Genomic DNA, 115343 nt, shown 5'->3' with positions numbered 1-115343 from the left:
CGTCGCATCCTGGTCGTCGAGGACGATCCGGAAACCGCAGGCCAGCTCGTCGAGGAATTGACGATCTCGGGATACGAGGTCGATCTCGCTGCGAGCGGCCGCGAAGCCCTGAGCCACGGCGCCGCGCGCGACTATGCCGTGATCACGATCGACCGGATGCTGCCCGATGTCGACGGCATCAGCGTGATGCGGCAACTGCGCGACGACGGCGTTGCCGCGCCGTTCCTGATCATTTCCGCGCTCGGCGAGGTCGATGACCGCGTGCGTGGCCTGCGTGCCGGCGGCGACGACTATCTCGTCAAGCCGTTCTCATTCACCGAATTGCTGGCGCGGCTGGAGGCCCTTGGCCGCCGTAGCGAGACCATCGCCAAGGAGACGCTGCTGCGGGTCGGCGATCTCGCCGTCGACCTGATCTCGCGCAACGCCAGCCGCCGCGGCCGCAAGATTCCGCTGCTGCCGCGCGAGTTTCAACTGCTCGAATATCTCGTCCGCAACGAGGGCCGCGTCGTCTCCCGCGCGATGTTGCTCCAGCACGTCTGGGACCTGCATTTCGACCCCTCCACCAACATCATCGACGTCTATGTCGGGCGCGTTCGCCGCAAGGTCGACGATGCCCAGGCCTATCCGCTGATCCACACCATCCGCGGCATCGGATATTGCCTCCGTGCTCCTGGCTAAGACGCTCCGGTCCTCGACCTTCCGTCTGGCGCTGATCGCGATCGCCGCGTTCGGGCTGATCGTCGCGGCGATCATGGCCTATGTCTATTTCGGCACGCTGGCCTATGTGGAGAGCCGGCTCGGCCACGCCGTCGACCATGACGGCTTCACCGGCATGATCGAGCTCGCGATGGCCGCCGTCGCCGTGCTGCTGCTGGTGCTCGCGGGCCTTGCGGCCGTGCTGGTGACGCGGCGCACGGTGGGGCGGATCGAACAGATCAATGCCACCAGCCGCGCCATCATGCTCGCCGGCCTCGATCAGCGCATCCCCTTGCGCGGCAGCAACGACGAATGGGACCGTGTCGCCGAAAGCCTCAATCAGATGCTCGACCGCATCGAGACGCTGATGGGCGAGGTCAAGCAGGTCAGCGACAACGTCGCCCACGATCTGCGCACGCCGCTGACGCGGATGCGCGGCCGGCTGGAAAAGGCCTATCATCACGAGCGCAACGGCGAGGCGGACGCGGCGCTGATCGGCGACACCATCGCCGATCTCGACGCCGTGCTTGGCATGTTCGCCTCCATCACCCGGATCTCGGAGATCGAGACGCGTGCCCGCACCGGCGCCTTCCGCGCGCTTGACCTCGCCGAGATCGCCGGCGAGGTCGTCGAGCTCTACGATGCCGCCGCCGAACAGGTCGCCACAAGGCTCAGCCTTGCCGGAGACCGAAAGGTGCCGATCACGGGCGATCGCGACCTGCTGTTCGATGCCATCGCCAATCTCGTCGACAATGCGATCAAGCACGGCCGGCCGGGCGGGCAGGTGACGGTGACCTGCCGCAGCGCCGACGGTGGCGCGGTGATCGCCGTTGCGGACGATGGTCCGGGCATTCCGGCCGAGCAGCGCGATCACGTCTTCAAGCGCTTCTATCGGCTCGAACAGAGCCGCTACACGCCGGGCAATGGGCTTGGCCTCAGTCTGGTGGCGGCCGTCGCGCGCCTTCACGGCGCCGAGATCGCGCTGCACGACAAGGCGCCGGGACTGATGGTGCAGCTCAGCTTCCCCGTGATATCGGCGAAGTGAGGCCCGGTGGCATCACAGCTCGATCACACCACGGCGTGCCGCATGCGCCACCGCGTCGGTGCGTCCGGTGGCGTCCAGCTTGTCGAGCAGCGAGCCGACATGGAATTTGACGGTGTGCACGGAGATGCCGAGCCGGCGCGCGATCATCTTGTTGGAGGCACCCTCGGCCATCAGCGCGAGCACGTCGAGCTCGCGCTGCGTCAGCGCGATGTCCTCGGGCATGACGCGCGCATCGCGGGCGACGATCGCCGCGGCGGCCTGCTCGCCGGGCCCGGCAAGACGAAGCCCGGCGACATTGCCGAGCAAGGCCGCCAGGCGATCCGCGAGCGCGGGGTCGTCGATCTCCAAAGCGAGCACGATCTCCGACGTCTTGTCCTCGCTCACGCCTCCGGCCTCTCGCCGACCGTGACCTTGAAGCTGACCGGCTCGCCGCCGCGGCGCGCCGCGACATCGACCACCGCGCCGACGCTCGCAGGGCCCAGCGTACGCGACAGCGCACGCACGCCGGAGAGCTTTTGGTCGTTGACCGCCACGATCACGTCGCCCTGGCGGATGCCGGCTGCGGCCGAAGGTCCGGCCTTGTCGACATTCATCACCATCGCGCCGATGCCGTCGTCGAGCCGCACCGGCTGCAGCCCGAGGCCGAGGTATCCGCGCGCGATGCGGCCACGGGCCTCGAGCTGCGGCGCGACGCGCTCGATCGTCGCTGTCGGGATCACCAGCACGCGCCGCGGGCCGAGTACGGCCATGCCGAAGGCTCCGCCCGATGCATCGAGCGCAAGACCGCCCTGCTGGGCAGGACGCAGGCGGACGTCGAGCTCGATCCGCGCATCGATGTCGCCGCCGCGCAAGGAGCGCCAGCTGTTGCCGGACGCCGACACCATCCCGAGCGCCGCGCTCGGCGCATCGCGATGGGTTGCGACCACCACCGACAAGGCACCCAACGGCGGGACGGCTGCGGCGAGCTTGACCGGGGCCGTCGCAATGTCGGCGCGGAGCAGCGCGATATCGGTCGTATGGTCGCGGCCGGCGATCGTGGCAGCCACGCGGCTGCCGTCGGGGAGGCCGATCTCGACTTCGCCCTCGTCGGCCAGCGCCTCGTCGGCGGTGACGATCAGGCCTGCCTTCCAGACAAAGCCGGTGGCACGGGAGCGATGCGAGTGCACGGAGACGATTGAGGGCGCGGTGCGCGCCACCACATCCGCGAGGGCGGACGACAGGGCGGTAAGGTCGGTCATGGTAAGCTCCTGTAAGTTGTCCTCAATCTGGGATGTCGCGGGCGATTGCGAAACTGGCCGGGTGGCCAGGACAGGGATAGGCCTCCGTAGCACCACGGCCGACGAACATGTGATTGGGACCGCCTCACGGGAACGTGTAGCAATCGCCTGAACATTGCGCCGCACGGCCTTAAGCCTTTTGAGCGAGTCCTGACTGATGACCATCGATCTCACCCGCCGTACCCTGCTGCAACTCGCCGGCGCGACCTCGCTTGCAATGGCAGCCGCGGCTGCGGCGCGCGCCGAGGGCGCTCCGCAGGGCGGCGGGCCGACCTATGCCAGCCGCACGCCGATGCGGGTCGGCATGGTGACGCTCCGGGTGAAGAATCTCGACAAGGTTGCGGATTACTACCGCGACGTGATCGGGCTCACCGTGATGGAGCGTTCGGGAGCCGCCGCCAGGCTCGGCACATCAGGCATCACGCTGCTGGTGCTGGAAGCCCGTCCCGATGCGGCAATCGAGCCGCGCAACGCCGCCGGCCTCTACCACACCGCCTTCCTGATGCCGACCCGCAAGGACCTGGCGCGCTGGCTTGTTCACGCCGCCTCGCACCGCGTGAAGCTGTCGGGCTTTGCCGATCATCTCGTCAGCGAGTCCGTTTATCTCGACGACCCCGAAGGCAACGGCATCGAGGTCTATGCTGACCGTGATCCCTCGCAATGGCAGTGGAGCGAGGGCAGCGTGAAGATGGCGAGCGACGAGCTCAACATCCCCGATTTGCTGTCGCTGACCAACACGCGCGTGCCTGATTATGCCAAAGCGCCGGATGGACTACGCATCGGCCACATGCATCTGCGTGTCGGCGATCTTGCTCAGGCCGGAAACTTCTATCATGGCAACATCGGCCTCGATCCGACCCGCAGCCGCAGCGGCGCGGCGTTCCTGTCGTCGGGCCGTTATCATCATCACCTTGGAATGAACGTCTGGCAGAGCCAGGGCGCGGGCCAGCGCGACGATCAGATGACGGGCCTTGCCTGGTTCTCGCTGGTGACGGAGAAGCCGGACATTCTCGCCGCGCAGGAGGAGCGCCTGCGCAAGGGCGGCGTGCGGGTGACAACGCTCGCCAGCGGCGTGGAGGCCGCCGATCCCTGGGGCACGAAGGTGCGGCTTCTCAGGGTTTGATCGCGAGCGCGGGCGTTGGTAAAGACCCAGCAGGCGCAAACCAGCGCTCGGGGTCCTCACCGACATGTCCGAATTCCACGGCGTCTTTCCCTATCTCGTCTCGCCCGTCAATGCCGATGGCGCGGTCCGCACCGAAGTCCTCGGCAAGCTCTGCGACGATCTGATCGGCGCCGGCGTGCATGGGCTGACGCCGCTCGGCTCGACCGGCGAATTCGCCTATCTCAATGCCGCGCAACGGACCGCGGTCGTGCGGACCACCATCGAGGCCGCGAAGGGCCGCGTGCCTGTCATCGCGGGCGTCGCCTCGACCTCGACGGCGGATGCTGTGGCGCAGGCGAAAGCGTACCAGAAACTCGGCGCCGACGGCATCCTGGCGATTCTGGAGGCCTATTTTCCGCTCACTGACGCCCAGGTCGAATCCTACTTCCGCGCCATCGCGGACGCGGTGGACATTCCCGTCGTCATCTACACCAATCCGCAATTCCAGCGCTCCGATCTCACCCTCGACATCATCGCACGCCTCGCCAAGCATCCGCGCATCGGCTACATCAAGGACGCCTCGACCAATACGGGCCGGCTGCTCTCGATCATGAACCGCTGCGGCGATTCCTTGCGCGTGTTCTCGGCCTCCGCCCATATCCCGGCTGCGGTGATGCTGATCGGCGGCTTCGGCTGGATGGCAGGCCCGGCCTGCATCATCCCGCGCCAGAGCGTCGCGCTCTACGACCTCTGTAAGGCCGGCCGTTGGGACGAGGCCATGGCGCTGCAGCGGCGGCTGTGGCGCATCAACGAGGCCTTCGCCCGCTTCAACCTCGCCGCCTGCATCAAGGCGGGGCTGGCGAGCCAGGGCTACGAGGTCGGCGATCCCGTCCCGCCGCAGGCTCCGCTGACGGCGGAGGCGCGTAAGGTGGTGGAATCGGCGTTGCGCGAGCTGACATAGTTTGTTGCCACGCGGCAATATGCCCCGGCACCCGTGTGGGCGCCAAAAAAGCCCTTAGCTGCCCGACTGAGAAACTTCCGTGCGTTTGCGACGTTGCTGCGTGAGCCCGGGTCTGTCACGCCATGCATGTGCATCCCAGGCTGGATTCAGCACAAGACCGGTGATCACCGATGAATCGTCGCTATGCGATTGCCGCGGCAGCCTTTGCCGCCCTGCTGCTCGCCGTCACTGCCGCGAAGATTCTGCATGTCCCGATCCTGCATGTCCCATGGGCGGCGTCCTCCGCACGTGCGGTCGAGCAGCGCGGGCCGCTGTCCGATGGCGAAAAGGCGACCATCGACATCTTCGAACGCGTGTCGCCTTCGGTCGTCCAGGTGGCGGTGAAATCGACGGCCAGTCCTCTCATGGGCGAGGAAGGGCAGGGCGGCGCGTCCGGCACGGGATTCGTCTGGGACCGCGAGGGGCACCTCGTGACGAACAATCACGTCGTGGCCAATGGCGGCGAGATCGCCGTGCGCTTTGCATCGGGCGAGGTGGCTGAGGTCGACCTTGTCGGCACCGCCCCCAATTACGATCTTGCAGTGCTGCGGATCCGCAGCGTGCGCCAGCTTCCGCCTCCGATTGCGCTCGGCAGTTCGAACGACCTGAAGGTCGGGCAATCCGCTTTCGCAATCGGCAATCCCTTCGGGCTGGACCAGTCGATGACGAGCGGCATCATCAGCGCGCTCAAGCGCAGGCTTCCGACCCATGGCGGCCGGGAGATTGCCAACGTCATCCAGACCGATGCCGCGATCAACCCGGGCAATTCGGGCGGACCGCTGCTGGATTCCGCCGGCCGGCTGATCGGCGTCACGACGGCGATCATCTCGCCGTCGGGGTCGAACGCCGGCATCGGCTTTGCGGTGCCGGTCGATGTCGTGAACCGGATTGTCCCCGAGCTCATCCGCAGCGGCCGGGTGCCAACGCCCGGCATTGGGATCGTGGCCGCCGGCGAGGATGTTTCGACGCGGCTTGGCGTCGAAGGCGTGATCGTGGTGCGGACGGCCCCCGGCAGTCCTGCCGAGCGGGCCGGGATTCGCGGCGTCAATTTATCGACCGGCGCGGTCGGAGACATCATCACAGGGGTCGAAGGCAAGCCGGTGCGGCGCCTCTCCGACCTGACCGATGCGCTCGAACAGGCCGGGGCGGGGAAGACCGTTCGCCTCACGGTCAAGCGCGGCTCGGACAGCCGCGACGTGAATGTGGGCATCATCGACATCGAGCGTTCCTGACACCCCGGCAATCTGCGCCAGCAAGGGCCCTGATGCGCATTGCAGATGTGCCGCGGCTCGGTTGTCTGGCCCGTAAAATCGGCTAAAACCCCCGCGGTCGTTTTCCGGATTTCAAGGATAGAGCGGAATGAACATTCTTCCCGGCAATTTGCGTTTCGGAGCGGGGCAGCCCGTCAAGCGTTTGGAAGATCAGCGGCTGCTCACCGGGAAGGGACAATTCATCGACGACAAGCCGCAGGACGGCGCGCTGTGGTTGCACGTGCTGCGCTCGCCGCATGCCCACGCCAAGATCGCCTCGATCGACACCAGCGCGGCCGCCGCGATGCCCGGCGTTGCCGCGATCTACACCGGCGCCGACCTCGTCAAGGACGACGTCGGCAGCATCCCGACGCTGAGCATCTTCAAGCGCCCCGACGGCAAGCCGATGACGGTGCCGCCGCGCCGGCTGCTGGCCCACGAGATCGTGCGTTACGCCGGTGAGGCCGTGGCTGCCGTGGTGGCGTCATCGCGCGTGGAGGCGCAGAGCGCGGCCGAGGCGATCGTGATCGAATATGACGTGCAGCCCGCGGTGGTCGATCCGGTCGAGGCCGTCAAGCCCGGTGCGCCCGTGGTATGGCCCGAGGCGCCCGACAACATCGTCGGCGCCATGAGCTATGGCGATGCCGCCAAGGTGGACGAGGCTTTTGCCAGGGCGGCGCACACCGTCGAGCTCGATCTCGTCAGCCAGCGCCTCGTGCCGTCCGCGATGGAGCCACGCTCGACCATTGCCGAGATCGACAAGAAGACCGGACGTCTCCTGTTGCATGTGCAGTCGCAGACCCCGGCCTCGACCCGTGACGTGCTGGCGGAAGCCGTGCTCAAGCGTCCCAAGGACAGCGTCCGCGTGCTGGTCGGCGACATCGGCGGCGGCTTTGGCCAGAAGACCAACCTCTATCCCGAGGACGGCATCGTCGCCTATGCCGCGACCAAGCTGAACAAGAAGATCCGCTGGCGCGGCGACCGCACCGACGAGTTCGTCGGCGGCACCCACGGCCGCGATCTCACCTCGACGGCGTCCTTCGCGCTGGATGAAAAGGGCAAGGTGCTGGCCTATCGCGTCAAGTCGATCGGCTGCACCGGCGCCTATTCCTCGGGCGCGGCGAATATCATCCCGCTGGTGCTCGGGCCGTTCGTGCAGACCGGCGTCTACGACCTGCCGCTGGTGCATTTCGAGGTGAAGTCGGTGATGACCCACACCGCGCCCGTCGGCGCCTATCGCGGCGCGGGCCGCCCTGAGGCAGTCTTCATCGTCGAGCGCCTGTTCGACGCCGCCGCGCGAAAGATCGGCATCGATCCGCGTGCGATCCGCAAAGCCAACTACATCAAGCCGGCGCAGCTGCCCTACACCAATGCGGCGGGGCAGGTTTACGATTCCGGCGCCTTCGCCCACATGCTCGACCGCGCCGTGAAGCTGGCGGATTGGGACGGGTTTGCCGCGCGCAAGAAGGCGGCCAAGAAGAAGGGCCTGCTCTACGGCCGCGGTCTCACCTCCTACATCGAATGGACCGGCGGCCGCGCCCACACCGAGAAGGTCAGCCTGCACGCGACCTCTCAAGGGCGCGTCGTGCTGCATTCCGGCACCATGGCGATGGGGCAGGGCTTGCAGACCACCTACACCCAGATGATCTCCGACACGCTCGGCATCGCCATGGACAAGATCGACGTGGTCCAGGGCGACACTGATCTTGCGATGGGCTTCGGCAGCGTCGGCTCGCGCTCGCTGTTCGTCGGCGGCACGGCGGTCGCGGTCTCCTCCAACGATCTGATCCAGAAGGCGCGCGAGAAGGCGGCCAACGTGCTGGAGACCTCGGTCGAGGACATCGAGTATCAGGGCGGCATGCTCACCGTGGTCGGCACCGATCGCCGCATCAGCCTGTTCGACATCGCCGAGAAGGAGGGCGGCGCCAGGCTCAGCGTCGATTCCGAAGGCGAGGTCGACGGTCCGAGCTGGCCCAACGGCACGCATATCTGCGAGGTCGAGATCGATCCGGAGACCGGCGTTTCCAAGGTCGTGCGCTACACCACGGTCGACGACGTCGGCGTCGCCGTGAACCCGATGCTGGTGACGGGGCAGATTCATGGCGGCGTCGCGCAGGGCATCGGTCAGGCGCTGTATGAGGGCGTCTCCTACGATGCCGACGGCCAGCTCCTCACCGCGAGCTACCAGGATTATTGCATCCCGCGCGCCGACGACGTTCCGCCGATCGTGGTGACGCTGGATGATTCCGCGCCCTGCCGCACCAATCCGCTCGGTGCCAAGGGTTGCGGCGAATCCGGCGCCATCGGCGGCCCGCCTTGCGTCACCAACGGCGTGATGGACGCCCTCGCCGATCTCGGCATCACCCAGCTGAATACGCCGCTGACGCCGCAGAAGGTGTGGCAGGCGATCCGGGATGCGAAGGCGGGTTAGCGCTTTCAAGTGCATCGTCATTGCGAGCGCAGCGAAGCAATCCAGAAATCCCTCCCTGGAAGGATACTGGATTGCTTCGTCGCAAGAGCTCCTCGCAATGACGGAGGAGAGAGCCTCAGCCCTCAAATCCCCAGCATCATCTTCGCGATAATATCGCGCTGGATTTCCGACGTGCCGCCGAAGATCGTGTAGGCGCGGCCGTTGAGATATTCCGGCACCACCGTCAGCATCTCCTCAGGCGTCGCCGGCTCGTGGTTGAGCTGGTAGAGCGGGCGCATCGGCTCGACGGCGAGCGCGTCATGGCCGATCACGTCGGCGCCCAGCCGCGTCACGGCCTGCCGGATCTCGCTGTTGCGCAGCTTCAGGATCGACGACACCGCGCCGGGATTTTGCCCCGTCTGCAGCGCCGAGAGCACGCGCAGCTCGGTCATCTCCAGTGCGTCGATGTCGATTTCGACCTCCGAGATGCGCGTCGCGATATCGGGGCTGTCGATCGCGCGGCCGGTCAGGTCGGACTCGGCCAGATCCGCGATCGCCTTCAGCCCCTCGCGTAGCTTCGCCGAGGCAATGCCCGAGCCGCGCTCGAATTCGAGCAGATATTTGCCGTAGGTCCAGCCCTTGCCTTCCTCGCCGACGCGGTTGGTCATGGGCACGCGCACGTCGTCGAAGAACACCTGGTTGACCTCGTGGTCGCCGCCGATGGTGAGAATGGGACGCGTGGTGATGCCCGGCGTCTTCATGTCGATCAGGATGAAGCTGATGCCGTCCTGCTGCCGCGGCCCGTCGCTGGTGCGCACCAGCGCGAACATGCGGTTGGCATGATGCGCATGCGTGGTCCAGATCTTGGTGCCGTTGATGATGTAATCGTCGCCGTCGCGCACCGCGCGCGTCTTCAGCGAGGAGAGGTCGGAGCCGGAGCCCGGTTCGGAATAGCCCTGGCACCAATAATCCTCGCCCGAGAGAATCCGCGGCAGGTAGAAATTCTTCTGCGCCTCGCTGCCGAAGCCGATGATCACGGGCCCGACCATCTTCACGCCCATCACGTTGACATTGGGCACGCCGGCGCGTGCGGACTCGGTCTCGAAGATCCAGCGCTGCGCCGGCGTCCAGTCCGGCCCGCCGTGCTCGACCGGCCAGCCTGGCGCGCCCCAGCCCTGCCGGTGCAGCGCACGCTGCCAGGCCATGCCGATGTCGGGATCGGAAAACACCGACGGCGTCAGCGCGGTCGCGCGCTTCATCTCCTCGGTGAGATTCTTCGCGATGAAAGCGCGCACCTCGCTCTGGAAGGCGCGCTCCTCGGCATTGAACGTGAAGTCCATGAGGCTCTCCCAGTATCAGGCCCTGCGGCCAAGCTCGGCGTGGCGAGCGTAATGGTGCGCGCTGCCGCCGAACAGCGTGTCGAAGGCGACGAGACGCTTGAAATAGGCGCCGACCTCGAGCTCCTCGGTGACGCCCATGCCGCCGTGAAGCTGGATCGACTGCTCGCCGACGAAGCGGGCGCATTTGCCGATCTTCGCCTTCGCGCCGGAGGCGGCCCGCGCGCGCTCGACCGGCGGGCTGTCGGCCTTCAGCGCGGCGCGCAGCGCCATCGAGCGGGATTCATCGACCTGCATCGCCATGTCGGCGAGGCGATGGCGGATGACCTGGTTGGCCGACAGCGGCCGGCCGAACTGCTTTCGGATCTTGGTGTATTCGAGCGTCGTCTCGAGCAGCGTCTGCATGATGCCGACGGCTTCCGCAGCTAACGCGGCCATGGCGCCATCAACGGCCCATTCAATCGTGGGCAGCGCGTCGCTGCCGTCGCCGAGCAGGGCATCCTCGGGCAGATGCACGTCGGACAGCCCGATGTTGCAGGCGCGTCCGCCGCCGAGACGCGCGTAGTCGGAGATGGCGAGGCCCTCCGCCGTCGCCGGCACCACGAACAGGCCGATCCGCCTCGAAGGGCCGTGATGGTCATGGATGAGCGCGGAGACGATGATCTCATCGGCGGCATGCCCGTCGAGAACGGCGATCTTGCTGCCGACGAGGCGCCAGCCCTGTGCCGTCTTGTTGGCGCTGGTGGCGACCTTGGCGAGATCGAACCGTGCAGCGCGCTCGGAATGTGCAAACGCAAGCTTCAGTGATCCGTCCGCCACCTTGGGCAGGCTCGTCTGTTTCTGTTCATTGGTGCCGCATCTGGCGATCAGTGCGGCTCCCAGCACCACGGTCGCGACATAGGGCTCCGACACCAGCCCGCGCCCGAAGGCTTCCATCAGGATGCCGATCTCGACCGCGCTGCCGCCGAGCCCGTCGAACTCTTCAGGCAGCGGCAGCGCCAGCCAGCCGAGCTCTGCGAATTGTTTCCACACCACAGGGCTGAAGCCGAGCGGATCGTTCGCCATCTTGCGGCGATGATCGGCATCGTAGCTTCCGGCCACGAAGCGCTCCGCGCTCTCGCGCAGCAGCCTTTGCTCGTCACTGAGATTGAGGTCCATCGTGTCTACTCCGCCGCAGCCGGCGGCTTGCGCACGGAGGGATGCAGGCCTGAGGGATCGACGATCATGCCGAACTCCTGAAGATTGTGCGCGTGGCAGAGCTGATGCAGCGCAAAGGCCTGGTCGATCGCGGCGGGCTGGCCCATCACGTCGACCGAGCGGTTCACAGCTTCCTTGGTCATCTTCAGCGCGAAGGACGGCTTTGCCGCAATCCGCCTCGCCAGCTCCAGCACGCGCGACGACAGTTCCGCGCGCGGCACGATTTGATTGACCATGCCGAGCTGGTGCGCTTCCTGCGCGCTCCAGTTGTCGGCGGTGAACAGGAACTCCTTGGCCTTGCGCGGGCCGAGCTCCCAGGGGTGCACGAACCATTCGACCCCGCAGACGCCCATGGTGACGACGGGATCACAGAACTGCGCATCGTCGCTGGCGATGATGAGATCGCAGGCCCAGGCCAGCATCAGCCCGCCGGCGATGCACTTGCCGTGGACCTCGGCAATTGTGGGCTTGGCGAGATTGCGCCAGCGCCGCGTGATCTGGAGATAGATTTCCTGCTCGCGCGCGAAGCGGCCATGGGCATTTGGTTCAGCAAAACCGCCCCAATTTCCGGTCGGTGGAAAATCGACGCCGGCGTTGTTCTTGCCACCGGGACGCAGATCGTGGCCGGACGAGAAGTGCGGGCCGTTACCGGCGAGGATGATCACCTTGACCGAATCGTCCTGCACCGCCGCGTCGAAGGCGGCGTTAAGGTCGTAGGTCATTTGCAAGTTCTGCGCGTTGCGCGCCTCCGGCCGGTTCATCACGACCCGGGTGATCGCCGGATCCGGCCTCTCCACGAGGATGGTCTCGAACGAGGTCATGACGTTTCCCCCCGGTGTTCTGTCTTATCGTTTGGTCGAGTTGACTATGTCGGTCAGAGATAGGCAAGAGGCTTGCGTCAGTCGGCTGGCGTATGGACACGCACATGCCGGGGCGCGAAGCGAACCCGGAATCTCGAGATTCTCAGGTGCGCAACCGCGCACCGTAGCTCGATGCTTCGCATCGCCCCGGAATGAGGGAACAAATCTCGACACTCCGCGTGTCCGATCTGGTAGTTTGCACCAGATTCCACCGGGAGAAATTTAATGCGCAAGATCCTGACCGTGCTGGCGGCGCTGGCCTCGCTGAGCCTCACCAATTGCGGCTACAACGCGATTCAGAGCGAGGACGAGCAGATCAAGGGCAACTGGTCCGAGGTTGTGAACCAGTATCAGCGCCGCGCCGACCTCGTGCCCAACCTCGTCAACTCGGTGAAGGGCTTTGCGCAGCAGGAGAAGGACGTGCTGCTCGGGGTCACCAATGCGCGCGCCAAGGTCGGCAGCATCCAGGCAACGCCCGAGGTGCTGAACGATCCGGCCGCCTTCCAGAAGTTCCAAGCCGCCCAAGGCGAGCTTTCGAGCGCGCTCTCGCGGCTGCTGGTCGTCACCGAGAACTACCCGCAGCTCAAGTCGGACGCGTTGTTCAAGGACCTGATGTCGCAGCTCGAGGGCACCGAGAACCGCATCACGGTGGCGCGCAACCGCTACATCAAGGCGGTGCAGGATTATAACGTCACCATCCGCTCCTTCCCGAGCAACCTCACTGCGATGATGTTCGGCTACAAGGAGAAGCCGAACTTCTCGGTCGCAAACGAGAAGGAGATCTCGACCGCGCCGAAGGTGGACTTCAACCCGGCGCCGGCGCCGTCGAAGTAAGCGCGTTCTGGCTCCGATGGACACCACACGCTCCGCTGTCATTCCCCGCGAAAGCGGGGAATCCAGTAAGCCGCGGCACCTCCGTATCCCGCCGGCGTCTCTGGAATACTGGATCGCCCGGTCAAGCCGGGCGATGACACTGAGTGTCTGGCGTGTGGCCATCGTTGCGGCGCTCTTTCTGGCCCTCACTTTCCCCGCCTCTGCTGACGTCGCCATCCCCCAACTCACCGGCCGCGTGGTCGATCAGACCGGGACTCTCTCCAGCGCCGACGTCGCCTCGCTGTCGCAAAAGCTCCGCGACTTCGAGACGCGCAAGGGCAGCCAGATCGCCGTCCTGATCGTGCCGACCACGCAGCCGGAGACGATCGAGCAGTTCTCGATCCGCGTCGCGGAGGCCTGGAAGATCGGACGCAAGAAGGTCGACGACGGCGCGGTCCTCGTCGTCGCCAAGAACGACCGGCATTTGCGCATCGAGGTCGGTTACGGCCTCGAGGGCGCGCTCACCGACGTCACCTCGCGGCGGATCATCGACGAGATCATCACGCCGAAGTTCCGCACGGGCGATTTCGGCGGCGGCATCTCGGATGGGGTCGATCGCATGATCGGCGTCATCGACGGCGAGCCGCTGCCGGTTCCGTCTCCCACCGTGAACTTCGGCAATCTGGACGATCTCGCGCCGATCTTCATCGTGACGCTGTTCGCCTCGATCGGGGTCGGCGGGTTCTTCCGGGCGATGCTGGGGCGGCTGCTCGGATCCTTGCTGACCGGGGGCATCATTGCGGCGATCACCTGGTTCATCCTCGGCTCTGCCGCGCTCGCCGCGGCTGTCGGACTCCTCGGCTTCATCATCGGATTTGTCGCCGATCTGTTTTCGGCGATCACGCCGGGCACCGGCCGCTCGCGCGGCGGCTCGTGGTCGAGCGGTAGCTCGGGAGGCGGCTGGAGCAGCGGATCGTCTTCCAGCGACAGCGGCAGCTTCAGCGGCGGCGGAGGCAGTTTCGGCGGCGGCGGCGCCTCGGGGAGCTGGTAGCGGATATGAGCATCAAGCGCATTGCCAGGCATCTCGTGCAGCATCATTGGCGGGCAAAGCAAATCTTTCCGCCAGCCGTGCTCGCCCGCATCGAGCAGGCGATCAAGCGAGGCGAAGACACCCATTCGGGCCAGGTCCGCTTCGTGGTTGAAGGCGCACTTGACGGCCGTCCCCTGTTCCGCAATCAGCCGGCGCGAGCGCGTGCGCTCGACGTGTTCTCGCACCTGCGCATCTGGGACACCGCGCACAACAACGGCGTCCTGATCTATCTCCTGCTTGCCGACCGCGACGTCGAGATCGTTGCCGATCGCGGCATCGACGCGAAGGTAGGCGTCGAGGGGTGGGAGAGCATCTGTCGCGCGATGGAGACCGAGTTCGCTTCTAGCCAGTTCGAGCGCGGCGTGATCGCCGGCATCGAGACGGTCTCGCGCGAGCTGGCGCGGCATTTCCCGCCGCAGGGCCCGCATGCGAATGAGCTGCCGGATGCGCCGGTCGTGATGTGACGGAGCGTGATCGTTGCATAGCGTCATTCCCCCGCCGTTCATCTTCGCTCGATTACAATTTGTTTCACGCCCGCCACACCGGTTCCATCTTCCCGGCCAAATTCGGCCCCGGATGACTTCCTAAAATTTCGGTAAGCGGGTCCGCAGGTAAGGATTTCGCAAGCTATGAAAGTTACCAAAAGGTCAACCCAGACTGGAGTATTTGAGCCGTGAGCGAACCAGTGCCCGAGCAGGCTGCCCAAAAGACTGGCGAACAGGCCGGCGTCGTCGAAGCTGCTGCGACCGCGCCGCAGGCCGTCGAGGCCGCTGGGATCGAGGCTCCCTCGATTGCCCCCGACCACGAGGCGCCGCCCAAAGCTGATCCAGTCAAGCCCGATCCGGTGAAGGTCGAGCCGCCGAAGATCGAGGCTTCACGGATCGATGTGCCGAAGCTCGAAGCCAAAGCCGAGACCAAGCCCGAGCCGAAGCCCGGCAAGCTCATCGTCATGGCGCCCTCGGAGCGGTCGTGGAACGGCTCTTGGGACCGCGAGGATTTCGCCCCGCATGTGAAGGCGGACGAGCCGCGCGAGGCCGGCGGCAAGCGGCGCCTGTCGGCGATGGCCGCGGTGGTGGCGATTGCCGCTTGCGTCGGCGCGATCAGTGGCGCGCTTGCGACCGCGGGCATGATGCATTTCGCCGCCCCGGCCCAGGCGCCGGTACAGGTCGCCGACACCGGCGCGCTGGATGCTTCGGTCGCGCGGATCGATGCCGACCTCGTCGCGCTGAAGGCCAGTGTCGAGCACAGCTCGAAAACCGGCGTCAGCCAGTTCAATCGCGCCAATGACCGCCTCGACAAGCTCGAGAAGGCGCAGGCCGAGCCGATGGCCAGGATCGCAAAACTGTCCGAGACCGTCGACAAGCTCCGCGCCACGCCGCCCGCCGCGCCTGCGCAGGCTGCAGCCGCGGCGCCCGCCAAGGAGACCACCGGCTCGATCGCGCCGACCCAGGTTGCGACCGCCGCCGCCGCCGCACCGGTGCCCGCCGCGCCGAAGACCGAGGTCGGCCGTCTGCCGACGATCGAGGGCTGGAGGCTGCGCAACGCCGCCAATGGCGGCGCGCTGATCGAGGGCCGCGACGGTCTCTACGAGGTCTATCCCGGCGATCCCATCCCCGGCGTTGGCCGCGTCGATGCGATCCGCCGCCAGGACGGCCGCTGGGTGGTCGTCACCAGCAAGGGCCTGATCGTCGCACGCTGAGCGTTCGATATTCGACTTCCAAAGAGGCGCTTCACCACTGTGTGAGGCGCCTTTTTGCTTGAATAGGCATCCCGACGCGGTGTTACCTAAGGCATGAGCCGCGCGTTGCGAATTCTCGTTGCTGCCGCCTCGTTGTTTGGCGGTGCCGCCTCGCTATCGGCAGCGGACACCGCGCCGATGACGCGCGGCACGGCAATCACCGATCCCGAGCTGCTGCGCAGGCTCGATGAGGCCGACGCGCTCACGATCCCGCGCCTGTTGTCGCCGGAGCGGGAGGCGGGCCGTCCGCTCACGACCGACCTGCTGTTTTCGGAGCTGTCGCAGCTCAAGGATGTTCCGCCAGCGATCGACGCGGAGTTCGACCGCTACATCGCCCAGCGGAAGGCGGACTATCCGACCGAGACCATCGGCGTCGGCGAAGGTTTTGATGTGCAGCTGTTCGACCGGACTGTGCTCAATTCCCGCGACACGCGTTTCGTGCTCGCCGGTATCGTCAACCGCATGGACCGCGCCTATGTCTCGGAAGAGTCCTGCGGCGAAATCCGCTTGATCTACCGGCTCGCGCGTTTCGACGGCGGCAAGACCGCGACGCGCCTGCCGATGACATTCAATCTGGTGATGAAGGCGAGAGATGCACGCCAGACGGATGCGGACGGCAAACCGATCACCTGCGCCGAGGTCGCGCGGCGCTGGCTCGACAATGGCGATTGGCAAGGGCTGATCGGCAGTCGCTTCCACCCCACTGATGCCATGCTCGATCGCATCGAGACCAACATCCAGCTCTCGGTCGCCGCGAAGTCGGCGCTGCACGATTTCCGCTCTGACTATCTGCTCAAGGTGTTCAAGTACGATGCGGCGACGAAACAGTTCGTGGAAGCGGTGTTGGAGAACCAGATCGACCGCGACCGCATCCTCTCCGACGATGCGCTTCGGCGCGACTTCAAGGCCTGGCTGCTCGCACCCGAGAACTTGCGCGAATTCGATCGCGGCACGGTGCTGATCCCGGAAAGATTCCTAGCCAGGGCTGCGGTGGTGCCGACGCCCGCCGGCCTCGATGCCTCGGCGCTGCAGCCGGAGTTCGGCATGGTGCAAGGAGAAGGAAAAGGCGAGGGCCGCGACGACCCGGTCTTCACCGACAACGACGTGGTCGGCGCGTTGAAGCAGGCGGCCACGCGCGGGGACATGCAGAACATCCGTTCGGTCGCAGGGTTCCAGCGCCGTCTCAACGACGTCACCTGCTCAGGCTGCCACCAGACCCGAGGCGTCGGCGGCTTCCATTTCCCCGGCGTCGATTGGCTCGCGGACAGGCCGTCCAACGCTTCTCTCGTGCCGGCCTCGCCGCATTTCTTCGGCGACCAGCTCCGCCGCCGCGACATCCTGACTGCGTTTGTCGCGGGCAAACGCCCTGATTTCTCACGCGGATTTGCCAGCCGGCCGCAGACGCGCGGCAGTCGCGAGCTTGTGGGGAGCGAATATCAAGACGGCTGGGGAGCGCATTGTTCCCTGCAAGATGCGGGATCGGGAACGCTCGACAAGAGTTTTACGTCATGGAGCTGTGCTAACGGTCTCACCTGTCAGGCTGCCGCGGCCTCACGACGCATCGGCATGTGCTTCATCAAGACGCGTTAAGCCAACAAGCGATTTGGATGATTCATGACGGACACGGGCAACGCCAACAAAGCGCGCAATCGCGAGATTGCGCGCAATGAAGAAGTCAAGCAGGTCACCGGCAGTGCCCGCGTGAGCATCTGGGCGATCGCGATGGCCGTCATCGTCGGCGGGATTCTGTTCACACTCGGCTGGTTGGGGCTCAGGTAAGCCGCGCTCTCCTTCGTCATGCCCGGGCTTGTCCCGGGCATCCACGTTCTCGTATCCGAGCTAAAGATCGTGGATGGCCGGGACAAGCCCGGCCATGACGGCACTGAAGCCTTGGCGCGAGCACCTTCACTTCGCGTAGTTCGTCATCCGCTTCCCCGGCAGCAACTCGTACGCCGGCTTCCAGCCCGGCAGTGCGGCCATGCGGCCGAGCCAGGCGTGGATGGCAGGATGGCTTGCCGCGAAATCGAAGCCGTGCTCGTCGCTGGGATAGTGCAGATAGGCCATCATCGAGATATCGGCGACCGTCGGCCTCGCGCCGATCGCGAATGCATTGTGCTGGAGGTGTCCGTCGAGAATGCCGAGGAAATCCTCGAGCCGGCGGCGGAAATGCTTCAGCACCTGCGGGTCGTTCTTCTCGGTGAAGGCCCGCATGAAGCGATAGGTCGCCATGTAGCCGGTGAGCTTGTGGTTGTCCCAGAACAGCCAGCGCAGCAGCTCGAACTTTTCGTCCGCCGTCTCGCCGCCGAAGCGTCCGTATTGCTCGGCGAGCTTGAGCAGAAGCGGCGCAGTCTGCGTCATTTTCACGCCGTCGATTTCGAGCACGGGAATCTCCCCCATCGGATTCACGGCCTTGCGCCATTCAGCCGTGCGCGTGACGCCGCCGCCGAAGTCGGTCCAGACCCCCTCGAACGGCTCGCCGCAAAGCGTCAGCATCAGCGCCAGCTTGTAGCTGTTGCCGGATTCGGGGAAGTAGTGCAGGCGGTAGCTGGGCATGCGGACCTCGCGGCATTGGGTGTTTTTGCCGATTGTTATATCGGGATAGCCCCACATCGTCATTGCGAGCGTAGCGAAGCAATCCAGCGATGCATCCGCGGTGGGATTCTGGATTGCTTCGCTGCGCTCGCAATGACGGTGGCGCGCCGCCTTAACCGACGGCCCCCGAACTCCGCAGCTGCTTGATCGCCGCCTCGTCGTATCCCGCGCCGCGCAAAATCTCGTCACTGTGCTCGCCCACGGCGGGCGGCTTGCGCGGCTTAACCTTCTTGGCGCCGTCGATCCAGATCGGACTGTTGATGGTGAGCATGGTGTCGTTCTCGAACGGCACCAGCACCTCGTTGTCGAGCATCTGCTTGTCGTTCGGGATGTCGTCGAGAATGGCGACGACGCCGAACACGAGGCCGCTGCCGTCGAGGATCCCGCGCCATTCGGCGAGATCTTTGGTTGCAAAGGTGTCGTCCAGGATCTTGATCAGCTCCACCGAGCGGGCGTGGCGGTCCGCCTTGGTGGCGAAGCGGGGATCATTGATCAGGTCCTCGCGCCCCAGGCATTTGGCCAGCGTCGGAAACTGCTTCTCCTCGCTCAGCAGCGACAGGATCAACCAGCGGCCGTCCTTGCACTGGTAGTGGTTGGCGACTGCGTTGAGTGCGCGCTCGCGCGGACGGCGCTCGCCGAACTTGGCGCCGCAGAGCTTTGCCTGCGCCAGCACGCTCGCCGCCCACACCCCGTTCGCCATCAGATTGGAGGCGACATGCGAGCCCTTGCCGGTCTTCTCGCGCTGATAGAGCGCGGTGACGATGGCGCCGTAGAACGCCATGGCGCAGGGGTGGTCGCCCATGCCGGCGACGGAGCGGGCCGGGGTCGTGTCGGTGTCGGCGCGCACGAGGTCCATCAGGCCGGAGCGTGCCCAATAGGCGTTGCTGTCGAAGCCGGGCTTGTTGGCCTCCTCGCCCTTCTCGCCATAGCCGGTGAAGGAGGCGTAGATCAGCCGGTCGTTGAGATGGGCGAGGTGGTCATAGGTGATGCCGAGCTTGGCGCGCACCGGCGGCGGCATGTTGGTGATGAAGACGTCGGCCTCTTCGACCAGCTTGTAGAGCACGGCCTGTGCTTCGGGCTTTGCGAGATCGAGCGCGATGCTCTTCTTGTTGCGGGCTTCCAGCAGCCAGGCGAAATTGTGCTCGCCTGAGGGATAGCCCGGCAGGTTCGGCAGATTGCGGTAGGGATCGCCGGCACCGGGCGGTTCGATCTTGATGACGTCGGCGCCGAAATCCGACAGCACGGTCGCTGCCGCGGGCGCTGCGATGAAGCTCGCGCAGTCCAGAACCTTCAGGCCTGAAAAGATGCCTTTTTCCATCGCAGCGTCGCTCCCTCGCTCTTGTCGTTTCCCGCGCGCTGGAATTGGCGCGGGAGTTTCACGAGAGCATTAGACCGATGTTTCCGCGGGATGCAACGGCGTGGGGCGCAGGGCCTCACTCCTCCCCCGCAAGCAGCGCAGCATTGCCGCCGGCTGCGGCGGTGTTGATCGTCACCGTCTGCTCGGTCGCAAAGCGCGCGAGATAGTGCGGGCCGCCGGCCTTGGGGCCGGTTCCGGACAGGCCGTTGCCGCCGAACGGCTGCACGCCGACCACGGCGCCGATCATGTTGCGGTTGACATAGATGTTGCCGACCTGAAAGCGGTCGATGATGGCTTCGATGGTGTCGTCGATGCGGGAGTGGACGCCGAGGGTCAGCCCGTAGCCGCTGCGCTCGATTGCCTGCAGCACGCGTTCGAGGGTCTCCGCACGATAGCGCACCACATGCAGGATCGGACCGAACACTTCCTCGGTGAGCTGGCCGGCGTCCTTGAGCTCGAAGATGTGCGGTGCGACGAAGCAACCCTCCGGCGCGGTGCCGGCAAAGTGCGGCCGCGCCTCGCGCGTCATCCGCGCGATATGCGTATCCAGTCGCTGCTTGGCCTCCGCGTCGATCACCGGACCGACATGAGTTGCGACGTCGCGGGGATCGCCGATCTTCAACTCGCGTGCGGCGCCTGCGATCATCTCGATCATGCGGTCGGCGACGTCCTCCTGCACGAACAGCAGCCGCAGCGCCGAGCAGCGCTGGCCGGCGGAACGGAACGCGGAAGTGACGACGTCGTCCGCGACTTGTTCGGGCAGCGCGGTGGCATCCGCGATCATGGCGTTGATGCCGCCGGTCTCCGCGATCAGCGGCACGATCGGCCCGTCCTTGGCAGCGAGCGTCCGGTTGATCAAGCGCGCGACCTCGGTCGAGCCGGTGAAGACGACACCGGCAATATCGGGATGTGCCGTCAGGGCCGCGCCGATCTTGCCGTCGCCGGTGACGAGATGTAGCGCGCCCTTGGGGATGCCGGCCTCGTGCAGCAGGGCCACGGCTTCGCGCGCGATCCGCGGCGTCTGCTCGGCGGGTTTTGCCACTACGCTGTTGCCGGCCATCAACGCGGCCGTGACCTGGCCCAGGAAGATCGCCAGCGGAAAATTCCACGGCGAGATCGCAACGAAGACGCCGCGGCCGCGCATCGCGAGCGCATTGCTCTCGCCGGTCGGACCCGGCAAGGCGGCGTCGCTTCCGAACAATTTTCGGCCCTGCGCGGCATAATAGCGGCAGAAGTCGGCGGCTTCGCGCAGTTCCGACAGCGCATCGTCCAGCGTCTTGCCGCCCTCGGCCTGCAGCAGCGCGATGAAACGGGCACCGCGGCTCTCCAACAGATGCGCGGCCTGCTCCAGCGCCGCGGCGCGCACGGCTGCCGGCGTCCGGCTCCAGGCGGCAAAGCCTGCGCGCGCAGCAGTCACCGCCGCGTTGGCCTGATCCGGCGTGGCATCGGCGATCGGCTTGAGGTCAGCCGTCTCGGCTTTCACGTCAGCCAGCAACTGATCAAGCGCGGCGCGCGCGCCGAATTCGACGCCGCGCGAATTGCGCCGCTCCGGCGCAAAGAGATCGCCGGGCAGCGGAATCTTGGGATGGGCCGCCTGTTGCGGCCGGACGATGGCATCCGCCGGGCGTCGCAACAGCGCTGGCACCGGCACGCGATAATCAGCGGCCTGCGCCACGAAGGAGGAGTTGGCGCCGTTCTCGAGCAGCCGCCGCACCAGATAGGCCAGCAGGTCGCGATGGCTGCCGACCGGCGCATAGGTGCGGTAGGCGATCTCTGGGTGATCCTGGGCAAGCTGCTCGTACAGCGCTTCGCCCATGCCGTGCAGGCGCTGGAATTCGAAGCCGCCGCCATCTTGCGCGAGCTCCAGCACGGTCGCGACCGTCAGCGCATTGTGCGTGGCGAATTGCGGGAAGATGCGGGGCCGCAAGGCCAGCAGCTTCGTCGCGCAGGCGACGAAGTTGAGATCCGTCATCGCCTTGCGCGTGAACACGGGATAGCCGTCGAGCCCGCGCTCCTGTGCGCGCTTGATCTCGGTGTCCCAATAGGCGCCCTTGACGAGGCGCACCATCAGCTTGCGGTCATGCGCGCGGGCGAGCTCATCGACATAGTCGATCACCGCGCTGGCGCGTTTCTGATAGGCCTGGATCGCGAGGCCAAATCCATCCCAGCCGGCAAGTGACGTATCGGCGAGCGTTGCCGCGATCACGTCGAGCGACAACTCCAGCCGGTCGGCTTCCTCGGCATCGACGGTGAAGTTGAGGTCATGGGCCTTGGCGCGCTGCGCGAGGTCCAGCAGCAGCGGCACCAGCTCGGCCATCACCCGCTCGCGGCTGATCGCCTCGAAGCGCGGATGCAGTGCTGAGAGCTTGACCGAGATGCCGGGCCGGTCGGGCAGGGGATGGTTGCCCGCCGCCTTGCCGATGGTTTCGATTGCGCTGGCATAGGCATCGAAATAGCGCTTGGCATCCGCCGCCGTGCGCGCGGCCTCGCCGAGCATGTCGAAGGAATAGCGCGGCTTCTGGCCGGAGCGCGGACGGCCCCGCTCCAGCGCCTGCTCGATGGTCTCGCCGAGCACGAAATGATTGCCCATCAGCCGCATCGCCTGGCGCGTGGCGGTGCGCACCGCCGGCGCGCCGAGCCGCTTCACCAGCCGGCCGATGGTGCCGTCGGGCGTCTCGCCGGGCTGGATCACCCGCGCCGACAGGCCGAGCGCCCAGGCCGAGGCGTTGACCAGAAAGGCGGTGGACTTGGTCTCGTGGTGGATGAAGTCACCCTCGCCGAGCTTGTCCTCGATGAACTGGTCGGCAGTGCGCGCATCGGGCACGCGCAGCAGCGCCTCTGCCAGCACCATCAGCGCGAGCCCCTCCTTGGTCGACAGCGCGAACTCCCGCAGCATGTCCTCGACCCCACCAAGCCGGTCGTCGCGCTTGCGGATCGCCTCGATCAACCGCGTCGCGGTGCGGTCGATCCGCGCCTCCTGCGGCGGGGCCAGATGCGACGCCGGCAACAGCCGCGCGGCGATCTCGACATCATCGGGCGCGTAGGGAGCGGTGAAGGGAGGCGGGATGTTCGGCATGGCGGCTCCTGTAGCTCAATTCCAGGATAATGCCGGAGCTACCGTAGTTCGATAGACAATCGAGCTCGTTTGCCGTAAAAAATGAAGACTATAACGCGTTTGGCCTCATAAACCATGGAACTCGATCGGATCGACCGGAAAATCCTCTCGATTTTGCAGGAGGACGGACGAATCGCCAATGTCGACCTCGCCGAGCGCATCGGGCTGTCGCCGACCTCGATCGGCGAGCGGCTGAAGCGGTTGCAGCGGGAGGGCTTTGTCGAGGGCTATGGCGCGCGGCTCAATCCGCACCGGCTCGGCCTCGGGCTCCTGGTGTTCGTCGAAGTGCTGCTCGACAAGACCACGCCGGATAATTTCGAGCGGTTTGCGCGCGCGGTGAAACTCGCGCCCGAGGTACTGGAGTGTCACATGGTTGCCGGCGGCTTCGACTATCTTGTGAAAGCGCGGCTGGCAGACATGACCGCCTATCGACGCTTCCTCGGCGAGACCCTGCTGTCGATGCCGGGTGTGCGCGAGACGCGGACCTATGCGGTGATGGAAGAGATCAAGCGCGACGCACCGTTGCCGGTGGGCTGACGAAATGCCGTCGCGATTGTCATTGCTGTGGCGTTGAACGAGCGGTCTTCGCGCGAAAAATAGCTCTCCGTGTGCAATCGCAACGCCTGTCGTCGAATGCACTCACCGTCTTCTAAAATTTTCTTGGCCCGGCTTCCCGGACAGATCCGGGAGGCAGCAAAGGCTGGCGGGCTTAGACTTTAAGGTTCTCTGCGGAGGTCTTGCCCCGATTTGCGATCTCTTCGTATTCCACCGTCTGCCCCTCATTGAGGGAGGACAAACCGGCTTTCTGCACTGCCGAGATATGCACGAACACATCCTTGCCGCCCGACGCAGGCTGGATAAATCCATAACCCTTCGTCGGGTTGAACCACTTGACCGTACCTTTAGCCATCACGACTTCTCCGCGGGTCTTCCTCCGAGATCTCGAACCGCCAGTCCCCGCCAACCGGCCGGTTCGGTCCTAACAGGATACGCGGAATGTGGCGGGCTTGGTAGCTCAAACCACATCAGCATTTCCCCGAATTCCGCTCAACTTCGCGGCGCTTTTGCCGATTTTGCCCGTTTCGCGGTCAATCGTCCGCACGCCGCGTGCCATCCGTCAATACGTCGCGGCCAGATAATCGACGATCTTGCCGACGTCGGCATCGTCGATCGGTGCGCCATAGACTTTGATCATCTTGGTCACCTCGGCCTGCCAGAAGCCCTTCTTGTCCTTCATCGGCGGCTGCGTGGCGATGTAATCCGCCGAGTGGCAGGCGCTGCAATTGCCCTGCACGACCTCGAGGTTGGGGCCGGGCTTGAACACCGCGACCTCATCGGGGGTCTTGTAGTTGACCGGCGCTGCAAGTGCCGCCCCCACCGCGGCGGCAAGGGCGAGGGGAATGGCGAGGAGAACGGTGCGCTGCATGATCACTCTCCTTCAGGCCACGGTCACGCGGACGGTTTCGACGACGTTGCGCAAATAGCCCGCCGGATTCCAGCGCGGCGAGTCCGGCTGCGTCTCGCCGCCATTGCCGGTGGCGCGCACCTTGAGCTCAAGGGTGCCCGCCGCGAGCTTCACCGGCAGCTTCCATTCGCGGAACGAGTATTTGCCCAGATCCTTGCCGAGCTTTGCGCTCACCCAGGTCTTGCCGCCGTCGGTGGAGACCTGGACCTCCTTGATGCCCTTGCCGCCGTCGAAGGCGATGCCGCGCAGGGTCACAGCTCCCGCCTTCAGCTTGGCGCCATCAGGCACGCTGGTGATGAAGGAGCGGATGGTGAAGCGGTTGATCGGGATCGTCGCCTTCGGCGCGGTGCCGGGCTCGATCGCATTGTTCGGCGTATCGGGAATGCGATAGGCGGACTTCATCCAGAAGCCGTCATAGACATTGTCGATGACGGTGATCTCGTTGAGGTGCTTGACCCAGTAGGTACCGTAATAGCCGGGCACGATCAGGCGCAGCGGGAAGCCATTGAGGAACGGCAAATCCTCGCCATTCATGCCATAGGCCAGCATGACCTCGCCGTCAGTGGCGTGATCGATATCGAGTGCCTTGACGAAATCAGGCGTCTTGTCGCTGACCGGCCCGTCCATGCCGTTGAAGGTGACCTGCCTGGCGCCGCTCTGCACGCCAGCCATCTCCAGCACTGCCTTCAGCGGCACGCCGCGCCATCGCGCATTGCCCATGGCGCCGTTGGCGAGCTGGCCGCCGGCGACGCGCGGCTCGACGAAGCCACGGCTGTTGCCGGAGCACTGATTGACGGCGACGATCTCGGTCGCCTTCATCTTCCTGATGTCTTTCAGCGAAAGTTTCAGCGGCTTGTCGACCTTGCCCTTGACCTCGAGCGTGAACTTGTCGGGGTCGAGATTGTAGGGCAGGTCGGAGAGGTGATAGCGCACGAAGAACGCGTTGTTGGGCGTGATAGGGCCGTCGTTGAAGATCGCAAACGGCGTCTCGAGCTGCGGCGGACGGCTGGTCAAGCCGATCATCGGCCGCTTCTGCGGATATTTCACCAGCGGTCGTTCGCCGTTGGCAAAGGGCAGGGTGACGGTATCGAGTGCCAGCGCTTTGGTGGAATTCAGTGTGGCCGCAATGGCGGTCAAGCCCGCTCCTTTGAGCAGGTCGCGTCGATCGAACATCTGGTCCCCTCCCGGAGCTTTTCTTCTGTCAGCGGTCATCACCGCGGACCCGCGCTCATCTGTCGCAACGATCTCGACGAAGTCAATTCGTGCTTTCGCAGCAGGCCCATGCCGCTGCGTTGCAGCAGGCCGGTGTTACGCCTGTGGTGAGATTGAGCCGAGCCGTAGACGCCGCGAAGGTGTGCTCCCTCGCCCCGTTCTTACGGGGAGAGGGTTGGGGTGAGGGGCCTCTCTCCACACGTGCGACTGCCGCGAGACCTGTACCCCCTCACCCGGATTGCATCTTCGATGCAATCCGACCTCTCCCCGCAAGCGGGGAGAGGTGAAGAGGTCACGCCGCAACGCGCGCGCTGCCGTCGACCAGCGCCGTCAGCTGCCGCGCGTCCGCCACCACGCGCACGGCAAGCGGCTCGTCGCGGCCGCGGATCGCGACCTCCTGTTGCGGCAGGGCGTCGTCGACAAGGCCGGCGGTGCGGCGGACTTCTTCCGAGACGATCGCTTCACAGGCCAGCGTCTTGGTCATGTCCTGGAGCCGGGCCGCGACGTTCACGGCATCGCCGAGCGCGGTGAAGACGATGTGATCGCGATAACCGATGTCGCCGATGATGACCTCGCCGCCATGAATACCGACGCCGAAGCGGATCGGTTGGCGCAGATCGTGGCTCAGGAGCTCGTTGAGCTCGTCGATGTGCGTGGCGATGCCGGCGGCCGCCTTGAGCGCCTGCCGGCAGGCCTGTTGCGGATCGGCAGTCAATCCGAACAGCGCCAGCATGCCGTCGCCGACGAACTGGTTCGGCTGGCCGCCGTTCTCGATCACCGCCTGCGACACCGCGCCGAGGAAGCGGTTGACGATGAAGACGGTGTCGAACGGCAGCCGCTTTTCCGCGAGCTGGGTCGAGCCGCGCATGTCCACGAACAGGCTGACGAGATAGCGCTCCTGGCCGATTCTGGCTGGTGTCGAGGCCTGCCCGTCCGTCGCATGCGTGTGCGGCGTGAACAGCTGGAAGAAGGAGAGGTCGGACGTCGGCCGCAGCTGGCAGGCCAGCCGGATCGACGGATCGGCGGTGCCGACGCGGGTGAGCACGAAGGCCTCGCGCTGCGACGGTGTGGGCAGCGCGTCATGGTCGCCGATGATGCGGATGCGGCAAGTCGAGCAGCGGGCGCGGCCACCGCAGACGCTGGCATGCGGCACATTGTGGCGCAGGCTTGCTTCCAGCACGGAGAGGCCCTTGGGGACCCGCACCGTCTTGCCGTTGCCGTAGGACAGCGCGATCATGCCGCCGCGCCGCTCGCGCCAAGCCCGCACGCCGCGAGCCGCCAGCGCCAGGGCGAGCAGACCGAAATAACCGACGGTGAGGCCGCCGGTGATGCGGTCGAGCGTGTTGCCTTCCGCGACCGTGCCGACCTGGCGGCGGCTGAGATTTTGCGCACGCCAGTCTCGATCGTCGCTCTCGATCTCGACGCTGCGGCCGCCCTGATAGATGCCGAGCAGCGACAGCGTCGGGACCAGCACGGCGGCGGCGAGCAGATAGGGTGCGGCGCGCGTGAAGAACGGTTTGAGGCGAAGCCAAAAATAGATGCCGATGCAGCCGTGCACCCAGGCGATGAGAAGCAGGGTCGTCATTTGCCACAGCCGGGCGGGCGCGGCGACGAAGAACAGGTAGAGCTCCTGCGGATAGAGCTTCTGATGATCGTAAAGTGTGTAGCCGAGCCGCACGCCGATCACATGCCCCATGACCAGCGCGGGGATGCTCAGCCCCAGCACGAGCTGAAGCGGCTCGATCGTCCGCCAGCGGAACTGCCGGCGCTGATACAGCGCATAGATGCCCAGCCCCATGTGCGTGAGCGCCGCCGTGTAGAACAGGATCGCGACGGGGAGGAACTGCCAGAAGGCGGTGTGATAGTAGACCCCGGCCTCCATGGCCTCGACCGAGATATTGCCGAGCGCATGATTGAGGAAATGGCTGATCACATAGGAGAACAGGATCACGCCGCAGATGAGCCGCACCTGCCGCACGCTGGTGGCGCGGACGAGTTCGGACATGTGTGCAGCGGCGATGGCCATGATTCGGTTGTATCAGCTCACGAAGGAGAACAGCCAGCGTAACGTTTAATTCCTGACGTGGACAGGTTGTGAGGTCACATGCCGGTCAAGGTTACGAAATCGTAGGGTGGGCAAGGGCGCGCCCTTGCGCGCCGTGCCCACCATTTCTCGACCATATCCTGATGGTGGGCGCGCTTCGCTTTGCCCACCCTACGGCGTCCGCGTTGGGGCTGGGAACACCGCTCTCCCACCACCCCCAACATTGACTCCCCCTCCCAAGTTGGGGAAAAGCGCGGCCGTGACGACAGCTTCTGATATCACCATGCCCTCCAGCGGCGCCACGCGCCGTCCCCTCGTCATGGCCGTCACGATCATTGCTGCGATGACGCTGCTGCGGATCGTCTACGCCTCCGCGATCGAGCTGCGCACCGACGAGGCCTATTACTGGACCTGGTCGAGGGAGGGAGCGCTCAGCTTTCTCGATCATCCCCCGGGCATCGCCTGGCTGATCCGCTTCGGTACCGCGATCTTCGGCGACACCATGCTTGGCGTCCGCTTCGGCGGCATCGTTGCGATGCTGGTGACGCAGCTCCTGCTTGCCGACATCGTCCGCCGCCTCACCCATGATGTGCGCGCGATCGTGTTCGCGGTGCTGATGCCGGAAGCCGCGCTCTATTACGGCCTGCTGATGGCCAAGGTCGCGCCCGATGTCGCCATGATCCCGTTCGCGGTGGCGATGATGTGGTCGCTGGTGCGGCTGGCGCAGAGCGGCGACGGACGCTGGTGGCTCGCGGCCGGGCTGTTCGCTGGCCTGTCGATGCTGTCGAAATTCACCGCGATCATGTTCGCGCCCGCGCTTGCCGCCTTTCTGCTGGTGCCGGATTGGCGCTGGCGCTGGTTGCGTAACCCCTATCCCTATCTCGCCGTGCTGGTTGCGATAACAGTGTTCTCGCCGGTGCTGATCTGGAACGCGCAGCACGATTGGGCTTCGTTTCGTTTCCAGGGCGTGCGCGCCACCGCCAATTACGGCATCTCGCTGCGGACGGTCGGCGACTTCATCGGCCTGCAGTTCGGCCTGGTCGGCTTTGTCATGCTGCCGGTGGTGCTGACCGGACTGGTGCTGACGGCATGGCGCGGCTATCGCACCCGCGAGCCGGTCGCGATCCTGTTGTCGACCGCGGTGCTGGTGCCGTTTCTGTATTTCCTTTTCAAGTCGACGACGCTGCGGGTCGGCGACACCTGGCCGATGTTCATGTGGCCGGTCGGCTTTGCTGCGGCGGCCGTGAACCTCGCGACGATGACGAAAGAGGGCTGGTCCGCCCGGATGCTCAACTCGTCGCTGTTCTGGGTCAGGACAGCGATCGTCTCCGGCATCGCCTTCGTCGTCATCGTGTTCCTCTATTATGTCGCCGCGCCCTGGAATCTCCTCGGCAAGATCGATCCGATCGGCGCCGAGGCCGGCTATGAACAGGTCGCCGCGCGCGCCCAGGCCGCGCTGGATGAGACGGGCGCGACCTGGATCGCGACGACGGACTACCGCACCTACGCCATGATGCGCTGGCTGTTCAGGGGGCGCGTGCCCGTCGTCGAGATCAACGAACGTGGCCGCTTCCAGGATTTTGGCGATCCCGGCATGAACCGGATCAAGGGCCACGCCGGCATCTATGTCGGCCGCGAGCCGGACGATCGCTCGTCGCTGTGGGAGAGCATCCCCGCCAAGCGCGAGCCGCTCGGCCGGGTCGAACGCCGCTGGCGCGGCGTCGTGATGGACACTTACGTGCTCGAAAAGCTCACCGGCTGGACCCCGGAGCTGTCACCGCCGAAGGACTCGCCGCTGTTCCTGTGGAAGGTGCTGGCGGGGGAATTCGAGAGGCGAGTGTTCGCCTAGCGCAGCAAGCTCCTCTTCCTTCTCCCTTGTGGGAGAAAGCGGCGCGAAGCGCCGGACGAGGGTATCTCTCCGCACGTTTCAGTATCGTAGGATGGGCAAGCGAAGCGTGCCCACCGCTTCTGTCGAAGTGCCGGATTAATGGTGGGCACGGCGCAAGTGCGCCTTTGCCCACCCTACGGTTCCTGGCTACTCCTCGTCGTTCTTCTTCCGCAGCAGATCCGTCGCGAGGTCAGACAGCTTCGGCGGCGGCAGCGCTGCGAACGGCAGCGGCCTCGTGACGTCGATCGCGGCGAGGCCAAGCCGTGCCGTCAACAAGCCATTGAGCACGCCTTCGCCGAGCCGCTGCGACAGCTTTGCCGCGATGCCGTGGCCGAGCATCTGCTGCACCAGGCTGTCGCTCGCGGCCATGCCGCCGGTGATGGCGAGATGGGCGATGACGTGACGGAGCAGGCGGATCATGCCGAGCGCGCCGGGGCGGCCGCCGTAGAGCCGCGCGAGCTGACGTATCAGGCGCAATGCGGCGACGAACACGAACAGCACGTCGATCGCGGCGCGTGGGCTCACCGCGGTCACGATCGAAACCTTTTGCGCGGCTGACGACACCAGCCGCCGCGCCTCGGCATCCAGCGGCGACATCAGCTCGCGCTCGGCGAGCCGGATCATGTCGGCGCCGTCGATGATCTCGCTGGTGTGGCTCTCCAGGGTGGCGCGGGCGCGCGCGAGCTGCGGGTTCTGGTGCGCGATCTTGAGCAGGTCCTGCACGATGACACGGCTCTCCTCGCGATCGTCGCTGGCAAGGACTGCGGCTGCACGCTGATGCAACTGCTCGATCGCGGCGAGGCGCGCGAGACCGAACGCCTCGCGGCCGATCACCACCGCGAGCGCAAGCGCGGTCACGAGCGCAAACGCCAACCCGACATAGCCGAGGCTTTCGCTGCGCGCGAACAAATCCTCGATCAGATGGACGACGCCGAGCCCGGTGCCGAGCAGCGTCAACCCGGCAACGCCCGACCAGAACAGCGCACCCCAGGGAAAACCGCGGCGCGCGGGAAGCGCGGTTTGAATCGGCACCGGCAGCGCCTGCGGATCGTGCTCCGGCGTGATCTGGATCGTGGCGCGACTCAGTCGGCTGGTTTCGTCGGCTTCGGTGACGACGACGCCAGGATCGTCGAGCCGAAACGTCGCCGGCCGCCGTGGCTTCGATCGGTCGTTCATGCGAGCTTGTCTCCGATCAGGAACTGCAAGGCACGGTCGAGGCGGATGTGTGGCAGCGTCGGCGGCTCGCTGCCTTCGCGGTCGAGTGTGGGCGGGCGGAAGCGCAGGAAGCGGAAGTCGCTTGTCTCGGCAGCCTCGGTCGCGAGGCCGCGGAACGCATCGGTGCCGTTGAAGAGCGGCTCGGGATCCAAGGGCAAATCGCCCGGAAAGGTCGCGACCTCGGTGTTACCGTCGAAGAACTCACCGCCGGCGCTTTCGCCCGCGGCCGGCGTTCCCAGGATCGACGGTAATTTGTCGCGGCCCTGCGCGACTTGAGCTTCTCTCGTGGCGCGCACCGCGGCCAGCGCCACCACGTCGATCGCCGCGCCGGTATTTTCCGCGCGCGCAACGGCGCCCGAGACGGCGCGGCGCAGCACGGCCTCGAGCCGGTCGTGGCTGGAATGATGCAGATGGTCGGCCTTCGTCGCCGCGAACAGGATGCGGTCGATGCGCGGCCGGAACAGGCTGGAGAGGATCGTGCTGCGGCCGATGTTGAAGCAGTCGAGAATGCCGGCCAGCGCCGCTTCGAGGTCGTGCAGCGCCTCGGGACCGGAGTTGAACGCGGCAAGCGCATCGGCCAGCACGATCTGGCGATCGAGCCGGGCAAAATGATCGCGGAAGAACGGGCGCACCACCACATCCTTGTAGGCCTCGAAGCGGCGCACCATCATCGCCCACAGCGACCCCTCCGGCGCCTGCCCGCCGGTGGGCACGTCGAGCGGTGCAAAGGTCAGCGCCGGCGAGCCTGCGAGATTGCCGGGCATCAGGAAGCGACCGGGCGGCAGCAGGCTCATCGCAAAGCGCTCGTCGCGGCAGGCGCGCAAATAGTCGGTGAAGAGTTTTGCGGCGCTGAGCGTCGCCTGCTCGTCCTCGCGCGCCTCGGGCTTGAGCGTTGCGAGATACGCGTGCCATTCGCTCGCAAGATGCGCACGCGGTGCCTCGCGCGACAGCGCAAGGCTCTCCGCCGACCATTGCTCGAAACTCTTCTGCAGCAGCGGCAGGTCGAGCAGCCATTCGCCGGGATAGTCGACAATGTCGAGCGTCAGGGTGCGGTCGGCGCCGTTGTGGCGCTGGTAGTCGATGACGAGCCTGAGCTCGCTGATGTCGACGGTCGAATTCGGCCAGCGTCGCTCCTCGATCAGCGCGCGCAGATGGCTTTCATAGGCAAAGCGCGGCACGGCATCGTCGGGCTGCGGCGCCAGATGCGCTCGCGCGATCCGGCCCGAGGCATAGGCTTCGAACACCGGAAACCGGCCGCCGCGGGTGAGGCCGTGGATCAACGCGGTGATGAACACGGTCTTGCCGGCCCGCGACAGGCCGGTAACGCCTAACCGCACCGTCGGATTGAAGAAGTGCTCGCCATAGTCGATCAGCGCCTGGGCCGACAAGCGCGCTTCTTCGACCATATCCTGGAAACTGAATGCCATATGAACGTTAGGGGATCTCGGGCGGGGATACGCAAAATGGATTAATCACAAAAGTGGCAACTGCCTGAGGAAAATCAAGCTTTCATACTTCCACCGCCTTTGTCGGCAAATCAGCCGTTTGAACGACGCGCCGATCCCGAAACACCCATTGAAGAGGGCATTACCTCATCTTGCGGATTGCCATGACCGTCTTCCAACTGAAACACCTTGCATCCACCTCCGTCCACGCCGCGGCCGACGTGATCGGCTGGAACTATGACCGCGCCGAGGTCATCGCTGACGGAATCATCCACGCGATCGGCGTCCTCTCCGGCATCATCGCCGCGACCGTGCTGGTGGTGCTGACGGCGGTCTATGCCGACGCCACCTACATCGTCGGCGTCTCGATCTATGTCGCCGGCCTGCTCTCGATGCTGGTGCTGTCGGCGACCTATAATCTCTGGCCGGTGTCGCCGGCCAAATGGCTGCTGCGGCGGTTCGACCATTCCGCGATCTATCTCCTGATCGCGGCGACCTACACGCCGTTTATCCTGGAGGTGAAGGACAGCGGGTTCGCGCTCGTCCTGCTCGCCGGGGTCTGGTGCGTTGCGATCCTCGGCATCGTGCTCAAGCTTTGCTGCCCCGGCCGCTTCGACCGCGTTGCGGTCGGCATCTATCTCGCCATGGGCTGGAGCGGCGTGATGCTCTACGACGCCGTGGTCAGGGCGCTGCCCGCGCTGGTGCTGAGCTTCATCCTTGCCGGCGGCCTGCTCTACAGCTTCGGCGTGATCTTCCACGCCTGGCGGCGGCTGCGCTTCCAGAATGCGATCTGGCACGGCTTTGTCTTGGCCGGTGCGGCGTGCCATTATACCGCGGTGCTCGACCTCGTGTTGAGCTGAGCAAGCTTCTAGAAGCGGTATAAGACAAGAGGAGACGTCGCATGCAGGTGACCGGCAAGGTCGTGGTCGTCACGGGCGGCGCAAACGGCATCGGCAAGGCGCTGTGCGAGGCCTTTTACAACGCGGGCGCAGCCAAGGTCGTCGTCGCGGATATGGATGCCGCCAACGCAAGGGCGGTCGCGGCCATGGTGGATGGCGCGGCCTTCAAATGCGACGTCGCGCAGGAGAAGGACATCTCGCATGTCATCGAGGAGACCGAGCGGCAGTTCGGTCCCATCGCGCTGTTCTGCTCCAATGCCGGCATCGGCGGTGGCTTCGATCCGATGTCGGTCAATGCCGGCGGCGCCTCCGACGAGCCGTGGCAGCGCAGCTGGGCGATCCACGTCATGGCCCATGTCTATGCGGCACGGCATCTCATTCCCCGCATGAAGGCGCGCGGCGGCGGCTATTTCCTCAACACGATCTCGGCCGCGGGCCTGCTGTCGCAGGTCGGCAGCCCGGCTTATTCGACGACCAAGCATGCGGCGGTCGGCTTTGCCGAGAATCTCGCGATCTCGCACAAGGCTGACAACATCAAGGTCTCGATCCTCTGTCCGCAGGGCGTCGACACCAACATGCTGCGCTCGATCCCGAAGGGTCCGCAATCGGGCGACGGCGACCTAGCGCCCGAGCAGGTCGCCAAGGACGTGCTCGCCGGGCTCGAGCAGGAAACGTTCCTGATCCTGCCGCATCCCCAGGTGCTCGGCTACATGCGCAAGAAGACCGAAAATTACGACCGCTGGATCGGCGGCATGGCCAAGATCCAGGCCAGGATGCGGGAGGAGTTCGGGAAGTAGGTTGGTGCCGCGATCTCGGTCTTGTAGCCCGGATGGAGCGCAACGTAATCCGGGGCCTCTCTAGCTTGTGGCAAGAACCCCGGATTGCGCTGCGCTCCATCCGGGCTACGGCACCTCACGCAGCCGCCTCATCCTCCATCCGGCTCTGCCTGAGCGCCCGCGCATAGAGCATCATACCCTCGCGCACCTTGCGCTGTTCTGCCGCCGTCAGCGCCTCCAGCGCGCCGCGGACCTGCTGGCGGCCGAACGCATGCAATGCCTCGAGCGTGCGTTGGCCCTTCGCCGTCAGCGACAGCCTCTTGCTGCGGGCATCAAGCTCATCAGGCGTTTCCCTGAGCTCGCCGCAGTCGATCAGCTTGCGCACCAGGCGGCTGACGCTGGATTTCTCCAGACGCAGGAAATCGCCGAGCTCGCCTGAGGTCATGGGACCGCGGATGCCGACCTCCAGGATGGTGTGCACCGCCGACGGCGGATAGTCCGATGCCGCCACCGTCGCATCCATGAAGCCGAGCTCGCGCACCATCAGGCGCGAGGCGGCGCGGATGTCGTCGATCAGCGCAAGTTCGGTCATCTTGACTCCGGGCATATAGTTGTATCATACAACTATATGCGTGCAGCGGCGCGCGCAAGCGTTTGGAGTGAGCCATGGGCGGAATTGTGCCGGCTGGTCAGCGGATGAAGGGCAAGGTTTGCCTGGTGACGGGCGGCGGCAGCGGCATCGGGCGCGCCACGGCGCTCCGGATGGCGTCCGAGGGAGCTGAAGCGATCATCGTCGCCGGCCGGGGCGGAGCCGAGATCGACGCCACCGCCGCAGCGTGCCGCGAGCTTGGTGCGGAGGCGATGGCCCTCAAGACCGACATCACGCGCGAGGACGACGTCGAACGGCTGATGCGTACGGCCGTTGAGCGTTGTGGCCGGCTCGACGTCGCCTTCAACAATGCCGGCTTCCAGGAGCGCCGCGCGCCGCTGGAAGAGCAGGGCACTGAGATCTACGACAGCGTGTTCGACACCAATGTCCGCGCGCTGTTCCTGTGCCTGCGGCACCAATTGCCTGTCATGCTCGCGCAAGGCCGCGGCAGCATCGTCGTCAATGCCTCCGTCAGCGGCGTGCGCAATCCCAATCCCGGCTTCTCGCTCTATTCGGCCTCCAAGGCCGCCGCGATCTCGCTGACACGCTCGGCGGCGCTGGAGAACGCCCCGCGCGGCATCCGCATCAACGCCGTCGCCCCCGGCCGTGTCGTCACCGACATGATGCTGCGCGCCGGTGTCGGCGACGTCGCAACCGTCAGCGCCGGCCTGCCGCTGCGGCGGATGGGCAGTCCTGAGGAGGTCGCGGAGGCCGTGGTGTGGCTGTCATCCGACGCGTCGTCTTATGTCGTCGGGCATGTGCTGGCGGCGGATGGGGGATTTTTGGCGTCGTAGTGATGAGGTCGTAGCACGGATGGAGCAAAGCGTAATCCGGGGCCCACTGGCTTGGGGCACGATTCCCGGATTGCGCTTCGTCCATCCGGGCTACGGGTGCCCTAATGCTTCTGCCCGTACAGCACCGGCACCGCCGAATCCACGACGACCTCGATCAGGCTGGTGCCTTCGTACGTCATGCCGCACTTGAGCGCCTCGCCAAGCTCCGCGGCCTTGCTCACCCGCACCGCGTGGCAGCCGATGCCTTCGGCGAGCCGGACGAAATCGATTCCCGGCAGCTCCAGTCCCGGCACGTTCCTCACCTGCATCACCTGGCTGAACGAGCGCATCGCGCCGTAGCCGGAATTGTTGAGGACGATGACGGTCAGCGGCAGCTTGCGCTGCGCGGCGGTCCACAGTGCCTGTATCGAATACATCGCCGAGCCGTCGCCGATCAGGCAGACCGTGCGGCTGTTCGGCTTGCCGAGCGCCATGCCGACGGCGGCGGGCAGCGAATAGCCGAGGCCGCCGCTCGCCATCGTGTAAAAGCTGTCCTGGCCGGGCATCGGCATGAACTTTTGCATCGCCGGCCGGTGTGAGGGAACTTCCTCGACGACCGACGTACCATCCGGCATCGCCTGCGACAGCGAATGCAGCAGGAATTCGACCGGCAGCGGATCGGCCGCCTGCGGCGCCGGCGGCAGCGTTCGGCCTTTTGGCATCGCCCGTTTGCTCTCCGGAAGCAGGTCGAGCAGCATCGAGAGTGCTGGCTTCATCGTCGCGATGATGCTGGTGCCGACTGGTGTCACCGCCGCCGCATCCGGATCGTCCGTGATCTGGAAGATCGTCGCGCCGCCGTCGAAGATCGCGGCGTGGCCCTCGACATGGAAGGTGAACACCGGCGCGCCGATGACGACCACGAGGTCGTGCGCGCGCAGCGCGTCGGAGAGCTGCGCGGGCGAGGCATGCAGGAAGCCCGCAAATTGCGGATGCCGCTCCGGGAATGAGCAGCGCGCCGAGAACGGGCTGACCCAGACGCTGGCCTTGGACTTCTCGGCGACGCGCACCATCAGATCCACTGCGCCGGCGCGGTCGATTCCGGGGCCGACGACGAGGGCAGGGTGTTTTGCGCTGGCGAGCGCGGCGACCAGCGCCTTCATCGGGTCGAGCTCGGGGCCGATCTCGCGGCTGACCTTGCGCGCTTCCACCGGCGCCGTCGCATGGGCCCAGTCGTCGATCGGGATCGAGACGAAGGTCGGCCCACAGGGCGGCTGCATCGCGGTGTAATAGGCGCGCGCGATCGCGGCCGGCACGTCCTCGGGCCGCGCCGGTTCGACGCTGTATTTGACGTAAGGCCGCGGAAACTCGGAGGCACGCTCGGCATAGAGGAACGCCTGCAGCGGCAGGATCGAGCGCGCCTGCTGGCCCGCGGTGATCACCAGCGGCGTCTGGTTGCGATGCGCGGTGTAGATGTTGCCGAGCGCGTTGCCGACGCCGGCGGCCGAATGCAGATTGACGAAGCCGGCATTGCGCGTTGCCTGCGCATAGCCGTCAGCCATGCCGACCGCGCTGGCCTCCTGCAGCGCCAGCACGTAATCGATGTCGTCGGGCCAGTCGCTCAGGAACGGCAGCTCGGTCGAGCCGGGATTGCCGAACACCCGGTCGATGCCGAAGGCGCGCAGCAGGTCGAGCGTCGCCTGCTTGACGGTGACGGATCTGCTGCCGGTCTTGCCGTTCTTGGCCATGGTTTCCGTCCCCTGTGCTTATTGTTACGGCGTCATTCCGGGGCGATGCGCAGCATCGAACCCGGAATCTCGAGATTCCGGATCCGGTCCTGCGGACCGTCCCGGAATGACGGAACTACCACACCGCCGTGCCCTTCATCGTCGGCTGCCCTTCCGCGTTCGCGGTCCACAGCTCCATTCCCGCCTCGGTCTCGTTGGCGTTGATGGAGAACTCCGTGCCCTCGAACAGCGGCTGCAGTCCGCGATAGGTGAACTTCTTCGGCGCCTGGCCGCGATGCAGCTTCGCCGCCATCTCGATGATCAGCGCCGCCTGCAGCGGCCCGTGGAAGATCAGGCCCGGATAGCCCTCGACCTTGGTGACGTAGTCGCGATCGTAGTGGATGCGGTGGCCGTTGAAGGTCAGCGCGGAATAGCGAAACAGCAGCACGGGATCGGAGACATGGGTCTCGCGGTGCTGCGCGGTCGGCGGCGGGGGCGGAGCCTTGCCGCCCGCGGGCGCGCTGCTCGTCATCTCGCGATAGACGATGTCCTGCCGCTCGCGGATGGCAACGCCGCGCGGGGAAGAGATGCTGTGCTCGACCGAGACGAAGCAAAGCGTGCCGGTCGAGCCTGATTTCACCTGCACATCGGCGATGCGCGAGGTCCGCGTCGATTCATCGCCAACCTGCAGCGGCTGCAAGAACTCAATCTCGCCGCCAGCCCACATCCGGCGCGGCAGCGGCACTGGCGGCAGAAAGCCGCCGCGGGTCGGATGGCCGTCGGGGCCGAGCATCGACATCGGAAACACCGGCTGCGCCAGGCACCAATGCACCGTGAACGGCGCGGCGTCGCCCGTCTTGGGTTCGCCGACCTCCTGGAACAGCGTCGCGCGCAGGCCCATCACGAGCTGCGCGGTGACGATGTCGGTAGCCTCCGTGCTGCGGCCGATCCATTGCCGCAAATGATCGATGTCGAGCTTCTCGGTCATGACGCCTCGCTCTTGTTATGTCCTGGACGGACGTTCGCCGATGGCGGGCACGGCACCATAGCTGCGCGTCTCGCCGATGATGATCGGCGCCGGTGCGGGATAGCTGACGCGTCCCTGCGGCGTGTCGACTTCGATGCGGCGAAGATGCGGATGATTGGTGAGATCGGCCATGGTATTGACCTCGGCGAACGCGATGTCGGCATCTGACAGCCGCTTCAGCAGCTCGTCGCGCGTCATCCTGCCGAAGATATCCGCGACCGTCGTGTCGGTGAAGTCGCGGTTGCGCACGCGCTCGACCATGTTGGCGACGCGCGGATCGGCAGGCAGATCGGGCTGATCCAGCACCTTGGCGCATAGCGTCTTCCACTCGCGCTCGCTCTGGATCGAAATCAAAATGTCCTTGCCGTCTTTCGAGGTGAACACGCCATAGGGCGCGATCGAGGGATGGCGCAGGCCCATGCGCTTGGGCGGATTTCCGGCCTCGGAGTTGAGCAGCGGCACGGTGCACCAGTCCGCCATCACGTCGAACATGGAGATGCGGATGTCACAGCCCTTGCCGGTGCGCCCGCGCGCGATCAGCGCTTCCAGAATCGCCGCATGCGCGGTCGCACCGGTCGCGACGTCGACGATCGACATGCCGACGCGCGAGGCGCCGTCGGGATTGCCGGTGATCGAGGCAAGGCCGCTTTCGGCCTGGATCAGCAGGTCATAAGCCTTGCGGTGCGCGTAGGGGCCCTCGTCGCCATAGCCGGTGATGGTGCAGGAGATCAGCTTCGGATAGTCCTTCAGCAGCCGCTCGCGCGAAAAGCCGAGCTTGTCCATCGAGCCCGGCTTGAGGTTCTGGATCAGCACGTCGGCGCTCGCGATCAGCTTCTCCAGCTCGGCGCAGCCTTCTTTCGTTGCGAGATCGACCACCGCCGATTGCTTGCCGCGGTTGAGCCAGACGAAGTAGCTGCTCTGTCCCTTGGCCGCCGCGTCATAGCCGCGGGCGAAATCGCCTTCGGGCCGTTCGATCTTGATCACCTCGGCGCCGGCGTCCGCCAGGCGCGAGGAGCAGAACGGCGCCGCCACCGCCTGCTCGACCGCAATCACCCTGATCCCGTCCAATGCTCCCATGGTGCGACCTTAATACGAGCGGGGCATGCCGAGCACGTGCTCGGCGACGTAGGACAGCACGAGGTTGGTCGAGATCGGCGCCACCTGGTACAGCCGCGTCTCGCGGAATTTGCGCTCGACGTCGTATTCCTCGGCAAAGCCGAAGCCGCCATGGGTCTGGATGCAGGCATTGGCCGCTTCCCAGGACGCGTCGGCTGCCAGCATCTTGGCCATGTTGGCCTCGGCGCCGCAGTCGAGCCCGCCCTCGTATTTGCGCGTGGCTTCCTTCACCATCAGCTCGGCCGCGCGCATCGAGGCATAGGCCTTGGCGATCGGGAACTGGATGCCTTGATTCTGGCCGATCGGCCGGCCGAAAACGCTGCGCTCCTTGGCGTAGTTCGTCGCCTTCGCGATGAACCACTTGGCGTCGCCGACGCATTCGGCGGCGATCAGGATGCGCTCGGCGTTCATGCCGGAAAGGATGTAGCGAAAGCCTTTGCCTTCCTCGCCGATCAGATTCTCCGCCGGCACCTTCATGTCGGTGAAGAACACTTCGGTGGTGGCGTGGTTCATCATGGTGCGGATCGGGCGGATCTCCAAGCCGTTGTTCTTGGCCTCGCGCATGTCGACGATGAACACGGAGAGGCCATCGGTGCGCTTCTTGGCCTGCTCCTTCGGCGTGGTGCGCGCCAGCAGCACCATCAGGTCCGAATGTTCGGCGCGGCTGGTCCAGATCTTCTGGCCGTTGACGATGTAGCTGTCATTGCCATCCTTGCGCGCGAATGTCTTCAGCGAGGAGGTGTCGGTGCCGCTGGTCGGCTCGGTGACGCCGAAGGCCTGCAGGCGCAATTCGCCGCTGGCGATCTTCGGCAGGTACTTTGCCTTCTGCTCGGCGTTGCCGTGCCGCAGCACGGTGCCCATCGTGTACATCTGGGCGTGGCAGCCGCCGCCGTTGCAGCCCGCGCGCTGGATCTCTTCCAGGATCGCCGCGGCCGCCGACAGCTTCAGCCCTGCGCCGCCATATTCCTCGGGGATCAGCACCGACAGATAGCCGGCCTCAGTCAGCGCATCGACGAAGGCCTTGGGGTAAGCCATCTCGCGATCGAGCTTGCGCCAATAATCGCCGGGAAACTGCGCGCACAGCTTGGCGACGGCTTCACGGATGTCGGCGTAATCTTCGGTGTGGTGTTCTTGACTCATGGCGTTTCCAATCAATAGCGGCAGTTAAGATAACGCCGGCCAACCCTCTGGCGTTGTGAAAACATCGCCAGCCCTCTATGCTCATTTGTTATAGCGTATGAAGTAGCCTTCCAGGATTGGCAAGCATGGATTTCCGGCAGCTCAGGACCTTCAGTTGCGTGGCGGAGCTCGGCAGTCTCTCCAAGGCCTCCGACACCTTGCGCGTGGCGCAGCCGGCGCTGAGCCGCCAGATCAAGCTCTTGGAACACGAGCTGCGCACCGAGCTGTTCACCCGCAACGGCCGCGGCATGGTGCTGACCGAAGCCGGCCGGCTGCTGCTGGCACGCACCTCCGGCATCGTGCGGCAGATCGACCAGATCCGCGACGACATCCAGTCGGCCAAGGGGCCGCCGTCGGGCCAGGTCGTGCTCGGGCTTGTTCCAACCGTGAGCTGCGTGCTGTCCGCGCGCTTTGCGCGACGCTGCGTCGAAAAGTTTCCCGGCATCTCGCTGCGCATCGTCGAGAGCTACAGCGGTCACCTGGTCGAATGGTTGCATCGCGGCGAGATGGACCTTGCCATCCTCTACGGCCGCTCGGCCGATCTGCATCTCAATGTCGAGAGCCTCGGCCGCGACAACATCGTCGCAGTCGGCCCGCGCGGCTGCGGCCTCGCACGCAAGAAGAGCGTCGACATCGGCTGGCTGCTGCGGCAACGGCTGGTGTTGCCCTCTCATTCGCACGGCCTCCGCGCGCTGATCGAGCACGCGGCCGCCCAGCGCAAGATCAAGCTCGACGTCCAGCTCGAGGCGGATTCGTTTCGCGTGCTGACGAGCCTGGTCGAGGAAGGCCTCGGCTTCGCGCTGCTGCCGCCCTCTTCGGTCCACGGCGAGGTTGCCGACGGACGGCTGGAAACCGCGCCCGTATCGAAGCCGATGACGCGCGAGCTCATTTTCGCTTCTCCGATCGACCGGCCGGTCTCGACGGCCTCGCTCGCCGTCACCGCGCTGCTGCGCGAGGAGGTCGCCGCCTGCCGCAAGGAAGGCGTGTGGGACATCAGATTGAGTTAGATGCGCCGATGTCGTAGAACAGTCAGGCGCCGACTTGCCTTCGCATCTGGCGCGAGCTGTCATGCCGAAATTTTATAGCTGGGCTAGGGGGCTGCGCGTCTGACGCGCAAGTGTCTCCAATAGCTCGTCATTGCGAGCGCAGCGAAGCAATCCAGGAATCCCTCGGCGGTGATAGTCTGGATTGCTTCTTCGCAAGAGCTCCTCGCAATGACGGAGGATTGAGCTCAGGCCGGAATCCGCACCGGCAGCGTCTCATACCCCTTGATGAAGCTGGAATAGATCCGCTTGGGCTCACCGACCACCTCGATGCGGTCGAACCGCTTCAGCATCTCTTCCCAGACGATCTTGAGCTGCAGCTCGGCGAGGCGCATGCCGACGCAGCGGTGGATGCCGAAGCCGAACGAAAGATGCGTGCGCGGCCGCGGGCGGTCGATGATGAAATCGTTCGGCTTCTCGAACATCTCCTCGTCGCGGTTGCCGGAGACGTACCACATCACGACGCGGTCGCCCTTCTTGATGTGCTTGCCGCCGATCTCAGTATCCTGGAGCGCCGTGCGCCGCATATGCGCCAGCGGCGTCTGCCAGCGGATCACCTCGGGCACCATGGAATCGATCAGCGCCGGATTCTTCCGCAGCATCTCGTACTGCTCTGGGTTCTCGTTCAGCGCCAGCACCGAGCCGGTCATGGTGTTGCGTGTGGTGTCGTTGCCGCCGACGATGAGCAGGATGATGTTGCCCATGAGATTGTCGGGGTCCATGTGGCGCGTGGCGTCGTTATGGGCCATCAGCGACAGCAGATCGTTGCGCGGCGCGGAGTTGACGCGCTCGTTCCACAACTTGGACATGTAGGCGTAGCACTCGTCCATCTCGCGGCGGCGCTCTTCGGCGGAGGCGACGATGCCGCTCTTGGGCAGCGCGGTCGAGACGTCGGACCAGCGCGTCAGCTTGCGCCGCTCCTCCCAGGGGAAGTCGAACAGGGTCGCCAGCATCTGCGTCGTCAGCTCGATCGAGACACGCTCGACGAAATTGAAGGTCTCGTTGCGTGGCAGATTGTCGAGCACCGTTTGTGAGCGCTGCCGGATCAGCTTTGCCAGCTCGTCCAGATGCGTCGGCGTGAACATCGGCGACACGGTCTTGCGCTGCGACGAATGCTTGGGCTGGTCCATGGCGATGAAGCTCGGATAGTCATAGCCTTCCGGCACGTCGCGGATCGAGATGCCGCCGAGCGTCGAGTCCGAGGAGAAGATGCCGTGATTGGTGTCGACATGCATGATGTCGTTGTATTTCACCACCGACCAATAGGGCTCGATCGGAGCGTTGGTGCAGTAATGCACCGGCTCTTCCTTGCGCAGCCGCTCGAACCACGGCCACATCGTGTCGTCCTGGAACAGCCTGGGCGCACCGGGGTGGAATTGCGACAACGGCGTCGCATAGGCCTCCTCGCGGGCCCTGCGCATGCGTTCGGCCTTGTCCACGTTAACCGGCGCTTGGATGTTCATCGTCGTGGCTCCAGTGTTGGTCCTTCGCCTCTCCCCCGTAAGAACGGGGAGAGGGAGTTTTCTCAAGCCGCAATACTCACCGGCAGCTCTTCCAGGCCCTTCACAAAACTCGAATAGACCCGCTTCGGTTCACCGACCACGTCGATATGGTCGAACCGCCTGAGGATCTCTTCCCAGATAATCTTGAGCTGGAGTTCGGCAAGCCGCAGGCCCACGCAGCGGTGGATGCCGAAGCCGAAGGACAGATGCGTCCGCGGGCGGGCGCGGTCGATGATGAAATCGTAGGGCTTCTCGATCGCTTCCTCGTCGCGGTTGCCCGAGACGTACCACATCACGACCTTGTCACCTTTCTTGATCTGCTTGCCGCGGAACTCGAAATCGGAGAGCGCGGTGCGGCGCATATGCGCCAGCGGCGTCTGCCAGCGGATCACCTCCGGCACGAAGCTGTCGAGCAAAGCGGGGTTTTCGCGCAGCTTGCGATACTGCTCCGGATGCTGGCTCAGCGCGAGAAGCGAGCCCGACATGGTGTTGCGCGTGGTGTCGTTGCCGCCGACGATCAAAAGGACGAGATTGCCGAGGAAGTTCTTCGCGTCCATGTCGCGCGTCGCGGCACCATGCGCCATCATCGAAAGCAGGTCGCTCTTCGGCGGCTGCGCGATGCGTTCTTTCCACAGGCGCGCGAAATAGCCGGCGCATTCGGTCAGCTCGGCCTGGCGCTCGTCCTCGGTGGCGACGAGACCGTCGGGCCCGGGGATCGTGGTGGCGATGTCGGACCAACGCGTCAGCTTGCGGCGGTCCTCCCAGGGAAAGTCGAACAGCACCGCCAGCATCTGCGTGGTCAGCTCGATCGAGACGCGGTCGACCCAGTCGAACACCTCGCCGCGGGGCAGGTTGTCAAGGCACTCCGCCGAGCGCTTGCGGATGTTGAGCGCAAGATTGTCCAGATGCGTCGGCGTGAACATCGGCGCCACGGTCTTGCGCTGCGCCGCGTGGCGCGGCGGGTCCATCGAGATGAAGCTCTCGCGGCGCAGGTCCGGGTCGATGTCGCGGATGGTGATGCCGCCGAGCGAGGAGGCCGAGGAGAACACCGAATGGTTGGTCTCGATCTCCATGATGTCGTTGTAGCGCGTCACCGACCAGTACGGGCCGAACATCGAGTCCTTGCAATAGTGCACGGGATCTTCGCGGCGCAGGCGATCGAAATAGGGCCAGAACGTATCGGTCCTGAACAATTCCGGATCGCCGGGATCGAATTGTTCCAGCGGCAATGTCGACGCGCGCTCGCGAAGTGCGTCGAGCTTGGCCGCACTCTCAATGGTCCCATGCATGACCGTTCTCCCTGGCATGAACCGCGCGTTCTCGTTGAATTCTGCGCTGCGGTATTTGATTTGCAATTACAGCCGGTTGTCTGCGCCGGAGCAAGGGAGACTTTTGCCACATCCAACCTTTGCGAGAGGCTGGGGTGCCGTAGCCCGGATGGAGCGGAGCGCAATCCGGGGCCGGCGTCGCTTGGGGCACGATCCCGGATTTCGCTCCGCTCCATCCGGGCTACGTGACCGTCCACCAGCGTGATCCCCCGCACACCCTTTGTCGTGAAACCATGCCAGAAACCGACTGGAATCGAGGTAAATCGAACCCGGCTGTGTTGGGGGTCGACCAATCTCTGATCTATAGTTTGATTGCAATAGACCAGCATCCCGAGGTTGCCGCCGTGAACGACATGCAATGGACCCCTATCGGCTCCGAGTCCATTCCGCCGCCGCTGCCGCCCACGGGGGTCGACTTCACCGGAAACCGCTCCGAGTTCCGCAAATTGGTCACCAAGGGTGCCATGCTGGAGCTCGTCACCTTCGGCTTCTACCGGTTCTGGCTCGTCACCGACATTCGCCGTCATCTGTGGGCGAACACCGCGGTCGACGGCGATGCCGCCGAATATACCGGCCGTGCCAAGGAGCTCCTGGTCGGCTTCCTGTTCGCGCTCGCGATCCTGGTGCCGATCTATCTCGCCTACTTCCTGATCGGCATCGAGTTCGAGCGCTGGCAGGGCTTTGCCTCGGTGCCGCTGTTCATCGGCTTCTACGCTTTCGGCCAGTTCGCGATTTTTCGCGCGCGACGCTATCGGCTGACGCGTACGGTCTGGCGCGGCGTGCGATTCTGGATGGACGGTTCCGGCTGGGCCTATTCGTTCCGCGCGATGCTATGGGGCCTGCTCGTGTTCCTGACGCTCGGCCTGGCGCTGCCATGGCGCGAGGCCGCGCTCGAACGCTACAAGATGCAGCACACCCATTACGGCGATCTCCGCGGTGATTTCGAAGGCGACGGCTGGACCTTCTTCAAGCGCGCCTGGTGGCTGTGGCTGCTCAGCCCGATCGCGCTGGTGATCTTTCCGCTCGCGCCGTTCTTCTATGCCGAATTCAAAGCGCGCGAGTGGCGCTGGTGGCTCGACGGCATCCGCATTGGCGGCGTCAGCCTGTCCTCGAACCTGCCTCATGACGCCTTCTACGGCCTGTACTGGAAGGTGATCGGCTGGTGGACGCTGCTGTCGATGGCCTTCTCCGCCTATCTCGGCGGCGGTGCCTTGCTCATGGTCACGCTGAGCGGTGTTCCGGCCGATCAGGTGTTCGGCTCCGACAATGCGGCCAAGAGCATCCCGATGGTGGTGATGATGGTGATAGGCTATTTCGCCCTGGCGCTCGCGATCAACATCGTCATGCGGGTCTATCTCCAGCGCGATCTTTGGGCCAAGGTGCTGGAGACCGTCAAGGTGCACAACATCGCGGCCGCCGCGGATGTGCGTGGCAGCGGCCAGCTTGCTAGCGCGCTCGGCGAAGGTTTTGCCGATGGGCTCGATGTCGCGGGATTCTGAGCTGTGAGTGAGTTGTCCAACGAGGCGCCGGCGCAGTCCGTAAAGCCGACCATCTTCTTCGACGGCGTGTCGAGCCGCAGGCGTCAGGTGATGCTGACGCTCGGTGATGCCCTCGAGATCGTGGAGGAGGGCGGAACGCCCGTGCGCTGGGCGTATGCCGACATCCGCCGCGCCGACAGCCCGGCCGGGATTTTGCGCCTGGCCGCGACATCCGCGCCGTCCCTGGCGCGGCTCGAAATTCGCGACGCTGCGCTCGCGGCAGATGTGATTACTCGCTGCATACGCCTCGACGAGCATCAGACCTCGCGGCGCGGTGTCGCCAAAATCGTTGGCTGGTCGGTGGCGGCCGCCGTCTCCATCGTCTGCGTCGTCCTGTTTGGCGTGCCGCTCGCCGCCGACCGTCTTGCGCCGCTGGTGCCCAAGCCAGTCGAGCGGCGCATTGGCGACGCCGCCGAAGTCCAGATGAAGACCATCTTCGGCCGCAGCGTGTGCGAAGATCCCGCAGGCAAGGCCGCGTTCACGAAGCTCGTCAACCGCCTGCGCGATGCCGCGGGTCTCGACGATGATTCCATGACTGCGGGCGTGCTGCCGACGGCGGTGCCGAACGCCTTTGCATTGCCGGGCGGCAAGGTGTTCGTGCTCAAGGGCCTGCTCGACAAGGCTGAAAGCCCCGACGAGCTCGCCGGCATCCTCGCCCACGAGCTCGGCCATCTCAAGCATCACGACAATATGCGCGGGCTGATCTACAACGGCGGCACCTCGTTCCTGATCGGCCTGTTGTTCGGCGACGTCACCGGTTCGAGCGCGGTGATCTTTGCCTCGCGCAGCCTCGTCGAAGCCTCCTATTCGCGCGAGGCCGAGACCGCCGCCGATACGTTCGCGATCGAGGTCATGCACAAGCTCGGCCGCTCGCCGAAGCCCGCGGCCGAGCTGATGTTCCGCGTCACCGGCAAGGAAGGCGGCTCCACGCTTACGACGATCCTCGCCAGTCACCCCCTGACCGAGGACCGCCTCGCCCGCATGACCAGGGAGGATCGTCCCGTCAGCGGCCCGCCACTATTGACGGACAAGGAGTGGCAGGCGCTGAAGAGCGTTTGCGGCAGCGGGAAGATCTGAGCGTTTTAGAGCGAAGTGGATACCGGTTCGCGTGAAGAAAGCGTCAGAATAAGCTTTTCGCTCACCGCGTCCCGTAAGCGCGGTCGCCGGCGTCGCCGAGGCCCGGGAGAATAAAGCCATTCTCGTCGAGGCCTTCGTCTACCGCAGCCGTCCAGATCGGCACGTCCGGATGCAAGCCGCGCAGCCGCTCGAGTCCTTCCGGAGCGGCGATCAGGCAGGCGAGGCGGATGTCTTTGGCGCCGCGCTCCTTCAACCGGTCGATGGCGGCGACCGCCGTGTTCGCGGTCGCGACCACCGGCGTCACCACGATCGCGAGGCGCTCGCTGAGATCGGACGGCGATTTGAAGAAATATTCGACCGCCGCAAAGCTGTGCGGCTCGCGATAGAGCCCGATATGGGCGACGCGCGCGGTCGGCACCAGGTCCATCATGCCGTCGACGAAGGTGGTGCCGGCGCGCAGCATCGGCACGAACACCAGCTTCTTGCCGGCGATCTTGGCCGAGTGCATCGTCGCCAGCGGCGTCTCGATGACGGTGTCGGCGAGCGGCAAATCGCGCGTCACCTCATAGCACAGCAGCATGCCGATCTCCTTGATCAGCTCCCTGAAGGATTTTGTCGAGATGGACTTGTCCCGCACCAGGGTCAGCTTGTGCTGCACCAGCGGGTGATGGACGATCGTGACGCCTTCCATAATCGGTTGCCTTTCTTCCTTCTCCCCTTGTGGGAGAAGGTGGCGCGAAGCGCCGGATGAGGGGTTCTCTCCGCGAACTCCAGTGAGAGATGAGCCCGCGGAGAGAACCCCTCACCCGGCTTCGCTGTCGCGAAGCCACCCTCTCCCACAAGGGGAGAGGGTTCAGAAAACCGTACCGTCGCTGATCACCTTGAGCGGCGGCGAACCATCGGGACGGCGCGCGAAGGCAATGGCACGGCCGGCGGCCCAGGTGCCGCCTTCCAAAATGCTGGCGAGCGGCAATGTCTCGCGCGTGCGGCCGAGCTTGGCGCGAACCAGTTCGGCGAGCCTGTCGAGCAGCGCAACCGTCAGCGCACGCCATTCCACGACGAGCAACGAATCCACCGCATGCGCGCGCTCGGCGTCCGCAGCGTCGCGCAGGCGCAGCACCTCGTGATCGACGAACAGGCCGCCATTGCGGTATTCGGCAAGTCCGGTCAGCCCGTCGATATCGATGACATTGAACCCGGCGCGCTGCAGCGGCTCGATCAGCGAATAGCTCAGCCATTGTGACAGCTTGTGCAGGGGCACGAGACCTGCCGTTCCGTCGTCCGCCTTGATCGCCGGGTGGTGCCAGCAATCGCCGAGCGGGACGCCCGCGAGCTCCAGCCGCGATGGCCAGATCGGTCCGAGCTGCTTCAGCACCGCGGACAGAATGGTGGGCGCAGCGACAGTGCCGCCGACGCCTTGCGCCGCGATGTGATCGAACAACCCGCCCGGCCGTGGCGTGTCATGCCGTCCAAAAATCTCCGGGTCATTCGCAACCTGCTTGCCCAGGCGCTGCAGCAGATCCGCACGCCCTTCGAGGCCGAGCAGAGGGTTGGCATCGCTGACCTGAAACGCAGAGGTGAGGGAGGCGGGGGGCAGCTGCGCGAGCACATCCGCATCGGCCCTCAAGGGCGAACCGGCATCGCGCGAAAAAAGACCGTTCGCGAACATGTCGAGGCTGGCGATCGCGAGCCCCTCGGACCGGCCGATGCTTTCTCCTGTCACAGCGTCGCGATATCGCCACGCCGCGCCCGCGCCCGCATCGAGCAGCACGCTGACGATCGCAAGGTCGAATTCCGCGCGCGCCCTTGCCGCGCGATCCGGCCACGAGACCATATTCGCAAGGCCGGCCCAGCGATCGACGCCGCCAATCACAAAGTGCCGCCAGCGTGCGTGGAAGGGCACGTCCAGCGTCGGATAGGCTTTGCGCGTGACCGCGAGCACGGCCTCGGCAACGCCATCCATGCGGTCGAGATCAACAGTGAAGTGGCTCAAGCCGCCGGCAAGGCCAATCTCGAGCATCTCGCCGGCCCGCGCGCGAACCGCTGTTGCGGTGAGCAGCGCGCGCGCCTGTCGTTCCAAAACCCCCGCCATCGCGCGATCAATATTTTTCCAGCGAACGACCGACCACGCCATCCACGTCCTTCTCGGGCGCGATGTCGGTCGAGTAATAGCCGGCGGCCTTCTTGGCGGCGATCTCGACATAGGCGTCGGCCGGGATCAGCTCCGGCGGGATCGGCACGCGCTCGACGATGTCGATGCCCTGCGAAGTCAGCGCGTCATGTTTCATGTCGCTCATCGAGAGGAAGCGGTCGATCCGCTTCAAGCCGAGCCAGTGGATCGTATCCGGCATCAATTGCTGGAAGCGCGCGTCCTGGACGCCGGCTACGCATTCTGTGCGTTCGAAATAGGCCGCGGCCGCATCGCCGTCCTCCTGGCGCTTGCGCGCGTTGTAGACCAGGAATTTGGTGACCTCGCCGAGCGCGCGGCCTTCCTTGCGATTGTAGACGACGAGCCCGAGCCCACCGTCCTGAGCGCCGCGCGCGGATTCCTCGATGCCGTGGATGAGGTAGGGCCGGCAGGTGCAGATGTCGGAGCCGAACACGTCGGAGCCGTTACACTCATCATGCACGCGGCAGGTGATCTTGGTGCGATGGTCGGGCAGTTTTGTCACGTCGCCGAACATATAGACCGTGGTGCCGCCGATCGGCGGCAGGAACACCTTCATGTCTGGCCGCGTCACGAGCTCGGGGAACATGCCGGCGGTCTGCTCGAAAAGCGTACGCCGCAGCTCGGTCTCGGCGGTGCCGAAGCGCGCCGCAAGGCCGGGCAGGTACCAGACCGGATCGATCGCGATCTTCACCACCGAAACGCTGCCATTGGCGTGCACGACCTCGCCGTCGGCGCGCAGCCGTTTTGCCGCGAGCGCCTCGCGGATCTCCGGCAGGTCGAGCCGCGCCCGCGTCACCGCGATGCTCGGTCGGATGTCGACACCCTCCGCAATGTCCTTGCCGAAGTTCTCGGCGACGAGATGTCCCCACGGATCGAGCGCGACGATCTTTGCCGGATCTTGCCACTGCTCGAACGGGCCGATGGTCGCCGCCGGAAATGTGTTGGTGAGGTCTGGCCGCCGGATCGGATCGAGCGCGCCAGCGGACACCGCGAGTGCGCGGTACATCGCATAGGAGCCGCCATGGCTGCCGATCACGTTGCGATCACCAGTGCGCGACACCGTGCCGATGACCGGTCCGCGGGCGCGCGCGTCGGCCGCGCCCCAGTGGATCGGAAAGGCGGACTTCTTGCCCGGCTCCGGATGCGAGGTCAGGCGGATATGGTCGGTACGGTTCGCGCGGCTCATGACCAAACTCCCAAAAAGCCAACGGCCCGCCGCTCGGACGGGCCTTGGCTCGGTCGCGTTGCCGGTTGAGGAACACCGGCGACGCAAGCTCAATCCAACATAGTGTAGCGGCAAGGCACGACAGACAAGTTAATCGTACGGGCGGTCCAAAGGCCCGTTTCCGCCGCCGCTCCGATCAGTGAACGACGCCGGAACGTTCCCTATATCTATGTAATTGTTCGAATTTTTGAAGGGGCGCGCGGCGCCTCCGCCGTCCAAACAGGTGACTGGATAAAACCTGATTATTCGGACATATCGACCGGATCGGCTCTGCCCCGGAGACTGCCATGCCCGCCAGCTACATCGATCCCCGCAACGGCCAGCTCTATTCCCTTGACCAGCCACGCTGGTGCTCGGACGAGCGCACGCCGCTGCTGGTGACGCCGGGGGCGGGGATCTCGCGCGAGGAGATCGACACCCGCACGCGCTCGCTCTGGCGCTACCGGGCGGCGCTGCCGGTCGAGATCAAAAATCCGATCACGCTCGGCGAAGGCTGCACGCCGCTGGTCCAGCAGGACTGGGGCGATCTCCGCCCGCTGTTCAAGCTCGAATGGTTCAACCCGACCGGCAGCTTCAAGGACCGCGGCTCCGCCGTGATGTTGTCCTTCCTGCGGCAGATCGGGGTCGATGCCATTCTGGAGGACTCGTCGGGCAATGGCGGCTCGTCGATGGCGGGGCTGGGGGCTGCCGGCGGCATGCGCGTGAAGATTCTGGCGCCGGCCTCGACCTCGCCGGCCAAGATCGCGCAGGTGCGTGCCTATGGCGCCGCGGTGCAGCTTGTCGAGGGACCACGCGAGGAATCGGAGGCCGAGGCCATCCGCCAGTCGAGCCAGACCTTTTATGCCAGCCACAATTGGCAGCCGTTTTTTCTGGAAGGCACCAAATCGCTCGCCTATGAGATCTGGGAAGATCTCGGCTTTCGCGCGCCCGACAACGTCATCGTTCCCGTCGGCGCCGGCAGCAGTCTCTTGGGCTGCGCCTTTGGCTTCCGCGAGCTGCGCAAGGCCGGTCAGATCGCAAAGCTGCCGCGCCTGTTCGCGGCGCAGCCACAAAATTGTTCGCCGATCGATGCCAGCTTCAAGGCCGGTGTCGACACGCCTGTACCCCGCGAGGTGACCAAGACCATCGCCGAAGGCACAGCCATCAAGAATCCGCTGCGCCTGCGCGAGATCATCGGCGCCTTGCGCGAGAGCGGCGGCGGCACCGTCGCGCTCACCGAGGAGGAGATTGTCGCCGCCCTGCGGCGTCTTGCTCGGCAAGGCCTGTTCGCCGAGCCGACCAGCGCCAGCGCGGCGGCAGCGCTCGACAAACTCTCCGCGGCTGGAGCCATCAAGGCAAACGAGACCACGGTCGCGGTCCTCACCGGCACCGGGCTGAAGGCGGCAACGACCGTGGCCGATCTCGTGCAGTAAGTGTGTTCTTCCTTCTCCCCTTGTGGGAGAAGGTGGCGCGAAGCGCCGGATGAGGGGTATGTCTCCGCACACTTAAATGAGAATTGTGCTCGCCGAGAGATACCCCTCACCCGTCTCGCCGCTCCGCGGCGAGCCACCCTCTCCCACAAGGGGAGAGGGGAAGAATCGTCACTCCGCGTAGAAACACCTCACTCCTTCAAATCATTCACCTGCTTCACCCACGCGCGCACGTCGGTGAGCACGGCCGGCAGCACCGCCTTCACCTCGGCGACGGTCATGCCTGCCTTGATGCGGGGGTCGTACAGCAAATTCAGGATGTGCTGATCGTAGACGTCGAAATAGCCCATCGAGACGTTGTCGTTGAACATGGTCCAGGGCACGCTCGCGGTGTCGTTGATGGGCCCAAGCGATTGCAGCAGCTCCTCGTAGGCGCAGTCGAGGAAGACGAAGTCGCCATTGTCGACGGTGAGGATGACGTCGGAATGCTCGATCTCGAAATTGTCGTTCTTGCGGAAGCCGGACAGGCATTGCGGGTCGAGCGAGGTGCGGATCTCGCGCGCCTTCTCCGCGCCGTAGAAGCTCGAGATGGTGCGGAAGAGATCTCGGTCGCGCACCAGCTTCACGCGCACATTCGCCGCTTCGTTGGTGTCGATCATGGCGATGTCGAGATGCTGCACGCGCTTGCCGATATCGGCTACGACCTTTGCGAGCTGCGCCTTGCGGTCAGTGCGGTCGCTCTCGGCGAACACGCGCACCGGTCCGTCGAATTTGCGGATGCGGTCGACGCGGCCGGCGAGGTGATATTCGGCGCCGAACGCCGTCTTCAGGAAGCCGTCGACGATCTCGCCGTCGGTAAAACTCTTTTTCTCGGTGCGCTGGCGCGACGAGATCGCGGGCAATTCGCCCGCGGCGGCCATGGTAGCGGTGTCAGGCACCAATGTGAGCGCGGCGAGCACCAGGAGGGCGATGCGAAGGCCAGGCGCGGGCGAGTGGAGTGCGCTCATCGTCGTACGACGCTGCCGCATTCGCGTCGCGCACACAAGTCCGCAAATTCACGCGCTCAGCGGGTTCCCGCTGTGTTCAAACACGGTGCCGTAGGGTGGGCAAAGGCGCGAAAGCGCCGTGCCCACCATCTCTCGACAATAACCAAAGAATTGGTGGGCACGCTTCGCTTTGCCCACCCTACGGCAGTTCACTCGGCTCTAGTTATTCAGAACCACCACCGTGGTACCGACCGCGACGCGGCCGTAGAGATCGCTGACGTCGTCATTGGTCATGCGGAAGCAGCCAGAGGAGACCGCCTGGCCGATCGTTTCCGGCTCGTTGGAGCCGTGGATGCGGTAGAGGGTCGAGCCCAGATACATCGCGCGCGCGCCGAGCGGATTGTCGACGCCGCCCTTCATGTGGCGCGGCAGGTCGGGCCGGCGGGCCAGCATTTGCGAGGGCGGCGTCCAGTCCGGCCATTCCTTCTTGGCGGTGATCCTGTGGACCCCGCCCCAGCGGAAGCCGTCACGGCCGACGCCGATGCCGTAGCGCAGCGCCTGGCCGTTCTGGAGCACCAGATACAGCCGCCGCTCGCTCGTGTTCACCACGATCGTGCCGGGCGCGTAATTGCCGTTATACATGACGGTGGTGCGGGGGACGGGATTGGCGCCGGAACGGAAGAAGTTCGGGCCGCCGCCCATGATGTCGCGCGAGTCGAACTCTTCGGCGACCGCGCCGCCCGCCGCGGCCGACAGCAGTGCGATGGCGGCAATCGGCGCGGCAAAAAACCGAATCATTGTATCCCCCAGCAAAAAATCGATTCAACAAAGGCCACAGGCCATATTTGCGGGCTTTTCGCAAGCCACGGCCCCGTGAGGGACATCATCCGCCGCGGTCGTTATCAAATCGGCAACCATGCCACCGGCGCATCGTCGCGCGGGGCAGGGCAGCGATGCCGCCTCTTGCTTTGACGGAACGCGCGAACAATGATTGATCGAACGGATATTTGGACATGGCCGGTTGCGGGAGCCTCTGATGAACGGTGCGGAAAGCCTGGTGCGGACGATGGTCAAGGGTGGGGTGGATGTCTGCTTCACCAATCCAGGCACCTCCGAGATGCATTTTGTCGCAGCGCTCGACCGCGTCCCCGGCATGCGCTGCGTGCTCGGCCTGTTCGAAGGCGTGGTGACTGGCGCCGCCGACGGCTATTTCCGCATGAAGGGAACGCCGGCCTCGACGCTGCTGCATCTCGGTCCCGGCCTCGCCAACGGCCTTGCCAATCTGCACAACGCCAAGAAGGCCAATTCCGGCATCGTCAATATCGTCGGCCAGCATGCGGTCTACCACATCGGCTTCAACGCGCCGCTGACGTCCGACATCGAGGGCCTGGCCCGGCCGATGTCGTCCTGGGTCCGCACCTCGCCGGATGCCAAATCGGTTGCCGCTGACGGTGCCGCAGCCATTGCCGCCGCCAAGAGCGCGCCGCCGCAGATCGCGACCCTGATCCTGCCCGCCGACACCGCCTGGAACGAGGCCGACGGCATTGCCGAGGTTCCGGCCGAGCAGCGGCGCGCGAGCTATTCGCCGCAGGCGGTCGAGCAGGCCGCAAAAATCCTGCATGGCGACGGCGAGGGCACGCTGCTGCTGATGACCGGCAGCGCGCTGAGCGAGCAGGGCCTGGCGCTGGCCGAGCGCATCGCCGCCAAGACGGGCTGCACCGTGATGGGCCCGACCTTCCGTCCCAAGATGGCGCGCGGCCGCGGCCGTTACTCGATCGACCGCATTCACTACGTGATCGAGAACGCGCTGCCGATGCTGGCCAAGTTCCGTCACATCGTGCTGGTCGAGTCCGACGATCCCGTGGCGTTCTTCGCCTATCCGAACAGGCCGAGCATGCTCAAGCCCGAGGGCTGCGACGTCCATCGCATGACCTCCTGGGGCGAGAACTCGGTCGCAGCGCTCGAAGCGCTGGCCGGCGCCGTGAAGGCGAGCGCCAAGGACGTCAAGCCGCAGGCGTCGCAGGAACTGCTCAAGCCGACCGGCGCGCTGACCCACGCCTCGATCGCGCAGTCGATCGCCTACGCGATCCCCGAGAACGCGATCCTGGTCGACGAATCGCTCACCACCGGCCGCGCGTTCTTCCCGCCGACGGCGGCCGCCGCGCCGCACGACTGGCTGCAGAACATGGGCGGCTCGATCGGCTTCTCGACGCCGCTCTCGATCGGTGCGGCGATCGCCTGTCCCGACCGCAAAGTGATCTGCATGGTCGGCGACGGCAGCGCGATGTACACGATCCAGTCGCTGTGGACGCAGGCGCGCGAGAACCTCAACATCGTCACCATCGTGTTCGCCAACCGCATCTACCAGATCCTGCGCGGCGAGTTCGACAATGTCGGCGCCGGCGAGCCCGGCCAGCGCGCCAACGACATGCTGCGGCTCGACCGTCCGACGCTGGATTTCGTGGCGCTGGCCAAGGGCATGGGCGTGCCCGGCCGCGCCGTCACCAATGCCGACGAGTTCAACAAGGCGCTGGCCGAGGCCGTCGCCGAGCCCGGGCCGCGGCTGATCGAAGTCCAGATGTAAAGGCGGCGCCGCACGCGCCAAAGGCCCGGAGGCACGATGCAGACCGAGCTGAACAAGGTGATCGCGGCGCTCCGGGACTTCTACGCCCACGAAGGCTTCCTGTTCGAGAAGGACATCGGCGAGCGCGCGGTCACGCACCGCTTCGCCGTGCATCTGGAGAAGCAGTTCTCCGGCTGGTCGGTCGATTGCAACTACGACCGGCTCGGCGAGCGTACGCTGCACCTGCCGCACGGCACCATCATCTCGACCGACGACCATCTGGGAAAGTCGATCTACCCTGATGTCGCCGTGCATCAGCGCGAGATCCCGAACAATCTGCTCATTGTCGAGATCCGCAAGGCGAGCAATCACACGCCGCTGGAGCACGATCAGCACAAGCTGCGCGCGCTGACCGACGTGCACGTCTGGTTTCCGTATTGGATCGGCGTGCTGCTGGTGCTGGACCGGCACCACGTGACGATGTCGGAAGTCTATGTCAGCGGGCTCGTCGACGAGGCGCAGTCGCGCTGGTTCGAGACGCGGCTCGCAGAGATCGACCTCGGCGCAGCGCAGTAGCGCGTGTCCTCATAGGGGCAGATTGCGAGGGCCAAAGCGGAAGTCCTCCGCCACATTCGCGCGGAGCTTTTTCAATCAAGTCCGCATGTCCTTGTTGCAGCTCCTCGGTTGCGCAAGGGAGCCATATGCCAATGTGCGAAAGCGAACAGAGCTCATTGCCGAAATTTCCTAGACTGCGGGCGCTTGGCCTTCCCAAGGTCCAAGCACCTCCAGCGGCCCCGGCCTCCACCCCTCAGAAGCCCCCACGGCCGGGGCCGTCACTGGCGATCATCGAAGTTCGGCCTGACCTCACCGCCGCGGTGCCGCAATCGGTGCAGATGAAGCGCGCCTCGATATCAGACAGCCGCCACCTCAATGCCTCCCGCGATGTCGCTCTCTACGCGCTCGCGACATATCAGTGGGAACTGCAGCCTCGCCACCGCATTTGCGACTTGCACAGTTTTCCCGGTTATCGGGCGGGGTCTCTTGCGTGTCGTAGGGCCTACAATGGATGCTGATGATCGCACGGCTGTTCTGAAACAGCGTTTCGACTGGCTTCTTTCCGAGTTTTCAGAGTTAGAAGACTTGCGAATGCGCGTGAGCGCAGCCGAGCGTATTGCAAGACAGGCAGAGCCTCGAGCGGGAACCGGACGAAGCAATTCGCCAAACGACTAAACCAGAATAATTATCGGCAAGCTCGAATCCACGCTGGCGCGGCCACCATGGAAATGACGGTTGGAACCTGATCCGTAGGGCCGCGGTTGTGCGACGAGATGTCCCCAGCGGCATTAAACCTCAGAGCTGCGCTGACAACGCCTTCCTGCACGACGTATGAAATCAGCGCTCCCTCGCCGTCTCGATCTTGGCTGTGCGGAGCGTCCAGCCAATCGACCGCCGCGGCCATCGGGTCAAAGGAGCTCATCGTCCTACCTACTTGCCAACACAAGCAGGCTGATAGGACAGTTCAATGAACGATCACGAAATGTGGATCAGACCCGACTGAGACATCGGGCCGCGCCCTTCTGGCCTTGGGCCAGGCCCAATCTCTTCCTTATATCAGTTTGCTTAGCAGAGCCGATATTGTGCTTCGTCCAGTGCTTAGGGGCGAGCGATGCGACGGCGAGAGATCATAGCAGCGATTGCCACTATGGTAGCAGCCTGGCCGCTCGCGGCGCGGGCTCAGCGAGGTGCGCGAAAGCCCTGGCGCGTCGGACACTTGATCGGAGGGACGCCGGCCGGATCGTCGCGGGTCAGTGTCGGGCTCATCGAGGGGCTGCGCGATTTGGGCTATATTGAGGGGCGCGACTACGTCGTCGAATACCGCTATGCCGAAGGACGTTACGACAGATTTCCCGAACTTGCCGCCGAGCTGGTTCGCTTGAATGTCGATGTTGTCGTCTTAGGCACGCCTGCGGCCATTTCCGCGATGCGGAACGCAACGAGCACCATACCGATCATCATGAGTAACGTGAGCGATCCGGTTGGTAGCGGCTTCGTCTCCAGCCTTGCGAGGCCAGGTGGCAATGTCACCGGCCTTGCGACCTCACACGAGAGCACGATTTCCAAGCAGATTGAATTTTTATCGGAGATCCTGCCCAAGCTCGCGCGTATCGGCGTTCTTGCCAACCCGGATAGCCCGACGACCGTACCGGGGCTCGCAACGGCTCAGGCGGCGGCTCAACGAACCGTTATTGAGATATGGCGAGCGGATGCGCGCAACGAAGACGAGATCGATAATGCCTTCATTCATTTTGCCCAACAGCGTGTCGAGGCCGTTGTCGTCATCACTGATGCCGTCTTCGCCCTGCATCGCAGACGTATTGCGGAGCTCGCGATGAAGGCCAACCTGCCAACGACGTTTGGCCACCGCGAATATGTGGTCGACGGAGGGACTCTCAGTTATGGATACGACATCAAGGATTTCCTCCGCCGCTCGGCGGCGCTCGTCGACAAGATATTCAAGGGAGCCAATCCTGCTGATTTGCCGATCGAGCAGCCCACACGGTTCTTTCTGACAGTCAACCTCAAAACGGCGAAGGCGATCGGACTGAAGCTTCCTGAATCGTTCCTGATGCGCGCCGACGAGGTGATTGAATAAGACCGGGTACGCTGGGATTACTCACAGCAGCAATTGGCCCTTGCTGCTTTCCTGTTTCGACGCTTTCAAAGCGAGAACGGACATCGCTGATCTAGCTTCGTTCGTCCGCCTGTGATCCCAAGTCGACAAATGGAGCGGATTATAGTCATTCGAGCACCTCATCGGCGCGCATAAGAACACTATCTGAAATGCTAACACCCAGCGACTTGGCCGCCCTGAGGTTGATAATCAGGTCAAACTTCACGGGTTGCTGAATAGGCATGTCTGCTGGCGTTGCTCCGCGCAAAATCTTGTCCGTATACTCTGCAGCCCGACTGAAAAGGTCGCTGAAGTTCGGTCCGTACGAGAGCAAGCCCCCAGCGTCGACGAATTCTCTGAATGCGAAGATGGTCGGGATTTTGGCGGAGGCGGTCGCCGCAATTATTTGGCTTTTGTTGGCGTTGGTAAGAGGCTCGCTGTAAACATATAGCGCATCGGTGTGGCCGGACAATTTGGCCATCGCAGGCTCAATGTCGTTGGCTGTCGCTATCTCGATCACATTGAGCTCTATGTTCATTCTTGCGGATGCGACCCGCATACCGGCGAGCTCTTGCTTTAGGCCTGCATAATTGATGTTGACCAATGCAGCGAGACGCCGAACGCTCGGAATAGCCTCCCTTAGTAGTTCGAGACGTTTGCTGCTCAGCTCACCTGGCTGGATGGAAAGTCCCGTCACGTTGCCGCCGGGTCGAGAGAGGCTTGCGGCAAAGCCGTTGGCTACGGCATCCCCGTAGGCTGCAAATACAATCGGGATGGTAGACGTTGCCTGTTTGGCGGCCACTACACCGTATGCCGACGTGACGATTACATCGACCTTCTGCCGCACGAAATCGCCTGCAAACTCCTCAGTCTTCTGTACATCCCCAGCCGCCCACTTGTACTCGATCCTGACATTGCGCCCGTCTGCCCATCCGAGTTCTGACAGCCGCTGCGCGAAGGTCGTCACCCATGCCCCGTGCGAGGCCTGCGATCCTGCCACTAGGAAGCCAAGTACCGGTCGCTTGACTGATTGTTGCGCGAAGCTTCGGATCGGCCTGGCAGTTGCCGCACCTACGAGAAGAGTCAGGAGCTGCCTGCGTTTCATCCGATGTTCCAGTGCCCGCATTCTAGCTTGTCACATCCCCGACCAATTGGGTAACGCAATTCTCGCTTCGTTCAGGCCTGTTTGCTGGGGCTGTGGCGGCGCGCGCGTCATGCGCGCACGCCGCCGCTTCATCAGTAAGAGTAGGGCTGCGAATACGCGTACCGCGGATTGATGCCGCAATAGGCCGATGTGCCGGAGGCGCTCGCCGCACATTGCTGGTAGCTCGCGAACTGGCAGTTGCCGGGATAGCCCCAGCTGCGGCCTTGCAGGCAGTATCTGTCGCTGGCGGCCTGGGCCGGAGCTGCCGACAACGACGCGGCGATCAAGGTTGCGAACGATGCAAGCGTGAGGATGGTGCGACGCATTTCAGTCTCCTTCGATTGTGGGGCGGAACGCCGGGCCTTGGCGTTCCCGTGGCCTGTCTGACGCACGGTCATGCTGTGTTGGTCGCCGCGACGCCGGATGCGTTCGAGGCGAGGTACATCGTGACGCAGCCGGTGGCGAGCAATGTGATCTCGGCCACAGTTCTCACGCAGGATCAGACCTAATGTTGACAGACTTGCAGGCGTCGATGCCGCAGGCCTAGGTTTGGCCTGGTTCGGACGAGGCAATTTTGGAGGTTCTGATGCAAAAGTCATACTTGCTGGCCGCGACAGCGGCGCTGGCGCTCATCATGCAAACACCGCTCGCGTCGGCCCAGACCGCGCCCGCTGCCGGCGGAACCGCGGCGCCTGCGGCGACAAGCACTGCGCCGGCAACGACGGCGGCACCGGCTGCGGCCACCGACAGCTCCAGCCAGCCGACCGACTCCAAGAAGAGCGCGTCGAAGAAGCCGGCGAAGAAAAAGATGACGCGGCAGCAGGAGATCGATCACTCGGTCGACAGCGGCACCGTGCCCGCGCGCTATCGCAGCTCGGTGCCCAAGCAGTACCAGCAATATATTCCGTTCGATAAGCAGTAGCCGATCGCATGGCGGCGCGACGTGCTCAGCCGTTGCGCCGCCGGCACCTTCGAGGGACGCGCCATCGAAGGACGGCCCTGGCCGGGCGGCTTTCGACCTCACATCCCCGGTGGCGGTCTGCGAGAGCAGTGCTAGAGTAGGCCGAATCCCGGGGGGAATGATGAGCGACGACGTGAAGGATGCTGGCCTTGTGGCCATGATCAGCAGCATCCTTGGAGGCAACAAGCGCGCAGACAGCGTTGCACCGCCGCCGCTCACCGAGGGGCCGCCGACAGTGCCCTTGAACGGGGCGGAAGCGGTTGCCGCGCCCATCGCCGAGGCGGCCTCAACCGGGCAGGAGGATATGCCCAACGCTGCGCCGGCGGCCGCGGAGCCGGTCGAGCAGCCCGCGAAAATTATCACGACGCGGGAGGGCAGACAGCTGTTGCCTGCGGAAGCGATCGCCGATCTCGTGCTGGGCGAGCTGCGCAAGCTGGAGAACTTTCCGGCAACCGGCGCCTCGGTCACGGTCTATGGCTACCGGCATTGGAACGCGATGATCACCTTCGCGCCGTTTTCGACCAATTTCCAGAATGCAACACGGTTCCGCCAGGCCATGCCGGATATCGTCTTCAAGCTCCGTCGTTTCGTCGAACTTGAGATATAGTCTGGCTCGATCACCGGCGGCGGAACACGCCCGCGCTGGCAGCCAAGACAGTTCGACAGGATTCCAAATTGAGCGTCGCCTTTACCAAGGAAGAAAGCGCCGAGACCGCGTCCGAGACGCTGTTGCCGGATCGCCCGATCTCGCCGCATCCGAACCTCGTGACGGAAAAAGGCCTGCAGGCGTTGCAGGCGCAGCTTGCGGAGGCCCGCGCGGCCTATGAAGCCGCGCAAGCCATCGAGGACGTCAACGAGAAACGCCGGCAATCGGCGGTGCCCTTGCGCGATGCCCGCTATCTGACGGAACGCTTGCGCACCGCGCAGCTCGTGCCCGATCCAACCTCGACAGATATCGTTGCCTTCGGCAGCACCGTGACCTTCAGCCGCGCTGACGGCCGCGTGCAGACCTATCGCATCGTCGGCGAGGACGAAGCCGACCCGAAGGCTGGATCGATCTCGTTCGTCGCACCGGTCGCGCGGTCGCTGATGGGGAAGGCGGTCGGCGATGTCGCGGGCTCAGGCGCGCAGGAGATCGAGATTCTGGCGATCGCGTAGCGGGTGCAACGTCCATTGGCTCCCGCTTCAAGCCTGCGGGAGCTCAACGCCCGTGAGCTTGCTCAATTTTGCAATGAGTTCGTCCTGAAATTTCGGGTCCGTCGCCTGATCGGCTGGCGCCTCCTGCCGCAGGTGATGCCAGTAGCGCCCGCTCACCAGGGCAGCGGACTCCTCGCTCACCGCCAGCCATGTCTGGGTCCGTTGCCCGGTGTCGAGATCGACCGGAGCACTGGAACCACCCATCTTCGTGCGCACCCATCCGGGATCGACGGCGTTGCTAAGGACGCCGGGCCAGCGCCGCGCCAGTGCGAACGCCAGGGCGACTAGGTGCAGCTTGCTCTCGGCGTAGGCCTTGGCCGAGTCCCAGGGCCGCTTTGTCCAGTCGAGATCGTCCAGCGAGCCCTCTCCGCCGCGATGCAATCCGCTGCTGAGATACACCAATCGGCCGGGCCGCTGGATCAGAGCCGTGAGCATGTACGGGGCGAGCGTGTTGATGGCCAGAGTCTCGGCATGGCCTTCCGGCGTCGAGCCACGGCTCGGCCGGGTGTAAACGCCGGCATTGTGGATGACCGCATCCATGCGCCCGATCGCGTTGACCTGGTCGGCAATGCTCCTCGCTTCTGCCGCGCTTCCGAGATCACCGACGACCATCCCCGCGGCACGCGACGTGAGCTCACCCAGTGCTGCGCCGCGATCGACCGAGCGCGCGTGCAGGACCACGCGGTGACCTTGCTCCAGCAGAGATTGTGCCGCCGCCCGGCCAAGACCGTCCGTGCTTCCCGTGATGAATACCGTTGCCATGCGCTGCTCCCTTGGCTCTCTCTGAACGCACTCTACAGCGCCGGCGGATCATTTCCGATACCTGGACCATCGAGCCAAGGTCATCGCGCTCAACACTCACGCTTGAGCTGCGTTCCGCAAAAGGAGGCGCGCGGGGGGCGCGTCGACAAAAGCGACGCCAAGATTGCGGAGGCAAAGATTGCTCTCGACAGGAGCAATCTCATTCGCCTACAGCATGAGCCATGCCTTTCCGTCGTCTTATCCTGATATCGATGGTCTTCGCCGTGTCCGCGAAACAAAACGCGATGGTTGGATGAGACAGTTTCTGTCGGGGGCGTTACCGTTTTACGTGCTGGCTGGACTAGCCATGTGCATGTACCTCGTCTTGTACAAGACCGATCTCTTCGACTTGAACGCCATCGTCCAGAGTGCGACCGGTTCATGGTGGTTTCCGGTCTTCATGTTCGTCTGTGTGCTGCTGGAGTCGATCTTCCCGTATTTCGGCTATTTTCCCGGAACCGCCCTCATCCTGATGTCCGTGGCGCTCAATCCGAAGTCCGCGGATCTCTCCGTCTTTGCCGTGGCGTGGCTCGCCATCATCGTTGGCGCCGTCTTGAGCTACGGACAGGCTCGTTTTTTCAGGCCGTTCCTGCAGCGGGTGGCCTCGAAAGCGGCACTGAGCCGATGTGAGCAGCTGTTCGACGCCTACGGTCCTTACGCGCGCGTGGCCTTGTTCGTTCATCCCAACGCCTGCGCGATGTATTTCACGGCACTCGGACTTCTCGGCCGGAGCCTGACGCGAGAGCTCGCCTATCTCAGCGTGGGCGCAGCGGCTGCCGTGGGCATTCTGTTCGTCGTCGTGACCAGAATAGTGTCGTCCGTAGGCCCCACCGATGACGGGGAACTGCAGCTGCTGCTGGCGGCAGCACTGGTCGCCATCGGGACCCTCGTCGGTCTGTACGCGGCGTGGCGGCCGGAGCGGGTTGCGTGAGGGGGTCTCGCCCTCGCTCCGTCTTCAGGAGGAAGGAGGGCGGGCGCAAAAAGCACCGAATCTTGGGTCCCGGAGCCACCGGCTTCAAGAGCACCGCCGGGAGGAAGCTGAGGTATGCCCGAGGATCGGGTTGACGGGTAATTGGTTGAAAATCAACTCACGATAAGTCTGGTAGGAAGGGCCCGAGAGTGGAATAATTCCGGACGCTTTCTCGATCATATTTTTCGTCGGCCCCGAATCGGCTGGCGCCGTGGATTTTCATGATGGCCGCGCTTCATCACGACGTGGTGGCGGATTTGCAGCAAGAGAACGCGCGGCTTCTGGCTGAACTGCGCGCCGCACAAGATCGCGAGAGCGCCACCGCGGACATTCTCAAGATCATCGCCAGTTCGCCATCAGAGGTGAAGCCGGTATTCGATGCAATTGCGAGGCGGGCCAATGCCTTGCTCGGCGGTTTTTCGACGACCGTATTCCGATTCATCGAGGGCACGGCCCATTTGGCGGCATTCACGCCGACGAATTCTGCCGCCGATGAGGCCTTGAAGAATATGTTCCCACGGTCGATTGCCGATTTTGAGAGTTTCGCAAGGGTCCAGGCGGGCAGGGTAGTACTGACTCCCGACACTGAAGCGCTGACGAACGAAATCAAGTTCATCGCGCGCGCCCGCGGCTTTCGCAGCATGTTGTTCGTTCCGCTCACGACCGCCGGCATGGTGATCGGCATGATCAGCGTAACGCGAGCCGAGCCCGGTACCTTCGCTTCACACCATGTGCAACTTTTGCAGACCTTCGCCGATCAGGCCGTCATCGCCATTGAGAACGCGCGGCTGTTCGACGAGGTGCAGGCGAAGACGCGCGACCTCGCCGAATCGCTCCAGCAGCAAACGGCGACTGCCGATGTGCTGAAGGTGATCAGCCGCTCGACCTTCGATCTGCAAACCGTGCTCAACACGCTGGTCGATTCGGCGGCGCGGCTGTGCGAAGCGGAGATGGCGTTCATCATGCGCCGTGAGGGTGATGAATATCAGGCCGGAGCAGCCGTAGGATTTTCCGAGGAATACATCGCGTTTCTGCGGGTTCACCCGATTACCCCCGGACGGAGCACGGTCACAGGTCGGGCCGTGCTGGAACGCAGACCGGTGCAGATTCTCGATGTTGCTGCCGATCCCGAATACGGCCTGCGGGAGTCCACGACGATGGCCGGTCAGCGCACGGCGCTCGGTGTTCCCCTCCTGCGCGAGAACGAGCCGATCGGCGCGATCGTGATCGCTCGCAGGCGCGTGGAGCCTTTCACGGAAAAGCAGATCGAACTCGTCGCCACGTTTGCCGACCAGGCGGTGATCGCCATCGAGAATGTACGGCTCTTCGAACAATTGCAAACCAGGACGCGAGACCTGTCTGAGGCGCTGACGTACCAGACCGGCAGTGCCAATATCCTGCGGGTGATCGCGTCCTCGCCGACCAAGGTCGGTCCGGTGCTCCAGGCCATTGTGGAAAGCGCATGCGGACTCTGCGAGGCATATGATGCGCTGGTGGTTCTGAGGGATGGCGACGATCTCGTTATCCAGGCGCACCATGGCCAAGTTCCCGTGGTGTGGAGCCGACGATCGATCAGTGCAGAATCGCCCACCGGCCGGGCCATTATCGATCGCCGCACAGTTCATGTGCACGACCTGCTCGGGCCCGAAGGGGAGGAATTCCCGACGGGACGGGAATATGCGCTTCGCTCCAGCGTTCGGACCGTCCTGAGCGTGCCGCTTTTGCGAGAAGGCGAGAGCATGGGTGCGATCGTGCTGCGTCGTACGGAGGTGCGCCCGTTCGGCGAGAAGCAGATCAACCTGCTTCAGACCTTTGCAGATCAGGCGGTTATCGCCATCGGCAACGTACGTCTGTTCGAGCAATTGAACGAATCGCTGGAGCGACAGACGGCAACGTCGGAGGTGCTGGAGATCATAAGCGCTTCATCGGGCGCCTTGACCGCGGTCTTCGACAAGATGCTGGAGAATGCGACGCGCATTTGCGGCGCCGGCTTCGGCACCATGAATCTCTACGAGGACGGCGGCTTCCGCACGGTTGCGCTGCATAACGCGCCACAGGCTTATATCGCTACCCGGCTATCCCAGAAAATTCGCCCGCACCCGGCGAGCGGGCTCGGCACCGTCGAGAAAACTCATCAGACAGTTCATATCGACGATATCAGGACTGAGCCGCCCTACGTCGAAGGCAACCCGAACGTTCGCGCGCTTGCCGACCTTGCCGGTGCAAGGACCCTCGTCATCGTGCCAATGCTCAAGGAAGATCAGCTGATCGGCACCATCACGATCTTCCGGCAGGAAGTTAAGCCCTTCACAGACAAGCAGATCGAACTCGTATCCAATTTCGCGCACCAGGGCGTAATCGCAATCGAGAATGCACGCCTGCTGAATGAACTGCGCAAGCGCACCATGGAATTGTCGCAGTCGCTCGAGGAACTTCGAAATGCGCAGGATCGGCTGGTCCAGACCGAGAAGCTTGCCTCGCTCGGGCAACTCACCGCCGGCATTGCACATGAAATCAAGAACCCGCTCAACTTCGTCAATAATTTCGCCGCGCTGTCCTCCGAGCTGATCGACGAGCTCCGCGACGGGCTGCGCTCAGCCGCGCTCGGCGAGGCAGCAAGGCAGGACATCGACGCGCTGATACACTTGTTGCAGGGCAATCTGGAAAGGATCGTGCAGCACGGAACGCGCGCCGATTCCATTGTCAAGAATATGCTTCTGCACTCTCGCGAGGGTGCAGGCGAGCGCCGCTCGGCCGATATCAACGCCATCGTCGAGGAAAGTCTCAACCTTGCTTATCACGGGGCGCGCGCTGAAAAAGCAGGCTTCGATATCACGCTTGAAAGGAATCTCGATCCCTCCGCAGGGGCGCTCGAGCTGTATCCGCAGGAAATCACGCGGGTGGTCCTCAATCTCGTTTCCAATGGATTCTACGCCGCGAGCAAACAAAGGGACGCCACCGGCGACGGCTTCGAGCCAAGGCTGCGCGCGACGACCACAAATCTCGGCGGCTCCGTGGAAATCCGGATTCGCGACAATGGCGCCGGCATCCCGGCCGACGTGAGAGAGAAGATATTCAATCCATTCTTCACGACCAAGCCGGCGGGCGAAGGCACCGGCCTCGGCCTTTCAATCTGTCACGACATCATCGTGAAGCAGCACGGCGGCAGCATCGAGGTCGATACCGAGCCCGGCGATTATACCGAGTTCATCATTACGCTGCCGCGTACGCTGGCGGCACCATTGCGGACCGGAGGCAGAAGTTGAGCGTCTACATATTGGTCGTCGACGACGAGCCGGACGTCGAGACCTTGTTTCGCCAGCAGTTTCGGCGCGATTTGCGCGCCGGCCGCTTTCTCATGGAGTTCGCATCGTCCGCGCCCGCGGCCTTGGAGCGCGCGGTCGAGATGGAGGATGCCACCCTGATTCTGATCCTGTCCGACATCAACATGCCCGGGATGAGCGGGCTGGAGATGCTGCCCATCGTGCGTTCGGCCCGCCCCGATGTGCCGGTCATCATGATCACGGCCTATGGTGACGCCGAGACCAGGCGCAAAGCGTTGGCCAACGGCGCAACCGACCTGATGACCAAACCAATCGACTTCGCGGCGCTGCGCCAGGAGATAGACACAAGGCTTGAGCAGGCCGCGTGACCGCAACCATTCTCGTGGTCGATGACAAGCCGGAACGGCTCGCAAGGTGGAATTATCGCAGGGCATCTGACCTCAATGTTCACCGAAAAACACCGGGAGGTTGAAAATGAAGTCGCTCTTGGTCCCGCTTCAAAATATTCCGACGATGACATCCACGCTCAATGTCGTCGTAGGCCTCGCGCAGCGTTGCGGCGCCTATATCGAAGGCTTTCCACTTCGATTCGGCATCCCACCATATGTGGCCGCGGAATTGGCTACCGGCATCCTCCTGGATTCGTATGAGGCGAAGAGCGAGGCCGAATTGAACGACATGCGCAACTTCTTCGAAGCATTCATGCTGAAGCACGACATTCCTCGAGCCATCGCGGGTTCAGCTCGGCCATGCTTCGGCTGGCTGGAGAACGCGCCCGAGGGCGAAGACTTTGTCGGAAATTATGGGCGCGCTTTCGATCTGATCGTGATGGCACGGTCTGACATTGATGCTGCGGGCCCTCACCGTCGTGCGATTGAATCCGCGCTGTTTGAGAGCGGCAGGCCCGTCCTGCTGGCGCCGTTGAATGCACCAGGAAGCGTGGCGACAAACATCATGATCCACTGGAACGGAAGCACCGAGCAAGCGCGGGCAAACGCATTTGCCATGCCGTTGCTTCGCTTGGCGGAAAGGGTATCGGTTCTAACCGTCATTGGGGGCCAGGAGGTGCCAGGACCATCTGCGGATCGGATCGTCCAGCAACTGCGCTACAATGACATTGCAGCCGAGGCGATAAGGGTTGAGCTGGGGAATCGCGATACCGGCGAGGCGGTCCTCGAGGCCGCCAGGGCTGACGGCTGCGATCTCTTGATCAAGGGCGCCTTCACGCGCACGCGGCTGCGGCAAATGATATTCGGCGGGGCGACCAGCTACATCATGGAACACGCGGACTTGCCTGTCCTGATGGCTCATTAGAGCCGTAGGCAGGTTCTCCCGACCATGACATCATGCCCCTGTTTTGCCCGACGAAGCAAAATGAATTCGCAAAAGACGTAACCTATTGATCCGGCTGACGCCGTCTACTGTGCATGGGGTTGTTTTCGACGTTTTGGATTGGATGGACCCGAACAGCCATGAGGCCTGGTGATCGTCCGCAACCGGCTGGGGTTCAGGAAGATGGATGGTGGGCGCACAAGGGATCGAACCTTGGACCTCTCCCGTGTGAACCACAATTGGTGGACTGTAGCCAACCTAATCCAGCCATAGTCTTATTGTAAAAGTCCTTGTAAGGTAAAGACTTGTGGCCATAATGGACCATCCTTGGCCTTGGTTGGCCTTACCACATTTTGTATGTCCCTGCCGTGCCCTTCGGAGGAATTCCCTTAGGGCACACAAACTGGGAACGCGGAGGCAATGGCTTGTGGTCCATTTCTTCTAGAATCGCCTCGACCCGTCTCAGGGCGCAAGGAGCGAGAGCACAAACGATGGAAAAGAGTAAAGAATCTCTCAGAGCTGAAGGAACGACGAATTACCTGAGACTCACTGACGCGGCGATCCGTGCGGCGACGCTGCCGCCGGGCAAATCGCAGCACTATCTGCACGACACAGAGCAGCCGGGGCTCGCGATCAGGATGCGCGCGACTGGTGGCAGGACCTGGGTCTTCATGTTCACAAAGTCCGGGACGAAAGGCACCCAACGCAAGACGCTGGGTGCATGGCCCAAATTCAATGAGAAGGCCGCGCGCAGGGCCGCCACCGTCGTCGCTGGGGAGGTGGTCATTGGGATCGATCCCAATGAGGGCAAGCGCGAGGCGAAGCGGCAAGCGCTGGCCGAGCGGCAGTGCACGACACTGGCGACCTTGATCGTTGAAGATGGACCCTACGAAATGTCCCTGACCGGGCGCCAGGTCGTCAACTGGAAACCGGCTATGTCGGCACTCCGACGCGGTCTGAAAGATCATTTCGACCTCGCCATCGCCGAGCTCACGCGACGGCAAATCATGGCGGCGGTGGACAGCATCGGCAAGACCGGCAAGCGCGGCGCAGCAAAGGACTTGCGCAAGCACACGCACACGTTCCTCGAATGGTGCGTCGGCGAAGGTTACGTCGAGCACAACGTGCTCGCCGGCTATCGCGTGCCCAAGGAGACGCGCGCGCAGCGGGTCGGACGCCGAACGAAGGGCCGGGCGCTGACCGACGAGGAGATCATCAAAGTCTGGCACGCATCCGGCAAGCTTGGGACGTTTGGGCTATTGACACGAATGTGCCTACTTGGTGGCCCGCGCCGCAGCGAGCCAGCCATGATCGAGTGGCAAAATCACGTCATGGATGACCGCATCACTTTCGATGCAGCATGGACCAAGATGGGCCTTTACCACGACGTGCCGCGTACCTACCTCGTTGACGAGGTGCTTACGGCCGCAAAACATTTCCAGCGTGCGACGTCGGACTATGTCTTCCCGTCACCGAAGACCGGCGGCCAGATGTCGGGCTTCACAAGCTTGGTCGACCGCCTGGTCAAGGAAGCGGGTGTCGCCAAGTTCACAATGCATGACTTAAGGCGCAGCTTGCGAACCATCATGTCACGCTGCGGCTATGACAACGAAATCCAGCGGTTGTGTGTCGGGCAAAAGCCGCGCGGGATCGATCAGGTCTACAATCACGACGAACAGTGGATCATCCGCAAGATGGCGTTCGAAGCTGCTCATGACTACATCGCGGAGTTGGTCGGCGCGAAACGGGGAGGCAAGGTCGTGCGCCTGCAGCGGACGAATCCGCTCGATCCCATCAAGGCCGAATTGCTTGGCCGTCTTCGCGACCATTATGCGGCTGCGACGACTTAGTTGTCTCATCGCGTCCGGCCAGATAGTCGCGCAGCGCATCAACTCGGTAAAGCGGGCGGCCATCGACGTAGCGCCATTTCAGCGGGTGGTTCGGATTGCGCCGCCATAGCTCCAGGGCTCCAGGCGTGCGCCGGATCACGGCGGCCGTTTCTAATGCCGTTAAATTTGAGCTGCCCGGCAGCGAATCGATATCGAACGTCGCGGGCGGCGGCATGCCGCGATTCTTCCGAGGTCGCTTCATGGTGCGGAGCGTCTCCTTCAAGTGGCCCATCGTCAACTCTCACGACGAGGCTCTTGTGTAATCGCCTGGTCGCTTCTTGGGCGGGACGTCAAGAGAATCGACGCAGTCGTCGAACTTTGCCTGTCGAGTGCCGCCGATTTGACCATCATGCTCCGGTTGATGTTGCATAGGAACACGTCAATTGCGCGTCGTAGGATTGGATATCAACGCGAATAGAAGAAAAGTTGCTGGTAGGTCGCCGAGACCACTCCGCTCGCATTGCGGCCCTGCGAGTGGCCACGTCAGCGGCCCGGTCACGCCCGCAGGCTATTGGCCCTCATGGGAAGCATGTCGAAGAATGAAAAACGAACTGATAGGTAGTTCGACGCTTCGCAGCTACATCGAGGCGGGCTGGCGGACATCGGAATTGACTTGGCGATACGGACTTGCTCGGCGCCAAAGGCGCCTCACGGAAACGACTCGGCACGACGCCACTAGGACGGCGCGTCATGGAAGAACTTCGACGATCCATCTACCGACCGCTTTCAACTGGAGTTCCATAAAAGCGACGCACCGCGTTCCAGGATCGGGTTCGTTCGCTGGCGGGCCATTCCTGTGCGCCCAATGCACGCGAGCGCATGGGAACATCGGTCAACCTTGGCGATAAGATCTGCCTCCTTCATCGCGTCAGCATTAGCCCCAAGGGCATTCTGGCAGCAGAGTCAACAGTTCAGACGACAAGTGCCGCTGGAACATTGCCATAAAGATATGTTTACGGATCATTCTCGCCGAGAAAGATCTGTTCACGTTTCGCTTGACCGCGATCTATGATCTGTTTAGATATCATTTCGGTGTTAATGATCCGAGAACGTATCCATGGCTTCGGCTCCAAACCCGCTGCTCAAGGAACTTGGCCTGCACTTTCGCAGAGCACGAATGGCTGCTGGCCTATCCCAGGAGCAAGTCGCCCTCCGGGCGAACATTAGCAGGCCCCGCTATCGCGACATTGAAACGGGTGCCGCTGCAGCCCGCGCAACGACACTCGTCAACGTTGCCCGCGCCCTTGGCATGGAAATGATGCTGATTCCGCAAGCGATGGTACCGGCTATTCAATCAATGCTGCAGCCAGCTACGGGCGATGATGACCATCCTGCGTTCACGTCAGATGTTGAGGAGGAGGAGCATGAATAAGCCTGTCTTCGCGGCTGAACGTATCCAATCGCTCGACATCTCATTAAACGATCTTGCCGTCGGCACGCTCGTCCGAACGCCGGGCGACTACAACGCATTCAATCTCTTGCCCGCGTATCGGAGCTTGAACGACCCTCCGATCTTCAGCCTGTCGCTTCGCTCGGCGGATGGCAGCCTCCGCCGGGATCCCAAACCCATACGCGGCGCGCTGCCGCCGTTCTTCGCGAACTTGCTGCCCGAAGAGAAACTGCGCGAAGCAATGGAAAAGCACCACGCAGCGTCAGTAAGACCTGGAAACGACTTCGATCTCTTGGCCGCACTGGGGACAAATCTACCGGGAGCGGTACGAGCGTTGCCGAGCGACGGCGTCCCCGTTCCGGCCGGGCCAGAATCAGAAGGCAAGAAGAAGGCGCGCTTTTCGCTCGCCGGTGTCCAGATGAAGCTCTCCGTGATGAAAAATACCGGAAAAGAAGGGGGGATCACGCTCGCCGTCGACGATGAGCAAGGGCAGCACATCGCGAAATTTCCCTCCCTCACCCACATTGGACTTTCGGAAAACGAATTCGCGATCCTAGCCTTGGCGGAAGCGCTAGGGATGGAAGTGCCTGCACGTGAGCTCGTCGAAAAGACGGATTTCGTCGGCATTCCGGAAGAGTTTAACACCATGTCCACGGGCAAAGTGCTTCTTGTCCGTCGCTTCGATCGCGGTGCCGATGCAGCGCGCGTGCATATGGAGGACTTTGCACAGGTCTTCGGCCGCTATCCGTCCGAGAAATATACCGGTGCGGCGTATCACAATATCGCGGCCGCGCTGAACAGCGGTGTCTCGTTCGATTCCGCGATCGAATTTGTCCGTCGTCTTGCGCTCACCGCGATCACGGGCAATGGCGACATGCATCTCAAGAATTGGTCGTTACTGTATCCTGGAGACGGACGGACGCCTACGTTGGCGCCAATCTACGACGTGCTCTCAACAGCTTCCTATATCCCGAAAGATGGTCTAGCATTGAGCCTTGCGGGCGAAAAGTCATTCAAGGCTCTGACTCCAGAGCGCTGGCGCAATTTCGCGAACCGCAGCCGTCTTCCAGAGGGGGCAGTGGTGACGGCTGTAGCTGAGACCGCGGCGGCCGTGCGCGACAAGTGGTCAGTTCTTCCAGAACGCGACGTCGTGCCTGGGCAGGTTCTCGAGCGGATCGATGCACATATCGACGAAATGGTATCCATCCTTGACCCTTAGGGGCGGCACTGATTGCAGCACGACCTGGGCTGATCAAGAACCAAGAATAGTATGAGGATTGCTGGATGCGAAACAATTCAGCATCACATGGATTGTGGGCTCTCACCGCGCCACCGGCGCCAGACACTGTTCCCCTCGCCAGTGACACCGCAGCGGATGTGATCGTGATTGGCGCTGGATATACCGGGCTGTCGTCTGCACTTCATCTCGCGGAAGGAGGGGCGCGCGTCGCGCTGTTGGAGGCGTCCGAAATTGGGTTCGGCGGTTCGGGCCGGAACGTCGGTCTGGTTAACGCGGGCATGTGGGTGATGCCTGACACCCTTCCGGATACGCTCGGCGCCCCGTTCGGCGAACGGTTGATTGAACAACTCGGCCGTGGACCCCAAAAGGTGTTCGACCTCATCGAAAAGCATGGCATCGAATGTGAAGTGGAGCGTGCCGGTACCCTGCATTGTGCCGTCGGACGTAAGGGCTTGCAAGAGATCGAGGCCCGCGCCGAACAGTGGCAGAAGCGTGGCGCCCCTGTCGTAGTGCTAAATGCAGAGGAGACACGCAGGAAAGTGGGCGGTGGCGAATACAGCGGGGCGCTGCTCGATAAGCGCGCCGGGACGATACAGCCGCTGGCCTATGTGCACGGTCTAGCGAGAGCCGCGCTTGCAGCAGGGGCTAGGATATTCACACAGAGCGAGGCTGTTACTGCGCAACACAACGGCTTGCGCTGGAGGGTCAGCACAGAAAGCGGATCGGTAGATGCGGAATGGGTGATCGTTGCGACGGATGCCTATGGTAAAGGACTTTGGTCGCAGGTACGGCAGGAGCAGATCCATCTGCCCTACTTCAACTTTGCTACAGGTTCTCTGCCGGATGGTCTGAGGAAGTCGATCCTGCCTGAACGGCAGGGAGCGTGGGACACTCGAGAGGTCCTCTCTTCATTTCGCTTGGATTGCTCCGGGCGCCTCGTGTTTGGCAGTGTTGGTGCCCTTGAGGGTATTGGGCGCATCCGTTCACCGGGCATGGGCTCAGAGATCGTTGCGCAAGCTGTTTCCGGGACTTCAGGATGTCGAAGTTTGAAACCGGCTGGTTCGGCATGATTGGAATGATCTCGGACAACCTGCCGCGCTTTCACCAACTCGACCGCAACGTCGTTGCTTTCAGCGGTTACAACGGTCGCGGCATCGCACCTGGCACAGTCTTTGGCAGTGTGTTGGCTTCGTACGTTCTGGGGCAGATCGCGGAGAACGATCTTCCGCTGCCGGTCACTGCCGTTGAACGGCAACGCTTTCGTGCCGCGCGGGAAGCCTTCTACATCGCGGGGTCCCAACTTGTTCACCTAATGGAGTCTCGGTTCTGATTACCCAAGCGAGTTCGCCAAGTATGGGGCTGTCATCGGCATGCTCATGGCTCAACTTCGCGCTCTGACGGCCATAGACCTCGATCGATCTGTTGCTACGAGGCGAGAGATTTTTGTGTTCTGTACGTTCGGTCGAGCTTCACACGGAATTCTAAACGCTGGCGACGGCCTCTCTTTGGCGGCGGTATAGACCGTGCTGTCACGGAGCGACGGGTGCTAAACTCGTCCGAACTTCGAATGAAAACGAGGAAATCATGTCGCGTTATTTCTCCGCCCCAGAGGTAGATGCCGGCCTCGAACTATTCCAGGTTGATCGATGCCTTAAGCGAAGCCGTCCGGCGCGGCGGAGAAGCGATGCCAGTGCGGCAGAGCTACAATGTTGGTACCGCTGCAAGCCCAGGTCGTCTCCTGACAATGCCGGCTTGGGAGCGGGGCAAGGCACTCGGCGTGAAGCTGGTGACCGTGTTTCCGAAGAGCGGGGAATGCGGTCTCCCTGCCTTTTCCTCATGCTGTTCGACGGCAACCGGCCGGCCGCGCGCAATGATCGATGGCGAAACACACACTAATCGGCCTACGGCCGCCGCCTCCGCGCTCGCATCACGACATCTCTCACGCCCCGACAGCCGCATGCTGCTGCTAATTGTAACCGGCCGGCTCGCCTCCTATTTGGCCGTTGCCCATCGCGCAGTTAGGCCGATTGAAGCCGTGCTGGTCTGGGGGCGCAATGCGCAACGTGTCCAAGCGCTCGCGGACACACTTGAGCATCAGGGCCTCAAGGTCAAACCGGCTGCTGATCTGACGGACGCTCTCTCGGTGGCGGACATCGTTAGCTGCGCCACCACGTCACGTGAGCCGCTGATCGTAGGCCAGCACCTCAGGCCAGGAACACATCTCGATCTCGTCGACGCATTCACACCAGAAATGCGTGAGACCGACGACGATGCTGTTTGCCGCAGCCGCGTGTTCGTAGATACTATGCGGGTGCCCTCAAAGAAGCCGGTGATCTGCTCCAGCCGATTGCGGCTGGCCGGTGGGACGCCTCATTGATTTGTGGGGATCTTCATGAGTTAACCAATGGTTTGAAGTCTGGCCGCCTTTCGCAGCAAGAGATCACTCTCTTCAAGTCTGTTGGCGCCGCAATCGAAGATCTTGCGGCTGCGAATCTTCTTGCCTGAGAAATACAATGGTTTTGAAAAAACACGGCGAATCACTGTTGACGCGTCATGTAGCTGATAGCGCGAATCATCCTGTACGCAGATTTTCTGCGGATACCTTGCCTGAGCTGCCAGTCTTGATCTCGAACCTGATCAAGGCCCCCTCTGCAAGATCGGTATAGCGGGCCTTCTCGACCGCCGTATGTGCACGAAAACGTCAGCTCCGCCATCATCCAGCTTGATAAAACCATAGCCTGGGTCACGTTAAACCACTTTACGATACAAGTCGTCACTAAAGTATCTCCAATTCCAAATGACGGCGATCTACCTAGTGGCTAGAGAGGGATCAAGTCCGTACTCGTTGCCAACGTGCGATCTTGTCGCCGCGCAACATGAAGCGGCAATAGCAAGCAGCTTCGCGGAACGGTTAGACTGAGCGCGCCCTTGGCTACTTTCGGCGGCGAAGCCTGCGAATCGCGCTGCGTGAGAATTCTGAGTATCGAGAGCTGAAAATTCACATCGTCAACCAAACTCAGGCAACGCGACCGCCGCACATGTTAGCGGCATCTGCCGGAGCCCGCGCTCGGCTTCAAAACAAGGACCTGAAAAGTAACGGTAGTGCACGGATCGTCCCGCGATTCTGACGCAAATTCAGAATGTCCTTTCGGATTTCGGGAGAGGCCCTTTGATGTTTTTCCCGGGCCGTTCGGCACGACCTGCCGGCTGTCCAGCATCGAAGCTGATCCTGGACAGGCCAGTGCTCCACGAAGGCGAGCCCACATTTCCCGAAGAGACGCAGCCAAAAACTCGCGAGAGTGAGTTTCCAATCTAAGGTCGCGACAGAGCAAGAAGATTGAAAACTACCATACGCGCGTGAATGTATCGGCACCCTTCAACTTGCCGGGTTTGCCGTTCTTGTCAACGTAGAACAGCGTCCATGAGGTCGGCATTTGAGACCCGTTGAGTTTTCCAACCCACCGGGTGAAGGAATTGCACTGGGCAAAGCTAACAACAAAATACAAGCCAGTTGGGCTAACGGCTCCCGATGCAGGATAAGGAATGCCCTGGCACGCAAACCCTTGAGCATGGTTTGTGAAAGTCCCTTGTATTGCCCCGCTATTGACGGACCAAACAAAAAGTTCTGAACCTCGTTCATTCTTCCAGTATGAGGGGGCAGGAAGCCCCTGTGCAATGGCCTCGGCGGAAAGAAAGAAGGAATGGGCGAGCAGCAAGAGTCCCAGAAGTCTCTTCATATTGGAGCCCCAAAAAGGTCACTTAAAGGTCGCAACGTGGATCATCTAGCGTGATACAATTTGAGGTCATATTCGCTGCTCTTATCTCGCGTTCGGCAAAGGAATGCGGCGCATATACCCGAATCACGCTGGATCGCGGCGTAGCCGGACCCTGTCGAGCCCTCGGCGCTTTTCATCCTCGAATCGGTTCGCCTGGCCGGCCGAGCGCCGAGCCGATGCTCGGTTATTTTGATGTGCCATGCCTGTGGTCGTCGGAGGAGATGCGGAGAGTAGAGGTCATTGTCCACGAGCGGTATCGGATCGGGCAATCCGCGCCAGGACGTCCATCCCGTGTTGCTAGCATCAGCGTCTTCAATGGGTCCGAAAAACGCGTGCAGATCAAGAAGCAGGCCCCGCCCGCACGACTTTCGTGGGCCAATGATCTCAGATAGCGACTGGCGATACGATTCGACCAATCCTTGAGAAAGAAGACCTTGGGTCCGGGCGCTCCTGATAGATCCGTGTTCGCCGAACAGAGACTCGGAAATCACGGCTTCCTGGAACGAACCAATAGCAGCCCTCCGGATCTCGATTCAAGTCTGCGACGTATCGATCGTGTCTCGCCGCGATCCTTGTAATCCCCAATTCAGGCAGGAAGCCGTAGACGCGGGAGGTGCCAGTCGGTTGTTTCTTAGCCATCTTCGAAGAAGCAGCGTGAAAGGCTGCTCAATGGACGGCTGAATGAAGGCACCGCTGTGGAGTCCGCGGCTTGCGAGGCACGTCGCGTCAACAAACAACATGCACGCGGCTTGTGAGCAAAACATGGCCTGGCAGCGCGACGGCCTTCCTCCGCTGCTGATGGCGATCAACGTTTCGCCAAGGCAGTTCTCCGACGAGAACCTCCTCAGATATATCGACGAGGCCTGTCTGGTAGACCGAGCCGAGCAAAAATGTCTGGCGAACTGCGAAACCCGCAGCAGGTAGGGGTCCTACCTGCGCACTGACAAGTTGCCGACCTGCATGTCTTCCATCATGCGTAACTGATCGAAGTCAAGAGCGAGCTCCTTGAAAAGAGAGACGCTGCGCGCGGGGAGTAACACCATCCCGCCAAGGGCAAGCGCTTCTGAAAATGGGGTGGATTTGCGTCGGCGTGCGTCGTGCCGGTGTTAAAGGCGGACTGGCTTCAAGGGGAATACCTCGCGCTCAACGCGGTTACCGTCCCGCAGAGCGTTCCTAGAAAAATGGTTATGTTGCGCGCGGCAAAACCGCATGCCTCCGTATCCCTACAGTGTGCCAGGAGGCGCAACTCGCTTCGACCGTACTCACGCTTCTTATTCGAAACCTCACACGTGTCATGTCTGCAACCTGGCAAGCTGTTACGAGCGCGACACCTCGATAGAAGAAAGCGAGAGTGTGTGCCGCTACAATCGGAGTGGCACAAGTCCTGCTGGATGCTGGTCAGGCGGCCCGCAATCAATGCCGAGGCGCAGGTGAGGCGAAGCACGGGGTTGCGGAGTAATTCGGGCCTCGTTGATCGATCACCCTATTCGCGGGAGTCCCAGAGAGGTGCATTATGCAAACAGTGTCTAGAGAGAACGAGTCGGTCAAGATCGTCACGCCCGAGGATCGCTCGAGGGTCAGCGCCGTTCTGACGACAGCCTTCACGATGTGTCCCTTATTAAGGTGGCTCTATCCCGAGCCGCATCGTTACTTACGCCATTTCGGCGGGTTCCTCAATTGTTATGCTGGCGATCCGTACACAGATCGAAGCGGTGCGTACTTCGACAACGGCGACAAGGGAGCGCTACTGTGGTTGACCGACAAAGTGCAGCGGGACGACGCGAGCATGATGAAGTTCTTGCTGGGTAGCGTTCCAGAGTACAGACGAAGCGAAACTGAAAGGGTATTCGAAGAGTTCGGCAAGTTTCACCCTCAGGAGCCGCATTGGTATTTCACCATGCTGGGCATCGATCCCATGCTCCAGCGGTCTGGGTTGGGAGGGCTCCTCTACCGGCACGGTCTTGCGATCCTGGACGAGGCGAAAGGACTAGCATTTACGGAAGCCAGTAGTTCTGACTCGGCACGGCTATATGAGAGCCTGGGATGGAAAGTCATGGGTGAGGTTCAGGTCGGCAGTTCGCCACCGGTTTTTCCTATGCTTCGTGAGCCTCGTTAAGAGCTGCGCCGGCGAGCCTGCCCCAGGCGGCACCCACGCGCGTACGTGAAATGGAATAGCTAACAGGGCCCACGAGTTGGGCAACTGCGAAAGACTCATGATGCTAGAACTCAAGCACCTTAAACGACTCGATGACCTATTTCATGCGATGGAGAAGGCAAACGAAAGTTTTCTCGGCTTCCCGTTTGCGAAAGGGTTCGATTATGAACCGCTGTGGCGCTTCATGAAATTTACAGGGAACAACCTTGGCGACCCGTTCGAACCAGGAACCTATCGGGTCAATTCCCACGCCTTCGAATGCGAAGTTGTCGAGTTCTTTGCCCAGCTGTTTCGGGCACCTTCCTGTGACTATTGGGGATACGTCACCAACGGGGGGACCGAAGGCAATATCTATGGGCTGTATCTCGGCCGCGAACTCTATCCGGATGCGGTCACCTACTTCTCGCGAGAAACGCACTATAGTGTGAGCAAGGGAGTTCGTCTGCTTGGGCTTGAACATTGCGTGGTGGCTTCGGAGCCCAATGGGGAAATAAGCTATCAGGATCTAGAGCAGCAAGCGACCCGTAGCCGGTACCGCCCGGCTGTTGTAGTCGCGAATATAGGCACCACGATGAAGGAGGGAAAAGATGATGCAGCCAAAATTCGCACGGTCCTTCGCGAAGTCGGCGTCAATGACGTTTACCTCCATTGCGACGCCGCATTGTGCGGACCGTACGCGCCCTTCTTGGATCCGAAACCGGCGTTCGATTTCGCGGATGGAGCCGACTCCATCACGCTCAGCGGACACAAGTTTCTTGGCGCTCCGATGCCGTGCGGCGTCGTTCTCTCTCGTAAGCAGCACGTCCAGCGTGTAGTGCGGGCGGTTGATTACATCGGCAGCTTGGACGCGACGTTGAGCGGATCGCGCAATGCGTACACGCCGATCATTCTCTGGTACGTGATCCGGAGTCTAGGTATCGAGGGAATGAAGCGGACGTTTCTTGAATGTGAGCAGTTGGCTGCTTATGCTGTCGATGAGTTCAATGCGCGCGGCGTCAGCGCGTGGCGTAATCCCCATGCGCTGACCCTAGTGTTTCCGCCTGTCGGAGAAGGGATTAAGAGCGAGTGGCAAATTGCCACTAACGATGTCAGCCATCTGATCGTCACGCCCGGCATAACCAAGTGCCGAATCGATGGGCTAATCGAGGCGATGACGAACAGAAGAGAGCGAATGTAGGGGAAGCAACAACGGCTCGTGTTGTGTGCGCGTGGCTTGCGCTTTCCGTTAGCAACGGAGTAGGTGAGCTTCTCGGCTGATCGCGCCGGATGGTAAACGTAGAGAAGCCTGCTCGAGCTGCTGTTCGGACCCATAATACCTAAAGGCCGGAGCAATGACATTTCGGGCCTAATCGCCACTTCGCGACGGCTGCACGCGCGAGCGGGACGACCTAATGGCAGAACCTGCAGGACGTCGTTCACACCAGGCTGAACTGGGGTCCGTGAGGTATTCAAAGCAGCCGCAAACCGTTAGGCCTACTTTGCCGAGCTCGTCCCGGGGTAAAGCCAAGTCTCGCGAGTACTCGTTTCGCCACATTTGCATCAAACGGATGAATGTTGCCGTTCTCGCTCGCCCGCATCGAGCTGTTGGTTTCAGCTACCATCGAGTCCTGGCGATCGAGACAACACCGATGAACTCTGTTGATACACATAAGAGCGCTCTAAGCATCAAATCTTACTCGAGGATTCTCTGCAGGAGAACATCGAATTGCGCAAGGTCAAGCGAGCGGATCAGGAGCGCGGAGACAAGCTCAAGAAAGAACTCGTGCCGCAGCAGCGTCTGCACGCCACTGCGAGGATCTCGATGGCACCAATTGAGGAGAGAATGGGCGTTGCCATTCGGCGTGCCCGGCTCGAACGTGGGCTTACACTTCGGGATGTTGCGTCGGAAGCAAGCATTTCTGTCTCGATGCTCAGCCGGTTCGAAAACGGGCAATCTGCTGCTGGTCTTGCGTTGCTTGAACGTATCTGCGCCACGTTAGGGACTGATCTTTCGACTTTGTTGAGTGAGATCGAGCAGAAGAGCGAGGCAAGGCTCATCAAGGCCTCTGATCAAAGGGAGGTTGTCCGCTCGGGCGGTGGGATCCGCTACACCTGTCGACTATTCTCCGAGCAGAAGCGATCGCGAAAGGTCTTCAAACTCTTCGTCGTCAATATAGATAAAAAGAGTAAAGACTACCCGCGCTTTCAGCATCATGGAACTGAATTCCTCTACATGCTGGGCGGCAGGATGCAATATCGATTTGAGAATAGAACCCAGCTCCTTGAGCCGGGTGATGCCTTCACATTCTCTGGCAATATTCCTCATGGCCCCGAAACGCTCTTAGATGATTCCATTCAGTTCATCACGATCGTGATTTATGCAGACTAAAGCGGGATGGTTAGGCTGAATCGATTTGGGATTCCCAAATCAGTCTGTTTCTGATTCACCAAGCTGGGCGGAGGCCAGCATGGATGGGCAAGCCGTATTATTGATGCTCGCAAACGCGTGGTGGCGGCGATTGATGGCGGAATGTACGGCAACGCGCGGCCAAGTAGCTTGAGGTGGCGATCAGCACGACAATCGGCTGGATGAAGCGGGTCGATGAGACCGGCAGCGTTGAGCCTGGCCAGATGAGCGGTCATAAACCGAAGGCTATTTCGGGCGACCACGCGGGGTGGCTGTCGCGACAGTTCCAGGTCGGCGATTTCACCATATGCGGGCTGGCTGCCGAGCTTGCCGGACGCGGCCTGAACGTCGATTACCACTCGGTGTGGGACTTCGTGCATGCCGCGAAGCTCAGCTTAAGAAAAGCGTGGTTGCTGGCGAACGCGATCGCCCCGAAGTGGCACGGCGCCTAGCCTAGGGGACAAAGTACAGGTCGCGTCGATAGTTCTTAACGCCTTGACACAATCGCCCACGTAAGCGCAAGGCGGCCATTATCCGGCTGAGAGGCCTAATTCAAGAACTACGTCGCACGCAATCGAGGATTGTGCCTCGCAGAAGATAGAGAATTCTCGCCATCGAAAAAGCCCGGAGCTCGTTAGAGCTCCGGGCAGTGGAGGGAGGAGTACCCAAAGGGTACCTACCGCCATTTGCCAGACGTCGCTGCCGGCGAGCGAATCTCGAATTGGAGCCGAGAGACATTCCTCTCGGATGTCTCCCAAGTGGGGCCTCGGCAGCTTTCTGATCCTTTTAGGCCTTTTCGAATAGCGCATAAGCTTCGATCTCGACCAGTTGCCAAGCACGCAATAAAGATATGACTTGCACCAGAGTGGACGCTGGTCGAATGGAGTCGAACGCTTCCAGGTGAGCCCTTGCGACTTCGTCAGCATCGGTGATGTTGCGAACATAAACGACCGTGCGCACGACGTCGTCGAGCTCAGCTCCAGCTGCCCTCAGCGCCGCCGAAATGGTCTTGAGCGCGGCTTTTGCCTGCTCATAAGCAGTGCGACCTTCGAAATCGACTGGCGCGCATGTGCCCGATACGTGAACTTGGCCATACTTCGCGACGGCACGCGAATAGCCGAAAACGTTCTCGTAAGCGCCGCCCGAAGAAATGTTTTGTCGCCTTTGGTGTGTTTTCACGTGAGTAACCATTTTATCTCCTTAGAGTCCCGTGATGTCGCGCGCGCGATACCATGCTTCAACGAGGGGCATGGCCGGTCTTGCGAGAGTGTGAAAAACATGGCTGGGAAAAGTCAGTCCGTCGAATGCAGATCGACCCCGAGCATTGCCAAGCATCTGGAGCGCAATTTTTTGCCCGAAATGCGTTGATCGAGAGACACCCGTTCCGCAGTAGCCCATCGCGTAATAGATCCCCTCTGGGGATCGACCCAGGTGCGGAAATTCGTCATAGGTGTAGCCGATAAGACCGCTCCAGGCGTACGCGACCTTCACGTCCCCCAATGCTGGAAACGTACGCAGGACATCGCGGGCGAGATGCGCGTATGCAGCAAGAGCTGTGTCCTTTGCGAAGTGGTTCGCGCGTCCGCCCCAAATCAATCGGTTCTCATTAGGCGCCGGGCGAAAATAGAAGAACACCCGGTTTGTGTTGCCGTAGACCCGCCGCGTCGGCATCAACCGCGCGAAAGTTTGCGCTGGAATAATCTCGGTCGTGAGCTGTGCGGAGCGGATCGGCACAATCCGCTTTCGAAAGAATGCACCTACGTTCTTGGTGTAGCCGTTCGTCGCAACGAGTATGTTTCTGGCTCTGATCTGCGCGCGGTCAAAATGCACGATATGACTAGAATTGTCGGTCGTGATTCCTCGAACAGGTGCATCGCCGTGAACCGTCGCGCCAGCCTCGATGACGCGCTCCAAAAGCCCCGAATGATACCTGCCCGGGTGAAGGCTGGCGTCGTGGGGGACTAGGGAGCCGCCGTAGAACAGATCCGTGCCGATCTCCTTGTGCTGTTCTTGCCGGGCGACCATAAAGGAGTCCACGCCGCTGTAGCGCCTGAGATCCTCCATGTCGCGCGCCATTGAATCGTAGTGCTCCGGTCGCATGGCGCCGCGGAAACGACCGCACCGAGCAAATGAGCAGTCGATATTCTCTTGCTTGACGAGAGCTTCGATGCCGTCGAGCATCTCCACGCCCTCTCGCAAGAGCTCGATAGCCTTGCGTTCGCCCATCATGCGGATCAAGGTCTTGACGCGAAATTTCTGATTTCCGCTGCCTACCTGGCCGCCATTGCGCGTGCTCGCGCCAAATCCCGGAGCACCAGCGTCGACCAGAGCGACCTGACGTCCGGCACGCGTAAGGACGAGGGCGGCCGAGAGTCCTGTAAAACCAGCTCCAATAACGACGACGTCAGCACTCTTTGGCAGGCTCGGCCAAGGTCCAGAGGCCGGCGGCGCTGCGCGCCACCAAAATGGAGTCCCGGGCGTCGACCAGTATTTTGCCCAACCTTGCGCAAGCTCCGACAGGCTGATCCCGGTCGGTTCGCTTTCCGAATTGCTGTGGTCGGTCAAGGCTATCATCTGAGACCCCATCATGGACTTGCATAATATAAAAAAGACTTGCATTAAATGCAACAGCGCAGTACAAGCCTTTTGCCGGCATGGGCAACTCGCCAAAATTGGTGCAACATGGTGAGGCGCCATTCAAAGGAGAAGTGAGAATGCATCTCCCAAACTCGTGGACTGGCGCACTTGCACCAGGGGGCCTCGCCACCCCAAAAGAGTTGGACTTGGCTGGGGCCCACGCCTTTCTGAAACAGGCCGGCGTACGCTACGTACTCGCGCAGTTCGTGGATCTGCACGGGGTTGCAAAGAGCAAGGCCGTTCCAGTCCAGCATTTGGAGGCATTACTGACTGAGGGGGCCGGCTTTGCCGGTGGTGGTGCCTGGGGACTCGGCCTCCTTCCCCACCAGGCCGAGTACATGGTCATCTGTGAGCTCGACACACTTACAGTCACGCCATGGGCGCCCGGCTATGCTTGCATGATGGGTGTTGGCACCGTCAAAGGATCTCCCCACCCGGTCGATACGCGCAACGTTCTCAAGAAGCAGATCGCGCGACTGTCGGAGCGCGGTTGGACCTTCAATACCGGCCTTGAGCCTGAATTCATCCTGCTCCGGCGCGAGGCTGATGGAAGGTTATCGCCCTTCGACGGCACCGATGTGCTTGTCAAGCCCGCATACGATTATCGCGGCTTGATGCGCGGGCGAAGCTTCCTTGAGCGTGTCACCGAGTCTCTTCAGGCGGTTGGAATTGATGTGTACCAGATCGATCATGAGGATGCGAACGGGCAGTACGAGATCAACTTCAAATATGCCGATGCACTGAAAACAGCAGACCAGATTGTGTTCTTCAAGATGGCTGCATCCGAGATTGCGCACGATCTCGGTGCTATCTGTTCGTTCATGCCCAAGCCGCGCAGCAGTTCTACAGGCAGTGGTATGCACATCCATTGTTCATTGGCAGATGCGGAGGGCCGCAATGTCTTCCATGACGACAGAGATCAAAACGGGATGGGCCTGAGCAAGCTCGCCTATCATTTCTTGGGTGGCGTCATGGCCCACGCAAAGGCCTTGACGGCGCTGCTTGCGCCGACTGTGAATTCCTACAAGCGGCTGGTTGTCGGCCACACGGTTTCGGGTGCCACCTGGGCGCCCGCCTTCATCGCTTATGGCGATAATAACCGCACAGCCATGGCGCGGATCCCCTACGGCAGGATCGAGATTCGTACGGGAGACAGCAGCATGAATCCGTATCTGGCGACCGCAGCGCTCATTGCCGCCGGTCTTGACGGCATTGAGCGCAAGCTCGACCCCGGTGCGCCGAAAAATCTGAACTTCTATGGCCTCTCACTCCAGGCGATTGAAGAGATGGGCGTCGGCCTGCTTCCACAAAGCCTCGCCGAAGCCTTGAAGGCTCTGGAGGAGGATCCATTGTTCGTCAACGCTCTCGGCGCGCCAGTCATCACGGAGTTCATGTCGCTCAAACGATCGGAGTGGATGGAATATCACCGCCAAGTATCCGATTGGGAAGTCGAGAGATATCTCAGCTTCTTCTAGTCCTTTAGCTTTTCGGAGACCATGATGTGTGGAATTGCGGGCCTTTTCCTCAAAGCGCCTCAGCTTCAACCGCAACTCGGCGGGTTGCTTGCCCAGATGACCTCGACCCTTTGTAGCCGAGGGCCCGACTCGGCGGGCTTCGCGCTGTACACCGCCGATGCACCAAGCAAGAGCAAACTGACGCTGACATCCGTAGGAGGGCGGTCTGACTTCGAAATTCTTGCACCGGTCCTTTCCCGTTCGATAGGTGCTCCGGTTTTGGTCACGAATCGTTACACGCACGCAATCCTGACCATTCCAACAGATCTTACAAGGACATGCCGCGACTGGTTGGTTGAGAATGCTCAGGACATCCGGATTGTGAGCGAGGGGGCCAGTCTGGAAATCTACAAGGAAGTTGGCTATCCAGACGAAGTGGCGCGGTCATTCGACATTGTATCGATTGCCGGCACGCACGGCATTGCGCATACCCGCATGGCCACGGAGTCCGCGGTGACCACGACAGGCGCTCATCCGTTCTCGACCGGGCCAGATCAATGCTTGGTTCACAACGGCTCGCTCTCCAACCATGCATCTCTTCGGCGTGAACTGCAGCGCGACGGAATTGTCCCCCAAACCGAGAACGATACCGAGGTCGCTGCAGGCTACCTGACGCGCGAGTTGAAGCGCGGAAAAACGCTCGGAGAGGCGCTGAAGTCGAGCGTGGACGATCTCGACGGGTTCTTCACTTTCGTTGTCGGGACCAAGAACGGATTTGGGGTGTTGCGCGATCCCATTGCGTGCAAACCAGCCGTGATGGCTGAAACTGAAGATTACGTGGCGTTTGCATCTGAATATCGGAGCCTGACATGCCTGCCAGGCATCAAGAATGCGCGCGTGTTCGAGCCTAAGCCGGCGACACCTTACTTCTGGGAGCACTAGGGAATGAATCAAGTCAACATCGCCGAACGGTCTCCACGCGACTTGAGAGAGTTCCGGCCCTCCAACTTCAAGCGCGAAATCGATCTCCTGACGACCTCTCTTCGTGAACTGAACGAGATGTTGCAGGGGCTCAGGAATGACACGGCGAGGGACGAGGCGTCGTTTCGGGTCACCAACCCTGATGGCGCGCATGCGCTCGCAGTCGGAATCGATGCGCCTCTCGACGTCGAGATCGCCGGGCACGTGGGGTATTATTGTGGCGGCATGAACAAGTGGGCCAGGATTGTCATCGACGGCAACGCCGGCCCCGGGGTCGGAGAGAACATGATGTCGGGACTGATCCATGTCAGGGGCGACGCCAGCCAGTGTGCCGGTGCCACGGCTCATGGAGGTCTCCTTTTGATCGACGGGAATGCAAGTGCGCGCTGCGGCATCTCCATGAAGGGCGTTGACATCGTCGTAAAGGGCGACATCGGTCATTTGTCGGGCTTTATGGGCCAGACCGGCCGCTTGGTAGCGTTCGGCGATGCTGGTGAAGCGCTAGGCGACTCGCTCTATGAGGCCAGGATCTACGTCCGCGGCAAGGTCGAAAGCTTTGGTGCTGACTGTATTGAAAAAGAACTGAGGGACGAGCATCGCGCCGAGCTGTTCGCGCTCCTCAGGCAGGCTGGCGAGGCCCACCGCGTCGACGTGTCGGAGTTCCGACGCTACGGCTCAGCCCGAAAGCTCTACAATTTCCACATCGACAATACTGGGGCGTATTGATGGACGCGATGGAGAAAGCGTGGGGGTACATCCCGCCACGGCCGTCTGCAACCTTTGACAAACACGCGATCGCGGAGATTCGGCGCGCAGCTGCGACCGGCATTTACGACATCCGGGGGGGCGGCACCAAACGCAAAGTGCCGCACTTCGATGACCTTCTTTTTCTCGGCGCATCGATGTCGCGCTATCCGCTCGAAGGCTATCGCGAGCGCTGCGACACCAGTGTCGTCCTGGGCGCACGATTCGCCAAGAAGCCAATCGAGCTTGCCATCCCCGTGACGATAGCGGGGATGAGCTTCGGTGCTCTTTCAGCGCAGGCCAAGGAGGCGCTCGGCAGGGGCGCAGGCTTGGCAGGCACGTCGACCACAACCGGCGACGGCGGCATGACTCCGGAGGAGCGCGGTCAGTCCAGGACACTCGTCTACCAATATCTACCGTCCCGATACGGGATGAATCCGGACGATCTCCGCAAGGCGGATGCTATCGAGATCGTGGTGGGGCAGGGTGCTAAACCCGGTGGTGGCGGCATGCTGCTTGGGCAGAAGATCTCCGATCGCGTTGCCCAAATGCGATCGCTTCCCATGGGAATAGATCAGAGGTCCGCTTGCCGTCATCCGGACTGGACCGGTGCTGACGATCTGGAAATCAAGATACTGGAATTGCGCGAGCTAACCGGTTGGGAAAAACCTATCTATCTGAAGATTGGTGCAAGCCGGCCCTATTACGACGTTGCTCTTGCCGTGAAGGCCGGAGCGGATGTGGTCGTACTCGACGGGATGCAGGGCGGAACCGCTGCGACGCAGGACGTGTTCATCGAGCATGTCGGCATTCCGATCCTGGCGGCAATCCGTAGCGCTGTGCAGTCGTTGCAGGATCTCGGTCAACATCGAAAGGTACAGCTGATCGTCTCGGGCGGAATTCGCAGCGGGGCCGATGTCGCCAAGGCTCTTGCTCTCGGAGCGGACGCCGTCGCGGTAGGGACTGCAGCCCTGATCGCGCTCGGTGACAATGACCCAAAGTATGAAACCGAATACCAGGCATTGGGGACAACAGCAGGCTGTTACGATGACTGGCACGAGGGAAGGGATCCGGCAGGAATTACCACCCAGGATCCGGTTCTGACGGCCCGTCTCGATCCCGTTCTTGCCGGACGAAGGCTGGCCAACTATCTCAAAGTCATCACCCTGGAGGCGCAGACGATCGCGCGTGCTTGCGGCAAAAGCCGCCTGCACAATTTGGAGCCGGAAGACCTCGTTGCATTGACAGTCGAAGCAGCTGCGATGACGCGGCTGCCCCTGGCCGGCACGAGTTGGATACCTGGCTTGTGAGCATTTGAGCTCGGGGAGGGCTGCTCGAAAAGCCTCCTGGCAATCAAGAGCGCTTCGATGGCGCCTGGGCAAGCAGAAGTCCTTCTGCCATCGCCCGTCCGGCAAGCTGCGCGCGGGAGCTGCAGTTCATCTTGACCAGAATATGCTCGATATGCGTCGAGACTGTCCTCGGAGACACGAATAGCTGTGCGGCGATCTGCGGATTCGTTGCCCCGCTTGCGACGAGATGCAGGACCTGCAGTTCTCGGATCGACAGATCATATGGCCATGGGATCGATTCTTCCGTGACCACAACCATGTTGCGCTGACAGGGTATAATCGCGACGCGGTGGCAAAGTCCGTCTTCATCAGCCCAGAGGATACGCCGTGGCGTCCAGGGCCTCAGCATATCAAGCAACAGCTGGCGCAACGCGCCGCCCTCGCCGAGATGGGGCCCGGGGGCGCGCGCAAGTAGATCGAATGCAGCCCCGCTTGACGAGATAACCAGCGCGAATGAATTGGGAGCGACGCCCTCGGCGATCAGCCGCGGTGTCCGCAGTTGATCGCAAAGTTCAGCAAGGATCGGCCGGAAACGCTGCGTTAGCTCTCTACGCTCGTCCGTCGCGGCCGCCGGCGAAGTCCAGTTCATATGGATTGCGCCCACATAACGTCCGTCCGGCAGGCGCAGGCACATTGTCGAGCCTTCGTGAAATCCTGAAGGAATGAGGTATTCGCGGGCGGTGACCGTGTCGGGAAAGCACAGGCCCCAGTCCTTTTCGCAATCCCTCCACCTCAATGACCGCGGTTCGTCCCGATGTGCGATTGCGAAGGCCGGATTGCTTCTGACGAACTCATCGTTGATGTGGTCGAGCAATCTGTCGGAGTAGCCGTCGCTGGCGAGCGTATGGTGACGATGGCTGTGAGATAATGGATCCCATGCCGTCAGCGCAAAGCCGGCGCAACGTACGAGGTCCCGGAGCAGGCGCGTCGCCTCTGACGCCCTATCGATGAGCTGCGCTCCCGGGTCGGCCGATGCCGCGTCCCAGGGGACTATGACCGAAACATCTGGTTGTGCTCTCACTGCTTCCCCCTGAAGTGCGATTTCCGGAAGGAGCAAGCCGGTAGTGTTCGATAATGTAGCTTATTTTGAACGACTGTCGTGCCGCTTCACTGGCCTGGGACGGCATCAACCTGCACGTTTGTTCACCAGTCTACGACATGTAGGGGCGCCTGGGCAGTGGCGATCTCGCCCTCCATCCAGATATTTGGCGGCAGATTTAAGCTGCGAACGACATGTGAAGTTCGCAATCAAAAATTGCGTTCGGCGCCACCCAATCGTTTTCTCTTGGACAGCCGCCGTGGCCAACTTCATCTTCGCCGCGCCCGCCTGGCGTTAGCTCGATTTCCGTAATCTCCCGCAAAAATCCGTCAACTGACGTATTGAAGCAGTCCCTTGAAGGTCGAAAGCTCAGAATTGGCATTTGCTCGATCAGGCAATGCCAATGGCCGCCAGGTGGGCGAGGCGGGGGGACGCCGTGGTTGCCAGTCCCGCTCGGCCCGATCGCAACGAAGGACGTTCGCAGAGCTTCGACCAGGCAACAGGAGGCCAGCATGCATCATCGGCCTGTCGTCTTTGCGCAGGACAGGGCCGCGCGACGTGGGCTCCGGCACGCGAGGTCATGCGCGGTAACGGCATTTCATATTCTTGTTTGCTTCAGGCTGTCCGTCGATCGCTTCAAAGGCTGCCGGGAAGAGAGGAGGTGGCGAGGGTGGCGGCAGCTACCGTGCCCGCCCACACGCATACACCCGGGCCTGGCCGAGTCTTCCGCCGCCGAACTGACGGTGCCGTTGATCGCGCGTCACCGCGGGGCAGAAAAAATTCTCGACTTGCATTACATAAAAATAATTTGCATTAGATGCAAAGAAGGGATACGTATTCGTCATTGGTAAGCGCAGCCGGAGGAGGAGGATGTTGAAATGACTTCAAATCTGACCAGACGGACAGTGACGGCGGGGCTTGGCGCGGGCTTGGCGATGCCCTGGATTGTGCGCTCACAGGCACTGGGCAGCCAGCCAATCGTAATTGGGATTCCTGCGGCCCAGACTTCGGCTGCCGGCGTGGCAGATCACCTGGACTTCGTCCAGGGGACGACGCTCGCCGCCGAGGAGATTAATGCTGCCGGCGGCGTGCTCGGCCGCGAGCTCAAGATCTTCACGGTCGACATCGATGTCCTCTCGCCGGAAAGCAGCAAGCAGGCGGTGGCTGCATGTATCGACGCGAAGGTGGATGCCATCTCATTTGCATTTACGCTCGTGCCAGTGCCGGCCATGGACGCGTCAGTCAAGTACAAGTGCCCCTGGATCCATGGCAGCGCGCAACGTGCCGGCAGCGAGGCCGTCAAGAACAATCCCGAAAAGTATAGCCATGTGTTTCAGACGCCTCCTTCGGAGGTCGACTACGGGTGGACTTACCCGATCTGGCTCGAGCATGAAGAAAAAATGGGCACCTGGAAGCCAAAGAACCGAAAGGTGCACATCATCCAGGAGCAGGTTGCCTACTGCCAAACCATTTCCAAGGCCGCGCAAGAGGCGTTCAAGAAGCGCAGCAATTTCGAAGTGGCGCGGATTACCGATATTCAGTTTCCGGTCCAGGATTGGTCTCCCATCATCCGCGAGATGAAGGAGGTCGGCGCAGCCGCGATCATGGTTGATCACTGGGTTGCCGCCGAATATGCAGCGTTCTGCAAGCAGTTTGTTGCAGATCCTGTGCCGGACTCACTGGTCTATCTTCAGTACGGTCCTTCCCAACCGGAATTTCTGCAACTGGCCGGCACCTCCGCAAATGGCTTTGCATGGTCGACAACCATGGGCCTTTATGGGGACGAAAGAGGCCGCGAATTTGCGCGCAAGTACAAGCAGCGCTTCCCCGGAATCATGGGCTTTGCCTATCCGAGCATCTCCTATGACCAGACATACTACCTGAAGAAGGCATGGGAAGCCGTCGGTGATTCCCGCAAGTTCAAGGAGGTCTGTGACTGGATCCGGGGCAATCCCCAGCGCGGCGTCAGTGGCTTCATGAACATGAACAATCCATATCAAGAGAGTTATCACTTCCCCGACAATGGTGGCGACATCCTTCAGGTGTCGCAGATCGATAAAGGCGTGTCTCAACTCTACTTCCAGGTCCAAAACGTCGATCACAAGCTGATATTCCCGAACGAGGTCGCTGAATCAAAGCTTCAAAAAGCTCCCTGGTGGTCCTGATGCTGAAGCGCGCGTACGAGAACCGATCTTGGGACACCAGGCCGCCTCAGCCGCTGTTCTCGTGCAGCGGCATCCACCTCGACCTCGGCGGACGGGAGATCCTTCGGGACATCAACGTGCACGTGGATGTCGGAGAGGTGCTTGGCGTCATCGGTCCGAATGGCGCGGGTAAGACGAGCCTCTTCGAGGTGCTGTCGGGGCGAATGCCTCCGAAGAGCGGGCAGGTGACCTTCAAGGGGCAGGACGTCACCTCGCTGCCATTACATAGGCGGGCAAGGCTCGGAATCGCTCGGACCTACCAGACGCCGGTCATTCCGGAAGAGCTGACGGTCGGAGAAACCTTCAAGGCCGCGCGACAGGCATTTCGGCCGTATCTGACGAAGTTCGACGCGGAGTATGGCGCCGAGCTGGTCAATCTGAAGGTGGATGAGGACATCCCGACCCTTCAGCTTGAGACGCTGAACCGCCGAAAGCTTCTGCTCGCGTGTCTGTTGATGCGCCGGCCGCAGCTGCTGCTGATGGATGAACCGGCAGCCGGCCTGATCAACTCTGAAGTGGAGGAAATCGACTTTCTCCTGCGGCTGCTGTCGAAGGAGATGAACATCGCGATCATCATCGTCGAGCACCGCATCGAGCTGTTGGGGACCATCGCCGATCGCGTGATGGTGATGGATGTCGGAGAGGTGATCTCGCAAGGTTCAATGGCCCACGTGCTCTCCGATCCGAAGGTCCATGCGGCCTACTTCGAAAATGTGGACGAGGTAGCCTGATATGAACATCATCCAGCAGGACCTGAGCCAGGCCGCGCACGCGCCGCTGCAGCGGCGTGAGATGCTCAAGCTTTCCGGTCTGTCGGCCGGCTATGGCCCGATGCGGGTCATTCACGACCTCGACCTCATCGTCAGCTCCGGTGAACGCATCGGCATCGTGGGCCTCAACGGGCACGGAAAGTCGACCTTGTTCTACGCGATTGCCGGTCTGACCGGATGGCAGCGCGGTTCGATCAAGCTCAATGGGCTCGAGATCGGCCGTACGCGGAGCCAGGGTCCGGGACGATATACCCATCAGATCGTGCGCGCAGGGCTTGCCCTCATCCCACAGGGCGATGAGATCTTCCACGGGCTCACCGTCGAAGAACACCTTGACTCCGGAGCATTCACTCCGCGCTCCTGGCGCGAGCGCCAGGAGCGCAAAGAGCGCATCCTGCAGATATTTCCGCCATTGAAAAAGCTGATGGCCGTTCCGGTTGGCCGCCTCTCGGGCGGTGAGCGGCGAATGGTGTCCATCGGCCGCGGCCTGATGGGAGAAGCCTCACTGTTTCTGGTCGATGAGCCTTCCCTGGGACTCGCCCCGAAAATCGGAAAGAACGTGATTGATGCGCTGATGGCGCTCGATCTGGGGAGCTCGGCGATGGTGATCGCCGAGCAGAATGTTTCACTCCTGGAGGGCCGGGTCGATCGCATTCTCGGAATGCACGTCGGCAAATTAAAGGGCGAGGCTTCTGCCGCGCTGATGCTGCACGACCACGGAAGGGCATGAGCCATGGATGTCTGGTTCGTCATCAGCAATACAATCGTATTGGCCTGCATCTACGGCACCCTTGCAATCGGTGTTTCCATCACATGGTCAAGCTTGGGGTTCCTCAACCTGGCCTACGGCTTCATCTTCGCTTTTTCCGGTTACGGCGCCTGGCTGTTCGCCCAGCACGTCTCCACCTTCGGACCAGCGGTTCTCGCATGCGGTATTCTGTCGGGAGCCCTCGGCGGGGTGTTCGTCTGCGCACTTGCCTTCATTCCCATTCACGACAAGCCGAACTTCACGATCCGAGGGCTCATCGCCACGCTCGCGATAAACCTGATCGGCACGCAATCCCTGCTGTGGTGGTTTGGTCCGCGCTCGAAGAACTTGCCCGAGATATTCGGCACCTGGAAGCTCTCCTTCTCTGGCGTGACGCTGACCGCCGACAGGGTCGGCAACGTCATCACGTCAGTGTTGATGCTTTTGCTTGTGCTGAGGTGGATGCGCTCGAGCCGTCGTGGCCTCGAGATCCGCGCAATGATGATGAATCCCCATGCCGCTTCCATCGTCGGCATCGGTGTCAGGCGAACCTCATTCTACGTCATGGCGATCACAGGCGCGCTCGCGGGCCTTGCGGCCGTCCTTCTGTCCCAGACCTACTACATCTCTCCCTTCGGCGGTCTTACGCCGATGATCAAGGCGGTCAGCATAGCCCTGTGCGGAGGCCTTGGCAGCGTTCAAGGCGCCGTTATCGCGGCGGTTGTGCTGGGATTGAATGAAGCCCTCACGACCGTCTCGATCGGCGGCCGCTACGTTCTGATCACACAGTTCCTGATGATCATCCTCATCCTGCTGGTGCGCCCACGAGGGATCGCTGGAATTCTCGACAGGGCGCGGGAGGCATAAAGTATGACTGAGCTCAGCAGTATTCAGAGAACGTGGCGCAATCCGCTGTTCGTGTGGGATGGCAGCCAGGAGGCCGAAAAGCTTCCCACCCCAACCTTCGTCAGCCATCAGGAGATCTGGGAGGCGACGCGCGCCTCCAGGGCCAAGCTCCTTCCGGTTGGCAGGCTGCGCTACTATCACAAATGGGCGGGTCACGGCCAGAATCTCTGGCGGCGCAGCCGCTACTTTCCAACGCGCCGCCGCGTTCTGCGCATTCGCGGAGAGTACAACAAGAAGAGCCTGAGACGGGAAAAGACCATCATCGACAAGCGTCCCATCTGGTGGGTGATGGGACTGGTTGCGCTTGCGCTCGTTCCCCTCCTGACCCCGGCAAGCCTCGAGAATACTCTGCTCACCGCAGGTGTCACCTTCGGAATCTACGCTGCGATCAATCTGTGCTGGATGCTGGTGATTGGCACAGCGAGCATTTTCTCGCTGGCCACCTACGCCATTGTCGGCACGGCGGCGTTCGTCACGGCATATTCGTCGACCATGTTCGGCCTGCCATGGTGGCTCCTCCCGCCGCTCGGAGCGCTCGTGGGAGTGATCTTCGGCGGCATCATCGCGCTGCCAGCGACCCGGCTTGATGGTTTTTACTACGCATTGTTGACGCTCGGGCTCAATGAGCTCTGTCGCGTCTACTTTGTCACCTCCAGGGAGTTCGGCTCCGCGACGGGCGGGCTCTACGGCGCGGCAACCTACATACCCCAGGACTGGTCTTCCTCGGGACAGTTGCAGCTCGCCTACTATGCCTGCTTTGCCGTGATGCTGTTGGCGCTGCTGCTCTATCGCTTCGTCAATGGCAGGCGGCTGGGACGTATCCTGAGGATGGCGCCGGAGAAGCGTGAAGCGTTCGCTGAAGCGACCGGCGTCAATTTCCGCCAGGCGCGTGTGCGAGTGTTCTTGATCTCCTCCGTAGGGCTCGGCTTCATCGGCGGCTTCTATTCTGCAAATTACGGCGGCGTGGCGTTCTCGATCTTCAGCTTCGATACCGTCTTGCTGGGCCTCGCCATGCTGGTGATCGGGGGAATAGGACGGTCCGAAGGCGCAGTGCTCGGTACTCTGATCGTCGTCTTCTTCGACAAGGTCCTGATTACGCTCGGGCCGGCTCGCTTGATCATTATCGGGCTGATCATGCTCTTTGTCGTACTCTACCTTCGCAACGGCCTGTTCGGCATCAAGCAGCAGTTCAGGAGCTGGCGAGATAAAAAGAAGAGCGAACGCCGCTCAACGCGCGCGGAGAAGGGCGGGGAGATGCTGCCTGAGGAGGCAACCGAGGCTCGCAACGTCGACGACCTCTACCGCCGCCGCTACGACAAGATGCAGCGCGAGTTTCTCAAGACGCTGGTAAAGCCGGAGGTCATTGAGGAGCACCGGCGGGCACCGCAAGGACAGCATAGCGAGGCGCTGGAAAGATTGCTGATCTATTTCAGGAACCAGCCCCAGCCCGACAAATACGCAATTACCGCACTGCAGTCGATCAACGGTTTCCGGATCGTTGCGCTCTCAGGTCACCGTGGTGTTGCGCCTCGCGTTGTCGAGGACAAGATCTACCGATCGCCTGCGGAAGCCTATCACGGGGTGTTTCTGCGCCGGGTGCAAGATCTTCTGGAATCCTAATGCCGCGATCAAGTATGCGCGGGCACAGCTTCTTGAGTGGGAGAGACTAGATGGCGCAGATCAAGCTCTTTGGCTATTCTGACAAGATTTCGGTCAAGCCGGGAGACGTCATCCAGTTCTACGTCAATGCAGACGGCACCGAGCGGGCCGAGGCGCAGCTCGTGCGGCTCATTCACGGCGATCAGCATCCCGCAGGACCAGGCTTCCTCGAGGAAGAGATCGACTGCTCCGTGAACGGAGCATGGGAAGTCGAGAAGCAATATACTCAGATCGGGTCCTTCCTGGAGGTGCCGGATCGTGAAGGCAGGCTGGCTCTGAACGGCAGCCTGACCCTCTTTGCCTTCATCCACCCGCTGTGGCCTCAGGTCGGCTTGCGGCAGTGTCTTCTGGGGCGATGGGATAATGACAAGAACTGCGGCTTCGGCCTGGGTATCAAGCAGAACGGCCTGCTGGAATTTTGGGTCGGGCAGGGTGATGAAGTCGACTATCTGGAAGCCGAAGTGCCGTTGCAGGCGCAGATGTGGTATTTCGTCGCGGCCACCTTTGATGCAAAGACGGGCCGGGCAACCCTGTACCAGGAAGGCGTGACCAACCGCTACAACAGCGTCCTTGGCAAGGTTGCTCCGCTCGATCTCCGCTCGCACGTCGCAGAGACGTTTCGCTTTCGTCCGAAACACCTGCCCGATACCCCGTTCTTGATGGCGGGGTCGCGGGACTGGCACGCAAAGCGCGGAAACTTCGTCTCGCAACTCTATTGCGGGAAGCTTGATCGGCCGGGATTGTTCAATCGGGCATTGCGTCGCGAGGAGCTCGGCAGGATCAGAAATGGAGACACGCCACCATCTGAGGGAATGGTGGCGTACTGGGACACGACGCATGGATATACAGATCAGGGAATCGGTGACGTCGTCACCGACATAGGCCCGTTTCAGCTTCATGCGAAGGGCTATAATCGCCCCGTCCGCGCGCAGACCGGCTGGAACTGGAACGGACGAAACGATTGCTTCCGCTTGGCGCCCCAGGAGTATGGCGGCGTCGAGTTTCACTCTGATGCGCTCATTGATTGCAATTGGAAGCCGACAAAGGCGCTCAAGCTGCCGGAAGATTTGCGCAGTGGCGCCTACGCCATGCGTCTGCGCGCGGGGCCCGGCACGGGCCTCGGCGAAGAATATATACCATTCTTCGTTCGTCCGAAGGTGCCGACCGGTCGCATCGCCTTTCTGGTGCCGACGGCGAGCTATCTGGCCTATGCCAACGAGCATCTCAGTTTCGATGCGCCGATCGTTCAGGGTATGACCGGCATGACGCCGATACTGACGGACATCGACGTCGAGATGTACAAGAATCCGGAATTTGGCCACGGCTGTTACGATTCGTGGGCTGATGGCCAGGGCGTCTGTTACAGCTCCTATCACCGCCCGGTCGTCAACATGCGCCCCAAGTACCGCATCTCGAGCATGGACATCACCTGGCAATATCCCGCCGACCTGTCGGTGATCGCCTGGCTGGAGCATCAGAAGTACGATTACGATGTGCTGACCGACGAGGACCTCGATCTCGAGGGCGTTGCGGCGCTCAAGCCCTATCGCTGTGTCATCAGCGGCACGCATCCTGAATACTATTCGGAGCGAATGATGGACGCGACCGAGGACTACATTGAAGGAGGTGGACGCTACATTTACCTTGGAGCCAATGGCTACTACTGCAACGTGGCGATCCGCGAGGATGAGCCGTGGGTGCTTGAATGCCGCAAGTTCGGCGATACCTGGAAGGCCTGGGAGGCGCGTCCTGGCGAGCACTACATGGCCACGACGGGACAAAAGGGCGGCCCCTGGAAATGTCTTGGACGGCCGCCACAGAAAATCATGGGCGTCGGCTTCGTGTCCGAGGGTTTCGGCAGAAGCGAGCCCTTCTATCGCATGCCGGACAGCTATGATCCGTCGCTGTCCTGGATTACGGAAGGAATAGAAGGAGAGATTATCGGCGATTTTGGGCTCGCTTACGGCGGCGCTGCCGGCGTGGAGCTCGACCGTTATGATCTGTCGCTTGGGACGCCACCTAACGCCAAGGTAATTGCCTCCTCCGGTGGTCATACCGACAACTATCTCACGCATGTGCAGGTCCAATTGCATCAGCATCCCGGAATCACTGGCAGCTACGATTATCGCGTGCGTGCGGACATGACGTACTTTCCCGCGCCGAATGATGGGGCGGTCTTCTCATGCAGCTCGATTGCCTTCGGCCAAGCGTTGCCCGCAAACGGGTTCGATAACAACGTGTCTCGGCTGCTCGCCAATGTGGTGAATGCGTTTGTCAGGCCGGAACCACTGCCGGAGGCGGGCCGCGAAGCGGTGCCAGGCGCCGAACCTGTCGCTTCTTGAATACCGGCCGCGACTTCGAAGGGGAGCAGATGGTGCAGAGCACAGTCCAAATACACGATCGGGACGAGATCGCCCGGCAGAGGTTCGAGGCAAGGCAACGAGAGTTCCTGCGGACGCTCATTACCCCGGAGGTGATCGAGGAGCATCGGATCTCTCCGCAGGGGCAGCACAGCGAGCCGTTGGACCGGCTTTTGATCTATTTCAATCGGCGACCACTGGCTGAGCGGTACGCGCTCCTGTCCGTTGAGCCGTTCAAGTCCTACCGGATCGTCACTCTCGCGGGACGGCGGGGCGGCCTACCCAGGGCGCTGGATGAAAAGACATATCCGAGCCTGATGGAGGCGCAGCACGCGATCTTCCTGCGCAGCATCCAAGACCTGCTCGAGTCCTGATCCACGCCTTTGATGTAATGAACAGACGCCGGCAAAAGTTTGGAGTTGGTAGATGACAAAAAGCAGGCTCTTCGGCTACTCCGATAGGCTTTCGGTCAGACCGGGCGACCTCATCAAGTTCTATGTCGATGCCGAGGGCACAGAGCGGGTGAGCGCGCAGCTGGTGCGGCTGATCCATGGCGATCAGCATCCGTCCGGACCCGGCTTCGTCGAGGAAGAGATCGACTGCGATGCAAACAGCACATGGCGCGTCGGGAAGCAGTTTACGCAAGTCGGTTCATTCCTGAAGGTTGCCGACCCCGAACGGCGCCTGGCTCCGGCAGAGAGCTTCACTGCCTTCGCGTTTTTCTGTCCGACGAGGCCGCAAGCAGGCTGTCGCCAGTCCCTGATCGGCCGCTGGGACAACAAGGAAGCCAGCGGCTTCAGCCTCGGCATTTCAGCGGCCGGCCGGCTCGAATTCCTGATCGGACAGGGAGCCGGCGTCGAGCGCCTTGAGACCGGCGTGCCGCTGCAGGCCAACATGTGGTACTTCGTGGCCGCCGGCCTTGACGCCAAGTCGGGTCGCGCAACAATGTACCACGAAGGCGTCGTCAACCGTTACAACAGCCTGTTGAGCCGGGTGGCGCTGGTCGACTACCAGGGGCGCGCCTCTGCGACCTTCCAGTCTCGACCCCGGCATCTGGCCGCAACGCCATTCCTGATCGGCGGAGCTCAAGATTGGCAGGAGCAGCGCGGTCATTTCGTTTCGCAACTGTACTGCGGCAAGGTTGACCGGCCTGGCCTGTTCGATCGCGTGCTGACCGAGGGGGAGCTGGAGCGAATCAGAGCGGGGCAAACGCCACCGTCAAATGGCATGGTCGCTTATTGGGACACAGCGGCCGGCTACACCGATCAGGGCATTGGCGACCTGGTGACCGATGTCGGCCCCCATGCGCTTCATGCGGCGGGCTACAACCGGCCGGTACGGGGACAGACCGGGTGGAATTGGAGTGGCCGCAATGACTGCTTTCGGCTGGCTCCAAACGAATATGGCGGCATCGAGTTTCACGCGGATGCATTGACGGACTGCAACTGGAATATGACCAAGGCGGTCAAGCTCCCCGAGACCTTGCGAAGCGGAGCTTACGCCATTCGCCTTCAATCACGTCAAGGACGTGCGCTCGTAGAAGACTATATTCCGTTTTTTGTTCGCCCGAAGAGGCCGACCAGCCGCATCGCCTTCCTGTTTCCGACCGCAAGCTACATCGCCTATGCCAATGAGCGCCAGAGCCTGGAAGCGCCGATCACCCAGCCAGTCACGGGCATGCCCCCAGTGCTGTCCGATATCGATATCGAGCTTGGCCAGCGCGACGAGCTCGGGCTTTCAGCTTGCGACCACTGGGGCGACGGACAGGGTGTTTGCTACAGTTCGTATCATCGGCCCATCATCAACATGAGGCCGAAATATCGCTCGTCGAGCACGAACCTTGCGTGGCAATTCCCGGCCGATCTCTCCGTCATCGCCTGGCTCGAACACCAGGGCTATGAGTACGACGTGATGACCGACGAGGACCTGGAACGGGAAGGTGTCGCCGCGCTCGAGCCGTACACGTGCATCATTACCGGTACCCATCCTGAATATTACTCAGAGCGCATGCTCGATGCGACGGAGGACTATATCGCGGCGGGCGGCCGTTACGTCTACCTTGGTGGCAACGGCTTCCATTGGAGCGTCGCCTTCCGCCATGACGAGCCCTGGGTGATGGAATGTCGCAAGTTCGGCCCGGCCTGGAAGACCTGGGATGCACGCCCTGGCGAATACTACATGGCAACCAATGGCCAGAAGGGCGGCGCCTGGCGAGCTCAGGGCCGGCCGGCACAGAAGGTTGTCGGCGTCGGCTTCATCTCGGAAGGATACGGCAAAAGTCAGTTCTATCGCCGCATGCCGGACAGCTATCACCGCACGGTTTCCTGGCTCACAAAAGGTATCGATGGAGAGATCATCGGCGACTTTGGCCTAGCCTATGGGGGCGCCGCTGGCGTTGCCCTAGATCGCTGCGATCCGAGCCTCGGCACGCCGCCGCACGTCAAGCTCATCGCCTCCTCGGGCGGCCACACGGACAGCTATCTCGTGAACCCGGAAGTGATCCACTATGCTTTCGAGGGTCTGTCGGGTTCATACGATTACCGTGTCCGGGCCGACATGGCCTTCTTTACTGCACCCAACGATGGCGCTGTCTTCTCGGCGGGCTCTGTCGCGTTCGGCCAAGCACTTCCGGTGAACAACTTCGAGAACAACGTGTCGCGGCTTCTTGCGAACGTCGTGGATGCATTTGTAAAGTCCGGAGCTCTGCCCGGGGGATGGTGGATCAGCGAGGAGAAGCAATGGCGATAAAGGGCTGTCACTAGATAGCAAAACGCTTTAGACGTCATGTCCTGCAACGGCTGCGGGAGGCGTCGAATTGAGCAAAGGCAAGCAAGCAAGTCAGAAGCGCCAGGACAAGCCCAAGAAATCGCGTGCGGGGGAGCAGATTGCTCCGCCCACCGAGACGGCCGTCGCGAAGGCCCCCATCGACGAGAGAATGGGCGCTGCCATCAGACGTGCTCGACTAGAGCGGGGGCTGACGCTGAGTGATCTTGAATCGGCCGCAAACATTTCCGTCCCGATGTTGAGCCGGTTTGAGAATGGTCAGTCCACCGCCAGCCTTGTGATGCTTGAGCGGATCTGCGCGGCGTTGGGTACCGATCTGTCGATCCTATTTAGAGAAGTCGAGCAAACGACCGGCGAGGCCCAACTCATCAAGGCCGCGGACCAGATGGAGGTTGTCCGCTCAGGGACAAAGCACGGACACACCTATCGCCTCCTGTCCTATCACAAGGGCCCGCGCAAGATCTTCGAACCCTTCCTTATCAACATGGACAAGGAGAGCGAGAGCTATCCCCGTTTCCAGCATCCCGGCACAGAATTCATCTACATGCTGAGCGGCCGGATGGAGTACCGATTTGGCGACAGAACCTTTCTTGTCGAGCCGGGTGACGCATTCACCTTCTCTGGCGATGTTCTTCACGGTCCGGAAAAACTGCTGGATGACCGCATCGAGTTCATCACGATCATCATATATGCCGAGTAAATATTAGTTCTGCTGTGCTTCAGCTCACACGGTAGGCCTTAGATGGCCGCGGGGTCTCATGTCGAAGGGTGTCAAACAGTGCTCGTCTCCGCAACGGGGCGTTCGAACCGGACCATTCTTGGTCTCTCACGGAGCTAGCGACTTGAAGCCGGCGCCTACGCACGCTTTGCTTCTTCTCGATGGAACTCGCGTCGGATTGATCTGGCGATAGCGAGTGAAAAATGCACATACGAGCGCTCAGACGCTTGTCCAGGTCTCTCGCACCCGTAGTCCAAAGCCTATCAACGGCATCGGAAAATGAAGTTTGCGCCACCGGCTTGTCTGGATCCGCTCCAGCCACATTCTGGTTCGGGTCCAGCAGGCCGGTCAGGGCAAGATCGCTTATCAGCCCCGATGCAGCCGTCTCTGTGCTTCCAAACTGCTCATACGGGCCTTCGGGCAAACCGCTATGTTTCCAAGGAAACTTAGCGCCCGCGCCTCCCCAATAGGGGTTCTTTATCAGTGAAGCTGAAGAATCTCTCACACTTGCAGCCAGCACGGAGCAGTGTTGACTGCTACAGGGACTTCCTAACTGCTCCTTTATCTGACTCGCTTGAACTGGTAACGGCATCCTTGATAAATGCATTTAGGTAGGTGCCTACCGAAGAAGCCGCTGTGAGGCCTTCAAACAGGACCTTGGGCACAGCAAAGTAGTGGTATTCACTGCCATTGAGGAATTGCACGCCCAGGACATTCGCAAAGTCGTCGTATCCAACTGCACCGACGGTGCTGGATCTTACTTTCACGTAGTCCATTATTCTTCTCCAAATCTCTCATGCCAACGCCAGAATCGCTCTACAGAGCCGATCGAGCGTGGGAATCGTTGCGCCTTTCTCTCTCAGGATCGTCAGATGATCGCCAATATGAACGGTGTTCTTGACAAAGCTGCCGGACGGATTGCCCAAGCCCTTGGTGGCTGCCGAATAGGCACTGTCCCACAGCGCTGCTCCAGCTTCTTGCTTGAGGATTGAGCCAAGATTTTCGGGCCAGACCGCATAGCTGCTGGTCCACACCGGATTGCCTGGAAAAGGCGTGTTTATATCGCCGCCCAACAGCGTCAGAATTTTCAGGTTGTCGAGCTTGTGGAGATTTCGACGACCGGGGTTTTGCTCATTCCCATCGGCATCAAAGACGACGAAGGTCGGAATGCCGAGTTCCTTTGCTATGAGCAGTGGCTCTATGATTGAACTCTTTCCGTTCGCGGCCACGATGTTGCAGCCTGACTTGCGATAGTCATCCCAGAGATGTGAATATGTCATCCACGCGGTGATGTAAGCCGTGTCTTCCAGACCCTCGACCAACACCAGTTTCTGGGTGAAAAACATCTCGTTGATGTGAGGTTGCAGAGCTTGATGAAGCTGCGCGCGCTCCGCCTCAATCGGCGTCACCTTCTCTTCAGAGATCTCCGATAGCCTCTGGACGACCTTTTCGCAGGTTGTCCACCGTATGCTGGATTCCCTTTTTGTTTCGTCCCTTCGAACCAGACGAACATGTTCAAAATGTCGCCCTGATACAAAATGCGGACTATGGGTCGAAACTAGGATTTGCGCATTTCCCTGGCTTAGCTTCTTGAAAACAGAGGCCAGATGGCGTGCTTGCGGGGGATGTTGATAAAGCTCCGGCTCCTCGCATCCGAGGATTAGCCGAGGCTGCGCCGTTTCGCTTGTCGCGGCGAGCTCTTGAAGGAGAACCAGCAGATACGATCGCTGTAGACCGTGCCCAAATCTGGCGAGATCGCCTGAAAAGGCTCCCTCGCTCGCGAATAGCCGAGCTGTAGGGTCGGCTATCTGTATGGACTTGACCGGATCCTCGGTCCACTCCAGCCGCGCAACGGCCTCCGGATGTGCCCATTCACCAAGCTTGGCCGTCAGAGCTTGCGAGAGATCATCTAGCGCGGTTTGCTGCTTCTGGATGATTTTCTTGTAAGAGTCAGAGGGTAGAGTCTCTGAGAGAGGTGATCTCGGTATCAAAATTCACCTTTGATCGCACTGTCCGGGCCAGGAGCTTGCCAAGGGCAGTGTTGCGGCCTTCAACGTTTTCCTTCGTCGCGTCTTTAACTGCGGGAACGTAAACCCACTGGATATAGCGGGATAGACGATCGCCGCCCTTGCTGAAGCCGTAGAACTGATCTTCGCTATCGATCAGAACGCACCGCTCTGGATGGTCTTCTTCGTATGATCGAAGCGCTTGTCGATTGGCTTCCTTGCCCCCCTTCTTGGGAAGACCGAATTCGGGGTGAGTCTCTCGCACGCCCTCATAGATTCCTGCTAACTCACTCGCAGAGGCGCCGTCGTTGAATCTTCGGAAGAACTCACTGAACTCCTTCATTGCGCTTCGTTTGGCGAACTGGCGAACCGTTGCCTTGCGTGTGATTTCGCTGAATTCCGCAAGCGCTGATACAACCAAGATGCCTGACCGGTAGTATTCGGAGAAATCCGCCTGCGCCTCGGGTTCAAGATCGTGGAAGGTCAATGTAATCTCAACCGGCTGTTTAGTGTTGCCGTTGCGGAAATCTTCAGCGTCGAGCTCGATGAGATTTGTCGGAGCTTCCTCCGTCTGACGAAAAAAGATGTTCAGTGCGCAAAGAACAGTGGACTTTCCGGCGCCATTCGGTCCCACCAAAGCTGTGTAGTCATCCAGATCAACCACCATGTTTTTGAAGGACCGAAAATTCTTAATGGCAATAGACTTAATCTTCAAAATTAGCCCCCCATTCAAGACAATCAAAGCTAGCAGCAAAAACTAAAGGCCGGGCCTCCAAACGATAAGTGTTTGTGGACAAGTTCGGGTTGGTCCCAGGCTTCATCAGCGACAGTTAATCGCGCCGGCAGCTCTGGTGCCGCCGTGCGCTCTCAGCCTGTTCTCAAAGGGCGAGCCTACCTCTTTGCGGCGCTGCATTTCACCAAGTTCGTGGGCAACCGAGCTTAACGTGGCGCGCGTTCATTTGATTTGCGCAGATTTCACGCGCCCGCTGCGATTTGAGAGGAGCGTTTCCCTCCGGTTAGCGAGCCTGGCCTAGATTCGGCCGATCAGCGCGGATGCGAGCGCCCCCGAGTTCAGTGCGTCTGTAGCACTTGGTTGACGGAGATGATCTCCCATACAATGGCGGCATCGATTCGCAGCGTCCGGGGGCGCTGCCCACCTAGAGAGGACCGAAAATGCAGGATAGCGAGAAAAAGCCGGGGAGCGATCACGGCTCGAATTTCGTCGAAATCACGGTGGTCGTGAACGGTCAGCCGGTCGTGATCAGAGCCCTAGAGCAGCAGCCGCTGCACGTTATCCGTCAAAAGGCGCTGGAGGAAACCAAGAATCTGGCTCAACCGCCCGAGAACTGGGAAATTAAGAACGAAGGGGGCGAGCTGCTGGACCCGGACAAGAAGGTGGGCGAGTTTGGATTTGACATGCAAGTGACGCTTTTCCTGAGCCTTAAAGCCGGCGTGGCCGGTGTCTGACCTCCAGACTGTCGATCCCCAGGTGTCGCGCGTTAAGTTCGCACGGGAGCTTGCCAATTATCGCAGCATGGAAGCAGCCTATCGCAAGAGGGGGTGGTTTCTGCTTGATGCGGAGTTTCCGAAAATTTTGGTGGTCTTCGCGGCGACCAACCTGCGGCCATCTCCAATTGTCGCTGCGGTCGTGCTGGACTTCACCAACTACGATCTTCAACCCCCCTCCGTCACATTCGTAGACCCTTTTACGCGAGAACCGATCCCGGCCAAGTCCCTGTTGATTCAGATGCTTCGCCGCCCCGGCGGGCTGAGCCCACAGGCGTTCGCAATAATGGCGCAGCAGGGTACGGTCCAGGCATCGCAGATGATTCAGGCCGATAGTCTCGAGGATCAGCCGTTTATCTGCCTGCCCGGCGTGCGCGAATACCACGACAATCCGGCACATACAGGTGATTCATGGCTTCTGCATCGGAACTGTGGAGAAGGATCCTTGGCGTTCATTCTGGAAAAGATATGGGCCTACGGGGTGAACCCGCTCGCGCATTATCAGGTGCTGGCGCAGGCGCCCGCAATCAACATGGCTCTCTCGCTGGCGGCGATACCGGAATGATCAGAATCGCCGACGTGACGGCGCTATCCGTCCCGCGCAACTGCGTGGATGAGCTCCACACCCATTTGCGGAAGGTAGGACGCGATGGACACGAAGGTCTCGGCCTCTGGGTAGGGCGGCAGGCGGGCCATCACTTTCAGGTGTTCAAGACCCTTATTCCTGCCCAGCGCCACATCCGCACGGGCGACGGCGTCTGCGTCGTGACCGGCCCAGAAGAGCTGCATCGCATCAATGTCTGGCTCTACACGGAGAAGCTTGCGCTCATTGCCCAGATTCACAGTCATCCCGGCCAAGCGTATCATTCCAGCACTGACGACGAGTACGCGATCGCCACCACGGTAGGATGCCTGTCGCTCGTCGTGCCGAACTTCGCGCGGGCGCCGTTCGATCTTGGGAACATAGCGTCCTATCGGCTTGACGGGCGCGGAGTATGGCGCGCCCTGACCGCCGGCGAAGCCGCGCGGATGATTTCGATCGAGGATTGAACGATGGCCATGGCCAACTTCATGGACCGAGCGGCGTCTGCGGCGTCACGGGTACTGATCAACTTCAAAGTTTCGGCCTTCGAGGACAAGCTTGCTGCTCAGGTGATCGGCCTGACTTTCGACGGCGCAGCCGTGCAGTCGCCGGAAGGCAAGGCCAGCCTAGATATGATCATCAGGCTGTTGTCGCGTCTCTATCCGACGATTGCGCTGCGACCGCTAGATGCAATGGCGAAGGATCACGTTACCGCCCTGGAGGCTCTGGCGAAAGCCATCAATCCGGAGATTGAGCTTGCTAAGGCCAGGAAGGCCATCACAGTCGCCGTGGTTGTTGGAAGCAGCCCATCGCGCATTAGGTGTCCGACTTTCTTCGTCGGCTCTGACGCATGGAGGGCCAAACTTTCGAACCGCAGTCCGGTTGGCTCCGGGACTTCGATGAATCCGTTCGGTGCAGGAGCTGCTGCGTGCTTCGCTGCAGCCAATGTCTTTCGGTCCGTGTTTGCCGAACAGTTGCAGCGCGGCGCGGCCGATGAACTTATCGACCTATCGATGCTGACCTACGGCCACAGCGCGGGTGATTCTGGTCCGGGCTTGGAGGGAACGGATATCGGCGAGACCCACCTCGTCGGACTGGGCGCGATAGGGAATGGCGCCATTTGGGCCTTGGCTCGCGCGGTGGGTCTGAAGGGATCGCTTCGTCTGGTAGACCATGAGGAAGTCGATCTTTCGAATCTGCAGCGCTACGTGTTAGCCGGCCAATGTCATGTTGGGTCGCCAAAAGTGGACGTCGTACGCGCAGCGCTCGCGGACACCACGCTGGAAGTGTCGACGCATTTTGCCAAATGGGACTCCTATGTGAAGGAGCGCAACAATTGGACGTTCGAAAGGGTCGCTGTTGCACTTGACAACGCGCCGGACCGCATTGCCGTGCAAGGAGTGTTGCCGAAGTGGATTGTAAACGCCTGGACGCAGGAGACTGATCTCGGCGTGTCGCGCCACGGCTTCGATGACGGTCGCGCATGTTTGGCCTGCCTTTACTTGCCTTACGGAAAGATAAAGGACGAGGACGAGAGGATAGCTGAGGAGCTTAAGTTGCCGGAGGCCAAACAGGAGATCCGGGTGCTTCTACAAACGGACAGGCCGGTGGACGCGGGTTTCGTCGAGCGCGTTGCGAAAGCCTGCAACGTTCCTTTTGAATCCCTTCAGGAGTTCGTCGGCCAGCCCCTCCGATCCTTTCATCAGCGGGCAATCTGCGGCGGAATGGTTATGCGCCTGACGGACGGAGCGCAGCCTGTTAGAGCTGTCGTGCCCATGTCGTTTCAGTCGGCTTTAGCTGGCATAATGTTGGCGGCAGATCTCATAAAGCACGCTTCGGGGCTACTGAACACACCAACTACGAGCACCCGGATTAATCTGCTCCGTCCACTCGCGGAGTTTCTTCATGATCCGAAGGCGAAAGATGCATCGGGGCGCTGCATCTGCGCGGATCAAGACTTTTTGGCAGCGTACCGGCGGAAGTACGAGGTGTCGCGCGCAAACTGAGCCCAACTTTTTACGTCTCGATCGCATTGAGATGTGCAAGGATCTGGAAATTTGGCTAAGAGCCTCGGCTGGAAAGAAGTCTCAAAGCTGTTCGTGGCCGGCGCTCCGTCAACTGCGTCCCAATCAGTCTCGACAGGTATGGCCGCACGGTCGCGGGCAGGGATGTTGGGGAATCGTTCGCGCGCAACGGGCACGCGCTTGATTGGCCCATATTCGAAGGGCAGATATCACGATGCTAAGCGCGCTGGCTTGGCATACTGGAAAGGCAGCTACGTCGGCCGTATCTCTATCGGGTATGCATCCGCTCAAGTGGAAGGCCGTCGGCATGTTCGGACGATGCAAATGCTCATCCTCGATGCGATCCCAGCGAGGCGCCAAACCACAACGTTGACTGACCGCACTTGGGCAGGCCGCTCTGGCGCGGTTTGGGTGACTCACGCTACCCTGTCATTCCCAATCACCTCACTGCACAATGGGAACGAAATGGTTGCAGCCACCCCTGAATTGGCGACCTCCGGTTACGCGCTTGAAGCGGACGGCCGGCTCAAAGCGGGATTTGCAACCAGAACGGCGCCTGGGTCAGGTGCGGAAGAACTAAAGAAGCGTTTTCCCACGCTTCAGATCAGGATCTATGACGCGCAGACAAATGCGCGCGAGGAAATCTAGGTCCTCCGACCTAAGCCTTTGAGGAGTTCTTCCGCTTGCGCGCGTCCGGCTCCGCCGCATCGGACCCTCGTGAAACCGAGCCGAGTTGCGTCTCGGCATCCGGCTCCGATGCCTCGCGCAAGACCTGCGGAGCTCCTCGGAGGCACTCAGGAGAGGGGGCAGCCTTCATGACGCATGCCGGCGCCAATCACTGCCCCGTTCCCAAGGTACCCTCTTAAGTGGGAAGAGCGATCCGAAACTTGGCAAGCTTTTGTGCCAGTGAGGAACGCCGGTTCTCGCTTGTGCTGTCGCCACCCGGAATAAGCCAGGCTGGAAGTGATAGAGGCGGTCATCGAGCGACACGCCCAGGTGGATCGCGCCGACGCCGGGCTCGATGGATGAGCTGCGCCGGGCAATGGGGAACCCACGGCCGTCGACAGCGCGACCGGACCCAAGCTGATCGAGCAGAAAGACGGCGCCTCACAAGGCTCAAACGCTGCTAATCGTCACGATTGCAATGGTAAAAGTCCCTCGCCGACTGACTCGGGGGCAACATGGTTAAGGCATTTCGCAATACGGTCATGGCACTTACTTTTGTAGGAATTGCCGGCTGCAACATGTTTTGGAATTTCATGAATGACTATATGGTCTGCGGCCTTGCGCTGGCGGCTTCAGTGACAGCCGGCTTTTGCGTTGAGCGCATCTTCATTGAGCGGTCCCGTCGGGAGATGATCCGCCTCCACGGCGCGGACTGGCATTCGGCGGAGAACCGACAGCTCGACGCATGAACGTCACCCGTCGCCCGCTCGTCATTTTCATCATCCGATTGTTCGCATTCGACCCGAGGGCCTTGGCCAGATGATCAAACCGGTCCATCCATTCCGGTTCGCTCGCATCGAGCGTCTCCGAGAGCTGCTTGAACGAGACTACGGAATGGCAGTTAATCCGAATGCGGGCGTGAGCACCACGAAGCTGGTGAGACCCCGATCCGCAGCTGCTCGATGCAGGTTTGGTACTCAGTCGTGATCTAGGAGGGTGCGAGCTGGGTCCTTCGTTGAGAGCCGGCGAACGCTACGGCACGCAACCGGTCGATACGCCGAGTAGCATCACGATCTGGATGGGCGACGACCATAAGCTGACTCGACGTAGGGGGTGATTGGACGCGCCCGTGCATCCGCCACCCAGCATCGGGCCAAGAGCGGACTTTTGGATTCCATACGCAACAGAATGTTGCGGTTGAATCGAGGTGGATTCGTATGCCGGCTGGCAAGCCTCACGTCGCGCCCCACGACGCTCCAGAGCATCTTCGCCTATCCGCCGCTGGCGCACCGTATCAGCTCACGTTTTGAATTCAACGCTGGTTCGGCCAGGCGTGAGTTTGTGCGTGCGTTCGAGGCCTATCGGTCGCGAAACCTTCACGTCCTTGTCAGCTACAGTGACACGATTCATTCCGATCGCAGATCTCGCGGGACTCAACGAGAAAGTCCTCGCGGAGGTTACGGTTTTATCTGAGCGCATTCGACATCATTCCCAAGGAGCGAGTTTGGGCGTTTGGGCTAGTCAGGGCAAGTGCTTGAATTTGTGCTCGTTGCGCCTCCGTAGAGTTTCACTGGATTATCCGGTCTCAGAACCTCATTTGCTCATGCGAGGTCATCCTGGCCAAATGAGCCGCTTCTCGTAAAAGATCACTGCATATCCGTGCAACATCCCTTCCCTGCGGCGAACATAGCCAGCGCTCTCATAAAGTCTTTGGGCCCCTACTTGGATCGTTGTTGTATCGAGCATTATCCACTTGAAACCGAGAGCAACAGCTCGCGACTCCAATTCACGAAGAACCCTCCTTCCAAACCCTCGTCGCTGAAAGACGGGGTCGACCCGCATACGTTTTAGTTCTGCGACATCATCATCAAAAGGTTTCAGCCCACCCATGGCAGCGAATCGGGGACCAATATGCGCAACTACGAAGTCTCCGCCCGAGGCGATGTATACTTCCCCGATATTGCGTAAATCATCCTCCCAAGCCCCTTCCGGGCCACACACACCAACATCCTGCGATGCGCTTCTGTGCAGATGCCATACATCATCGCTATCTCCGGACTCGAACCGACGAACGATCAGTTCGTCTTGAGACATCGACTATTACCTCTCGACCGGTGGCGGACGCCTGCGCCTCTGGCATCGTTGTCTGTTTTTAGCCACGCAGAGACCACCGTCGGCTTACCGGCGCGCCTCTGTCAACAGCCGCTGAGAAAGGACAGCCTCAACACTTTCCGATACCTCAACTCCGACAACTGGACGACCCGGCTCAACCGTATATTTTAAGGCCGTACTACGGTGCATCCGGGTAAACCGATCCAGTGCACAAACACAGGACGTGCGCAGCGTTCCGATTTCGCCGCCGTGATGCTCCACGACTGGCGAAATGGTCGCAACCCTGGGAAAGTCCGCTTTCCCCTTTAGCCAACCTGGCTTGAGCGGTGCACTCCCTTTGCCTGACGACAGCCAGCGGAATACCTCGCGAATGCATCTCTGCGGATAATATTCGGACAGCCGATACAGATCCCTATAAAATTGCGGTTTCTGGTCGAAGAGTTCTTCACCGACCAGTAGCACCGAGACCGCCACGATACGGGCCGAGAAGCGGCCGCTTGGACCAAGCGTATTCTTGTAAGGATTCTTTCCGTAAAACACACGAAATTGGCCAAATAAGTCCGGCGACATATGTTCAGAAAAGCGCGTCAGAACATTGTTTGCTGACTCAAGGCGCTCCAGGCATAGCGCAAGACATTGCCCCGCATCCACGTCGGCCACATCACGCAACTTAAGCAGAGCGTCCATTGCTGACTGCAATTCGCTCTCGATGATCTGATGGCCCAGGCAAAAATCTCGCTCCTCGACCCCGGCCGCGCCGAGGCAGTATACGCGTGGATCGTTCTGCAACGGATTCGTAAGGATCATATCTTCATAGGAGAGGACCTCAATGCCAGGCTGCCGTTGACAACTTGAGCGCGCAAGGCGGCTCAGTACCTCTCCCACCGTCAGCTCGGCGTCCACGGGATGAAGGCCGGCAAACGCAGACATCTGATAAGCACAATTTACGAGATATTGGATGTCTGTCTTAGCGATCTCGAAGTCCGACTGCGGCAGACTTAGCAACTGCGCTTCATAGTCCGTCTCCGCAATCATCGCGTTGATGCTACGCCCAAGAGCCTTAACCGCTTCATCTGGTCGTTCACTGCATTTGATCTCCGCAATGCAGTGCGGCAGTTGATCGGCGACAAAATTGCTGACCAGCCCAAGCGGGCGTTCTCGCTGCCGGCGATCAATGCTATCGGTCAGATGCGAAAATATGTCCTCCGCCTGGCAGGGCGACCCTTGCGGGGTGGAAACGGAAAAAGGAGCGACCATAAATGAGCGCGCCCGCGACTTCATCGAAACGCAACTTGCATTTCGGCACTTGACCCGTATCGTGCGGCCGGTGAGTAATCGTGTTTTTCGAGCAGATCAGTTCGTTTGTCTATTATCTTACTGTCGTTGTACGCGACCCGCTCGAGTATATTGTTCGAGAAAAATAGCAGCGATACGGCGCCCGAATTGATAGTGCCGGCGGCAGTTAGCGAAAGCAGGCCGTTTGAAATGCAGATGAGTCCTGCCTCATTCAAGAGTTCAAGCTCGCGGCCAAAGCATTTCTCGATGGACACCCCAAACTCCCGCTCGAAGCGGGAGAGCAACACCCCACTGCTTCGCAGGGCAAACATTACCGTTCTGCGCATGAGATCATCTTGCGACAGGACAACCCCCTTCCACACAGGCTTCTCGCCCGCCTCAACCCTATACAGGTAGCGATCTAAATCTGCCTCGTTATAGAACTGGCACTGGCTCATGTAACCAAATCCGGCAACCCCAAACGGGACCAGATTATTGTCGTTCCAGGAATCGTATTTGCGGCTCTGTTGAACCGAGTGTGGCTGCGACTGCTTACTCCAATAGAAAATCGGCCCATGGCGATAGCCGAGTTTCGTGAGAATGTGCTCGGCCATAAAATGCATGATAATGCGCTCCTTAGCCCCGGCAAATTGATATCGTCCTCGAGCCAAATGGCGGGCTACGGGGTCTGTAGATTTAAACATCAATGGGAATACATTGAACTTCTCTATTCCCATATCCAGTAAGCCGATAAGTGAGTCGTACCAGCTCCGGAGCGTTTGCTGCGGCAACCCATACATGAGGTCAAGCGACAGATTCTCAACGCCCATCTCATTCAGTAACTTTACGAGTTGTACTACCTCGTCCACGTGGTGCCCGCGGTTCAATATGCGTAAAATGCTCGGATCTAGACTCTGAACGCCCAATACGAAGCGGTTTACGCCGGCTCTAAGCAGTGTGGAGATGCGATCTGCAGCGTCCACTTGCTTTGCAAGAGAGGGATGCAATTCGAAACTCACCTCCGACTTAGACAAATCAAAGCGCCGGCTAATCATACCAAATAGCGTTTCGAGTTGACGGTTGGTCAAGAACGAGGGAGTGCCGCCTCCAAAAAAAGCAGTCTCAACAGCTCTGCCGGCCAGCGCCGCGTCCGACCAACTCATCTCTTTATCTAAAGCCGCCAGATAGCGCTCCACTCGCCCGGAAGATGGATTGATTTCCTTGGCGAAGTGGCAAAAGGTACAATACTGATCACAGAAGGGGATGTGAAAATAGAGATCAATTGACGACGTAACCTGAAGCAACAACTTTTCGGCATTCAGGTCTCCCATTGCCTTGAGAGGCGGATATGTGCCGACAAGATAATCGTTGTGCGTGTCAAGGTGCAAATTCCGTGACCTCAACATGTCAAGGTTAATGTCGTACGAGCGGTCGATCGCGAATTCCAAGGCCTCGGAATAGGTCGGCGCGCGCATTTTTTAAACTCCTCTAGCTTTCGTGTGAAGGCAAGGCGCGATGGCAGCTTCGTTCCTCGTGTCACATCGCGCTCTTCAGCTCGGGCTCGATACCGAAGTCGTGCATTTCGATCAAAGGCGCGGATTTGTCGGCTCCCACTCGAGGCAACCACCGTAGACCAGAACGAGTGTCGCCATCCGCTCGGGGACACGCAGGATGATTATGGTTCGGCGAGGAAGACAGATGCCGTGGCCGAGGCCGAATGTCCTTCGGGCGTTGCGAAACGGCACCGAGGAAGACTTCAGGCGCCGAGGAGTGCGAATACTGCTCGAGAAAATGGTGCTCCACCTCCGAGTGTGACCAGCGCCGAGTCGGGCGCCGAGCTCGATCTGCTCCAGCGTGCCATTAAACAACTTCTGTCCGTTCCCCTCTTCGAAAGGAGGCGGCCATTGCTCGAGACCGAGCTTGATTTGGTTTCCTCCCGGTCCGACGCCGACATTCGCATGCCGCTGCATGCATTCGCCACAGAGCCGCCCAAACGTGTCACGCTGGTTTGGATTTGCTCGGGAGTAAGCGCGCTGAATGCTAGTCGCGTCTGGTGGTCTTGAGAGTTATCCAACGTGAAGAACGACAGCGGCACCCGCGAGGGACGCGGCAAAGCTTTAGGCAGGACCGCACTCAATAGCGCAGCGTCCATGGCGATTTGGATCAATCGAGCAAGTTTCATTTGAACTCCTGGGCCGGCGAATGCGAGGCCGTCAAGGTCGTGCGGATCCTTTACGGTGTCCTAGCAATCCACGTGCCACCAAAGAGATTTGCGAGCCGCCTCGCTTGAAGAGGGCAACACGATGTGCTTCGCGTCCACCGACGGAATACTCGCGCCTCAGTGTCTGGTCCCGGACATTAACGTCTTCAGCCGGACACGGCTGAACACGACAACGCGGAATGTTGAATGACGATGGCGGCCTCTCATGCCGAACTCGAACATCCGCTCCAACGGCGACCTTACGACCGAATCGCTCGTCTGATGGAGGCAGCGTCCCGGCACGTGATGGATATGCAAATGAACTCGTCGCTTTCTTGCGGTGGGGTGGCCACGGAGCGACTTCGATCTATTGGCGGCGCTCGGCGCGGACTTGCCAGGCGCGGTGCGCGTCGTTCCGAGCGACGAGGCTCGCCGCAGCGCGTCGGCGCGGCCGACTCTCCGGTCAAGGTGCCGTGGATCATTCTGCCCGGTTTCATCGATCTCCATGACCATCTCACCTGGAATATCCAGCCGCGATGGCTCACCGGCCGGAGTTTAACAACTGCTATGAATGGTAGGATTCCGCGGAATAGGATTGCTTGCTGAACAATCCGCACTGCCGGGCAATCCCAACTTTGGCCTGCGAAGCGCAGATGTACGCGGAGATCAAGGCGCTTGCCGGTGGGGCGACCTCGGTCCTCGGCGCTTGCTGAGCAGCGATAAGAGCTCTGCAAACCATCCGCGCGTGCGGGACTTGCCCGAAATCTGGATAGGGGTTCCGGCTTCTCGCAACAGCAACCGGTCTCCGACCGGCCGTGCGCCGGGAGCCTCCACCTGCACGCACCAAGCCCATTGGCACTTGCTGTGGAACGCGCCTCTGTGCAAGACAATTCGTCCCAGAAGGGCAGTAAGGGAACCGCACTGTGACAGCTTCTCTCGATGGCGAAATTCACGACGGCGGCCATCATATGCAGGTCCGCGTCTATTTCGAAGATACCGACTCCGGTCAGATTGTTTATCACGCAAATTTTTTGCGCTTCATGGAACGCGGTAGAACGAACTACTTGCGCCTGCTCGGAACCACTCAGCAAGCACTACTCAAAGAAGTCAAGAACGATGCGCCCGGCTTTGCCTTCGTTGTCCGCTCCATGACGATCGATTTTCTAAAACCGGCGGTCTTGGATGACCTGCTTGACGTCGTCACAGTCCCGCAAGAGGTGAGGGGAGCGTCGATTGCCTTGCTGCAGGAATGCAGGCGTGGAGACGATCTCCTAGTCACGGCGCGTGTACGCGTAGCGTTTATTTCAGCCGGAAAGGCGCAGCGCATCCCGAAGTCGCTGCGGCTCGCTATGGAAGGGCTTAGATAAATCTGCCGCCCCATTCAAGCTTTTGCCTTCCAGCGCCCAATGAAATCAAGTCATTAAGCTTCTGTTGCGACATAGGCAAACCAGTGTTCAGTATGGCGCTTTATCCTTGTCGAGGGGGATGTCCCGGGTTCTGTTGAATTTCTGAAAAGGTCGGCGTTGCCCACCTTGAGCCGGTAGGCTCGGGGTGCTGATTCCACAAAGGAGAGCAACGCCATGACGAGAGATATCACACCGGCTGGTTCGCCGGCGACTGGGGCTGTGGACGAAGCGTTTGCGGAAGTGCGAGCGAGCTTCGATCGGTTCTGCCTTGCGGCAGGGATCGAGGCGCTCGGCACGATGATGGAGGCGGATGTGACGGCGGCCTGCGGGCCGCGCCACGGTCGCGATGCGGCGCGGCGGGCGCACCGTTGGGGCCGAACGCGGGGACGGATCGGTTTCCACGGCGGCAAGATCGAGGTCGAGCGCCCGCGGATCCGGGGCGTGGACGGCCGCGAGGTCACGATCCCGAGCTGGGAAACGGCGGCGCAGGAGGACTGGCTCGGTCGCTGGGCGATGAACCTGATGCTGATCAATGTGTCGACGCGCCGGTTCGGCCGCGCTGTCCGGCTGCCCGAGGGTGACGTGCCGGCACCGCCCGGATCGGGGATTTCGAAGTCGGCGGCCTCGCGGAGGTTCGTCGCGCTGTCGGCGGCGCGGCTGGCCGACTTCATGGCTACCGATCTGTCCGCGCTCGACCTTCTGGTGGTCCAAATCGACGGGCTGCATCTCGGCGACGATCTCGTGCTGGTCGCCGCGATCGGGGTTGACGGCGAAGGCAACAAGCATCCGCTGGCGCTGGTGGAAGGGGCGACCGAGAATGCCGCAACGGTTCAGGCCCTGCTGGACAACCTGGTCTCGCGCGGGCTCGACCCGACGGTGCCAAG

The 115343-nt window shown here is 61.9% G+C and carries 102 protein-coding genes and 2 pseudogenes (1 of these 104 running past the window's edge); 63 read left to right on the top strand and 41 right to left on the bottom strand.

The annotated features are described in order from the left end of the window. Together IVA81_RS33610 and IVA81_RS33605 are read left to right on the top strand one after the other, a co-directional pair. Positions 1-678: the 3' portion of a response regulator transcription factor gene (locus IVA81_RS33610; RefSeq protein WP_247326255.1), read on the top strand. 15 nt of this gene lie to the left of the window's left edge; only the last 678 of its 693 coding nucleotides appear in the window; the start codon falls outside the window, past its left edge; its stop codon occupies positions 676-678. After that, entirely contained in the window at positions 665-1741 is a 1077-nt protein-coding gene (locus IVA81_RS33605) for a HAMP domain-containing sensor histidine kinase (RefSeq protein ID WP_247326253.1), read from the top strand. The genes IVA81_RS33610 and IVA81_RS33605 overlap by 14 nt, the downstream gene beginning before the upstream one ends. Before the next feature lie 12 nt (positions 1742-1753). Here the strand turns inward: IVA81_RS33605 and IVA81_RS33600 are convergent, their stop codons facing one another. Both IVA81_RS33600 and IVA81_RS33595 read right to left on the bottom strand, forming a co-directional pair. After that, on the bottom strand, positions 1754-2125 hold the full coding sequence (locus IVA81_RS33600) for a helix-turn-helix transcriptional regulator (RefSeq protein WP_247326252.1): 372 nt from the start codon (positions 2123-2125) through the stop codon (positions 1754-1756). Beyond that, positions 2122-2979, bottom strand: a complete 858-nt coding sequence (locus tag IVA81_RS33595) for a S1C family serine protease (protein ID WP_247326250.1) — start codon at positions 2977-2979, stop codon at positions 2122-2124. The genes IVA81_RS33600 and IVA81_RS33595 overlap by 4 nt, the downstream gene beginning before the upstream one ends. 196 nt (positions 2980-3175) lie before the next feature. Between IVA81_RS33595 and IVA81_RS33590 the strand changes: the two genes are divergently transcribed. The 4 genes from IVA81_RS33590 to IVA81_RS33575 all read left to right on the top strand — a co-directional run bounded on the left by IVA81_RS33590 (position 3176) and on the right by IVA81_RS33575 (position 8801). Continuing rightward, on the top strand, positions 3176-4141 hold the full coding sequence (locus tag IVA81_RS33590) for a VOC family protein (RefSeq protein ID WP_247326248.1): 966 nt from the start codon (positions 3176-3178) through the stop codon (positions 4139-4141). Positions 4142-4205: 64 nt separating this feature from the next. Then, positions 4206-5081: a dihydrodipicolinate synthase family protein gene (locus IVA81_RS33585; protein ID WP_247326247.1), complete on the top strand. Its 876-nt coding sequence runs from the start codon at positions 4206-4208 to the stop codon at positions 5079-5081. A 170-nt stretch (positions 5082-5251) separates the two neighbouring features. Beyond that, positions 5252-6352: a trypsin-like peptidase domain-containing protein gene (locus tag IVA81_RS33580; protein ID WP_247326246.1), complete on the top strand. Its 1101-nt coding sequence runs from the start codon at positions 5252-5254 to the stop codon at positions 6350-6352. Between the two features lie 127 nt (positions 6353-6479). Then, entirely contained in the window at positions 6480-8801 is a 2322-nt protein-coding gene (locus IVA81_RS33575) for a xanthine dehydrogenase family protein molybdopterin-binding subunit (protein ID WP_247326245.1), read from the top strand. Between the two features lie 122 nt (positions 8802-8923). On the opposite strand, the gene IVA81_RS33570 is transcribed toward IVA81_RS33575, so the two are convergent. The 3 genes from IVA81_RS33570 to IVA81_RS33560 are packed head-to-tail and all read right to left on the bottom strand — an operon-like array spanning position 8924 to position 12135. Beyond that, positions 8924-10120 carry an acyl-CoA dehydrogenase family protein gene (locus IVA81_RS33570; protein WP_247326244.1) on the bottom strand — a complete coding sequence of 399 codons (1197 nt, stop codon included), beginning with the start codon at positions 10118-10120 and terminating at the stop codon, positions 8924-8926. 15 nt (positions 10121-10135) lie between these two features. Continuing rightward, entirely contained in the window at positions 10136-11275 is a 1140-nt protein-coding gene (locus IVA81_RS33565) for an acyl-CoA dehydrogenase (RefSeq protein ID WP_247326243.1), read from the bottom strand. 5 nt (positions 11276-11280) lie between these two features. After that, a complete protein-coding gene (locus IVA81_RS33560; protein ID WP_247326242.1) occupies positions 11281-12135 on the bottom strand; it encodes an enoyl-CoA hydratase in 855 nt (284 codons plus the stop codon). A gap of 264 nt (positions 12136-12399) precedes the next feature. Between IVA81_RS33560 and IVA81_RS33555 the strand changes: the two genes are divergently transcribed. The 6 genes from IVA81_RS33555 (at position 12400) to IVA81_RS33530 (ending at position 17594) form a co-directional block, all read left to right on the top strand. After that, the gene (locus IVA81_RS33555) at positions 12400-13008 is read left to right on the top strand and encodes a LemA family protein (protein ID WP_246928152.1); all 609 of its coding nucleotides are present in this window, start codon (positions 12400-12402) and stop codon (positions 13006-13008) included. 133 nt (positions 13009-13141) lie between these two features. Then, positions 13142-14038: a YgcG family protein gene (locus IVA81_RS33550; protein ID WP_247326241.1), complete on the top strand. Its 897-nt coding sequence runs from the start codon at positions 13142-13144 to the stop codon at positions 14036-14038. Positions 14039-14043: 5 nt separating this feature from the next. Next, positions 14044-14541: a TPM domain-containing protein gene (locus IVA81_RS33545; protein WP_247326239.1), complete on the top strand. Its 498-nt coding sequence runs from the start codon at positions 14044-14046 to the stop codon at positions 14539-14541. A 221-nt stretch (positions 14542-14762) separates the two neighbouring features. Then, complete coding sequence (locus IVA81_RS33540; RefSeq protein WP_247326279.1) at positions 14763-15776, top strand: hypothetical protein; 1014 nt, start codon at positions 14763-14765, stop codon at positions 15774-15776. Positions 15777-15869: 93 nt separating this feature from the next. Beyond that, complete coding sequence (locus tag IVA81_RS33535) at positions 15870-17405, top strand: hypothetical protein (protein WP_247326236.1); 1536 nt, start codon at positions 15870-15872, stop codon at positions 17403-17405. Positions 17406-17429: 24 nt separating this feature from the next. After that, positions 17430-17594 (top strand): hypothetical protein, encoded by a 165-nt coding sequence (locus IVA81_RS33530; RefSeq protein WP_247326234.1) that lies wholly within the window; start codon positions 17430-17432, stop codon positions 17592-17594. Positions 17595-17720: 126 nt separating this feature from the next. On the opposite strand, the gene IVA81_RS33525 is transcribed toward IVA81_RS33530, so the two are convergent. From IVA81_RS33525 to putA, 3 genes are all read right to left on the bottom strand, one after another. Next, entirely contained in the window at positions 17721-18368 is a 648-nt protein-coding gene (locus IVA81_RS33525) for a glutathione S-transferase family protein (protein WP_247326232.1), read from the bottom strand. Between the two features lie 151 nt (positions 18369-18519). Beyond that, the gene (locus tag IVA81_RS33520; protein ID WP_247326231.1) at positions 18520-19725 is read right to left on the bottom strand and encodes a CoA transferase; all 1206 of its coding nucleotides are present in this window, start codon (positions 19723-19725) and stop codon (positions 18520-18522) included. A 115-nt stretch (positions 19726-19840) separates the two neighbouring features. Continuing rightward, positions 19841-22840 (bottom strand): bifunctional proline dehydrogenase/L-glutamate gamma-semialdehyde dehydrogenase PutA, encoded by a 3000-nt coding sequence (gene putA, locus IVA81_RS33515; protein WP_247326230.1) that lies wholly within the window; start codon positions 22838-22840, stop codon positions 19841-19843. A 114-nt stretch (positions 22841-22954) separates the two neighbouring features. On the opposite strand from putA, the gene IVA81_RS33510 reads away from it, so the two are divergent. Further along, the gene (locus IVA81_RS33510; RefSeq protein ID WP_063196983.1) at positions 22955-23416 is read left to right on the top strand and encodes an Lrp/AsnC ligand binding domain-containing protein; all 462 of its coding nucleotides are present in this window, start codon (positions 22955-22957) and stop codon (positions 23414-23416) included. Between the two features lie 172 nt (positions 23417-23588). Here IVA81_RS33510 and IVA81_RS33505 read toward each other — a convergent pair whose 3' ends face one another. The 4 genes from IVA81_RS33505 to IVA81_RS33490 form a co-directional block, all read right to left on the bottom strand. Then, complete coding sequence (locus IVA81_RS33505; protein ID WP_008134691.1) at positions 23589-23789, bottom strand: cold-shock protein; 201 nt, start codon at positions 23787-23789, stop codon at positions 23589-23591. Between the two features lie 207 nt (positions 23790-23996). Next, positions 23997-24305 (bottom strand): cytochrome c, encoded by a 309-nt coding sequence (locus IVA81_RS33500; protein WP_247326228.1) that lies wholly within the window; start codon positions 24303-24305, stop codon positions 23997-23999. Positions 24306-24317: 12 nt separating this feature from the next. Continuing rightward, positions 24318-25517: a molybdopterin-dependent oxidoreductase gene (locus tag IVA81_RS33495; protein ID WP_247326226.1), complete on the bottom strand. Its 1200-nt coding sequence runs from the start codon at positions 25515-25517 to the stop codon at positions 24318-24320. 331 nt (positions 25518-25848) lie between these two features. Then, complete coding sequence (locus IVA81_RS33490) at positions 25849-27582, bottom strand: adenylate/guanylate cyclase domain-containing protein (RefSeq protein WP_247326224.1); 1734 nt, start codon at positions 27580-27582, stop codon at positions 25849-25851. Between the two features lie 301 nt (positions 27583-27883). On the opposite strand from IVA81_RS33490, the gene IVA81_RS33485 reads away from it, so the two are divergent. Then, a complete protein-coding gene (locus IVA81_RS33485; protein WP_247326275.1) occupies positions 27884-29449 on the top strand; it encodes a glycosyltransferase family 39 protein in 1566 nt (521 codons plus the stop codon). Between the two features lie 186 nt (positions 29450-29635). Here IVA81_RS33485 and IVA81_RS33480 read toward each other — a convergent pair whose 3' ends face one another. Together IVA81_RS33480 and IVA81_RS33475 are read right to left on the bottom strand one after the other, a co-directional pair. Further along, the gene (locus tag IVA81_RS33480; RefSeq protein ID WP_247326222.1) at positions 29636-30664 is read right to left on the bottom strand and encodes a TIGR01620 family protein; all 1029 of its coding nucleotides are present in this window, start codon (positions 30662-30664) and stop codon (positions 29636-29638) included. After that, entirely contained in the window at positions 30661-32130 is a 1470-nt protein-coding gene (locus IVA81_RS33475) for a YcjX family protein (protein ID WP_247326221.1), read from the bottom strand. Before IVA81_RS33475 ends, IVA81_RS33480 begins: the two co-directional genes overlap by 4 nt. A 182-nt stretch (positions 32131-32312) precedes the next feature. Here IVA81_RS33475 and IVA81_RS33470 point away from each other — a divergent pair, with 182 nt between their 5' ends. Continuing rightward, positions 32313-33008, top strand: a complete 696-nt coding sequence (locus IVA81_RS33470; RefSeq protein WP_247326220.1) for a hemolysin III family protein — start codon at positions 32313-32315, stop codon at positions 33006-33008. Positions 33009-33049: 41 nt separating this feature from the next. Beyond that, positions 33050-33844, top strand: coding sequence for an SDR family oxidoreductase (locus tag IVA81_RS33465; protein WP_247326219.1), 795 nt, complete (start codon positions 33050-33052; stop codon positions 33842-33844). A 115-nt stretch (positions 33845-33959) separates the two neighbouring features. On the opposite strand, the gene IVA81_RS33460 is transcribed toward IVA81_RS33465, so the two are convergent. After that, positions 33960-34415 carry a MarR family winged helix-turn-helix transcriptional regulator gene (locus tag IVA81_RS33460; RefSeq protein WP_247326218.1) on the bottom strand — a complete coding sequence of 152 codons (456 nt, stop codon included), beginning with the start codon at positions 34413-34415 and terminating at the stop codon, positions 33960-33962. Between the two features lie 74 nt (positions 34416-34489). Between IVA81_RS33460 and IVA81_RS33455 the strand changes: the two genes are divergently transcribed. After that, the gene (locus IVA81_RS33455) at positions 34490-35266 is read left to right on the top strand and encodes a glucose 1-dehydrogenase (protein WP_247326217.1); all 777 of its coding nucleotides are present in this window, start codon (positions 34490-34492) and stop codon (positions 35264-35266) included. A 101-nt stretch (positions 35267-35367) separates the two neighbouring features. Here IVA81_RS33455 and mdlC read toward each other — a convergent pair whose 3' ends face one another. The 4 genes from mdlC to IVA81_RS33435 form a co-directional block, all read right to left on the bottom strand. Continuing rightward, the gene (mdlC, locus tag IVA81_RS33450) at positions 35368-36990 is read right to left on the bottom strand and encodes a benzoylformate decarboxylase (protein WP_247326216.1); all 1623 of its coding nucleotides are present in this window, start codon (positions 36988-36990) and stop codon (positions 35368-35370) included. Positions 36991-37105: 115 nt separating this feature from the next. Next, the gene (locus IVA81_RS33445) at positions 37106-37957 is read right to left on the bottom strand and encodes a MaoC family dehydratase N-terminal domain-containing protein (RefSeq protein ID WP_247326215.1); all 852 of its coding nucleotides are present in this window, start codon (positions 37955-37957) and stop codon (positions 37106-37108) included. A gap of 15 nt (positions 37958-37972) precedes the next feature. Further along, on the bottom strand, positions 37973-39073 hold the full coding sequence (locus IVA81_RS33440; protein WP_247326213.1) for a CaiB/BaiF CoA-transferase family protein: 1101 nt from the start codon (positions 39071-39073) through the stop codon (positions 37973-37975). Positions 39074-39082: 9 nt separating this feature from the next. Next, a complete protein-coding gene (locus tag IVA81_RS33435) occupies positions 39083-40252 on the bottom strand; it encodes an acyl-CoA dehydrogenase family protein (RefSeq protein ID WP_247326211.1) in 1170 nt (389 codons plus the stop codon). Between the two features lie 125 nt (positions 40253-40377). Here IVA81_RS33435 and IVA81_RS33430 point away from each other — a divergent pair, with 125 nt between their 5' ends. Beyond that, positions 40378-41298 (top strand): LysR substrate-binding domain-containing protein, encoded by a 921-nt coding sequence (locus tag IVA81_RS33430; RefSeq protein WP_247326208.1) that lies wholly within the window; start codon positions 40378-40380, stop codon positions 41296-41298. A 224-nt stretch (positions 41299-41522) separates the two neighbouring features. On the opposite strand, the gene IVA81_RS33425 is transcribed toward IVA81_RS33430, so the two are convergent. Continuing rightward, positions 41523-42797: a cytochrome P450 gene (locus IVA81_RS33425; RefSeq protein WP_247326206.1), complete on the bottom strand. Its 1275-nt coding sequence runs from the start codon at positions 42795-42797 to the stop codon at positions 41523-41525. Positions 42798-42859: 62 nt separating this feature from the next. Then, positions 42860-44125, bottom strand: coding sequence for a cytochrome P450 (locus IVA81_RS33420; protein WP_247326204.1), 1266 nt, complete (start codon positions 44123-44125; stop codon positions 42860-42862). A 383-nt stretch (positions 44126-44508) separates the two neighbouring features. Between IVA81_RS33420 and IVA81_RS33415 the strand changes: the two genes are divergently transcribed. Together IVA81_RS33415 and IVA81_RS33410 are read left to right on the top strand one after the other, a co-directional pair. Next, on the top strand, positions 44509-45663 hold the full coding sequence (locus IVA81_RS33415) for a YjgN family protein (protein WP_247326202.1): 1155 nt from the start codon (positions 44509-44511) through the stop codon (positions 45661-45663). Positions 45664-45666: 3 nt separating this feature from the next. Further along, positions 45667-46779: a M48 family metallopeptidase gene (locus tag IVA81_RS33410; protein ID WP_247326201.1), complete on the top strand. Its 1113-nt coding sequence runs from the start codon at positions 45667-45669 to the stop codon at positions 46777-46779. Positions 46780-46840: 61 nt separating this feature from the next. Here the strand turns inward: IVA81_RS33410 and upp are convergent, their stop codons facing one another. The 3 genes from upp to IVA81_RS33395 all read right to left on the bottom strand — a co-directional run bounded on the left by upp (position 46841) and on the right by IVA81_RS33395 (position 50135). Next, positions 46841-47470, bottom strand: a complete 630-nt coding sequence (gene upp, locus IVA81_RS33405; protein ID WP_247326200.1) for a uracil phosphoribosyltransferase — start codon at positions 47468-47470, stop codon at positions 46841-46843. Positions 47471-47632: 162 nt separating this feature from the next. After that, positions 47633-48871, bottom strand: a complete 1239-nt coding sequence (locus tag IVA81_RS33400) for a URC4/urg3 family protein (RefSeq protein WP_247326199.1) — start codon at positions 48869-48871, stop codon at positions 47633-47635. Between the two features lie 7 nt (positions 48872-48878). Further along, positions 48879-50135, bottom strand: coding sequence for a GTP cyclohydrolase II (locus IVA81_RS33395; RefSeq protein WP_247326198.1), 1257 nt, complete (start codon positions 50133-50135; stop codon positions 48879-48881). Between the two features lie 326 nt (positions 50136-50461). On the opposite strand from IVA81_RS33395, the gene IVA81_RS33390 reads away from it, so the two are divergent. Beyond that, positions 50462-51586, top strand: coding sequence for a threonine synthase (locus IVA81_RS33390; protein ID WP_247326197.1), 1125 nt, complete (start codon positions 50462-50464; stop codon positions 51584-51586). Positions 51587-51774: 188 nt separating this feature from the next. On the opposite strand, the gene IVA81_RS33385 is transcribed toward IVA81_RS33390, so the two are convergent. Together IVA81_RS33385 and IVA81_RS33380 are read right to left on the bottom strand one after the other, a co-directional pair. Next, on the bottom strand, positions 51775-52590 hold the full coding sequence (locus IVA81_RS33385; protein WP_247326196.1) for a DUF2927 domain-containing protein: 816 nt from the start codon (positions 52588-52590) through the stop codon (positions 51775-51777). Positions 52591-52788: 198 nt separating this feature from the next. Further along, positions 52789-53367 (bottom strand): L,D-transpeptidase, encoded by a 579-nt coding sequence (locus IVA81_RS33380; RefSeq protein ID WP_247326195.1) that lies wholly within the window; start codon positions 53365-53367, stop codon positions 52789-52791. A gap of 238 nt (positions 53368-53605) precedes the next feature. Between IVA81_RS33380 and IVA81_RS33375 the strand changes: the two genes are divergently transcribed. The 3 genes from IVA81_RS33375 (at position 53606) to IVA81_RS33365 (ending at position 57785) form a co-directional block, all read left to right on the top strand. Beyond that, positions 53606-55153: an acetolactate synthase large subunit gene (locus tag IVA81_RS33375; RefSeq protein WP_247326194.1), complete on the top strand. Its 1548-nt coding sequence runs from the start codon at positions 53606-53608 to the stop codon at positions 55151-55153. A gap of 36 nt (positions 55154-55189) precedes the next feature. Further along, positions 55190-55708: a hypothetical protein gene (locus tag IVA81_RS33370; RefSeq protein ID WP_247326192.1), complete on the top strand. Its 519-nt coding sequence runs from the start codon at positions 55190-55192 to the stop codon at positions 55706-55708. A 1126-nt stretch (positions 55709-56834) separates the two neighbouring features. Continuing rightward, positions 56835-57785 carry an ABC transporter substrate-binding protein gene (locus tag IVA81_RS33365; RefSeq protein ID WP_247326191.1) on the top strand — a complete coding sequence of 317 codons (951 nt, stop codon included), beginning with the start codon at positions 56835-56837 and terminating at the stop codon, positions 57783-57785. Positions 57786-57930: 145 nt separating this feature from the next. On the opposite strand, the gene IVA81_RS33360 is transcribed toward IVA81_RS33365, so the two are convergent. Continuing rightward, positions 57931-58908 carry an ABC transporter substrate-binding protein gene (locus tag IVA81_RS33360; RefSeq protein ID WP_247326190.1) on the bottom strand — a complete coding sequence of 326 codons (978 nt, stop codon included), beginning with the start codon at positions 58906-58908 and terminating at the stop codon, positions 57931-57933. A 131-nt stretch (positions 58909-59039) separates the two neighbouring features. Continuing rightward, entirely contained in the window at positions 59040-59273 is a 234-nt protein-coding gene (locus IVA81_RS33355; protein WP_247326189.1) for a DUF3551 domain-containing protein, read from the bottom strand. A gap of 260 nt (positions 59274-59533) precedes the next feature. Between IVA81_RS33355 and IVA81_RS33350 the strand changes: the two genes are divergently transcribed. From IVA81_RS33350 to greA, 3 genes are all read left to right on the top strand, one after another. After that, the gene (locus IVA81_RS33350) at positions 59534-59869 is read left to right on the top strand and encodes a hypothetical protein (RefSeq protein ID WP_247326188.1); all 336 of its coding nucleotides are present in this window, start codon (positions 59534-59536) and stop codon (positions 59867-59869) included. Positions 59870-60029: 160 nt separating this feature from the next. Beyond that, on the top strand, positions 60030-60515 hold the full coding sequence (locus tag IVA81_RS33345; RefSeq protein ID WP_247326187.1) for a hypothetical protein: 486 nt from the start codon (positions 60030-60032) through the stop codon (positions 60513-60515). 68 nt (positions 60516-60583) lie between these two features. Beyond that, positions 60584-61066 carry a transcription elongation factor GreA gene (greA, locus tag IVA81_RS33340; protein ID WP_247326186.1) on the top strand — a complete coding sequence of 161 codons (483 nt, stop codon included), beginning with the start codon at positions 60584-60586 and terminating at the stop codon, positions 61064-61066. A gap of 27 nt (positions 61067-61093) precedes the next feature. Here greA and IVA81_RS33335 read toward each other — a convergent pair whose 3' ends face one another. After that, positions 61094-61867, bottom strand: a complete 774-nt coding sequence (locus IVA81_RS33335; RefSeq protein ID WP_247326184.1) for an SDR family NAD(P)-dependent oxidoreductase — start codon at positions 61865-61867, stop codon at positions 61094-61096. A 292-nt stretch (positions 61868-62159) separates the two neighbouring features. Here IVA81_RS33335 and IVA81_RS33330 point away from each other — a divergent pair, with 292 nt between their 5' ends. The 5 genes from IVA81_RS33330 to IVA81_RS33310 all read left to right on the top strand — a co-directional run bounded on the left by IVA81_RS33330 (position 62160) and on the right by IVA81_RS33310 (position 69342). Next, positions 62160-62837, top strand: coding sequence for a hypothetical protein (locus tag IVA81_RS33330; protein WP_247326270.1), 678 nt, complete (start codon positions 62160-62162; stop codon positions 62835-62837). Between the two features lie 263 nt (positions 62838-63100). Beyond that, on the top strand, positions 63101-66142 hold the full coding sequence (locus IVA81_RS33325; RefSeq protein WP_247326267.1) for a GAF domain-containing protein: 3042 nt from the start codon (positions 63101-63103) through the stop codon (positions 66140-66142). Continuing rightward, on the top strand, positions 66139-66528 hold the full coding sequence (locus tag IVA81_RS33320) for a response regulator (protein ID WP_247326183.1): 390 nt from the start codon (positions 66139-66141) through the stop codon (positions 66526-66528). Before IVA81_RS33325 ends, IVA81_RS33320 begins: the two co-directional genes overlap by 4 nt. A 106-nt stretch (positions 66529-66634) precedes the next feature. Further along, complete coding sequence (locus IVA81_RS33315; protein ID WP_247326182.1) at positions 66635-67474, top strand: universal stress protein; 840 nt, start codon at positions 66635-66637, stop codon at positions 67472-67474. A 509-nt stretch (positions 67475-67983) separates the two neighbouring features. After that, positions 67984-69342 (top strand): integrase arm-type DNA-binding domain-containing protein, encoded by a 1359-nt coding sequence (locus IVA81_RS33310; RefSeq protein ID WP_247326265.1) that lies wholly within the window; start codon positions 67984-67986, stop codon positions 69340-69342. Here the strand turns inward: IVA81_RS33310 and IVA81_RS33305 are convergent. Next, positions 69287-69613: a hypothetical protein gene (locus tag IVA81_RS33305; protein WP_247326181.1), complete on the bottom strand. Its 327-nt coding sequence runs from the start codon at positions 69611-69613 to the stop codon at positions 69287-69289. The genes IVA81_RS33310 and IVA81_RS33305 overlap by 56 nt on opposite strands. Positions 69614-70438: 825 nt before the next feature. Here IVA81_RS33305 and IVA81_RS33300 point away from each other — a divergent pair. From IVA81_RS33300 to IVA81_RS33280, 5 genes and pseudogenes are all read left to right on the top strand, one after another. After that, a complete protein-coding gene (locus tag IVA81_RS33300) occupies positions 70439-70753 on the top strand; it encodes a helix-turn-helix transcriptional regulator (protein WP_247326180.1) in 315 nt (104 codons plus the stop codon). Further along, entirely contained in the window at positions 70746-71990 is a 1245-nt protein-coding gene (locus IVA81_RS33295) for a type II toxin-antitoxin system HipA family toxin (protein ID WP_247326179.1), read from the top strand. The genes IVA81_RS33300 and IVA81_RS33295 overlap by 8 nt, the downstream gene beginning before the upstream one ends. Before the next feature lie 65 nt (positions 71991-72055). Then, positions 72056-73341: pseudogene (locus IVA81_RS33290) on the top strand (FAD-binding oxidoreductase). A gap of 285 nt (positions 73342-73626) precedes the next feature. Further along, positions 73627-74388 (top strand): ornithine cyclodeaminase family protein, encoded by a 762-nt coding sequence (locus IVA81_RS33285; protein WP_247326178.1) that lies wholly within the window; start codon positions 73627-73629, stop codon positions 74386-74388. Then, entirely contained in the window at positions 74289-74516 is a 228-nt protein-coding gene (locus tag IVA81_RS33280; RefSeq protein ID WP_247326177.1) for a hypothetical protein, read from the top strand. Before IVA81_RS33285 ends, IVA81_RS33280 begins: the two co-directional genes overlap by 100 nt. A gap of 67 nt (positions 74517-74583) precedes the next feature. Here the strand turns inward: IVA81_RS33280 and IVA81_RS33275 are convergent. Both IVA81_RS33275 and IVA81_RS33270 read right to left on the bottom strand, forming a co-directional pair. Beyond that, positions 74584-74788: pseudogene (locus IVA81_RS33275) on the bottom strand (cold shock domain-containing protein). Positions 74789-75355: 567 nt separating this feature from the next. Beyond that, the gene (locus tag IVA81_RS33270) at positions 75356-75748 is read right to left on the bottom strand and encodes an avidin/streptavidin family protein (RefSeq protein WP_247326176.1); all 393 of its coding nucleotides are present in this window, start codon (positions 75746-75748) and stop codon (positions 75356-75358) included. 720 nt (positions 75749-76468) lie between these two features. Between IVA81_RS33270 and IVA81_RS33265 the strand changes: the two genes are divergently transcribed. The 5 genes from IVA81_RS33265 to IVA81_RS33245 all read left to right on the top strand — a co-directional run bounded on the left by IVA81_RS33265 (position 76469) and on the right by IVA81_RS33245 (position 80780). Next, positions 76469-76711 (top strand): hypothetical protein, encoded by a 243-nt coding sequence (locus IVA81_RS33265; RefSeq protein WP_247326175.1) that lies wholly within the window; start codon positions 76469-76471, stop codon positions 76709-76711. A gap of 589 nt (positions 76712-77300) precedes the next feature. Beyond that, the gene (locus IVA81_RS33260; RefSeq protein WP_247326173.1) at positions 77301-77903 is read left to right on the top strand and encodes a GNAT family N-acetyltransferase; all 603 of its coding nucleotides are present in this window, start codon (positions 77301-77303) and stop codon (positions 77901-77903) included. Positions 77904-78000: 97 nt separating this feature from the next. Continuing rightward, positions 78001-79119 (top strand): histidine decarboxylase, encoded by a 1119-nt coding sequence (locus IVA81_RS33255; RefSeq protein WP_247326171.1) that lies wholly within the window; start codon positions 78001-78003, stop codon positions 79117-79119. Positions 79120-79647: 528 nt separating this feature from the next. Then, entirely contained in the window at positions 79648-80310 is a 663-nt protein-coding gene (locus tag IVA81_RS33250) for an XRE family transcriptional regulator (protein ID WP_247326168.1), read from the top strand. 173 nt (positions 80311-80483) lie between these two features. After that, positions 80484-80780, top strand: coding sequence for a hypothetical protein (locus IVA81_RS33245; protein WP_247326164.1), 297 nt, complete (start codon positions 80484-80486; stop codon positions 80778-80780). Between the two features lie 334 nt (positions 80781-81114). Here IVA81_RS33245 and IVA81_RS33240 read toward each other — a convergent pair whose 3' ends face one another. Beyond that, on the bottom strand, positions 81115-81519 hold the full coding sequence (locus IVA81_RS33240) for a Rid family hydrolase (RefSeq protein WP_247326162.1): 405 nt from the start codon (positions 81517-81519) through the stop codon (positions 81115-81117). 9 nt (positions 81520-81528) lie between these two features. Then, positions 81529-82893, bottom strand: a complete 1365-nt coding sequence (locus tag IVA81_RS33235; RefSeq protein ID WP_247326159.1) for an FAD-binding oxidoreductase — start codon at positions 82891-82893, stop codon at positions 81529-81531. Between the two features lie 218 nt (positions 82894-83111). On the opposite strand from IVA81_RS33235, the gene glnT reads away from it, so the two are divergent. From glnT to IVA81_RS33215, 4 genes are all read left to right on the top strand, one after another. Next, positions 83112-84440, top strand: a complete 1329-nt coding sequence (gene glnT, locus IVA81_RS33230) for a type III glutamate--ammonia ligase (protein WP_247326156.1) — start codon at positions 83112-83114, stop codon at positions 84438-84440. Positions 84441-84464: 24 nt separating this feature from the next. Continuing rightward, on the top strand, positions 84465-85361 hold the full coding sequence (locus IVA81_RS33225; RefSeq protein WP_247326154.1) for a glutamine amidotransferase family protein: 897 nt from the start codon (positions 84465-84467) through the stop codon (positions 85359-85361). Positions 85362-85478: 117 nt separating this feature from the next. After that, positions 85479-86126, top strand: a complete 648-nt coding sequence (locus tag IVA81_RS33220) for a protein glxC (RefSeq protein WP_247326264.1) — start codon at positions 85479-85481, stop codon at positions 86124-86126. A gap of 8 nt (positions 86127-86134) precedes the next feature. Next, on the top strand, positions 86135-87454 hold the full coding sequence (locus tag IVA81_RS33215; RefSeq protein ID WP_247326262.1) for an FMN-binding glutamate synthase family protein: 1320 nt from the start codon (positions 86135-86137) through the stop codon (positions 87452-87454). A gap of 43 nt (positions 87455-87497) precedes the next feature. Here IVA81_RS33215 and IVA81_RS40765 read toward each other — a convergent pair whose 3' ends face one another. Further along, a complete protein-coding gene (locus IVA81_RS40765; protein WP_247326151.1) occupies positions 87498-88514 on the bottom strand; it encodes a helix-turn-helix transcriptional regulator in 1017 nt (338 codons plus the stop codon). 896 nt (positions 88515-89410) lie between these two features. On the opposite strand from IVA81_RS40765, the gene IVA81_RS33205 reads away from it, so the two are divergent. The 9 genes from IVA81_RS33205 (at position 89411) to IVA81_RS33165 (ending at position 100663) form a co-directional block, all read left to right on the top strand. Continuing rightward, the gene (locus IVA81_RS33205) at positions 89411-90697 is read left to right on the top strand and encodes an ABC transporter substrate-binding protein (protein ID WP_247326149.1); all 1287 of its coding nucleotides are present in this window, start codon (positions 89411-89413) and stop codon (positions 90695-90697) included. Continuing rightward, positions 90697-91467, top strand: a complete 771-nt coding sequence (locus IVA81_RS33200) for an ATP-binding cassette domain-containing protein (protein ID WP_247326147.1) — start codon at positions 90697-90699, stop codon at positions 91465-91467. The genes IVA81_RS33205 and IVA81_RS33200 overlap by 1 nt, the downstream gene beginning before the upstream one ends. A 1-nt stretch (position 91468) precedes the next feature. Continuing rightward, the gene (locus IVA81_RS33195) at positions 91469-92236 is read left to right on the top strand and encodes an ATP-binding cassette domain-containing protein (RefSeq protein ID WP_247326145.1); all 768 of its coding nucleotides are present in this window, start codon (positions 91469-91471) and stop codon (positions 92234-92236) included. A gap of 3 nt (positions 92237-92239) precedes the next feature. Then, positions 92240-93121: a branched-chain amino acid ABC transporter permease gene (locus IVA81_RS33190; protein WP_247326142.1), complete on the top strand. Its 882-nt coding sequence runs from the start codon at positions 92240-92242 to the stop codon at positions 93119-93121. 3 nt (positions 93122-93124) lie between these two features. Then, positions 93125-94780: a branched-chain amino acid ABC transporter permease gene (locus IVA81_RS33185; RefSeq protein ID WP_247326139.1), complete on the top strand. Its 1656-nt coding sequence runs from the start codon at positions 93125-93127 to the stop codon at positions 94778-94780. A 50-nt stretch (positions 94781-94830) separates the two neighbouring features. Then, positions 94831-97161, top strand: a complete 2331-nt coding sequence (locus IVA81_RS33180) for a LamG domain-containing protein (RefSeq protein ID WP_247326136.1) — start codon at positions 94831-94833, stop codon at positions 97159-97161. After that, positions 97158-97553 (top strand): hypothetical protein, encoded by a 396-nt coding sequence (locus tag IVA81_RS33175; protein ID WP_247326133.1) that lies wholly within the window; start codon positions 97158-97160, stop codon positions 97551-97553. Before IVA81_RS33180 ends, IVA81_RS33175 begins: the two co-directional genes overlap by 4 nt. 52 nt (positions 97554-97605) lie before the next feature. After that, a complete protein-coding gene (locus IVA81_RS33170; RefSeq protein ID WP_247326130.1) occupies positions 97606-99927 on the top strand; it encodes a LamG domain-containing protein in 2322 nt (773 codons plus the stop codon). Between the two features lie 67 nt (positions 99928-99994). Next, on the top strand, positions 99995-100663 hold the full coding sequence (locus IVA81_RS33165; protein WP_247326125.1) for an XRE family transcriptional regulator: 669 nt from the start codon (positions 99995-99997) through the stop codon (positions 100661-100663). Between the two features lie 554 nt (positions 100664-101217). Here IVA81_RS33165 and IVA81_RS33160 read toward each other — a convergent pair. From IVA81_RS33160 to IVA81_RS33150, 3 genes are all read right to left on the bottom strand, one after another. Next, positions 101218-101457, bottom strand: coding sequence for a KTSC domain-containing protein (locus tag IVA81_RS33160; RefSeq protein WP_247326122.1), 240 nt, complete (start codon positions 101455-101457; stop codon positions 101218-101220). 18 nt (positions 101458-101475) lie between these two features. Beyond that, complete coding sequence (locus IVA81_RS33155) at positions 101476-102090, bottom strand: TOPRIM nucleotidyl transferase/hydrolase domain-containing protein (RefSeq protein WP_247326119.1); 615 nt, start codon at positions 102088-102090, stop codon at positions 101476-101478. Between the two features lie 541 nt (positions 102091-102631). Next, positions 102632-103402, bottom strand: coding sequence for an AAA family ATPase (locus IVA81_RS33150; protein ID WP_247326117.1), 771 nt, complete (start codon positions 103400-103402; stop codon positions 102632-102634). A gap of 458 nt (positions 103403-103860) precedes the next feature. On the opposite strand from IVA81_RS33150, the gene IVA81_RS33145 reads away from it, so the two are divergent. The 6 genes from IVA81_RS33145 to IVA81_RS33120 all read left to right on the top strand — a co-directional run bounded on the left by IVA81_RS33145 (position 103861) and on the right by IVA81_RS33120 (position 108215). Next, the gene (locus IVA81_RS33145) at positions 103861-104154 is read left to right on the top strand and encodes a DUF2604 domain-containing protein (RefSeq protein ID WP_247326114.1); all 294 of its coding nucleotides are present in this window, start codon (positions 103861-103863) and stop codon (positions 104152-104154) included. Continuing rightward, complete coding sequence (locus tag IVA81_RS33140) at positions 104147-104758, top strand: putative metal-binding protein (RefSeq protein ID WP_247326111.1); 612 nt, start codon at positions 104147-104149, stop codon at positions 104756-104758. The genes IVA81_RS33145 and IVA81_RS33140 overlap by 8 nt, the downstream gene beginning before the upstream one ends. Continuing rightward, positions 104755-105243, top strand: coding sequence for a Mov34/MPN/PAD-1 family protein (locus tag IVA81_RS33135; protein ID WP_247326107.1), 489 nt, complete (start codon positions 104755-104757; stop codon positions 105241-105243). Before IVA81_RS33140 ends, IVA81_RS33135 begins: the two co-directional genes overlap by 4 nt. A gap of 3 nt (positions 105244-105246) precedes the next feature. After that, positions 105247-106782: an E2 ligase fold family C protein gene (locus IVA81_RS33130; RefSeq protein ID WP_247326105.1), complete on the top strand. Its 1536-nt coding sequence runs from the start codon at positions 105247-105249 to the stop codon at positions 106780-106782. Positions 106783-107124: 342 nt separating this feature from the next. Continuing rightward, positions 107125-107448 carry a hypothetical protein gene (locus tag IVA81_RS33125; RefSeq protein ID WP_247326103.1) on the top strand — a complete coding sequence of 108 codons (324 nt, stop codon included), beginning with the start codon at positions 107125-107127 and terminating at the stop codon, positions 107446-107448. A gap of 533 nt (positions 107449-107981) precedes the next feature. Further along, a complete protein-coding gene (locus tag IVA81_RS33120) occupies positions 107982-108215 on the top strand; it encodes a hypothetical protein (RefSeq protein ID WP_247326101.1) in 234 nt (77 codons plus the stop codon). 862 nt (positions 108216-109077) lie between these two features. On the opposite strand, the gene IVA81_RS33115 is transcribed toward IVA81_RS33120, so the two are convergent. From IVA81_RS33115 to IVA81_RS33105, 3 genes are all read right to left on the bottom strand, one after another. Further along, positions 109078-109560 carry a GNAT family N-acetyltransferase gene (locus IVA81_RS33115; protein WP_247326098.1) on the bottom strand — a complete coding sequence of 161 codons (483 nt, stop codon included), beginning with the start codon at positions 109558-109560 and terminating at the stop codon, positions 109078-109080. 84 nt (positions 109561-109644) lie between these two features. Continuing rightward, the gene (locus tag IVA81_RS33110) at positions 109645-110859 is read right to left on the bottom strand and encodes a hypothetical protein (RefSeq protein WP_247326096.1); all 1215 of its coding nucleotides are present in this window, start codon (positions 110857-110859) and stop codon (positions 109645-109647) included. Further along, complete coding sequence (locus IVA81_RS33105) at positions 110856-112328, bottom strand: coproporphyrinogen-III oxidase family protein (RefSeq protein WP_247326094.1); 1473 nt, start codon at positions 112326-112328, stop codon at positions 110856-110858. The genes IVA81_RS33110 and IVA81_RS33105 overlap by 4 nt, the downstream gene beginning before the upstream one ends. 1648 nt (positions 112329-113976) lie before the next feature. Here IVA81_RS33105 and ybgC point away from each other — a divergent pair. Then, the gene (gene ybgC, locus IVA81_RS33100; protein WP_247326092.1) at positions 113977-114420 is read left to right on the top strand and encodes a tol-pal system-associated acyl-CoA thioesterase; all 444 of its coding nucleotides are present in this window, start codon (positions 113977-113979) and stop codon (positions 114418-114420) included. 213 nt (positions 114421-114633) lie between these two features. Then, a partial coding sequence (locus tag IVA81_RS33095; RefSeq protein ID WP_247326089.1) for a transposase occupies positions 114634-115343 on the top strand: 710 nt, incomplete at its 3' end.

Source organism: Bradyrhizobium sp. 141 (assembly GCF_023074055.1).
Lineage (GTDB): Bacteria > Pseudomonadota > Alphaproteobacteria > Rhizobiales > Xanthobacteraceae > Bradyrhizobium.
The sequence above is the reverse complement of the archived record's forward strand: the minus strand, read 5'-3'. Positions and strand labels throughout refer to the sequence as shown.

Excerpts from the sequence above, each read along its gene's own strand:
- IVA81_RS33110 (WP_247326096.1), bottom strand. The coding sequence starts at position 110,859 with ATGAAGTCGCGGGCGCGCTCATTTATGGTCGCTCCTTTTTCCGTTTCC.
- IVA81_RS33300 (WP_247326180.1), top strand. The coding sequence starts at position 70,439 with ATGGCTTCGGCTCCAAACCCGCTGCTCAAGGAACTTGGCCTGCACTTT.
- IVA81_RS33260 (WP_247326173.1), top strand. The coding sequence starts at position 77,301 with ATGCAAACAGTGTCTAGAGAGAACGAGTCGGTCAAGATCGTCACGCCC.
- IVA81_RS33420 (WP_247326204.1), bottom strand. The coding sequence starts at position 44,125 with ATGCATGGGACCATTGAGAGTGCGGCCAAGCTCGACGCACTTCGCGAG.
- putA (WP_247326230.1), bottom strand. The coding sequence starts at position 22,840 with ATGCCGAACATCCCGCCTCCCTTCACCGCTCCCTACGCGCCCGATGAT.
- IVA81_RS33435 (WP_247326211.1), bottom strand. The coding sequence starts at position 40,252 with ATGAGTCAAGAACACCACACCGAAGATTACGCCGACATCCGTGAAGCC.
- IVA81_RS33375 (WP_247326194.1), top strand. The coding sequence starts at position 53,606 with ATGAACGGTGCGGAAAGCCTGGTGCGGACGATGGTCAAGGGTGGGGTG.
- IVA81_RS33525 (WP_247326232.1), bottom strand. The coding sequence starts at position 18,368 with ATGCCCAGCTACCGCCTGCACTACTTCCCCGAATCCGGCAACAGCTAC.
- IVA81_RS33160 (WP_247326122.1), bottom strand. The coding sequence starts at position 101,457 with ATGGACTACGTGAAAGTAAGATCCAGCACCGTCGGTGCAGTTGGATAC.
- IVA81_RS33555 (WP_246928152.1), top strand. The coding sequence starts at position 12,400 with ATGCGCAAGATCCTGACCGTGCTGGCGGCGCTGGCCTCGCTGAGCCTC.
- IVA81_RS33335 (WP_247326184.1), bottom strand. The coding sequence starts at position 61,867 with ATGGCAACGGTATTCATCACGGGAAGCACGGACGGTCTTGGCCGGGCG.
- IVA81_RS33190 (WP_247326142.1), top strand. The coding sequence starts at position 92,240 with ATGGATGTCTGGTTCGTCATCAGCAATACAATCGTATTGGCCTGCATC.
- IVA81_RS33350 (WP_247326188.1), top strand. The coding sequence starts at position 59,534 with ATGCAAAAGTCATACTTGCTGGCCGCGACAGCGGCGCTGGCGCTCATC.
- IVA81_RS33570 (WP_247326244.1), bottom strand. The coding sequence starts at position 10,120 with ATGGACTTCACGTTCAATGCCGAGGAGCGCGCCTTCCAGAGCGAGGTG.
- IVA81_RS33455 (WP_247326217.1), top strand. The coding sequence starts at position 34,490 with ATGGGCGGAATTGTGCCGGCTGGTCAGCGGATGAAGGGCAAGGTTTGC.
- IVA81_RS33330 (WP_247326270.1), top strand. The coding sequence starts at position 62,160 with ATGAGACAGTTTCTGTCGGGGGCGTTACCGTTTTACGTGCTGGCTGGA.
- IVA81_RS33530 (WP_247326234.1), top strand. The coding sequence starts at position 17,430 with ATGACGGACACGGGCAACGCCAACAAAGCGCGCAATCGCGAGATTGCG.
- IVA81_RS33265 (WP_247326175.1), top strand. The coding sequence starts at position 76,469 with ATGAAGGCACCGCTGTGGAGTCCGCGGCTTGCGAGGCACGTCGCGTCA.
- IVA81_RS33390 (WP_247326197.1), top strand. The coding sequence starts at position 50,462 with ATGCCCGCCAGCTACATCGATCCCCGCAACGGCCAGCTCTATTCCCTT.
- IVA81_RS33470 (WP_247326220.1), top strand. The coding sequence starts at position 32,313 with ATGACCGTCTTCCAACTGAAACACCTTGCATCCACCTCCGTCCACGCC.
- IVA81_RS33295 (WP_247326179.1), top strand. The coding sequence starts at position 70,746 with ATGAATAAGCCTGTCTTCGCGGCTGAACGTATCCAATCGCTCGACATC.
- IVA81_RS33490 (WP_247326224.1), bottom strand. The coding sequence starts at position 27,582 with ATGGCCATCGCCGCTGCACACATGTCCGAACTCGTCCGCGCCACCAGC.
- IVA81_RS33225 (WP_247326154.1), top strand. The coding sequence starts at position 84,465 with ATGTGTGGAATTGCGGGCCTTTTCCTCAAAGCGCCTCAGCTTCAACCG.
- IVA81_RS33145 (WP_247326114.1), top strand. The coding sequence starts at position 103,861 with ATGCAGGATAGCGAGAAAAAGCCGGGGAGCGATCACGGCTCGAATTTC.
- IVA81_RS33200 (WP_247326147.1), top strand. The coding sequence starts at position 90,697 with ATGCTGAAGCGCGCGTACGAGAACCGATCTTGGGACACCAGGCCGCCT.
- IVA81_RS33550 (WP_247326241.1), top strand. The coding sequence starts at position 13,142 with ATGACACTGAGTGTCTGGCGTGTGGCCATCGTTGCGGCGCTCTTTCTG.
- IVA81_RS33135 (WP_247326107.1), top strand. The coding sequence starts at position 104,755 with ATGATCAGAATCGCCGACGTGACGGCGCTATCCGTCCCGCGCAACTGC.
- IVA81_RS33510 (WP_063196983.1), top strand. The coding sequence starts at position 22,955 with ATGGAACTCGATCGGATCGACCGGAAAATCCTCTCGATTTTGCAGGAG.
- IVA81_RS33565 (WP_247326243.1), bottom strand. The coding sequence starts at position 11,275 with ATGGACCTCAATCTCAGTGACGAGCAAAGGCTGCTGCGCGAGAGCGCG.
- IVA81_RS33425 (WP_247326206.1), bottom strand. The coding sequence starts at position 42,797 with ATGAACATCCAAGCGCCGGTTAACGTGGACAAGGCCGAACGCATGCGC.
- IVA81_RS33325 (WP_247326267.1), top strand. The coding sequence starts at position 63,101 with ATGGCCGCGCTTCATCACGACGTGGTGGCGGATTTGCAGCAAGAGAAC.
- IVA81_RS33590 (WP_247326248.1), top strand. The coding sequence starts at position 3,176 with ATGACCATCGATCTCACCCGCCGTACCCTGCTGCAACTCGCCGGCGCG.
- IVA81_RS33305 (WP_247326181.1), bottom strand. The coding sequence starts at position 69,613 with ATGGGCCACTTGAAGGAGACGCTCCGCACCATGAAGCGACCTCGGAAG.
- IVA81_RS33560 (WP_247326242.1), bottom strand. The coding sequence starts at position 12,135 with ATGACCTCGTTCGAGACCATCCTCGTGGAGAGGCCGGATCCGGCGATC.
- IVA81_RS33345 (WP_247326187.1), top strand. The coding sequence starts at position 60,030 with ATGAGCGACGACGTGAAGGATGCTGGCCTTGTGGCCATGATCAGCAGC.
- IVA81_RS33400 (WP_247326199.1), bottom strand. The coding sequence starts at position 48,871 with ATGGCGGGGGTTTTGGAACGACAGGCGCGCGCGCTGCTCACCGCAACA.
- IVA81_RS33355 (WP_247326189.1), bottom strand. The coding sequence starts at position 59,273 with ATGCGTCGCACCATCCTCACGCTTGCATCGTTCGCAACCTTGATCGCC.
- IVA81_RS33370 (WP_247326192.1), top strand. The coding sequence starts at position 55,190 with ATGCAGACCGAGCTGAACAAGGTGATCGCGGCGCTCCGGGACTTCTAC.
- IVA81_RS33585 (WP_247326247.1), top strand. The coding sequence starts at position 4,206 with ATGTCCGAATTCCACGGCGTCTTTCCCTATCTCGTCTCGCCCGTCAAT.
- IVA81_RS33215 (WP_247326262.1), top strand. The coding sequence starts at position 86,135 with ATGGAGAAAGCGTGGGGGTACATCCCGCCACGGCCGTCTGCAACCTTT.
- IVA81_RS33485 (WP_247326275.1), top strand. The coding sequence starts at position 27,884 with ATGCCCTCCAGCGGCGCCACGCGCCGTCCCCTCGTCATGGCCGTCACG.
- upp (WP_247326200.1), bottom strand. The coding sequence starts at position 47,470 with ATGGAAGGCGTCACGATCGTCCATCACCCGCTGGTGCAGCACAAGCTG.
- IVA81_RS33315 (WP_247326182.1), top strand. The coding sequence starts at position 66,635 with ATGAAGTCGCTCTTGGTCCCGCTTCAAAATATTCCGACGATGACATCC.
- IVA81_RS33255 (WP_247326171.1), top strand. The coding sequence starts at position 78,001 with ATGATGCTAGAACTCAAGCACCTTAAACGACTCGATGACCTATTTCAT.
- IVA81_RS33360 (WP_247326190.1), bottom strand. The coding sequence starts at position 58,908 with ATGAAACGCAGGCAGCTCCTGACTCTTCTCGTAGGTGCGGCAACTGCC.
- IVA81_RS33380 (WP_247326195.1), bottom strand. The coding sequence starts at position 53,367 with ATGATTCGGTTTTTTGCCGCGCCGATTGCCGCCATCGCACTGCTGTCG.
- IVA81_RS33220 (WP_247326264.1), top strand. The coding sequence starts at position 85,479 with ATGTTGCAGGGGCTCAGGAATGACACGGCGAGGGACGAGGCGTCGTTT.
- IVA81_RS33520 (WP_247326231.1), bottom strand. The coding sequence starts at position 19,725 with ATGGAAAAAGGCATCTTTTCAGGCCTGAAGGTTCTGGACTGCGCGAGC.
- IVA81_RS33505 (WP_008134691.1), bottom strand. The coding sequence starts at position 23,789 with ATGGCTAAAGGTACGGTCAAGTGGTTCAACCCGACGAAGGGTTATGGA.
- IVA81_RS33595 (WP_247326250.1), bottom strand. The coding sequence starts at position 2,979 with ATGACCGACCTTACCGCCCTGTCGTCCGCCCTCGCGGATGTGGTGGCG.
- IVA81_RS33575 (WP_247326245.1), top strand. The coding sequence starts at position 6,480 with ATGAACATTCTTCCCGGCAATTTGCGTTTCGGAGCGGGGCAGCCCGTC.
- IVA81_RS33535 (WP_247326236.1), top strand. The coding sequence starts at position 15,870 with ATGAGCCGCGCGTTGCGAATTCTCGTTGCTGCCGCCTCGTTGTTTGGC.
- IVA81_RS33115 (WP_247326098.1), bottom strand. The coding sequence starts at position 109,560 with ATGTCTCAAGACGAACTGATCGTTCGTCGGTTCGAGTCCGGAGATAGC.
- IVA81_RS33445 (WP_247326215.1), bottom strand. The coding sequence starts at position 37,957 with ATGACCGAGAAGCTCGACATCGATCATTTGCGGCAATGGATCGGCCGC.
- mdlC (WP_247326216.1), bottom strand. The coding sequence starts at position 36,990 with ATGGCCAAGAACGGCAAGACCGGCAGCAGATCCGTCACCGTCAAGCAG.
- IVA81_RS33395 (WP_247326198.1), bottom strand. The coding sequence starts at position 50,135 with ATGAGCCGCGCGAACCGTACCGACCATATCCGCCTGACCTCGCATCCG.
- IVA81_RS33180 (WP_247326136.1), top strand. The coding sequence starts at position 94,831 with ATGGCGCAGATCAAGCTCTTTGGCTATTCTGACAAGATTTCGGTCAAG.
- IVA81_RS33285 (WP_247326178.1), top strand. The coding sequence starts at position 73,627 with ATGCCGGCCTCGAACTATTCCAGGTTGATCGATGCCTTAAGCGAAGCC.
- IVA81_RS33240 (WP_247326162.1), bottom strand. The coding sequence starts at position 81,519 with ATGGTTACTCACGTGAAAACACACCAAAGGCGACAAAACATTTCTTCG.
- IVA81_RS33495 (WP_247326226.1), bottom strand. The coding sequence starts at position 25,517 with ATGTTCGATCGACGCGACCTGCTCAAAGGAGCGGGCTTGACCGCCATT.
- IVA81_RS33130 (WP_247326105.1), top strand. The coding sequence starts at position 105,247 with ATGGCCATGGCCAACTTCATGGACCGAGCGGCGTCTGCGGCGTCACGG.
- IVA81_RS33500 (WP_247326228.1), bottom strand. The coding sequence starts at position 24,305 with ATGCAGCGCACCGTTCTCCTCGCCATTCCCCTCGCCCTTGCCGCCGCG.
- IVA81_RS33310 (WP_247326265.1), top strand. The coding sequence starts at position 67,984 with ATGGAAAAGAGTAAAGAATCTCTCAGAGCTGAAGGAACGACGAATTAC.
- IVA81_RS33105 (WP_247326094.1), bottom strand. The coding sequence starts at position 112,328 with ATGCGCGCGCCGACCTATTCCGAGGCCTTGGAATTCGCGATCGACCGC.
- IVA81_RS33430 (WP_247326208.1), top strand. The coding sequence starts at position 40,378 with ATGGATTTCCGGCAGCTCAGGACCTTCAGTTGCGTGGCGGAGCTCGGC.
- IVA81_RS33475 (WP_247326221.1), bottom strand. The coding sequence starts at position 32,130 with ATGGCATTCAGTTTCCAGGATATGGTCGAAGAAGCGCGCTTGTCGGCC.
- IVA81_RS33195 (WP_247326145.1), top strand. The coding sequence starts at position 91,469 with ATGAACATCATCCAGCAGGACCTGAGCCAGGCCGCGCACGCGCCGCTG.
- IVA81_RS33580 (WP_247326246.1), top strand. The coding sequence starts at position 5,252 with ATGAATCGTCGCTATGCGATTGCCGCGGCAGCCTTTGCCGCCCTGCTG.
- IVA81_RS33440 (WP_247326213.1), bottom strand. The coding sequence starts at position 39,073 with ATGGGAGCATTGGACGGGATCAGGGTGATTGCGGTCGAGCAGGCGGTG.
- IVA81_RS33480 (WP_247326222.1), bottom strand. The coding sequence starts at position 30,664 with ATGAACGACCGATCGAAGCCACGGCGGCCGGCGACGTTTCGGCTCGAC.
- IVA81_RS33205 (WP_247326149.1), top strand. The coding sequence starts at position 89,411 with ATGACTTCAAATCTGACCAGACGGACAGTGACGGCGGGGCTTGGCGCG.
- IVA81_RS33185 (WP_247326139.1), top strand. The coding sequence starts at position 93,125 with ATGACTGAGCTCAGCAGTATTCAGAGAACGTGGCGCAATCCGCTGTTC.
- IVA81_RS33170 (WP_247326130.1), top strand. The coding sequence starts at position 97,606 with ATGACAAAAAGCAGGCTCTTCGGCTACTCCGATAGGCTTTCGGTCAGA.
- IVA81_RS33365 (WP_247326191.1), top strand. The coding sequence starts at position 56,835 with ATGGTAGCAGCCTGGCCGCTCGCGGCGCGGGCTCAGCGAGGTGCGCGA.
- IVA81_RS33385 (WP_247326196.1), bottom strand. The coding sequence starts at position 52,590 with ATGAGCGCACTCCACTCGCCCGCGCCTGGCCTTCGCATCGCCCTCCTG.
- IVA81_RS33465 (WP_247326219.1), top strand. The coding sequence starts at position 33,050 with ATGCAGGTGACCGGCAAGGTCGTGGTCGTCACGGGCGGCGCAAACGGC.
- IVA81_RS33120 (WP_247326101.1), top strand. The coding sequence starts at position 107,982 with ATGGTTAAGGCATTTCGCAATACGGTCATGGCACTTACTTTTGTAGGA.
- IVA81_RS33545 (WP_247326239.1), top strand. The coding sequence starts at position 14,044 with ATGAGCATCAAGCGCATTGCCAGGCATCTCGTGCAGCATCATTGGCGG.
- IVA81_RS33460 (WP_247326218.1), bottom strand. The coding sequence starts at position 34,415 with ATGACCGAACTTGCGCTGATCGACGACATCCGCGCCGCCTCGCGCCTG.
- IVA81_RS33125 (WP_247326103.1), top strand. The coding sequence starts at position 107,125 with ATGCTCATCCTCGATGCGATCCCAGCGAGGCGCCAAACCACAACGTTG.
- IVA81_RS33270 (WP_247326176.1), bottom strand. The coding sequence starts at position 75,748 with ATGAAGAGACTTCTGGGACTCTTGCTGCTCGCCCATTCCTTCTTTCTT.